Origin of the sequence: Curvibacter microcysteis (genome assembly GCF_028649455.1) — a bacterium.
In the GTDB taxonomy this organism is placed as follows: domain Bacteria; phylum Pseudomonadota; class Gammaproteobacteria; order Burkholderiales; family Burkholderiaceae_C; genus Curvibacter; species Curvibacter microcysteis.
This window is the reverse complement of sequence record NZ_JAQSIO010000009.1, coordinates 1-111,818: the sequence shown is the minus strand read 5'-3', so window position 1 is coordinate 111,818 and position 111,818 is coordinate 1. Positions and strand designations below refer to the sequence as shown.

Genomic DNA, 111,818 nt, shown 5'->3' with positions numbered 1-111,818 from the left:
CGGGGATCTACGCCTCCACCGCGATCCTGGCCGCGCTCAACGTGCGCCACCAAACGGGCAAGGGGCAACACATCGACATGTCCTTGCTGGACGTGGGCATGGCCATCTTGGCCAACCAGGCAGCCGGCTTTCTCAACACCGGTCAAGTGCCGGGCCGCCAAGGCAACAGCCACCCCAGCCTGGCGCCGTACCAGGACTTCCCGACCGCCGATGGCGCCATGCTGCTGGCGATTGGCAACGACGGCCAGTTCGCGCGCTTCTGCGCTGCGGCGGGCCAACCGGAATGGGCGCAGGACGAGCGCTTCACCACCAACACCTTGCGCGTGAAGCACCGCGACATCCTGATCCCGCTGATGAGCGAGCTGACCCGCAGCCGCGACACCGCCGACTGGATCACGCTGCTCGAAGACAAGGCCGTGCCCTGCGGTCCGATCAACGACATTGGCCGGGCCTTTGACGACGCCCAAGTGAAAGCCCGAGGCCTGGCCGTGACCCTGCCGCGTGAGGCCGGCGACGGCATCCGCGACATCGTGGGCGTGGCCAGCCCACTGCGCCTGGCCGACAACCCCCCGGTGCTGCGCAACGCCCCCCCGGCGCTGGGCCAACACACAGCCGAAGTGCTGGCCGAGTTGGGCCTGAGCGCTGAGCGCATCGCAGAACTGCGCCAGTCGGGTGTGGTCTAAGCCCCCGCTTGCGCGGTCTCTGTGATCGCAGGCAGCAGCGCCTGCCCCCTCAAAAAACAGGGCCTCATCGAGGCCCTGTTTTCATTTGGACCTTGCCCAGGCTTCAGAGCAAGGCGCTGCCCGGGTGCTCGCCGCGCTCGTACACCACATGGGCGCGGCCCACGATCAGGGGGTCGAGCTTGCCGATCTGCTCACCGTCCTTGTTGGTGTAAGCCAGCATGTGCAGCACATAGCGCATGGCATTCAAGCGAGCGCGCTTCTTGCAGTCGCTCTTGATCACCGTCCAGGGTGCGTCGGCCGTGTCGGTGTCGAAGAACATGGCTTCCTTGGCCCGCGTGTAGTCGTCCCACTTGTCCAGGGAGGCCTTGTCGATGGGGCTGAGTTTCCATTGCTTGAGCGGGTGCGACTCGCGCTCTTTGAAGCGGCGGCGCTGCTCTTTTTGGCTCACGGAGAACCAGAACTTGATCACATGCACGCCGCTGCGCACCAGGTTGCGCTCGAACTCAGGCGCCTGTCGCATGAACTCGGCGTATTCGGCGTCACTGCAAAAGCCCATTACCCGCTCCACACCGGCGCGGTTGTACCAGCTGCGGTCAAACATCACGATTTCGCCGCGCGTGGGCAGGTGCTGCACATAGCGCTGGAAGTACCACTGGCCGCGCTCGATCTCGGAGGGCTTTTCCAGCGCGACCACGCGGGCGCCACGGGGGTTGAGGTGCTCCATGAAGCGCTTGATGGCACCGCCCTTGCCTGCCGCATCCCGGCCTTCAAACAGGATCACCACGCGCTGGCCGGTCTCTTTGACCCAGGCCTGCAGCTTGAGCAACTCCACCTGCAAACGGAACTTCTCGCGCTCGTAGGTGGCGCGGCGCATCAGGTGGCGGTAAGGGTAAGCGCCCTGGCGCCAGTCGCGGGCCAAGGCTTCGTCAGGGTTGTCGCTGCTGGAGGCCGGCTCCTCAAGACCCGCCAGGGCGTCTTGCAAGACTTGCAGATCGTCTTTGGACGCCCCTTGCAGCAAGGCACGCAAGGTCTGGGTGCGCTGTGCCGCCGGGATCGGACTTTGAGCGTCGAGCAAGGACAAGACCACCGACAATTGCTGGGCCTGGGCCGATTCCGTGGCCTCTTGGGCCACATGCCGCGCCAAAGCCTTGGGTTGAACCGAAGGCGCGACGTCCCCTTGACGTGTGCTGCGCGCGGGGACCGCTTTGCGGCGGCGCACCGCGGCGGTGCTCCCGACACCGCCCGGCTCGGGCAAAGGATTTCGTTCAGTCATGGCCAAGCCTCCAAAAATTGAGTGTTCAGTATTGACTTGCGCTTGGTGCCACCTGCTGTTCGCCAGCGCACCAAAAGACCGCCCGTCATCAATTTGTCATTTTCCACGGCCGCAGACGACGCTTCTTGACCCGCATCAATGGTTTCCAAGGCCTGCAAAACACGTTACAAACACCTCTGGCACCAACACCCGAAAGACAACATGCTGGAACTTCTGAGCTCACCCCAGGCCTGGATGGCCTTTGCCACCTTGACCGCCCTGGAATTGGTGCTGGGCATCGACAACGTGATCTTCATCTCCGTGCTGGTGGACCGCCTGCCGCCCGCACAACGCGAACTGGGGCGACGCATTGGCCTGTTCATGGCCATGTTCATGCGCATTGGCCTGCTGCTGGTGCTGTCCTGGATCATTGGGCTGACCGCACCCGTGTTCAGCCTGGCAGGGCAAGACATCTCTGGGCGCGACCTGATCCTGATCTGTGGCGGCCTGTTCCTGATCTGGAAGAGCACCGGTGAAATCCACCAGACGCTCGAGGGAGAAGAAGGCCATGCCGAAGGCAAGGGCCACAGCAGCTTCATGTCGGTGATCATCCAGATCATGCTGGTGGACTTGGTGTTCTCGCTGGACTCCATCATCACCGCCGTGGGCATGGTCGACGACGTCAAGGTCATGATCGCCGCCGTGATCGCTTCCGTGGGCCTGATGATGGTGTTTGCCGGCGCCATTGGCCGCTTTGTGTCCAACCACCCCACCATCAAGATGCTGGCCCTGTCCTTCTTGGTGGTGGTCGGCGTGGTGCTGATCGCCGAAGGCTTTGACCACCACGTGCCCAAGGGCTACATCTACTTCGCCATGGCCTTCTCGGTGGCGGTGGAAATGCTCAACATCCGACTGCGCCGCCGGGTGTCGGTGGCGGACGCCACGGCCCAGGCGCGGCGCGAAGACTGAACGGGGCAAGCGCGGGAAAGACCTCTGCCGCCAGTCAGGGTCCCCAAGCCACGGCAACGTCGCAGCAGAAACGTCGCATACTGAACAGATGGCATGTTCCATCGGCCCAGAAGGCGCGCAAGCCAAGCGGAAAGCTTTGCTGCGCAGGTCCTGGGCAGCTTGAAAAGGGGCTGGGTGATGCGAAGTCTGAACGTCCTTTTCTGCGGCTTGTTGACCGGCCTGACACTGAGCCTGCCGGTCGCGCCAGCGCGTGCCGCCACAGCTTCTGACGAACTGAGTGTCAGCACCCGCCTGCAAGCCCTGAGCCGGGCCCACGCGGCGGTGGTCGGACTGCAGGTCCAGGCCATTGAGGGTGCGCCCTCGGTGGAGACCCTGGGCGCCCAGCGCTCGGGCACCGGCGTGGTGATTGGCCCCGACGGCCTGACCCTGACCATCGGCTACCTGATCCTCGAAGCCGAGCAACTGCAGATCACCACCGCCGACGGCAAGACCCTGCCCGCGCGCAGCGTGGCCTATGACCCCGCCACGGGCTTTGGACTGGTGCGCCCGCTGCTGGCCACCCCACAACTGCCCGCCGTGCCCCTGGGGGCTGTGAACAGCCTGCAAAGCGGGGAGGCTTTGCTGACCTTCACCGGCGCCAGCGGCGAGGAGGCCGCCGAGGTCGCCCCGACGGTGCTGATGAGCCAACGCCCCTTCTCGGGCGCCTGGGAATACCACCTCGACGCAGCACTGTTCACCAGCCCCCCGATCGCGCGCCACTCGGGAGCGGCCCTGTTCAACCAGCGCGGCGAACTGCTGGGCATTGGCAGCCTGCGCGTGCCCAACGCCGCCGATCCCAGCCGGCGCCTGCCGGGCAACCTGTTCGTGCCTGTGGACTTGCTGCGGCCCGTGCTGGCCGAGATGCTGAACACCGGCAGCAGCGCGCAGAGCCAGCGCCCCTGGTTGGGCTTGAGCTCCAGTGAGGCCGCCGGCCGGGTGCAGATCATCAAAGTGACCGAAGCGGGCCCCGCCGACTTGGCTGGCCTGCAAGCGGGTGATTTGGTCCTGGGCGTCGACGGCCAGCGCGTCAACTCGCTGGAGAGCTTCTACAAAACCCTTTGGGCGCATCAGGCGTTGGACCAGCCGATCGAGCTGACCGTGATGCAGGGTGCGGAGCTGCGCCAGATCAAGCTGTTGCCCAGCACCCGGCTGCGCAGCCTGCGGCGGCCCGAGGGCATTTGATCCCACGCATTGAACCCGCGCGCTGGCCAGCGCCGGCTCAACCGCCCAGCAAACCCGTGGCCACGCTGGGGTGTTGCAGGCGCAGTCGCAACTCGGTCTTCAGGCGTTGGTTGAGCAAGCGACGCGACTCGCTCATGAAGCTCAGCAGGCTCACGGGCAGCTGTTCCCGTGCAGCCGCACGGGCCACCCGGGGAGGGCGCGGCAAACCGTACAGGTCGGCAGCCAAGTCGAAATAGTCGCCCATCAGCAGGTGGGCGTCATCACACACGTTGTACACGCGCTGAGCCTGGCCCCGCCACAGCGCCGCCAGGCAGGCGCGGGCCAAGTCGTCAGCATGGATGTGGCAAGTGTAGACATCGTCCTCGCGCTGAAGCACTGGCGTGCCCCGCAGCAGGCGCTCACGCGGCGTGCCCCCGGCGCGGTCCGGCGCGTAAATGCCCGGGATGCGCAGGATGCTGGTGCGCAGGCTGCGCCCCAGGTGGCGCACCACGTGCTCGGCGTCGACCCGGCGCTGCGCACGCGGTGTGCTGGGCTGGACCGGGCGTGACTCGCTGACCAAGGCACCGGCGCAGTCGCCATAGACACCGCTGGTGGAACCATAGACCAGGGCCTGCGGCAGGCGCCGCTGGCGCAGGACCCGGCCCAAGGCCAAGGTGCGCGGGTCACGCCACCAGGCCGCCTTTGCGTCGGTGGGCGGCGGCGCCAGGTGCAACACCCGGGTGGCCAGGCCAGCCAAACGGCGCAAGGTCGCAGGCTGGTCCAGATTGCCCAACAAAGGCGTGACGCCCAAGCCCCTCAATGAGGGCACACGCTCGGGCGAAGAGGTCAGCGCCAGCACCTGGACGCGGCCTTGCAGACGCCGCGCCACACGCTGCCCGACGTCACCACAACCCACGATCAGCACGCGTTGGCGCCGGAAGCGCGCGGGCAGCGCTCCGAGGGGGGACTGGTTTGAAGGCAAAATCGGGTATTCACTGATTTCTAAGACGGCCCCGAGGATACCCAAAAGATGAGCTTCAACGTCACCGTACAGCCCAGCGGACGCGCATTCACCGCCAACCCCGACGAAGCCGTGTTGGCTGCGGCCATACGCCAAGGCGTGGGCCTGCCCTATGGCTGCAAGGACGGCGCCTGTGGCTCCTGCAAATGCAAGAAGCTTGAAGGCAGCGTGGTCCATGGCGAACACCAAGCCAAAGCACTGAGCGCTGAAGAAGAGGCCAATGGCCTCATCCTCACCTGCTGCGCCGTACCGCAAAGCGATCTGGTGCTGGAGTCGCGCCAGGTCACTGACGAGAGCGCTTTCCCGATCAAGAAGATGCCGGCGCGGGTGGCCTCGCTGGAGAAGGTGTCCTCCGACGTGATGAAGCTGCGCCTGCAGCTGCCCGCAGCCGAGACCTTCCGCTACCACGCCGGTCAGTATGTGGAGTTCATCTTGCGCGACGGTGCCCGCCGCGCCTACTCCATGGCCAATGCGCCGCACACCCAGGCCGAAGCCCCGGGCGTGGAGCTGCACCTGCGCCATATGCCTGGCGGCAAGTTCACCGACCATGTGTTTGGCGCCATGAAAGAAAAAGACATCCTGCGCGTGGAAGGCCCGTTTGGCAGCTTCTACCTGCGTGAAGACAGCGACAAGCCCATCGTGCTGCTGGCCTCGGGCACCGGTTTTGCCCCGATCAAGGCCTTGATCGAGCACCTGCAATTCAAGGGCAGCACCCGTGCGGTCACCCTCTATTGGGGCGGCCGCCGTCCTGAAGATTTGTACCTGGACGCCTGGGTGCAGGCCAAGGTCGCCGAGATGCCGCAGCTGCGCTACGTGCCGGTGGTGTCCAACGCCCTGCCTGAAGATGCCTGGACCGGCCGCACCGGCTTTGTGCACCAGGCCGTGCTGGACGACTTTGCAGACCTGTCGGGCCATCAGGTCTATGCCTGTGGCGCCCCCATCGTGGTCGAATCGGCCCGTGTGGCCTACAGCGCGGAGCGCGGCCTGCCCGCAGAAGAGTTCTACGCTGACGCCTTCACCAGCGAAGCCGACAAACACGCCGCCTGATACCGCGGCAGGCGCAGCTGGCGCCCCCTGGCCGGGCCGCAGCTGCTCACAGCAAAAAGCCACAGCGCTGTTCAGCGGCTGTGGCTTTTTTTGCTGGGGACCGCCCTCAAGGCGACAAAGCAAACTCAGGAGGCCGGGGTGGGCTTGGTGGCCTCGGCCTTGCCAGCCTCAGCCTTGGCGTGCTTCTTCGGGTGCTTGGCCTTGCTGTGCGCCTCGGTGGGGGCGCCGGTCTTGCTGGTTTCGGCCTTGGCTGTCAGGGCCGCAGCGACCGCTGGGGCAGCAGCCGGGGCGGCGGTGGCTGCAGGGGCCGCTGCCGGGCCCGCCACGATGGCGGGCGAAGCAGCAGGGGCCGGGGTCTTGGTCGCAGCCGGGGTTTGCGCAAAGGCGGTGCCCGTCAGGCTGAGCACAGCGCTCACCAGGGCAGCGGAAACAAGGGCTTGGACTTTCATGGTGAATTCCTTCAGTGGCATGGAGACGACCTCCATGTGAATGACAACGCCCCGGGCGCCCAGGCGCATCACATCCGCCACGCAAAGCGATGTAAGCGTTTGTCACACCTCTTCAGAGGCAGGACAATGGCGCATGAACCGCAGACACCTCCTCCTGGCCGGTCTGGCCACGCCCGCCCTGTCCGCCTGGCCTGGTGCCATGGCCTGGGCCCAGAACACCCGCCCCATTCGCCTGGTCGTGCCCTATGCACCGGGTGGCCCGATTGACGTCACCGCCCGCGTGCTGGCCGAGCGCGTGAAGGATTCGCTGGGTTCCGTCATCGTCGACAACAAGCCGGGCGCTGGCGGCAACATCGGCGCCGACCTGGTGGCCAAGGCCGCCCCCGATGGCTTGACCATCGGCATCGCGGCCACCGCCACCCATGCGGTGAACCCCTCGCTGTACACACGCATGCCCTACGACGCCACACGCGACTTCGCGCCCATCACCCAAATCCTGCGCGTACCCAATGTGCTGGTGATGAATGCCGACACCGCCAAACGCCTGAAGATCAACACCTTGGCCGACATGGTGGCCTACGCGCGAGCCAACCCCGCCAAGCTGAATTTCGGCAGTGGTGGCAGCGGCAGCGCGGGGCATTTGGCCGGGGAGATGTTCAAGGCCCAGGCCGGCATTTACGCGCTGCACATTCCCTACAACGGGGGCAACCCGGCGCAACTGGCCTTGCTGGCGGGCGAGGTGGACTTCAACTTCGACAACCTGGCCACGGCCGCGCCCAACATCCGATCAGGCAAGCTCAAGGCCCTGGCCGTCAGCACGGCCCAGCGCAGCCCCTTGCTGCCGGACGTGCCCACGGTGGCTGAAAGCTACAAGGGCTTCAGCATCGACACCTGGTGGGGCCTGGTGGCGCCGGCCCACACGCCCAAGGATGTGGTGGCCAAGCTGAACCAGGCTTTTGTCGCCGCCCTCAACGCCCCCGAGACCAAGACCCGCTTCGCCGGCCTGATGGCCGAACCGGTGCCCAGCAGCCCCGAGCAGTTCGGCAGCTTCATGAAGAGCGAACTGGCCAAGTACGAGAAGGTGGTGAAGGCCTCCGGGGCCAAGGTGGACTGAACGCCGCTCCAACCCGCCCGACCCGTGTGAGCGGGCCTGGCGGCGTTGCGACTCAAAGCCGTTCGATGCGTTGGTCCGCCACCGCCGCCAGGGCGGCGGCGCTGACCCCTTGGGGCCACAACTCGGCCAGCGGCAGCAGCACAAAAGCACGCTCGTTCATGCGCGGGTGAGGCACCGTCAAGGCGGGGCTGTCCAGGCGCTGAGCGCCATACAGCAGCACATCCAGGTCCAGGGTGCGCGGGGCATTGCGGTAAGGGCGCTCGCGCCCCTCGGCCTGCTCCAGGGCCTGCAGGGCCTGCAACAAGCCCTCAGGGGACAAGGTAGTGCAGAGCTCGGCCACGGCATTCACGTAGTCGGGGCCACCAGCGTCGATGGGGGCGCTGCGGTACAGCGAGGACACGCGCAGGCATTGGCTGGCCGGCAGCGATGTCCGCAAGGCCTGCACGGCGCGCTCGACCGTGGCAAGCGCGTCGCCCAGGTTGCCGCCGATGCCGATGTAGGCGATCACGGGCGATGCCGCACCCGCCGCTGATGGCCCAAGCCAGCCCGAGGGCTCTGGGCCCGTCTCAGACGCCGACGACACCGCCACTCAGTCCTGGCTGTTGTCGCCCGCAGGGGGCGCAGCGGCGCGGTCGCCAGTGGGCTTGCGGCGGCGGCGGCGCTTCTTGGGCGCGGCCTGGCCTTCAGCGCCACCTTCCGGGGCCGGCGCGCCTTCGACGTCGGACACCGCCGCGTCGCTGCGCGGGCTGGCGTCCACCGGGTCCTTGCGTGGCGCACGGCGCACGCTGGGGGCCTGGGCTTTTTGACGGGCTTTTTGCTCCTCGCGGGCTTGGTCCAACAGGTCTTCGCGCGTGCTGTCGTCGCCGGTGCTGAACTCTTCCCACCATTCGGCCAGGGCCTCGTCGACCTCGCCCACATCGGCGCGCAGGCGCATGAAGTCGAAGCCGGCACGGAAGCGGGCCTGCTCGACCAGGCCGTAGGGCGTGCTGCCCACGCGCTTCTCAAAGCGCGGCTGCATGACCCAGATTTCGCGCATGTCGGCGGCCAGCTTGCCACGGCCAGACACATCACCGATGCGGGCGTTGAAGACCTCGTCGATGGCCTCTTGCAGGGCCGGGAAGGGGTGCTGGCGCTGCGCCAGGCGCTGCTCCCAGCCCTCGCGCACGTCCTGCCACAACACGGTGGCCAGCAGGAAGCTGGGCGCCACTGGCTTGCCCTCGTTGACGCGGCGGTCGGTATCTTGCAGGGCTGCGGTGACAAAGGTCGAATCGGCACGCTCCACCACCACGTCCAGCAGCGGGTAGATGCCGCGTGCCAAGCCCAGCTTCTTGAGCGTGGCAATGGTGGCCAGGGCATGCCCGGTCTGCAGCAGCTTGAGCATTTCGTCGAACAAGCGGCTTTGCGGCACATCGGCCAGCAGGGTTTGCGAGGCCACCAAGGGCGCGGCGGTCTTGGGCTCCAGCTCAAAGCCCAGCGGACTGAGCTTGGCCGCAAAACGCACGGCCCGGATGATGCGCACCGGGTCTTCCCGGTAGCGCGTGGCCGGGTCGCCAATCATGCGCAAGGTCTTCTTCTTGGCGTCCTGGATGCCCTTGTGGTAGTCCACCACGACCTGGGTGGCCGGGTCGTAGTACATGGCGTTGATGGTGAAGTCGCGGCGCACCGCGTCTTCTTCCTGCGGGCCCCAGACGTTGTCGCGCAGCACGCGGCCACTGGCATCCACCGCGTGGGTCATGCCGGCCAGGGCGTGCTTGCTGGTGCGTTCGTTGCCGCTGACCTGCTGCTCGATGGCCGTGTTGTCCAGGTAGGCCCGGAAGGTGGAAACCTCGATCACTTCATGTTCGCGGCCCCGGCCATGCACCACGTGAACGATGCGAAAGCGCTTGCCGATGATGAAGGCCCGGCGGAACAGGCTCTTGACCTGCTCGGGCGTGGCGTTGGTGGCCACGTCAAAGTCTTTGGGGCGCAGGCCCAGCAGCAAGTCGCGCACGGCGCCACCGACGATGTAGGCCTCAAAGCCCGCATCCTGCAAGGTGCGCACCACGTCGTTGGCGCGGCGGTCCACCAGCTCGGGGTTGATGCCGTGCTCGCTGAAGGGCACTTCCTCGCGTTTGCCGAACTTGGGCTTGCCGCCCTTGGCCGCGGGAGCCGAGGCTTTGCCCAGCAGTTTGTCGATGAACTTCTTGATCATGTTGTTTTTGTAAACAGGTCCAGGATGGGCCAAGCGCGGCGCTGGGCCAGGGCTCGCAGGCGCTCGTCGGGATTGGTGGCCACGGGGTGATTCACCTTCTCCAGCAGCGGCACGTCGTTGGTGGAATCGCTGTAGAAAGTGCTCTCAACTTGCGACCAGTCCAACTGGCGCGCAGCCAGCCATTGTTCCATGCGCTGGACCTTGCCCTCACGCATCGATGGAATGCCGTCGATTTCGCCGGTGAACCAGCCGCTGTCGTCGCGCTGCAACTGCACGGCGATCAGCTCGCTGACGCCCAGGGCCGCGGCAATGGGGCGGGTGACGAATTCATTGGTGGCGGTGATGATGATCACCGTGTCGCCTGCGGCTTGGTGCCGACGCAGCAAGGCCAGGGCGGGCTCGGTGATGACGGGCTCGATCACTTCGCGCATGAACTGCTGATGAGCTTGGGCGGCCTGTTCAGGGCCTTGGCGGCGCACCGCGTCAATGGCAAAACGCACGTAGTCGTGCACGTCCAGGGTGCCGGCCTGGTAGTGGGCGAAGAACTCGTCGTTGCGGCGCGCAAACTCGACCGCATCGGTCCAGCCGATGCGGGTGGTGAACTGGCCCCAGGCGTAATCGGAGTCGATCGGCAGCAAGGTGTGATCGAGGTCGAACAGGGCGAGCTTCAAGGCAGGAGTGGACATGACAGAAAAAAAGGGCCGGCTCACTCGGACTCGAGCATGGCCTTGATGAGGGGAATGGTGATGGCGCGCTGGGTGCGCAGGGCAAAGCCGTCGAGCTGGTCAATCAGCTGCATCAGGCTGCCCAGGTCGCGCGAGAAGCGGTTGAGCATGAAGTCCATCACCTCGTCGCTCAGGAAAATGCCGCGCGCATCGGCCTCCTGGCGCAGCACCGAGCGACGCTCGGGTTCGCTGAGCAGGTGCAAGTGGAACACATGGCCCCAACCCAGGCGGGTGCGCAGGTCCTCGCGCAGTTGGAGGTCGGCGGGCGGCAATTCGCCGGCGGCCAGCACCCAACGCTGGTGGGAATGCGCGTTGACAAACCAATTGAAGGCCATGTGCTGCTGGGTCGCGGTGTAGAGGTGCACCTCGTCCATCAGCACGGCTGCCCAGCTTTCTTCGTACTCGGGCGGCTCGTGCATGCTGGCGTCCATCCAGCCCACGCGGGCGCCGTGGTCGCGCAGGGCCGCCTGCACGCTTTTGAGCAAATAGGTCTTGCCACAACCGCTGTCACCCCACAGGTAGGTGGGCACGGGGGAGCGCAGGTCCTGGCCAGTGCCGTCACCAGCCCACAGCTCCAGGTGGCGCAGCGCGGCCTCATTGGGCCCCGCAAAAAACCGATCCAGGGTGGGCCCCGAGGCCAAACCGATGTCGAGTGCCAGTTGTTTCATCACCATGGCGCGCCTCAGCCCGTGTACAAGCGGCTGCCCAGGTAACCCGCGCGCACGCGCCGGATGGCCACCAACAACACGGCACTGGCCGGCAAAGCGATCAGCACACCGACAAAGCCCAGCACCTGGCCAAAGGCCAGCAGGGCAAAAATAACCACCAGCGGGTGCAGGCCGATGCGCTCACCCACCAAGCGGGGGGTGAGGATGAAGCTCTCGACAAACTGACCGCAACCGTAGACCACCGCCACCATCACCAAGGCCTTGACCGAGGCGAATTGCAGGAAGCCGGAGACCAAGGCCATGACCAGGCCCAAGCCGAAGCCCAGGTAGGGCACAAACACCGCCAAGCCCGTGAAGATGCCAATGGGCACCGCCAACTCAAGACCAAACAAGGCCAGGCCCGCGCTGTAGAACACCGCCAGCAGCAGCATCACCAGCAACTGGCCACGCAGGTACTGCCCCAGCACGCCATCGGCCTCGTTGACGAAGCTGTCATAGCCTTCACGCAGACGCGGCGGCACCAGCTCGACAAAGCGGCTGACAAAACGATCCCAATCCATCAGCAGGTAAAACAAGGCCACGGGAATCAGCACCGCGTTGCCCAGCACTGCCAGCGCCACGCTGCCGCCCAGCTTGAGCGAGGACAGCACCGAGGCCACCATGTCCTCGGCATTGGTGTTGAGGTACTTGAGCACCAAGGTCTTGAGCGAGCCCAGGTCCACCGACAGCTTGAACCCGAACTGCGCCGCCAGCGGCTTGATCAGGCCATTGAGGCGGTCAAACAACAGGGGAACCTGCTCTCGCATCAGGGGCAACTCCTTGATGAGGATGGGCAACAGCAAGGTGAGCAAACTCAGCACCGCGATCAGGAACACCACTTCCACAATCAGCACCGCCGCCAAGCGCGGCAATCGCCCCCGCCCCAGGTCGTCCAGCCAGTTGACCAGGGGGGTCAAGGCGTAGGCCAAGACGGCCGCCACCACAAAAGGGGCCAGCACAGGCTTGAGCAACGACAGCAGCAAGAGCAGCGCGACGCCCAGTGCCGCCCAGGTGGCAGCGCGTTTTTGAGTGGTGGAAAAATGCATCAAGAATGAGGTTGCGGACGCCCGCTTCGGGTCAGCCCTTAAAATCAACGTAAATTCTAGTCGCCGTGCACGCCTGTCCGTGCCGTCCATTCAAATGAGCTCCTCCACATCTTCCTCCACTCCCCTGTCCTACAAAGACGCTGGCGTTGACATCGACGCCGGCGACGCCTTGGTCGAGCGCATCAAACCGCTGGCCAAAAAGACCATGCGCGAAGGGGTGCTGGCCGGCATCGGCGGCTTCGGCGCCTTGTTCGAAGTGCCCAAGCGCTACCAAGAACCCGTGCTGGTCAGCGGCACCGACGGCGTGGGCACCAAGCTCAAGCTGGCTTTTGAGTGGAACATGCACGACACCGTGGGCATCGACCTGGTGGCCATGAGCGTCAACGACGTGCTGGTGCAAGGCGCTGAGCCCTTGTTCTTCCTCGACTATTTCGCCTGCGGCAAGCTGCATGTGGACACGGCCGCCGCTGTGGTGGGCGGCATCGCCCGCGGCTGCGAACTGTCAGGCTGCGCCCTGATCGGCGGTGAAACCGCCGAGATGCCCGGCATGTACCCCGACGGCGAATACGACTTGGCCGGCTTTGCCGTCGGCGCGGTTGAAAAGTCCAAGATCCTGACCGGCCAGAACGTCAAGCCCGGCGACGTGGTGCTGGGCCTGGCCTCGGCCGGCGTGCACTCCAACGGTTTCAGCCTGGTTCGCAAGGTGATCGAGCGCGCGGGTGCCGACCTGCCGACCAGCCTGGACGGCCAGCCCTTCAAGCAAGCCATCATGGCCCCGACCCGCCTGTACGTGAAGCCGGTGCTGCAAGCCCTGGCCCAACACCCCATCAAAGCCCTGGCCCACATCACCGGCGGTGGCCTGCTGGAAAACATCCCGCGCGTGCTGCCCGAAGGCACGGCCGCCCACCTGAAGAAGGGCAGCTGGCCGCAAACCGAATTGTTCGCCTGGCTGCAAAAAGTGGCTGGCATCGACGACATCGAGATGAACCGCACCTTCAACAACGGCATTGGCATGGTCGTGGTGGTGGATGCCGCCGAGGCGCAAGCCACGGCCGCCACGCTGCGCGCTGCTGGCGAAACCGTCTACGCGATTGGCACCATTGCCGAGCGCGGTGACGGCGCCGCCGTCGTCGTGGCCTGAGGCCCAGCGGCCGACCCCGCTCAGGCGGGTCCGTTTCTGTGAAGCCAGCCCTGTCGTCAGGGCTGGCTTTTTTCATGGGCCATCACACAGGCTCCGCCATGGGACATCTTGCAAGTCCGAAAATGATCGATTCCTGTCTTGACCTGCATGGCTGCATTCGGTGAAATCAAGAAAAATTCAGGGCACACCAACCCTTGATGGAGTCTGAAAATGAGCACCACCCTGATCGTGATCGATGTGCAGGAATCGTTTCGCCACCGCCCGTTTTTCACCGAGCACGAGCTGCCCGCCTATCTGGCGGCCCAGAACGCCTTGATCCAAGGCGCCATCGCCCAAGGGTTGCCGGTGCTGCGGGTGTTCCACAGCGATGGCCCCGAAGTGGCGGAAAACCCCTTTTCCCGCGCCTCGGGTCAGGTGCGGGCCTTGCAAGGCCTGGCCGACTTTGAAGCCGCCGCCACCTTCATCAAAAACCGGCACAGCGCCCTGGTCGGCACCGGGCTGGATGTGTGGCTCACTCGCAACGGCATCCGGCGCCTGATCGTCAGCGGCATCCGCACTGAGCAGTGCTGCGAAACCACCACCCGCCACGCCTCCGACCTGGGCTGGCAGGTCGACTTCGTGACCGACGCCACGCTGACCTGGGACATGACCCAGCCTGACGGCAGCACGCTGAGCGCCGCCGACATCCGCCTGCGCACCGGCACCGTGCTGCAAGGCCGCTTTGCCACCTTGTGCAGCACCTCGGAGGCCCTGGCCCGCGCCCAGGCCGCGGCATGATCCCGGGCCCGATGCAAATCGCCATCCTGGCCTTTGACGATGTCGAGGCCCTGGACCTGGCCGGCCCCTACGAGGTGTTCACCACGGCGGCGCGCATGGCCCTGCGCCTGGCCACCGAGGCAGGCCAGCCGCTGGCGGCCGACAGTCCCGCCCATTGGCAAGTGCTGTGCGTGGCCGAGACCCTGCGGCCGGTGCGGGCCCGCGCCGGCATGACCTTGCTGCCCAGCCACGACTTCAGCCAGTGCCCTCGCCCCGACCTGCTGCTGGTGCCCGGCGGCGTGGTGGACGCCCCTTCGCGCAGCCCGGCCACCCTGGCCTGGGTGCAGCAGGCCCACGAACACGCCAAGCTGACCGCCTCGGTCTGCACAGGCGCCTTCATCCTGGCCGCTGCCGGCGTGCTGCACGACCAGCCCGTGACCACCCATTGGGAGGATGTGGCCGACCTGCGCCAGCAGCATCCCAGCCTGCAGGTGCAAGAAGGGGTGCGCTGGGTGGACCAGGGCCGGCTGATCACCTCGGCCGGCATCAGCGCCGGCATCGACATGAGCCTGCACCTGGTGCAGCGCCTGGGCGGACAGGCCCTGGCCGAGCGCACCGCTCGCCAAATGGACTACCGGTGGCTGAAAAACCCCGCGTGAGCCGCACGCGGCGGCCGGCCAGCGCCGCCCCTGACCCAAGCCCGCTGAACGAAGCGGCGGGTCGGGTGGCTGTGCACTTTGTGCTGCTGCCCGACAGCCTGATCCTGGACTGGGCCGGCCCCGCCGAAGCCTTGCGCGTGGCCAACCAGCTGCGCATGGCCCAGGGCCAGGCCCCGGTCTTTGAGCTGCACTTCGTGGGCCCCAGCGCCGAGACCCGGAGTTCAGTGGGCGCGTGCATCAGCGCGTTAGAACCCCTGCCGGAGCTCTCTCTTTCAAGCGAGCCTGCTTCGATCGACTGCCACTGGGTGGTGGTCGTTGGCCAACCGGGACGCACCGTGGGGCTGGACCACGCCGAAGGCCGTGCCGTGCTGCACTGGCTGCGCGGCCTGCGCCTGGCGCCGGGCCGGCTGGAACTGGTCTGCGTGTGTGCAGGCTCGGTGATCGCTGCGCACGCGGGCTTGCTCGGCGGCCACCGCGTGACGACCCACCACCAGCACCTGGACGAGCTGCGCGCCGCCGATCCTGCCTGCGAAGTGGTGCAAAACCGCGTCTTCGTGCTGGACAGCCCGGTCTGCACCAGCGCGGGCGTGACCACAGGCATCGACCTGTTTTTGCACCGCATCGCCCAGCGCTGCGGCCCAGCCCTGGCCGCCCAGGTGGCGCAAACCCTGGTCATGGGCCTGCGCCGAGGTCCACAAGACCCCGAGTTGTCCCCGTTTTTGAACCACCGCGACCACCTGCATCCTGCCCTGCACCGGGTGCAGGACGCGGTCAGCCAAGAACCCCAGCGCGACTGGAGCGTGCCACGCATGGCCGAGGTGGCCCACACCTCGCCACGCCACCTGGGGCGGCTGTTCGCTGAGCACGCAGGCGTGGCGCCGCTGGACTATGTGCGGCAGCTGCGGCTGGCGGTGGCGGAGACCGCGTTGCAAGCCGGCCTGAATGTCACGCAGGCGGCTGAAGTGGCCGGTTTCAGTTCGGACACCCAGCTGCGCCGCACCTGGCACGACCTCGGGCGCGCCGGGGCGCCTTCGCAGTGGGTGCGGGGCGCCGCCGCGTCGCAGGTCGGCTGAGTCAGGGGGCGGAAGGCCGCGACGCGACCGGCCCCCTGGGTGGGTCCGGACCGCCCTGGCCTCAAGAACGCGCGCTGCGCAGTTCCGCCAGGCGCACGGCGACCACGCCCAGATCCAGGGCATCGTGAGCCCGCTCCAGGTAAGTCTTGAGATCGTGCTCGGCCAGGTCGTCAAAACCCTGCTCAGCACGGGCCAGCCCGCGGTCACGGTACTCGCCCCAAGCCTCGGGCTGCAGCACGATCAAGCGGTCCAGCACCGACACCATGCGGGCCCAATCCTGCTGGGAGCGGTGGATTTCTTTCAGGTTGCGCAGCAGCCGCGCCAGGATGTCACGCGGCGGCGTCGCCTGCAGGTACAGCCCCAGGGGCGCCTCGAAGTCGTCCACCAAGCCACTGCGGTGGCGAAACGGCTCCAGGCGCTCGGACAAAGCCTCCTTGCCCAGAGACTGACCGTTGATCGGGTCCAGCACCACCTGACCGCGCGCCAGGTTGACCTTGATGAGGAAGTGCCCCGGGAACCCCACGCCTTGGGCCTTGAGGCCCAGGCCCTGGGCCAACTCCAGCCACAGAATGGCCAAGGACACCGGAATGCCACGGCGCGTGCGCAGCACCGCGTTCAGGTAGCTGTTTTCGGGGTCGTAGTAGTTGTTGAGGTTGCCGCCAAAGCCCAGGTCGTTGTAGAAGAACTGGTTCAGCGCCTGCAGCTTTTGCAGCGAGGGCGCATCCGCTTTGAGGCGGCGCCCCAAACGGGCCTGCAACTGATCCAGGTCGCCCAGGACCTGCTGCACATCGAGTTCGGGCTCGTCATCCTGGGCCACACACGCGGCGGCCTCGAGCAACGGGAAGTGATCGTCGGACTGCACCAAGGTGCTGAAATAGCCCAAGGGCGTGGGAGCGGTGTAAGTGAAACCCATCAGTTGTTTTTAACGAGGGCACCGGGGGGCGTCAAGCCAAGACCCCACACCGGCGCTCAAGGCCATTCAACGGCGCAACAATTGCAGCAACTTGACCCCGGCCGCCCACAGCGCACCGAAGTAAATCAAGACCGAGCCCAGCAGCAGCGCCGCCAACAAACCGATGCGGCGCCAGGGCTGCTCACGCAGGGCCACCCAGCCGAATTCGTTGGCAGCCCACATCAAGAAGATGGCCAGCATGGCGCTGCCCGCGACCACCTGCAGCAAAAACAAGCCCCAGCCCGGCAGCGGGCGGTAGGACCCGCGACGCACCAAACCGATGAGCAACCAGGTGGCATTGATCAAAGCCCCCAGGCCAATCGACAGCGTGAGCGCGGCGTGCTGGAAGTAAGGCACCAGCAGGTAGTTGAGGACCTGGGTGATCAGCAGGACGGCCAGCGCAATCCGGACGGGCGTGCGGGTGTCTTGGTTGGCAAAGTAACCCGGCGCCAGCACCTTGATGGCCACCACGCCCACCAGGCCCACACCCCAGCCCATCAAGGCGGTGGTGGTCTGCAGCACATCGCGCTCCGAAAACTGACCATAGTGGTACAGCGTCGCCACCAAGGGCTTGGCAAAGGTCAGCAAAGCCACTGCGCTGGGCACCGACATCAGCACCACCAACCTCAACCCCCAGTCCAGCAGGTCGGAGTAGGCTTGCGTGTCCTGCTTGCTGCGCGCCGCTGCCAACTGCGGCATCAGCACCACGCCCAGGGCCACGCCCAGCATGGCGGTGGGGAACTCCATCAGGCGGTCGGCATAAGTGATCCAGCTGACACTGCCCGGCGCCAGGTGCGAGGCGATCTGGGTGTTGATCATCATCGAGATCTGCGCCACGCCCACGCCCAACAGCGCCGGCAGCATCAAGCCCACCACCTGCTGGGTGGCAGGGTCAGCCCAGGCCTGACGCAGGCTGCGCCAGCTCAGGCCAATGCGCGGCAGCAGGCCCAGGCGGGCCAGCACGGGGACTTGCAGCAGCAGTTGCAACAGACCGCCCAGCATGACGCCACCCACCATGGCAAATATCGGCTCGATGCTCATGCGCGCCAACCAGGGCGCACCCTGCCAGGCGGCCAGGATCATCGATAGGTTCAGCAGCACCGGCGTGGCCGCAGGCACCGCAAAGCGCTTCCAGGTGTTCAGCACGCCGGCGGACAGCGCCACCATCGACATGAAACCGATGTAAGGGAACATCCAGCGCGTCATGAAGACGGCCGCGTCGTAACCCTGCGGGTCTTGCTGCAGACCGCTCGCCATGCCCCAGACCATCCAGGGCGCCCCCAGCACCCCCGCCACGCAGGTCAGCACCAAGGCCCAGGCCAGCACCGTGGCAACCCGGTTGATCACCAGGCGCGTCGCGTCTTCGCCGTGCTGCTCTTTGCTGGCCGCCAGGGCCGGAATGAAGGCTTGACTGAAAGCCCCCTCAGCGAAAAACCGACGAAAAAGGTTGGGAATCCGAAACGCCACATTGAAGGCGTCGGTCATGGCGCTGGCGCCAAAGGCCGAGGCCATCAACAGCTCTCGCACCAGCCCGGTGATGCGCGAAGCCAGAGTGAACAAGGAGACGGTGGAGGCGGCTTTGAAAAGTGACACCCCTGCAGTGTATTCGCTGTCTGTGACAGGCCCTCTAGGCCCTGGACGGCTCTTGGGTTAGAATCGTAGGCTTTGCTGGCAACATCTCCAAACACTTAAGGAAATTTAAAAATGGCATCTACCAAGCCCAAGAAAAAGAACCCGCGCCTGGCCTCCGGCCGCAAGCGCGCACGCCAAGACGTCAAGCTGAACGCAGCGAACACGTCCCTGCGCTCCAAATACCGCACCGCTGTGAAGAACGTCGAAAAGGCCGTCGCAGCTGGTGACAAGACCAAAGCCGCCGAAGCCTTCGCCAAGGCCCAAAGCGTGGTCGACATCGTGTCCGACAAGGGCATCTTCCACAAGAACAAGGCCGCTCGCGACAAGAGCCGCCTGGCTGCCAAGGTCAAGGCCCTGGCCCTCGCCGCCTGATCTTTCAGGCAAACAGCCCGGGTGAAAGTCGCGCAAGCCCTTTGACCCGCCGTTTGTAACGGGTGCGCTGTCAGCAAAGCAAAAACCGCCTTCGGGCGGTTTTTTGTTGCCTGTCGTTTTGAGAGATCGCCGGCTTGATGGCCCGCGACGAAGCCGGGCGCAGCCGAACTGGCCAGCCATCGAGGGGAGAGAAGCCCTGCCTCAGGCTTTCTTGGGCGCGTCCGGCACCAAACAGGCTTCGACCACCTGCAGGTGATTGTCCCGGGCGAAGTTGAGCGCAAAGTCCCAGGCCATGGGCTCGAAGTCGCGCAGGTCGCGGTGCACGACCACGCACTTGACGCCATTGAGGGTGGTGGGAATGCACCAGGGGGAGTAGCTCAAATGGCTGCCCGGCTGGGCGCCACCAGGGCGGAATTGGCTCATCACGCCCGCCAGGCGCTCCGCCCAATCACTGGGCCGGAAGGTCTTGCCATCTTGGGTGAGGCCCTGGATGAAGACTTCTTTGGCGGAATCAGAAACCATGGGATGTGCGCTTTGGGGGTGGGTCAAACCGGGGGTGTAGGCGCCCTCGGTTGGGCATGGGTATTCTATCTTATATAAGACTAAAAACCACCAGGCGACATGCATTGCTGTAATGCGAAATGGTCAAAAAAGCATCACCGCGCTGCGCCTAGAATTACGTTTCAGCAGAACGATTCTCGCTGAACCCCGCCGCATTGGACCAATAAGCCCTGTTTTGGAGTACAGCATGACCGCTTTGATTGAGGCCTCCTCGCCCCACGTGATGAATACCTACGGCCGCCTGCCGATTGCCATGTCGCATGGCCAAGGCGCCTGGGTCTGGGACGTGAACGGGCGAAAGTACCTCGACGGCCTGGGTGGCATTGCGGTCAACACCCTGGGCCACAACCACCCCAAGCTGGTGCCCGCGCTGCAGGACCAGATCGCCAAGCTCATCCACTGCTGCAACTACTACCATGTGCCTGGCCAGGAAGCACTGGCGAAGAAGCTGGTCGAGTTCTCGGGCATGAGCAATGTGTTTTTCTGCTCCACCGGCCTGGAAGCCAATGAAGCTGCGCTCAAGCTGGCCCGCAAGTTTGGCCACGACAAGGGCATTGAGCGCCCGGAGATCGTGGTCTATGAAAAGGCCTTCCACGGCCGCTCGATCGCCACCCTGTCGGCCACTGGCAATGAAAAAATCCAGAAGGGCTTTGGCCCGCTGGTGGAAGGCTTCATCCGGGTGCCGGTGAACAACATCGACGCACTGAAGAAGGCGACCGAAGGCAACCCGAACGTGGTGGCCGTGTTCTTTGAAACCATCCAGGGCGAAGGCGGCATCAACGCCATGCACCTGGACTACCTGCGCCAAGTGCGCGCGCTGTGCGACGAGCGCGACTGGCTGATGATGATTGACGAAGTGCAGTGCGGCATGGGCCGCACCGGCAAGTGGTTTGCCCACCAATGGGCCGGCATCGTGCCGGACGTGATGCCGCTGGCCAAGGGCCTGGGTTCGGGCGTGCCAATCGGCGCGGTGGTGGCGGGCCCCAAGGCCGCGGCCATCTTCCAACCAGGCAACCACGGCACGACCTTTGGCGGCAACCCGCTGGCCATGCGCGCCGGGGTGGAAACCATCCGCATCATGGAAGAGGACGGCCTGCTGGCCAACGCCGCCCAGGTCGGTGAACACTTGCGCGCCGCCCTGCAGCGCGAACTGGGCGGCCTGCCTGGCGTGAAGGAAATCCGCGGCCAGGGCCTGATGCTGGGCATCGACCTCGACCGCCCCTGCGGCGCGTTGACCCAGCGCGCGGCAGACGCCGGCCTGCTGCTGAGCGTGACCGCCGACAGCGTGATCCGCCTGGTGCCACCGCTGATCCTGACGGCTGACGAAGCCGATCAGATCGTCGCCATCCTGGCCCCGCTGGTGAAGGCCTTTTTGTCGGAGTCGACCCAATGAGCACCACGCCCCTGCGCCATTACCTGCAGTTCAACGACCTGACGGCCGACGAGTACGCGCATGTGCTGCAACGCGCGGCCGTGATCAAGAAGAAGTTCAAGGCCTACGAGAAATACCACCCACTGGCCGACCGCACGCTGGCGATGATTTTTGAGAAGGCCAGCACCCGCACCCGCGTCAGCTTCGAGGCGGGCATGTACCAGCTGGGTGGCTCGGTGGTGCACCTGACCACGGGCGACAGCCAACTGGGCCGGGCTGAACCCATCGAGGACAGCGCCAAGGTCATCAGCCGCATGGTGGACCTGGTGATGATCCGCACCTATGGCCAGGACAAGATCGAGCGCTTTGCCGAGCACTCGCGCGTGCCGGTCATCAACGGCCTGACCAACGAATTCCACCCCTGCCAGATCCTGGCCGACATCTTCACCTACATCGAGCACCGCGGCTCGATCCAGGGCAAGACCGTGGCCTGGGTGGGCGACGGCAACAACATGGCCAACACCTGGCTGCAGGCGGCTGAACTGCTGGACTTCAAGGTCCACGTCAGTACCCCCAGCGGCTACGAGGTCGACGAGGCGGTGGCCGGCGTGCGCCAGCAAGAAGGCTTCAAGGTCTTCGCCGATCCGATGGAAGCCTGCCGTGGCGCCGACCTGGTGACCACCGATGTGTGGACCAGCATGGGTTACGAGGCCGAGAACGAAGCCCGCCGCGCCGCCTTTGCCGATTGGTGCGTGGACACCGAGATGATGAAGGTCGCCCGCCCGGACGCCCTGTTCATGCACTGCCTGCCCGCCCACCGTGGCGAGGAAGTGGAAGCCGATGTCATCGATGGCCCGCAATCGGTGGTCTGGGACGAGGCCGAAAACCGCATGCATGTGCAAAAGGCCTTGATGGAGTTCCTGCTGCTGGGCCGCGTGGCCTGATGGCCTGTTGACCCATGACCCACCCCTGCCTCAGTTGCGGTGCCTGCTGCGCCTCGTACCGGGTTGATTTCTCCATCTATGAACTCGACGACGCGGGCGGCCGCGTGCCCGCAGGCCTGGCCGTGGAGGTCAATGGCAGCACCTGCCGCATGCGCGGGACCGACCATGTGCCCATCCGCTGTGCGGCCCTGACCGGCAAGGTCGGTGAACAGGTGGGCTGCGGGATTTACGAGTGGCGCCCCTCGCCCTGCCACGAGCTTGAGCCCGGCGATTACGGCTGCGAAAAGGCGCGGGCGCGGCATGGCTTGCCGCCTTATGCCGAGGCGGTGGGCGACCGCATCGTTTGAAGCGCGAGCCCTTCGAGGCTCAGCGCCATGCCAAGCGACAGGTTGAGCCCCTGGCCATCACGCCGGCGCACTCGAAAATCAAGACCCCGGGCGCATCCAAACCGGCTCGCGCCCTTTGACGGCCCCCGCTGCTGCGGCGGTCTTGGCGGGCGTGGCGCAACCTGAGCAATCGCTGCAGGCACTGCAGCCAGGCGCCTCGCCGAGCTTTTTCTGCACCCGTCCCAGAGGACGGCGCCACGCGGCTGGCATCCAGTACCAGAGCGCGTAGCTGCCCGCCAGAAACACAATCAAGCCAACGATCCATTGCTGCCACATGGTCAACCCCCTCCCAGCATCACGGCCACGCGGTAGGTGAGCCAACTGGCGCCGTAAGCCAAGGCAAACAGGTAAGCCGCCATCAGCGCCACATAGCGCCAGCTGTTGGTCTCGCGTCGCACCGTGACCAGGGTGGAGATGCACTGAGGCGCGAACACATACCAAACCAGCAGGGACAAGGCCGTGGCCAGCGACCAGCTTTGCGCGATCAACGGCCCCAGTTCAGCCGCCACACTGTCCCCGGTGGCCGACAGCGCGTACACCGTGCCCAGCGCCCCCACCGCCACTTCACGCGCGGCCAAACCGGGCACCAGGGCGATGGCAATCTGCCAGTTGAAGCCAATGGGCGCAAAAATCACCTCCAAGGCCTGGCCCATCTGACCGGCCAGGCTGTATTGGATGGCCGGGCCAGCAGCCCCCTCAGGCGGGCCCGGGAAGGTGGACAGAAACCACAGCAAGACCATCAAGGCCAGGATGATGCTGCCCACGCGCTTGATGAAGATCACGGCGCGCTCCATCAGGCCCAGGGCCAGGTTGCGCAGGCTGGGGATGCGGTAGGCGGGCAGCTCCATCACCAGCGGTGTGGGCCCGACCTTGCCGCGCCACAGCTTGAACACTGCAGCCACCGCCATGGCGCCCAGGATGCCGCCCGCGTAAAGGCCAAACATCACCAAGCCTTGCAGATTGAACACACCGGCCACGGTGCGCTCGGGAATGAAGGCGCTGATCAGCAAGGCGTACACGGGCAGGCGTGCCGAGCAGGTCATCAGCGGCGCGATCATGATGGTCACCAGGCGATCCCGCCAATGGGTGATGGTGCGCGTGGCCATGACGCCGGGAATCGCGCAGGCGAAGCTCGACAACAAGGGAATGAAGGAGCGCCCGGACAACCCCACCGTGCCCATCACGCGGTCCAGTAGGAAAGCAGCGCGCGGCAGGTAGCCAGAATCTTCCAGCAGCAAAATGAAGAAGAACAGGATCAGGATCTGTGGCAGGAACACCAGCACGCCACCGGCCCCGGCCAGCACGCCATCGGTAAGCAGGCTTTGCAGCACGCCCTCGGGCAGCTGCGACCGCACCAGTTCAGCCAAGGCGTCGACGCCCTCTTTGATCGCGTCCATGGGCACGGTGGCCCAGCTGAACACGGCCTGGAACATCATGAACAGCATGAACGCCAGGATCAGCATGCCCCACAGCGGGTGCAGGACCACGCGGTCGATGGCGTCGTCACCGCTCAGGCTGTTGGCCTGGTCCTGGGTCACGGCCAGACGCAGGATGCGGCGCACCTCGACCTGGGTTGCCATGACCTCGTCAAAATGCGGCGCCTGCCACGGGGTGTGGGAGCGGTCGGCCGCGCCCGCGGCATGCCATTGATCCAGGTAGTCCAGCAACTCGCGCGCGCCATCGTGGCGCACGCCCACGGTCTCCAGCACCGGCAGACCCAACTCATGGGACAGCACCGCTCGGTCGATGGTGATGCCTTCGCGCCGCGCCGCGTCGCTCATGTTCAGCGCCAGGACCATGGGCAGGCCCAGGGCCTTGGCCTCCAACACCAGGCGCAGGTTGAGCTGCAGGTTGGTGGCATCGGCCACGCAGACCAGCAGATCAGGCAAGGGCTCACCCGCGCGGTGGCCGGTGACGATGTCGCGCGTGACGGCCTCGTCGGCACTCAGGGCGTTCAGGCTGTAGGCGCCAGGGAGGTCGAGCACCACGACGCGGCGCCCGCCGCGGGTGCTCAACAGGCCCTCTTTGCGTTCGACCGTGACCCCCGCGTAATTGGCCACCTTTTGGCGACTGCCAGTCAGCAGGTTGAACAAGGCGGTCTTGCCGCAGTTGGGGTTGCCCAGCAGGGCAGCGCGCACCGGGCTCAGCACTTCTGTCGGGTTCATGCCAGCCCCCCCACCACCGGCGCGGTGGCCGACACCCGCACCAAGGCGGCTTCGTGGTGGCGCAAGGCAAAGGTGGTGTGGCCAACGCGCACGGCAATCGGATCAGCGGACGGGAAGCCCTTGGCGATGACCTTGACGGGCTCGCCAGGCAGAAAGCCAATCTCCAGCAAACGCAGCAGCAAATCGCGGTCCTGCGCCGGGTCGGACGCATCCAGGCGCAACACCCAGGCCTCGGTGCGCAAGGGCAATTCATGCAATCCCAGTTCAGCACCTGGGGTGGGGGCAACAGAGGTGGTAGCGCTTGGCACAGATGCCTTTTGAATGAAAACAATTCTTATTCTAACGGCTCGCAAAATTGCCAACTCGTTGTAAAAAACCGACACCACGAGGTCTCCAGCGCCTTTAACTTCACGCCCCATGACACCGCTCTGGGATCTTTGGGACATTTCCCCCCCACTCCACGCCGACGCGCCGGTCTTTCCCGGCGACACGCCCTACCAGCAACACTGGAACGCCCGCATCACGCCCGACTGCCCGGTCAACGTCGCCACGCTGACGCTGTCGCCGCACGTCGGCGCGCATGCCGACGCGCCGCTGCACTACGACCCCGACGGCGCAGCGGTCGGCCTGCTCGATCTGGCGCCCTTTCTCGGCCCCTGCCGTGTCATCCACGCTTGCCAAGCCCGCCCGCTGGTGCAATGGCGCGACATTGAGCACGCCTTGGTCGACCTGCCACCGCGCGTGTTGGTGCGCACTTACGCGCAAAGCCCCACCGGCTGGGACCCAGCACTGCCAGCCTATGCCCCTGAAGTGCTGGAGCGCCTGGCCGACCTGGGTGTGCAGCTGGTCGGCATCGACAGCGCCAGCATCGACCCGGCCGACAGCAAGACGCTGGACAGCCACCAGGTGATCCGCCGGCGTGGCCTGCGCGTGCTGGAAAACCTGCTGCTCGACGCCGTGCCCGAGGGCGACTACGAGCTCATCGCCCTGCCCCTCAAATTGACCACCGCCGACGCCTCGCCCGTGCGCGCCGTGCTGCGCCGCCCGCGCTGATTTCACGCTTTCATTGCCAAGCCCCCTGCAGAGACAACACCATGACCACCACCCCGACGACCCTGGCAGACTGCCAAGCGCGCGACGCACAAGACCCCTTGCGCGCGCTGAAAAACCTGTTCCAACTGCCCCAGGGCGTGATCTACCTGGACGGCAACTCACTGGGCGTGTTGCCCGCCGCCACCCCGGCCCGCGTCGCCCAAGTGGTGACGGGCGAATGGGGCGACGGCCTGATCCGCAGCTGGAACAGCGCCGGCTGGTTCGACCTGCCGCAGCGCCTGGGCAACCAGTTGGCGCCGCTGGTGGGCGCCGGCCCCAACCAGCTGGTGTGCACCGACAGCACCTCGATCAACCTGTACAAGGTGCTGTCGGCCGCGCTCAACATCGCGCGTGAAGACGCCCCGCAACGTAAGCGCATCGTCAGCGAGCGCAGCAACTTCCCGACCGACCTCTACATCGCCGAATCCTTGGCGCGTGAACGCGGCCTGGAGCTGGTGCTGGTCGAGCCCGAAGACGTGCTGGGCGCGCTGGACGCGCAGGTCGCGGTGCTGATGCTGACCCACGTCAACTACCGCACGGGCGCCATGCTGGACATGGCCGAGGTGACCGCCGCCGCCCACGCCGCCGGCGCCCTGACCGTGTGGGACCTGGCGCACAGCGCCGGCGCCGTGCCGGTCGACCTGCAGGGCGCGCAGGCCGACTTTGCGATTGGCTGCGGCTACAAATACTTGAACGGTGGCCCTGGTGCCCCCGCCTTTGTCTGGGCCCACCCGCGCCACGCCAGCCGCTTCTGGCAACCGCTCTCGGGCTGGTGGGGCCACGCCGCGCCCTTTGCCTTCACACCCGACTACCAACCCGCCGAGGGCATTGCCCGCTACCTGTGCGGCACCCAGCCCATCCTCAGCCTGGCCGCGCTGGAATGCGGGCTGGACACCCTGCACGCCGCCGATGCGCTGGGTGGCATGGCCGCGCTGCGCGCCAAGTCGCTGGCCTTGACCGACCTGTTCATTGAACTGGTCGAAGCCCGCTGCGCCGGCCACGGCCTGGGCCTGGCGACGCCGCGTGCGCACGCCCAGCGCGGCTCGCAAGTCAGCCTGACGCGCATCAACCCTGACGACCCCAACGGCCCCTCGGGCGCCTACGCCATCGTGCAAGCGCTGATCGCGCGCGGCGTGATCGGCGACTTCCGCCGAGGCGACGGCGCGGCGCATCCCGACATCCTGCGCTTTGGCTTCACCCCGCTGTACATCGGCTACGCCGACGTCTGGCACGCGGTCGAGCACCTGCGCGAGGTGCTGGACAGCGGCGCCTGGCAGGCGCCCGAGTTCAACCAAAACCACGCGGTGACCTGAGCATGTGCCCTTTCCACGCCCCCCCCACCACCCAGACCTCGGGCACGCAAACCCAGGACACGGCACGCATCGTGGTCGAAGAAAAAGCCCAGCTGGACTTCAGCCAGTCCATGAGCTACGGCGACTACCTGCAGCTCGACCAGATCCTGAACGCGCAAAGCCCGCGCTCGCCCGACCACAACGAACTGCTTTTCATCGTCCAGCACCAGACCAGCGAGCTGTGGATGAAACTCATGCTGCACGAGCTGGGCGCGGCCATTGAGCATGTGGCACTGGACCAGTTGCCCACCGCATTCAAAATGCTGGCCCGGGTCAGCAAGATCATGGAACAGCTGGTGCACGCCTGGGACGTACTGGCCACCATGACGCCGCCCGAGTACAGCGCCATCCGGCCGTACCTGGCCAGCTCCAGCGGCTTTCAGAGCTACCAATACCGCTGCATCGAGTTCGCGCTGGGCAACAAAAATGCCGCCATGCTCAAGCCGCACGAACACCGGGCGGACCTGCTGGCCCGGGTCGAGGCGCGCTACCAGGCGCCCTCGCTCTATGACCAGGCGCTGCGCCTGTTGGCCCGCCGGGGCATCCGAGTGCCCAACAGCCACCTGGAGCGCGATTGGACCCAGCCCTACACCGCCAGCGCCGAGGTCGAACAGGCCTGGCTGCAGGTCTACCGCAACCCGCAAGCGCACTGGGACCTGTACCAGCTGGGCGAAGAGCTGACCGACCTGGAAGACGCCTTCCGCCTCTGGCGCTTCCGCCATGTGACCACCGTCGAGCGCGTGATTGGGTTCAAGCGCGGCACCGGCGGCACCGGCGGCGTGAGCTACCTGCGCAAGATGCTGGACGTGGTGCTGTTCCCCGAAATCTGGAGCCTGCGCACCCAGCTCTGAGCGCGCCCCGCCGGCATACGGCCCCGTCCCACGCAAAAACAGCCCCCTGGTTTTTGTTGCAGTGCACAATAGACCCATTGCAACTGCACGGAAACCGGTCATGCGACGCGTTGTGTTCAATCAAAAGGGCGGGGTCGGCAAGTCCACCATCACCAGCAACCTGGCCGCCATCGGCGCCGAACGAGGCCTGCGCACCTTGGTGGTGGATCTGGACGCCCAGGGCAACTCCAGCCGCTACCTGCTGGGCGATGCGGTCGAACAAGGCCTGGCTGGCGCCGCCGAGTTCTTTGACACCACGCTCAAGTTCACCCTGCGCAACCCGGCCACCAGCGAATTCATCGTTGAGTCGCCTTGGGAGAACCTGCATGTGATGCCCGCCAGCCCGCTGCTCGAAGAGCTGCACAGCAAGCTGGAAAGCCGCTACAAGATCTACAAGCTGCGCGACGCACTGAACGAATTGGGCGACACCTACGACCTGGTCTGGATCGACACCCCACCGGCACTGAATTTCTACACCCGCTCGGCCTTGATCGCGGCCCAGGCCTGCCTGATCCCCTTTGACTGCGATGATTTTTCGCGCCGGGCCCTCTATGGCCTACTGGACAGCGTGAAGGAAATCCAGGCCGACCACAACCGCGACCTGGCGGTGGAAGGCATCGTCGTCAACCAGTTCCAGCCGCGCGCTGCCCTGCCCAAGCGCACGGTGCAGGAGCTGGTCGATGAAGGCCTCCCCGTGCTGCAGCCCTACCTGAGCGCCAGCGTGAAGATCAAGGAGTCGCACGAGCTGTCGCGCCCCATGATCCATTTGGACCCACGCCACAAGCTGACCCAGGAATTCGTCGCCTTGTTTGACGCCTTGCAAGGCAATTGAACGCCCCGGCCCGGCGCAGGCCAGCGCCCCAGGTTCATCGTGCCCAAAGCACAACACCCTGGCCACCCCGTTTCGAACAGGGCGGCACAGGGTGTGCCTAACAGGGTGTGGCGGGCGCAGGGCCCACGGCCTGAATCAGAACAACTGGAAGCTGATCCAGTAGCCGACGGCAGCCACGAAGGCCGAGGCCGGAATGGTCAGGACCCAAGCCCAGACGATGTTGCCTGCCACGCCCCAACGCACGGCGCTGGCGCGCTGCACCGAGCCCACGCCGACGATGGCGCCGGTGATGGTGTGGGTGGTCGACACGGGCACGCCCATCATGGTGGCGATGAACAGGGTCAAAGCCCCCCCGGTTTCAGCGCAGAACCCGCCCACAGGCTTGAGCTTGGTGATCTTCTGGCCCATGGTCTTCACAATGCGCCAGCCCCCAAACATGGTGCCCAGGCCAATGGCGACATAGCAGCAAATGATGGTCCAGTTCGGCGGTGCAGCCCCGTCGATCGGAGCATAGCCCGTGGCGATCAGCAGCATCCAAATGATGCCGATGGTCTTTTGCGCATCGTTGCCGCCGTGGCCCAAGCTGTAGGCCCCTGCCGACACCAGTTGCAGGCGGCGGAACCAGCGGTCCACCTTGGACGGGCGGGTGCGACGGCAAATCCAGGCCACGATCACCATCATCAGCGAGCCAAACACAAAGCCCAGGAAAGGCGAGATGAAAATGAAGGCCACCGTGCGCAGGATGCCCGCAGGCAGCAGGGCACCCGCACCAGCCTTGGCGATCACCGCGCCCACGATGCCACCAATCAGCGCGTGTGACGAGCTGCTGGGGATGCCGTAGTACCAAGTGATCAGGTTCCAGACGATGGCGCCCGCCAAGGCGCCAAACACCACATGGATGTCCACCACCCCGGGTTGGGCAATGCCCTTGCCCACCGTCGCGGCCACGCTGAGGTGGAAGATGAAGATCGCAATGAAGTTGAAGAACGCGGCGAAGACCACCGCCTGGCCGGGCTTGAGCACCCCGGTCGAGACCACTGTGGCAATGGAGTTCGCCGCATCATGAAACCCGTTCATGAAGTCGAACACCAGGGCCATGGCCACCAGGACCATCACGGCCCACAAAGCCACCTGAACGTTGCTCATGCTGCGCCCCGGATCAGGAGTTTTCGAGGACGATGCCCTCGATCAGGTTGGCCACATCCTCGCACTTGTCGGTGATGGTTTCGAGCAGCTCGTAGATGGCCTTGAGCTTGATGACTTCACGCACATCGGGCTCTTCGCGGAACAGCTTGCTCATGGCTGCGCGCATCACGCGGTCGGCATCGGACTCGAGGCGGTCGATTTCCTCGCAGGTCTTCAGAGCGGCTTCGGCGGTGCGCTGGTCGGTGATCTTGTCGAGCAGCTTGACCGCATCGCGCAGACGCTCGCAGCACTTCAGGCTGAGGTCGGTCAGGCGGGTGATTTCATCGGTCATCACACGCACGTCGTACAAAGCCATGGTTTCAGCCGAGTCCTGGATCAGGTCGGCCACGTCGTCCATGGTGTTGATCAAGGAGTGGATCTGCTCACGGTCGATCGGGGTGATGAAGGTCTTGTGGATCAGGCGGTTGACCTCTTGGGTCACCCGGTCTGCCGCGTGTTCAGCGTTGTCCACATCCTGGTTGTACTTGTCACGCAGGTGCGGATCGTTGTAGTTGGCCACCAGCTGGGAGAAGGCGCGGGCGGCCTCCACGATGTGCTCGGCGTGCTGGTTGAACATCTCGAAAAAATTGCCCTCACGGGGCAACAGTTTGCCGAACAGCATGGCGACTCCTAGCAGGCGAAAAAAAAGTCACTGAATGTGACGGAATGATGACAAAACTCCCTGATTCTAACCGGGCGAGGCCTGCGGCCCCGCCAAGCACCTCCGCGGGGGCTCAAGCGCCCCGAAAAATGAAGTAAACGGCGCCCACCATGCACAAGCCCGCCCAAAGGTAGTCAAGCTTCAATGGCTGGTTCAAATAGAAGACGGAAAAGGGCACAAACACGGCCAAGGTGATCACCTCTTGCATGATCTTGAGCTGGCCCACGTTGAAGTGGGTGAAGCCGATGCGGTTGGCAGGCACCTGCAGCAGGTACTCAAACAGCGCAATGCCCCAGCTGATGAAGGCGGCGGTGTACCAAGGCGAGCCCGCCAGGCTTTTCAAGTGCCCATACCAAGCGAAGGTCATGAAGACGTTGGACAGCGTCAGCAAGAAGGCCGCCTGGAGCGGCACGGGGAGGTTCTGGAAAAAAGCAAACATGGGGTGCACCCGCAGCAAAGTGACTGGCACTGTACGCCGCCGCACCCCGCCCAGCGGTGGCCCCATGAAAAAACCCCGCCGGACCTCCAGAAGAGGCACGTCGGGGTCGCGAACCCACCCAGCGGTGGGTCGGGGCGAAGCTTATTCGCCCAGGTAGGCGGCGCGCACCTTGGGATCGACCAGCAGGTCCTTGCCCAGACCGGTCATGGTGATCAGGCCGGACTCCATCACATAGCCACGGCTGGCGATGGCCAAGGCGCGGCTGGCGTTTTGCTCCACCAGGACGATGGTCACGCCTTGGGCGGACACGTCGCGCACCACCTCGAAGATCTTGTCGACCATGATGGGCGACAGGCCCATCGAGGGCTCGTCCAGCAACAGCACCTTGGGCTGGCACATCAGCGCACGCGCCATGGCCAGCATTTGCTGCTCACCGCCCGACATGGTGCCGGCCAACTGGTCGCGGCGCTCTTTGAGGCGGGGGAACAGGGCGAACATCTTGTCGATATCAGCCAGGATGCCGGCCTTGTCCGAGCGGATGAAGGCGCCCATCTGGAGGTTTTCCGTGATGGTCATGCGGGTGAACACGCCACGGCCTTCGGGCACCATGACCAGGCCCTGCTTGACCAGGTCCCAGGCCCCTTGGCCCTTGATGGACTTGTCCAGGTACAAGATGTCGCCATCGTTGGCGACCAGGCCGCCGGTGATGGCCTTCATGGTGGTGGTCTTGCCGGCGCCGTTGGAGCCGATCAGGGACACCAGTTCGCCCTCGCGGACCTCGAAGTCCACACCCTTGACGGCCTGGATGCCGCCATAGGACACCTTCAGGCCGCTGACTTTCAGAAGCGTTTTCGCTGTCATGGGATTCGTCTTTCCTAACTCAGTGGCCACCGGTGCCGAGGTAAGCCTCGATCACCTTTTCGTTCTTCTGCACGTCGGCGGGTTTGCCTTCGGCAATTTGCTTGCCGTAGTCCAACACCGTGACGCGATCGCACAGGCCCATGACCAGTTTCACATCGTGTTCGATCAACAAGATGGTGCGGTTGTCGCGGCGGATCTGGTCGATCAATTCGCGCAATTGCACCTTCTCGGTGGCGTTCATGCCGGCGGCCGGCTCGTCCAGCGCAATCAGCTGCGGGTCGGTGGCCAGGGCGCGGGCGATCTCCAGACGGCGTTGGTCGCCGTAGGACAGCGTGCGCGCCTTGAAGTCGGCGTACTTGCCAATGCCCACGTAGTCGAGCAGCTCTTGGGCGCGCTTGGCGATGGCCGCTTCTTCAGCCTTGAAGCTGGCGCTGCGGAAGATGGCGCCCATCAGGCCCGAATGGGTGCGGATGTGGCGGCCCACCATGACGTTTTCCAGGGCCGTCATTTCAGCGAACAAACGGATGTTCTGGAAGGTGCGGGCAATGCCAGCGCGCGCCACTTCGTGCACAGCCGTCGGCTGGTAAGGCTTGCCGGCGAGCTCGAAGTTGCCACTGTCGGGCGTGTAAAGGCCCGTGATGACGTTGAAAAACGTGGTCTTGCCGGCGCCGTTGGGGCCGATCAGGCCATAAACCTGGCCACGTTCGATGGTGATGCCGACGTCACTGAGGGCTTGCAAGCCGCCAAAACGTTTGGAAATGCCGGACACCTTGAGTACGGTTTCTGCCATGGGGGTGTCTCCTTAACGAACTTGCTGCAGCGACTTGCCGTGCTCGGGCGCGGGCCACAGGCCACGCGGACGCAACAGCATCACGATGATCATGGCCAGCGCGATCAGCAACTGGCGCAGGATGGCCGAATCCAGACGGCCATCGGTCATGGCCTGCAGGGGACCCGCCACATAGCGCAGCACTTCCGGCAAGGCCGACAGCAGCACAGCACCCAAGATCACGCCGGGGATGTGGCCGATGCCGCCCAACACCACCATGGCCACGATCATCACCGACTCCATCAGGCTGAAGGACTCAGGCGAGACGAAGCCCTGGAAGGCACCAAACATGGCACCAGCCACGCCGCCAAAGCTGGCACCCATGCCGAAGGCCAGCAACTTCATGTTGCGGGTGTTGATGCCCATGGCCTTGGCAGCGATTTCGTCTTCACGGATGGCCATCCAGGCGCGGCCGATGCGCGAGTCCTGCAGGCGGTAGCAGATGATCACCGTCAGCACCACCAGCACCAGGAACAGGTAGTAGTACAGCGTGACCGAGCTGATGTCGAAACTGCCGATCGACAGTCGCTTGGCCAGGTCCAGACCGAAGAAGCTGATCGAATCGATCTGACCCAGGCCCTTGGGACCGTTGGTGATGTTGATCGGGTGGTCGAGGTTGTTCATGAAGATACGAACGATCTCACCGAAACCCAAAGTCACGATGGCCAGGTAGTCACCGCGCAGCTTCAGCGTGGGCGCACCCAGCAGGGCCCCGGCAAAGGCGGCGACGACGGCGCCCACCGGGATGATCACCCACCAAGGTGTGTGCAGGCCGTTGGGGAACAGCGCGGCGATGGCGGCGAAGTTGTCGGTCAGCTGGGGCGAAGCCAGCAGGCCGAACAAATAAGCGCCCACAGCGTAGAAGGCCACATAGCCCAGGTCCAGCAGACCGGCGTAACCCACCACGATGTTCAGGCCCAGGGCCAGCATCACATACAGCAGGGCCAGGTCGGCAATGCGAACCCAGGCGTTGCCGAAGAATTGCAGCACCAGGGGCAGCACCAGCAGGGCGGCGCCCATGGCGGCGTATTTCAGGAACTTGTTGTCTTGATTCATGTTGGTTCTCCTGGGCTCAAGCGCGATCCGCCACCCGCTCACCCAGCAAGCCCGAAGGACGCAGGGTCAAGATGATGATGAGCACCACGAAGGCAAAGATGTCGGTGTAGTTGCTGCCCAGCAGGCCGCCGGTCAGCTGCCCGATGTAACCCGAGCCGATCGATTCAATCAGGCCCAACAACAAGGCGCCGACCACCGCACCAGCCAAGTTGCCAATGCCACCGAACACGGCCGCCGTGAACGCCTTCAGACCGGGCAGGAAGCCCATGGTGTGCTGCACGGTACCGTAGTTGGCAGCGTACATGATGCCGGCGATGGCTGCCAGCACGGCGCCAATGATGAAAGTGGCCGAAATCACCATGTCAGGCTTGACGCCCATGAGGGCCGCCACACGGGGATTCTCTGCCGTGGCGCGCATGGCACGACCCAGCTTGGTGTAGTTGACCAACCACATCAGCACCGCGAGGGACACCGCCGTCACGCCCAGGATCAGGATCTGGGTCGGGGTGATCACCGCGCCGGCCACATCGATGGGGGTGGAAGGCAAGAGCGTCGGATACGGCTTGTAGTTCGGCTTCCAGATGATCATGGCCAGCGTCTGCAAGAGGATGGACATGCCAATCGCCGTGATCAGGGGCGCCAGCTTGGGGCTGTTGCGCAGCGGCCGGTAAGCCACTTTCTCAATCACGAAGTTCAGCGTTGCCGCCACCACGCAGGCGATGACCATGGCGAACAACAGGATCAGCCAGCCCGGAGCCCCTGGCATGGCCTCTTGCATGAAGCCAATGCAGGTCCAGCTGGTCAGCGCACCGACCATCAGCACCTCACCGTGGGCAAAGTTGATCAAGTTGATGATGCCGTACACCATGGTGTAGCCAAGGGCTACCAGGGCGTACATGCTGCCCAATACCAGACCGTTGATGATCTGCTGCAGCAATATTTCCATAAAGTTTCTCCGTTGAGTCAGAAGCCTTGCCGATCCCCGGGCGGATGGCCGGGGCACGACAAAGCCATCTTCCACCTAGCAAAAAACCCGCCAGAAAAAATCCGGAGCGGGTTGGTGGCCGGGATTGTAGCCAAGCCTACAGAATGAAAAAGTTATTGTCTGGCCGGGGTTTACCCGTGTTTTGAGCTGTATCAGAAGGCCTATTTGTTCATCAATAAAACTGATCAAACCCCAGCTTCATTCATTCGACTGCTTTTACGGGCGCGCCAATCCACCACTCTGAGCAGGCCCACCCCGCCAAACACGACGTGCACCATCGTCGTGCGAGATGGCGCCGGGGCAGACTTCTTTGCTATCTAATTTGGAGCATCGGATGCGACAGTTGTTAGCCTGGCGCCTGATTTGATGGCATAAACGCAGACATCGACCGTCCCGTCGATCCTTGAACGCTCGCCGTCACCCAACAGACGAGAAAGTTCCACTTTTCCAGCAAATATCTGGAAAAAATATTTTCAATCCGAGCCTGCCGCCTCGTCCAATCGACGCAAATGGGCCAATTTGTCAGCAATCTTGAGTTCCAGCCCCCGGGGCACGGGCTGGTACCAGCCCGGTGCCGCCATGCCTTCGGGCAGGTAGCTTTCACCCGCCACATAGGCTTCGGGCTCATCGTGGGCATAACGGTAGGCCTTGCCATGTCCCAACTCCTGCATCAGCTTGGTCGGGGCGTTGCGCAGGTGCACAGGCACCTCGCGGGAACGGTCTTTTTCAATGAAAGCCTTGGCCTGCTTGTAAGCCAGGTAGCCCGCATTGCTCTTGGGGGCCACCGCCAGGTAGATGACCGCTTGAGCCAGGGCCAACTCCCCTTCGGGCGAGCCCAGGCGTTCGTAGGTAGCCGCTGCGTCGTTGGCGATCTGCAAAGCGCGCGGGTCGGCCAGGCCGATGTCCTCCCAGGCCATGCGCACCACCCGGCGCGACAGGTAGCGGGCGTCGGCGCCGCCATCGAGCATGCGGCACAGCCAGTACAAGGCCGCATCGGGGTTGGAGCCACGCACAGACTTGTGCAGCGCTGAAATTTGGTCGTAAAAGTGGTCTCCGCCCTTGTCAAAACGGCGGGCATTCAGCGTCAGGGCTTTCTGCAAAAACAGGCTGTCGATGCGCGTCACACCACTGGCCTGGGCCGCGGTCGCGCTTTGCTCCAGCAGGTTGAGCAGGCGACGTGCGTCACCATCGGCATAACCTGCCAGGGTGTCGATCGCCCCGTCGTCAAACACCAGGTGCTGCAAAGCCAACGTGTGGGCGCGCTCAATCAATTGGCGCGAATCAGCCTCTTCAAACGCCTTGAGCACATACACCTGGGCACGTGACAGCAAGGCCGAGTTGACCTCGAAGGAAGGGTTTTCCGTGGTCGCGCCGATGAAGGTGAACAAGCCACTCTCAACATGGGGCAAAAAAGCGTCTTGCTGGCTTTTGTTGAAGCGGTGCACCTCATCGACAAACAAAATCGTGGGCTGGGGGTGCAGGCCGTGCCGCACGGCCTCGGCCTGGTCGACCGCCTCGCGGATTTCCTTCACGCCGCCGAGCACGGCACTGATGGTGATGAAGTGGGCGTCAAAGGCCTTGGCCATCAAACGCGCAATGGTGGTCTTGCCCACCCCCGGTGGCCCCCAAAGAATGCAGCTGTGGGGCCGCCCCGACTCGAAGGCGAGGCGCAAAGGCATGCCCGGGCCCAACAGGTGCTGTTGCCCAATCACCTCGCCCAGCGACTGCGGGCGCAAACGCTCGGCCAGCGGCACATAGGACGTGGACGTGGACGTGGGGACAGAGGACAGGAGATCGGACGGCGGCTGCTTCATGCCCCCATTGTCCAACGACCGGCAGCCCTGGCGGCAGAGCTTGGTTTTTACCTAGAGGCAGGCTGCGATGGACGAGGACAATGGACTCCATCTTCCTTCCATCCCGCTAAATCAGCCGTTCAATCATGACCCCAGCCCTTGCCACGCTGTGGGACAGCTTGCTCCAGCACCCCCAAGCCGAGCGGCAGCAGCTGCGCTTTGGCCTGGCCTGCGTGAGGCGCGTGCAGCACCTGCTGGAGGCGCCTGCGGCCGTGACCGCCGTCACCGTACTGGAGCTCTACCTGGCCGACCGCATTGACCGCCCCACCCTGACGGCTGCCGCCCATGGTTTGAAGAAACTGGCACTTCAATTGGAACAAGCCCCAGCCGACGGCCACGCGGGCCCCTGCCCAGCCGCCACGGTGGCCGCCACCCATGCAGTGGCCGATGCGGTGCTGGGCCATGCGCGGCAGGCCGCCTACCACGCCGCTCAGGCCCAAAGCCTGGCCTCCCCCGAATCTGAGGCCCGCATCCAACAGGTGCTGAACGCCGAAATGGACTGGCAAAACCGGACTTTGCGCCAGCTGATGGCCAACAGCAGCCCATCGAGGGCTTGAGCCCGGCGCCTGAAGCGGGCGGCACACGGCATTGACTCAGGCCCTGCTTGCCCCTGAAACGCCCCAAACCTGGGCACCCGAACGTCCCATTCGCGCTCAAATACCCGATTTAGGCGCATGAATCCACCAACATTGGGCGCCCCAATTCATTGACGCACCACATCAGCGCCTGCCGGTGGCTTGAACTGGAAGGTCTCAGGCGGCAGCACCGGATTGGCCTGGAAGCCCGTGAAGCTCAGCACCGAGCGTTGGCCAAAGCTGTCCAGGATGTCCAGCGTGGCCAACTGCTCGCCACGAAAACCAATGCGCACGCTCTGAATTTGAGCATCACGCGCCTTGGGCAAGGCTTGCACCCACTGCTGGCCGTCTTGCTCTGGGGCGGCACTGAGCTTGAAGTCGGCCTGCAAAGCCTTGAGGTCAGGCGCCGAGGCCAGCAGCGCGGCCGGCGTGGAGCCAAGCACCTGGGCCTGCTTGCGCGCGGTGACCTGATTCAGGTCCACGTCATACAGCCACACGGTTTGACCGTCTGCCACCAACGCCTGCTCAAAAGGCTTGCGGTACAGAAACCGGAAGTGCGACGGTCGCTGAAACTCAAAACTGCCCGTGGAGCTTTTGCTGCGCGCCGTGGTCTGGCCGTCGCGCAGCGGCGCCGTCACCACCTGGGTGAACTCGGCGCGGCCGGTGCGGGTGTTTTTGACAAAGGACTCCAGGGCTTGCAAGCCATCGGCCCAAGCCGACCAGGACGCACCGGCCAGGCAGGCCAACAGCAAAAAACGAGATTTCATGGACACAAGCTCCAAGCGAGGGTATCGGGGAAAGGCTAAGCCCGTGTGAGCCGCGCCAGGGGACTTCGTTCCTTCAACAGGAATGGCCCCCATGGCGGGCGTCAGCGGGCGGCGCCCGGATCAGGACTCGCTGTTGCGGTGGGGCACCAGCACATCGCGCTGGCCGCTGCTGGTCAAAGAGCTGACCAAGCCGGCCTTCTCCATGTCTTCCAGCAAACGAGCCGAGCGGTTGTAGCCAATGCGCAGTTTGCGCTGCACGTAGGAAATGCTGGCCTTGCGGTCCTTGAGCACCACCTCCACGGCCTGGTCATACATGGGGTCTTTTTCACCGCCGGCGTCACCGCCTGCGTCGCCAGCGCCATCTTCGCCATCGACCGTCCCCCCTTCGAGCACGCCCTCGATGTAGTCAGGGTCGCCCTGGCTCTTGAGGTAGCTGACCACGCGGTGCACCTCCTCGTCGCTGACAAAAGCCCCGTGCACGCGCACCGGGAAACCGGTGCCCGAGGGCATGTACAGCATGTCGCCCATGCCCAGCAAGGCTTCAGCGCCCATCTGGTCAAGGATGGTGCGGCTGTCGATCTTGCTGCTCACCTGGAAGGCGATGCGGGTCGGGATGTTGGCCTTGATCAGACCGGTGATCACATCCACGCTGGGCCGTTGGGTGGCCAAAATCAAATGGATGCCGGCCGCACGCGCTTTTTGGGCCAGGCGAGCGATCAGTTCTTCGATCTTCTTGCCCACCACCATCATCAGGTCGGCCAATTCATCGATCACCACCACGATGTGGGGCAGGCGCTGCAGCGGCTCGGGGCTTTCGGGCGTCAGGCTGAAGGGGTTGTAGATGAACTCCTCGCGCGCCTGGGCTTCGTCGATCTTGGCGTTGTAACCGGCCAGGTTGCGCACGCCGAGCTTGCTCATGAGCTTGTAGCGGCGCTCCATCTCAGCCACACACCAGGTCAGGCCATTGGCAGCCTGCTTCATGTCGGTGACGACCGGCGCCAACAGGTGGGGAATGCCTTCGTAGACCGACATTTCCAGCATCTTGGGATCGATCATCAGCAGGCGCACGTCGCGTGCCTCGGCCTTGTAGAGCAGGGACAGGATCATCGCGTTGATCCCCACCGACTTGCCCGAGCCCGTGGTCCCTGCCACCAGCACGTGGGGCATCTTGGCCAGGTCGGCCACCACCGGGTTGCCAATGATGTCCTTGCCCAAGCCCATGGTCAGCATGGACTTGGCCTCGTGGTAAATCTGCGAACCCAGGATTTCGCTGAGCTTGATGGTCTGGCGCTTGGCGTTGGGCAGCTCCAGCGCCATGTAGTTTTTGCCCGGGATGGTTTCGATGACCCGGATCGACACCAGGCTCAGCGACCGAGCCAAGTCCTTGGCCAGGTTCACCACCTGGGAGCCCTTGACCCCGGTGGCCGGCTCGATCTCGTAGCGCGTGATCACCGGCCCCGGCGAGGCCAGAACCACCCGCACCTCGACCCCAAAGTCCTTGAGCTTTTTCTCAATCAGGCGGCTGGTCATTTCCAGCGTCTCGGGCGAAACCGTCTCCTGGCGCAGCAAGGCGCCGTCGAGCAAATCGACCTGCGGCAGCTTGCTGTCGGGCATTTCGGTGAACAAGGGCTTCTGGCGCTCTTTGACCACGCGCTCGCTCTTGGGCACCTCGACCATCACGGGCTCCATGATCTGCACCGGCTTCGGATGGTGTTCACGGCTTTCGATGCGCTCTTCCAGCACCACTTCCTCACGCTCACGCGCCGCGCGCTTGCCAACCGCCAGGTCTTCCGCAATCTCGCTCTTCTTGCGGCGCGACTGCACCAGCGAGTCCAGCCAGCCCCCAAGCCGCTCCGCCACATGCCCCCAGGCAAAGCCAAACACCAAGGCACTGCCAATCAGAGCGACCGTCAACGCCAGCAGGGCGGCCCCCGTGAAACCCAGCCACTTCATGGCCGCAGGCCCCAGCAAATAGCCCAGCACGCCGCCGCCGTGGCCCGGCAGCAAACCTTCGAAGCGATACAAGCGTGACCACTCCAGGGTGGCGCTGGCCAGAATCAGCAGCACCAGGCCCAGCCAAAAGCGCCAGCGCGCCACCGGCGGGCCCGCGTCATCGGCCCGCATCCAGCGCGCCAGGCTGGCCAGCCAGGCCCGGGCCCCGGCCACCAAACACCACCAGACCGAAAACCCCAGCATGAAGTAGCTGGTGTCGGCCAGCCAGGCGCCCAGGCGCCCCGCCCAGTTGAGCACCTGACGCGAGCCCCCCGAGGTGGACCAGGCCGGGTCTTGCGGGTGGTAGCTTAGCAAAGCCAGCACCCAAAGGGCCAACAGGGCGGCCCACAAAATCAGGCCGATCTCATGGGTGAAGCGGCTGATCCCGGAGCGCGGAGGCGCGTCCCGGCGAGGGGCATTGGACGTCAGGGTGTGAAGTGAATAGGTCATAAAGGCACCAGGGGGCACCGAGCTTAAGCGCATTCGCCCGGGGCCAAGAGCCACCCGTTGCGGGCCGTGTTCAAGTCAGTTGTAACAAACGGTCTTTGATGGTCATGCGACCGTCTTCGTCGGTCTGCACAAAACCCCGTTCTTCCAGGTCCTTCATGACCCGGCTGACCATCTCACGCGAGGCCCCTACCATCTTGGCGATGTCCTGGCGCGACAGTTTGTCGCGGATCACCAAGGCGCCATCGGCATCCTCCGTGGCGTGCTCCATCAAGGCGCGCGCGACTCGACCATAGACATCCATCAAGGCCAGGGATTCGATTTTCTGGTCGGCTTGGCGCAGTCGCTGCACCAGGCGTTTCATGACCGCGTAGGCCACACTGCTGTTCTCCTGCAGGCAACGCATGAACTCGGCACGCCCCAGCGTCAGCACGTCGGTCTGTATTTCCGCGCGCACCGTGGCCGAATGGGTTTGGTTGTCGATCAGGCTCATCTCGCCCAGGTGGTCACCCGTGCGCAGGGTGGCCAAAATGACCTCGCGCCCTCGCTTGTCGCTGGTCAACACCCTGACCCGGCCATTGAGCAGGATGTAGAGCGCATCGGACTTGTGGCCCTGCTCGACCAAAGCTTCGCCGCGCTTGAAGCGCCGCTTCACCACCACACGCGAGATCAATTCGGCCTGGGGCGCCGTGAGCAGAGCGAACAGCGGCACACGCCGCAGCAGTTCGAGGTTGGACACCATGGTCGTCATGTCAATTCTTCTCCAAAATCAGCCAGGCCTTGGGCCATGTTCGATCATCTCAGGGCGACGCACCCGAGGCCGCGCGGGATTCAACCGCGCCACTCAAGGGCTTGTTTAGCTTCTTACAATCGCGGTCATTGAAAACGCAGCGCCGGGTCCGAGCGCCTGCGGGTGGATACTTCAACCCCCTGCTGAGCAGCCCCGAACAACGTCGCCCCCTCCAAACAACAGGCTTTCTACCATGTCCAACGTCAAACACGCCAAAGTTCTCATCCTCGGCTCGGGCCCTGCCGGCTACACCGCCGCAGTGTACGCAGCCCGTGCCAACCTGAACCCGGTGCTGGTGACCGGCATGGCCCAAGGTGGCCAGCTGATGACCACCACCGAAGTGGACAACTGGCCCGCCGACGTGCACGGCGTGCAAGGCCCCGAACTGATGCAGCGCTTTCAAGAGCACGCCGAGCGCTTCAAGACTGAAATCATCTTTGACCACATCAACTCGGTTGACCTGAGCCAGCGCCCCTTCACCCTGCGCGGTGACAGCGGCGAATACACCTGCGATGCCCTGATCATTGCCACTGGCGCCTCGGCCAAGTACCTGGGCCTGGAATCAGAACAGAACTTCATGGGCCGCGGCGTGTCGGGCTGCGCCACCTGCGACGGCTTCTTCTACCGCGACCAAGACGTCTGCGTGGTGGGCGGTGGCAACACAGCGGTTGAAGAAGCCCTGTACCTGTCCAACATCGCGCGCAAGGTCACGCTGATCCACCGTCGCGACAAGTTCAAGGCCGAGCCCATCCTCAACGACAAGGTGCAAGAGAAAGTGGCCGCCGGCAAGATCGAGCTCAAGCTGTTCCGCACCCTGGACGAAGTGCTGGGTGACGCCTCGGGCGTGACCGGCGTGCGCCTGAAGAACGTGCAGGACGGCAGCACCGAAGACCTGGCCCTGACCGGCTGCTTCATTGCCATCGGCCACCAGCCCAACACCGAGATCTTCCAGGGCCAGTTGGACACCAAAGACGGCTACATCGTCACGCGCTCGGGCCTGCAAGGCTTTGCCACGATGACCAGCGTGCCGGGTGTGTTTGCTGCCGGCGACGTGCAGGACCACATCTACCGCCAAGCCATCACCAGCGCCGGCACCGGCTGCATGGCCGCGCTGGATGCACAACGCTTTCTGGAGCAAGACGGCGCGGTCTGAGCCCCTGCCGTCACAGCCCTGCATGGCGACAGGGCTTGAAGCCTTTGAGCGCCACAGGCTATAATCTTTAGCTTTGCTGAAACAGGCATGCATGGAGTCGCAAAGACCCTTGCTTGCCAAAGATGCAAATTACCTCCACCGCCACCCAGGCAACAGAACCGCGCCGCCGCTGCGACGAGGGTCCTGCCAGCCTAAGTGCCCTGACCGGCCAGGGTGGCGAGGTGCGGCTTTGGCCGTTAACAGTCTTAGGAGTGTCCACATGGCACGCGTATGTGAAGTCACGGGCAAGGGCCCGATGGTCGGGAACAATGTTTCCCACGCCAACAACAAAACCAAGCGCCGGTTCCTGCCGAACCTGCAATACCGCCGTTTCTGGGTTGAAACTGAAAACCGTTGGGTTCGCCTGCGCGTTTCCAGCGCCGCTCTGCGTCTGATCGACAAGAACGGTATCGACTCTGTGCTCGCAGACCTGCGCGCACGTGGCCAAGCTTAAGGAGAACCACCATGGCAGCCAAAGGCGGACGCGAAAAGATCAAGCTGGAATCCACTGCGGGTACCGGTCACTTCTACACCACCACCAAGAACAAGAAGACCACGCCCGAGAAGATGCTGATCAAGAAATTTGATCCCAAAGCTCGCAAGCACGTGGACTACAAGGAAATCAAGCTGAAGTAATTCAGCGCCTTGGTTCAAAAAGCCACCCGGCCCTGGCCCGGTGGCTTTTTTCATGCCTGCGCGGGTCGAGTCCCACGCGCTCAGGCCGCCGAACGCTGCAAGGGGTCGGCCTCCAGCAGCGACTGGACCAGGCCACCCAGGGTGGCATAAGCCGCCTCCACGTCGGGCGTGAAGGGCAGACCACAACTCAGGCGCAAAAAGCGCTCATAGCGCCCCGAATTGGAAAACATCGGCCCGGGCGCGACGCGAATGCCCAAGGCCAGCGCCTGCTCGAAAAGCTGGGATGAAGACACCCCGGGCGGCAACTCGATCCACAAGCTCAGGCCACCGGCCGGCACACTGAGCCGCGTGCCCACAGGAAAGTAACGCGCCACCGCCTGCACGCTGCGCTCGCGCTGCTGGCGCAACACCTGCCGCATGCGCCGCAGGTGGCGGTCATAGGCCGCGGACTCCACGGCGCGCGCCGCCAGCAACTGCGCCCACACCTGCATGTTGCGGGTCTTGGCAAACTTCAGCATGTGGATGCGCGTGTGCCAGCGCCCGCCATTCATCCAGCCCTGACGCAAGCCCGGGGCCAGGGTCTTGTTGAAGGAGACGCAGTAGATGACCTGCCCATGCCGGTCCCAGGCCTTGAGGGGGCGCTGCGGCTCGTTGCGTTCGACCAGCTCGCGGTAGATGTCGTCCTCAATCAAGGCCAGTTGGTGGCGCACACAGAAGTCCACCAGGCGCGCCTTGTGCTCATCCGGCATGAGGGCGCCGTTGGGCATCTGAAGGTGGGGCACCACCACCACCGCTTTCAGACGCGGCTCCTGCTGCACGGCCAGCTCCAGCGCCTCCAGGGAGATGCCGGTTCGCGAGCTGCTGGGAATCTCCAGTGCCCGCAAATTCTGCGCCTCCACCGCCTGCAGCAGGCCGTAGAACGTGGGCGACTCCACGGCGATGACATCGCCACTCTCCGCCACCGCACTCAAAGCCAGGTTCACGGCCTCTGAATTGCCCAGGGTCGACATCACGTCCTGCGGCGCGACCTGCACACCCGACTCCAAAGCCCGGCGCGCCATTGCGGCCTGGAACAGCGGATGGGTGCCCGGCCGCGAGTGGCCCTGCACCAGGATGTCCGGAAACTCGCGCAGCAGCGCCACGCCATGCCGGTTCAAGGCCGGGCCATCAAACAGCTCTGGCGCAGGCATGGCGGAGCCCAAATCGATCCGCACATCGGCCAGCCGCCCTTGCTCCAACAACCAGGAGATGCGCTCGTTGATGCCCACGAACTCCGTGCCATTGAGCTGGGGTACCGGGATGCTCGGATCGGGGTCGGTGGTCTCACCCAGGCCCGCTGCGCCCGGCGCCCGCACAAAGTACCCCACCCGCGGCCGTGCCTCCAGATACCCCTCCGCCTCCAAAGTGCGCAGGACCTGAAGTGCCGTCGACAAGCTGACCGAATGACGCTGCATCAATTCACGCACCGAGGGCATGCGCAGCCCCACAGGCAAGGTACCAGCCACCATGGCCTGGCGGTAATGCTCAGCCCATTGCCGATAAAGAGGGGGAAGGTCGCGCGACGAAACAGCCATGCGGCCCATGATGCCGCAAGCCAGTCAAGCACAACAGATACAGCTGTTGGGAATTTGAAGCAGAACAGAGGCCCAACACCTGCACTGATGCGGAGCCAAGCGAGCCTGACTGTGCCTGTTGCTCAAGCCCCCTCTTTTTTACGCTGGAGGGCATGAACACAGCAGCCCCATCCCCCACCGCAAGCGTTCGCCAGCACCGACTGGCTGCCACCCAAACGCAATTGATCGCCCTGAGTGCAGGCAGCGAACTGCGCTGCCTGCAGGGTCAACTGAGCCTGCATCACCTGCCTGCCGACCCGACGCTCAGCGCGGCTTACCGCACCCCGATCAACCCCCACGCCGCCTGGCGTTGCCCCAGCGATGGCTGGGTCAGCTTGCGCACAGAAGGCCCGCAAGCGGCATGCTATGAACTGCACACCCCACCCATCCCGGTCGCGCCCCTGGCCAGCGAGAGGGCGAAAAAAAACCGCCCCGGTCGATTCGACCTGGGGCGGTGGTGGCTGGCGCTGTTGCGGATCAGGCCTTGGCAGCGCGCAGCGTGAGAGAGAACTCGCGCAGCGCGGCGATGCCGCTTTCCTCTGCGCGGTGGCACCAGGCCTGCAGGTCGCGCGTCAACTGTTCACGCGACTGCGAGGTGTTGAGCCACAACTGGCGCAACTCTTCACGCATGGTGACCATCTTGTCCAGCGCCGGGTAGGCCACCCGGGCCTGGGCCAACTGAGGCTGAGCGGCGGCAGGCACCTTGTCGGCGTCACGGTGCAACCAGCGGCGGGCGGCCTCGATCAGCGAGGCATCGCCTTGCTTGACCGACAAAGCAGCCAACTCTTGGCGCACACCACGGGCATAACCGGCCATGACTTCGTAGCGGTTGGCGATCAGGGCTTCGAGGGTCTTCTCGTCGGCCACGGGCTTGACGTCACCCAGTTGCAGCTTGGGCGGGGTCTTCTTGACCTTGGCCCAACCGATCTTGGACATCAGGCTGATGTAGACCCAGCCAATGTCGAACTCATAGGGCTTGACCGAGAACTTGGCCGAAGTCGGGTAGGTGTGGTGGTTGTTGTGCAACTCTTCGCCACCGATGATGATGCCGATGGGCGAAATGTTGGTGCTGGCGTCGGCCGCTTCAAAATTGCGGTAGCCCCAATAGTGGCCAATGCCGTTGATGATGCCGGCGGCGGTGATGGGGATCCACAGCATCTGCACCGCCCACACGGTGGCACCCAGGCCACCGAACAAGGCCAGGTTCAGGATCAACATCAGGCCCACGCCTTGCCAGCTGTAGCGCGTGTAGAGGTTGCGCTCGATCCAGTCGTTCGGGGTGCCGTGACCAAAGCGCGAGATGGTGTCGCGGTTCTTGGCTTCGGCACGGTACAACTCGGCCCCTTGCCAGAACACGGTTTCAATACCGCGGGTTTGCGGGCTGTGCGGGTCTTCCGGGGTCTCGCACTTGGCGTGGTGTTTGCGGTGGATGGCCACCCATTCCTTGGTCACCATGCCGGTGCCAATCCAAAGCCAGAAGCGGAAGAAATGCTGCGGGATCGGGTGCAGGTCAAGCGCGCGGTGTGCTTGCGAACGGTGCAAGAAGATGGTGACCGAGCAGATCGTGAAGTGGGTCGTGATCAGGGTGTACAAGACCACTTGCCACCAGGTCAGATCCCACAGGCCATGGCCCAGCCAATCGATGGCCGCGTTCAACACAGCCCAATCCGGTAAAAACATGTATCAACCTTTTGCTAGAGGAAGCCCGTCAAAAAAGCAGGGCTGACTCCGAAATGAGCGGCCACGCAGACGTCTCCATCTCGGATTTTAATCCTTCGCCTTTCAACCACAGTTTGTTTAACCACAAGGATTAGACAGTTATGTGACTGAAAGGGTCGCCCTCAGACGGCCGTCGCTCAGGGCTTGCGGGTCCAGGCGGCGGCAAAGAAGCCGTCCGTGGCGTGCTGGTGCGGCCACAAGCGCAGGTACAAACCACCTTCGCCGCTGCACAAGGCGTCGGAACCGGCCACCTTGAGTTGGGTCAGCGTTGGCGCTGCAGCCAAAGGCACAAAGTCGGGGTTCGCCGCCGAGAAAGCCTCGGCAATGGCCTCGTTTTCCTGTGGCAACACGCTGCAGGTGGCATAAACCAGGCGGCCGCCGGGTTTGAGCAGACGGGCCGCGCTTTGCAGGATGGCGGTTTGCTTCTGCACCAACTCGTCGATCGCCTTGGGCGACTGGCGCCACTTCAGATCGGGGTTGCGGCGCAGCGTGCCCAGGCCCGAGCACGGGGCGTCGACCAGCACGCGGTCAATCTTGCCAGCCAGGCGCTTGATGCGATCGTCGCGCTCATGCGCAATGGCCGCCGGGTGCACGTTGGACAAACCGCTGCGCGCCAGGCGTGGCTTGAGCGCATCGAGCCGGTGGCCCGAGGTGTCAAACGCGTACAGGCGACCGGTGTTGCGCATGCTCGCGCCAATGGCCAGCGTCTTGCCGCCCGCGCCCGCACAGAAGTCCACCACCATCTCGCCGCGGTGGGCGTCCAGCAGCAGGGCCAACAGTTGCGAGCCTTCGTCCTGCACTTCGATGGCGCCTCGGGTGAAGGCCTCCAGCTTGGTCAGCGCAGGCTTGCTGTCCACACGCAGCCCCCAGGGGGAGTAAGGCGTGGGTTCGGACTTGATGCCTGCGACCTTGAGCTCTTTTTGCACCTGTTCGCGCTTGTCGGCCAGTGCATTGACCCGCAGGTCCAGCGGCGCGCCCTGGTTCAGGCTGGCCGCCAGCGGCCAGAAGCCGTCGCCCAGCTGGGTTTTGAGCGGGCCGGCCAGCCACTCGGGCAGGTTGTGGCGGTGCGGCTCCAGCAGGTCGGCGTCGGTGACCGAGTCGCAGGTGTCGAGCCAATTGCGCTCCTGGTCGGTCAGAGCGCTCTTCACAAAGTCACGCGGGCCATGGAAGCCCAGGATGGCCAGGCGGCGTTCGCGCGGACCCGAGCCAGAGCGGGCCAGGTACTCGAAGCGCAGCTTTTGCCGCAACACGTTGTAGGTGGTCTCAGCCAGGGTGGCGCGCTCACGCGGCCCCAGGTTGCGGTGATCGCGGAAGAAACGGGACACCACCGAGTCAGCGGGGTGTTCAAACAGAAGGGTGAGCCTGACCAGTTCGGCGCAGGCATCCAGCAGGGCTTTTGGGTGCATAAGCGGGCATTTTCCCATGCTTCCCTGTTCAACCCCAGCCCTGCGCCGTCAGCGGCCTCAAATCAGAGCGACAACGCGCTATGCTGCGCGACCCGACCGGCTGGCCTCGGCCCCTTGCGCCACGCAAAAGCCAGCCCCGAATCCCAACCCCTCCAAGCACCATGACCGCCCCCAACGACCTCGACCTGCCCGCCCTGAGCCCCTGCGTGCCGCCCGGCCACTACCGCCATTACAAAGGCGGTGTGTACGAGGTGATCGACACCGTGCGCCACAGCGAGACCCTGGAGCCCATGACCCTGTACCGCGCGCTTTACGGCAGCCGCGGGCTCTGGGTGCGGCCGGCCGCCATGTTCCTGGAAGTGATCGACATCAACGGACAAGCCACTCAGCGCTTCACCCCCTGCCCGGCCCCCACGGAAGGCTGAACCACCGAATCAGCTCGGCGGGGCCAGGCGCGGCAGCACCACCACCGCCGACAAGCCGCCGCCGCTGGCATTGCGCAACTGCAGGCTGCCTTGGTGGCGCTGCGCGATATCGCGCGCAATCGACAACCCCAGGCCCACCCCACCGTGGTGGCGATTGCGCGAGCCTTCGACCCGGTAAAAAGGCGCCATGACGCGCTCCAGCTCGGCCTCAGGCAGGCCCGGGCCATGGTCGCGCACCTCAATGCCCACCTCCTCGCCGGTGTCCCACAAAAACACCTCGGCCTGACCACCGTAGCGGATCGCGTTGCCCAACAGATTGCCCAGGCAGCGGCGCAAGGCGCTGGCCTGCACACGCAGAGGCCCCGCGCGGCCATGCACGGGCACCCAATGGCCGCAGGCCTGCTGGTCGTCGGCCAGGCTGTCCACCAAGGCCTTGACGTCCAGCCACACCAGCGGCTCGGGGTCGGCCACGCCGCGCAGGTGGTCCAGCGTGGCGGTGATCATCTCGTCCATTTCCACGATGTCGCGGCCAAATTGGCGGCGGTCGTCGGCGCTTTGCAGGCTTTCGGCACGCAGGCGCAAACGGGTCAGTGGGGTTCGCAAGTCGTGCGACACCGCAGCCACAAAACGGTCGCGCTCCTCCAGTTGCTGGCGGATGCGGGCCTGCATCTGGTTGAACACCCGGCTGGCCTCGCGGCACTCGGTCGTCCCATCCTCGGGCAAGGGGGGCCGTTCAATGTTCTGCCCCAACTCGCGCGCCGCCGAGGCCAAGCGGTCAATGGGTTTGGACAACCAGCGTGCGCCGACCCAGGCTGCCAGCATCAAGGCCAGCAGGCGCACCCCGATGTCCACCACCAGCCCCGCATGAAAAATTTGCGGGCGGAGGCCGGCAGGCCCATGGCGCCGGGGCGGCGGCGCCCCCTCTGGGTTCAGCTCAGCCGTGGGGCCTTGAAAGGCTTCCGCCTCGATGTCCTGAGGCGCCGAGCCCCCCGCCTCGCGGTGGCTGTACGCCGGCGGCGGGGGCGGCCCCAGCCCCATCAGGTCGTGCGCCTCGAACATCAAGGTCAGGGCCAGCACATGGCTGGACAACACGGCCACGAACAACAGCAGCGCCAAGCGGCCCAACATGGATTTGGGGACGACGCGCTCGACCACGACGCGGCGCAAGGCGCGGCACCGCGGACAGTTCCACCACGCCAGGCAGCGCTGGCGCCAGCCCGAGCGCGCGGGCGACTCAGCAGGCGACCGAGGGGTCAGCGCTGCCATCCGACGTGGCCTTGAACCGAGCGCACGTTGAACAGGTAGCCCGCGCCTCGCACGGTCTTGATGAGCTTGGGTTCACGCGGGTCGTCAGACAGTTTTTGACGCAAGCGCGAGACCAGCAAGTCGATGCTGCGCTCAAACGCGTCCATGGCCCGCCCGCGCGCCTGCTCCATCAACTGGTCACGGCTGAAGATGCGACGGGGGGTGGCCAAGAAGGTGCACAGGAGCCTGAATTCAGCGTTCGACAGCGGCACCACCACGCCAGCAGGGGTGACCAGGTGGCGCTCCATGCGGTACAAAGCCCAGCCATCAAAGTGCACCACGTCCGCCTCGACGGCAGGCGGCGTGCTGGCGCCCGGCGTCAAGCGGCGCAGCACGGTTTGGATGCGGGCCACCAATTCGCGCGGCTCGAAGGGTTTGCTCATGTAGTCGTCGGCGCCCATTTCGAGGCCGAGCACCCGGTCATAGGGGTTGCCTCTCGCGGTCAGCATGATGATGGGCATGCGGGAACGGGTGCGCAGCTCACGCGCCAGCGCCAGCCCATCGGTGCCGGGCAGCATGAGGTCCAGCACCACCAGGTCCACGGGGTGAGCACTGAGCTGGGCCCGCATGGTGTCGGCGTCCGAGGCCGCGTGCACGGTGAAGCCAAAGCGGCCCAGGTACTGAACCAGCAGCGTGGTGATGTCTGCGTCGTCGTCCACCACCAGAATATGTTGCATGGGCAATCCAAGGGCAAAAGACGGCGAAGTGTAAGCACCGGTACACGCCCGCAACGCCCAAAGTGTGCTTCTTTACTGTTCTTTTTCAAGCCTTTAAAGAGGGGTTTGTACCAAGCTCGATACGCAACGGACAAACAGGCTTTACCGGCCCTGTCAAAAATGGATTCGGGTCCACGCCGGGTGCCGCCAGCCCCCCATGCCAACCGTGCCGAAGCCCATCTACTTTGATTGGAAGGAAGCACCATGAGCAGTTTGAGCAGCGTCAGCACCAGCAGCCACTGGACCGCCAGCACCCCACCGCCGCGCCAAGGCGGGGCCGGGCGCTTGGCAGAACGCCTGATGTCCCGATTCGACAGCGACAGCAGCGACAGCGTGGACAGCACCGAGCTGCAAAGCCTGCTCGATGACGTGGCCAAGAAAACCGGCGTCAGCGCCAGCAGCAGCGCGAGCGACCTGCTGGCCAGCAACGACAGCGATGGCGACGGCAATCTGAGCAGCCAGGAGCTGGCCCAAACCCTGCAGTCCATCCTGCCGCCCCCCTCCACCATGGACTTCGCCCAATCACGCAGCAGCAGCAGCGGCAGCGCCACCGGCCAGGCGGGCGATGACTTGTTCAGCAAGGTGGACAGCGATGGCAGCGGCGCCGTGAGCCAGGAGGAACTGCAAGGCCTGCTCGAACACATGTCTGGCAACCGCGACAGCACAGCCACCAGCACGGAAGCAACCGCGCTGTTCCAGCAGCTCGACAGCGACAGCGACGGCAGCCTGAGCAGCAGCGAATTCGACGCCGGTCGGCCTCAAAACAGCGCTGACAGCGGTGCCAGCAACAGCACGGCCAGCGCCAACAGGCCGGCCCCACCGCCGGGCGGTCCCGGCGGCCCGGGCCGCAGTGGCGGCGCCAGCAGCAGCACCAGCGAAACCTACGACCCCCTGGACACCAACCAAGACGGCGTGGTGTCCATGGAAGAGCGCCTGGCGGCCAACACCGACAGCACCGATCCCTTGCAAGCCCTGTTCGACACCGTCGACAGCAATGGCGACGGCAGCATCAGCAGCAGCGAAACCGACAGCTTTGTCGCCCAGCTCAATGAACAGCTCAACAGCCTGAACACGAGCGACAGCAGCAGCTCCAGCAGCAGTTCCTCGTCGAACAGCAACAGCGACACCAGCACGGACAGCGCCGCCGCCCCACAAGACCTGCTCAAGCTGGTGCAGGAGGCCCGCCGCGCCTACCAGGCCCATGCGCAGGACTGGAACGTGCCGGTGAACAGCCTCAGCGCGATGGCCTGAACGCCCCCCATCGCTGATCGCAGAGCGCCCAGGTCCGATCAGCCACCCCGGTCGGCTGGGCCTGAGTGCCCAGCGCTCACCCCATCAAGCGCCAGCCAACCAGCGGGCCACCACCGACGGATAAAGCCGGTGCTCCTGGCTCAGCACGCGCGCGGCCAGGGCGTCGGGCGTGTCGCCCGGCAAGATGGGCACCACCGCCTGACCCAAGATGTGGCCGTGGTCCAGCTCAGCCGTCACTTGGTGCACCGTGGCGCCTGCCACCGCGCAGCCCGCCTCAATCGCGCGGCGGTGGGTGTCCAGGCCGGTGAAGGCTGGCAACAAAGAGGGGTGAATATTGACCAGCCGGCCCGCGTAGCGCGCCACAAAACCGGGGGTCAGGATGCGCATGAAACCCGCCAGCAAGACCAGGGTGGGTTGGTGCGGGTCGATCAAGGCCGCCAAGGCCTCATCAAAAGCCTCGCGCGAGGCAAAGTCACGGTGGCTGAGCACGGCGGTGGTCAGACCACGCGCCTGCGCCCAGGCCAGGCCTGCCGAGTCGGCGCGGTTGCTGATCACGGCGCTGACACGGGCGCCCCAGCGTTTGTCCCAGCCCTCGCGCTGGGCGGCCTCGACCAAGGCCCGCATGTTGGAGCCGCCGCCGGAGATCAGGATCACGATGTTTTTCATGGGGTCAGGACCAGACCCGGAGCAGCCCGGGTCCTTCAGGAACAACCCGCGATTATCTCAGGCCCACTCAGCCCCTCTCGCCGAGCGCACGCAACTCCCAAGACAGCCCCTGCCAAGCCGGCGCAAACCCGGGCTCGGTTCGCCCACCCGGCGCCGGCGCCTGGCCAGACAGCAGCACCCGCAAGCCCGCCTGCACGCTGTCGATCACCGGCACGCTGACCTGGTCTTGCAGCAGCGCGGCCAGGCCAGCCAAACCGGCCCCGCCGAGGACCACGCTTTGCACGCCGCCCTGGTCCACGGCTTGCTGGCAGGCCCGCGCCAACAAGGCCCGCGCGGCCACCGGGTCAGCCGCCAGTTCAGCCCCGCTGGGCGCCACCGTGTGGATGCCGGCCAGGGCCTCGCCAAAACCCAATTGCTGAGCCAGGCGCTGCAACATCGGCGCCCAGCGTGCCCCGCCAGTGACCACGGCAAAGCGCCCGCCTCGAGCCGCCTCCATGAAGGCCGCTTCGGCCAGGCCGGTCACCGGCACCGGGCTGGATTCGCGCAAGGCCAGCAGGCCCGGGTCGCCAAAGCAGGCCAGCAGCACCGCCTGTGGGGCTGACGGCTGCGCTGCCAAAGCCGCAGCCCAGGCGTCCAACGCGGCATGGGCGGCGATCGCGTAGCTGGCTTCGCAGCTGATGTAAGGGGCCCCCAGCCGCGCGGTGACGGCCTCGATCTGCCACCCCTGCTCCTTGCAGCTTGGCTGGGCGTGGCGGCACAGCAAATCGGTGACCGAGGCCGAGGTGTTGGGGTTGATGATCAGCAGCCGGGGCTGGTGGGCGCTTGACGGGTGAGGCTGGGTGTCCATGCCCCAAGCCGAAGCACAAGTTGTACCAAAGCCATGCACCGCCACGAGGCACAATGAACCCGTCCTTTGTGAAGCCTTGCCCACCATGCCCCTGCGCCCCCTCTCCCCCACCGAAGCCCGCGTGCTTGGCACGCTGATGGAAAAAGCCCGCACCGTGCCCGACAGCTACCCCCTGAGCCTGAACGCGGTGGTCTCGGGCGCCAACCAGAAAACCAGCCGCGAGCCCCTGATGCAACTCAGCGACGCCGAGGCCCAAGAGGCGCTGGACGAGCTCAAACACCTTTCCCTGGTGGTCGAGTCCAGCGGCGGGCGCACCGCGCGCTACGAACACAATTTCAACCGCGTGCTCGGCGTACCCGACCAGTCGGCAGTCTTGCTGGGCCTGCTGATGCTGCGGGGCCCCCAGACGGCGGGCGAACTGCGCATCAACAGCGAGCGCTGGCACCGCTTTGCCGACATCTCTTCGGTCGAGGCCTTTTTGGACGAGTTGCAAGAGCGCTCGGCCGAAAAAGGCGGCCCGCTGGTGCAGAAGCTGCCGCGGGCCCCAGGCGCCCGAGAGCAGCGCTGGGCCCAGCTGTTGTGCGGCCCCGTGGATGAAGCCTGGCTGAGCGTGCCATCCACCGCCGCCCCCCCCCCTTCGTCGACCGCCCCGAGCGCCCTGTCAAGCCGCGTCGACCAACTCGAGGCTGAACTGGCCTCTGTGCGCGCCCAGATGGATCACCTGTACGAGCAACTGGGTTTGTCGCGCCCCGGACAGGAATAGGCGAACGCTCGTGCTAAAAAATGGGGTTAGTGGCCAGTGTTGATCTGGTCCAGCGTCAAACCGCTTCTTTCGGAGACAACCCCCATGGATTTGGCATTCACCCCTGAAGAACAGAAGTTCCGCGAAGAAATTCGTGCCTGGGTCAAAGAGAACCTTCCGGCCGACCTGGCCCACAAAGTCCACAACGCCCTGCGACTGACGCGTGAGGACATGCAGCGCTGGGCCAAGATCCTCGGCAAAAAGGGCTGGCTGGGCCACGCCTGGCCCAAGGAATTCGGCGGCCCCGGCTGGAATGCGGTGCAAAAGCACCTGTTCGAAGAAGAATGCGCCCTGGCTGGCGCGCCCCGCGTCGTGCCATTTGGCCCAGTGATGGTGGCCCCGGTGATCATGGCCTTTGGCAATGCCGAACAGCAACAGCGCTTCCTGCCCGGCATCGCCAGCGGCGAGGTGTGGTGGAGCCAGGGCTACAGCGAACCGGGCTCGGGCTCGGACCTGGCCTCGGTCAAAACCCGCGCCGAGCGCCAAGGCGACAAATACATTGTCAACGGCCAAAAGACCTGGACCACCCTGGGCCAATACGGCGAATGGATCTTCTGCCTGGTGCGCACCAGCAACGAAGGCAAGCCCCAAACCGGCATCAGCTTCTTGCTGATCGACATGAAGTCGCCCGGCGTCACCGTGCGCCCGATCAAGCTGCTCGACGGCGACCACGAGGTCAATGAAGTCTGGTTCGACAACGTCGAAGTGCCGGCCGAAAACCTCATCGGTGAAGAAAACAAAGGCTGGACCTACGCCAAGCACCTGCTCAGCCATGAGCGCACCAACATCGCTGACGTGAACCGCGCCAAGCGCGAGCTGGAGCGCCTCAAACGCATCGCCAAGGCCGAAGGCGTGTACGACGATGTGCGCTTCCGCGACGAGATCGCCAAGCTCGACGTCGAAGTCGTGGCCCTCGAAATGCTGGTGCTGCGCGTGCTCTCGGCCGAGAAGTCGGGCAAGAACTCGCTGGACATTGCTGGCCTGCTCAAGATCCGCGGCAGCGAGCTGCAACAGCGCTACAGCGAACTCATGATGCTGGCTGCCGGCCCCTACAGCCTGCCCTACATCCACGAAGCCATGGACGCCGGCTGGCAAGGCGACCATGTCGGCGCGGCCCACTGCGCCCCGCTGGCATCGACCTACTTCAACATGCGCAAGACCACCATCTACGGCGGTTCCAACGAAGTGCAACGCAACATCGTCGCTCAGACGGTGCTGGGCTGAGAGGAGACACACATGGATTTCGACTTCACCGACGACCAAGAACAACTGCGAGACGCCGTGCGCAAATGGGTCGACAAAGGCTATGACTTCGAGCGCCGCCGAGGCATCGTCAACGCCGGCGGTTTCTCCCGCGAAGCCTATGGCGAAATCGCCGAACTGGGCCTGACCGGCCTCTACATCCCCGAGGCCGACGGCGGCCTGGGCATGGGCCCGGTCGAAGGCATGGTGGTGCTGGAAGAACTGGGCCGCGGCATCGTGCTCGAGCCCTTCAGCCAAAGCCTGATCGCCGGCGCCGTGCTGGCCCACTACGCCGGTGCCGACCTCAAGGCCGGCTGGTTGCCGCGCATTGCTTCGGGCGAAGCCCTGGTGGTGTTGGCCTACCAAGAGCGCCAAGCCCGCTACCGGCTCGATGCCACCCAGGCCACGGCCACGGCGGCGGGCACCGCCTTCACTGTGACTGGCAAGAAGAGTGTGGTCGCCGCCGGGGACCAAGCCGACGCCTACCTGGTGCCGGCTCAACTGGACGGCCAGACCGCCCTGTTCCTGGTGGAGCGCAGCGCCGCCGGCGTCAGCACCCAAGGCTATGCCACGCAAGACGGTGGCCGTGCCGCCGAGCTGAGCTTTGCCAACAGCCCGGCCACCCTGGTCAGCCGCCAAGGTCAAGCCGCCCTGGAACACGCGGTGGACATCGGCATCGCTTCGGCTTGCGCCGAAGCCGTGGGCGTGATGGACAAGACCCTGGCCGTGACCGTGGACTACATGAACACGCGCAAGCAGTTCAACGTGGTGATCTCCAGCTTCCAAGCCCTGCGCCACCGTGTCGCCGACATGAAGATGCAGCTCGAGCTGGCCCGCTCCATGAGCTACTACGCCGCGCTGCGCCTGAACGCACCAGCCGACGAGCGCCGCCTGGCCATGGCCCGCGCCAAGTACCAACTGGGCCAGTCCATGCGCTTTGTGGGCCAGCAAGCGGTGCAACTGCACGGCGGCATCGGGGTGACCGACGAGTACATCGTCAGCCATTACTTCAAGAAGCTGACCCAGCTGGAAATCAGCTTTGGTGACAGCCTGCACCAACTGGGTGAGGTGTCGCAGCGCATGCACGACACCGCTGGCGTGTTCGCCTGATGCCCGACTGAGGTGGTTCCTGGACGCCTGACACCCTGGCGTCAAACAAGGGCCCCACACTCTCACCTGCCCCCATGGCCCGCCCCCCGGTGCGGGCCATTCTCATTTTTGGAGTTTTTTCATGCACCCCATCAGCACACGCCGCCACTTTCTGGGCCTGGCCCTGGGCGCCACGGCCCTGGCCACGGGCTGCGCCTCTGTCGGCAGCGGCCAGCCCTCGCTGAGCCAGCGGCCGCCGATCGTGTTTGTGCACGGCAATGGCGACACCGCCGCGCTGTGGCAGACCACGGCCTGGCGCTTCGAGTCCGAGGGCTGGCCTGCCGACCGCCTGTTCGCGATCGACGTGCCCTACCCCCTGTCGCGCGATGTGGACGCCGTGGCCCAGGCCGGGCGCACCTCGGCCGCCGAGCACATGGCCTACCTGAAAGCAGAGGTCGAGCGGGTGTTGGCAGCCACCGGCGCCCCCCAGGTCGTGCTGATTGGCAACTCGCGCGGCGGTAACGCCATCCGCAACTACATCCAGAACGGTGGCGGCGCTGCCAAGGTGAGCCACGCCATCCTGGGCGGCACGCCCAACCACGGCGTCTGGGCCGTGCCCGGCCTGCGCGAGGGCAATGAGTTCTCCGGCACGGGTGCCTTTTTGCGCGGCCTGAACGCGCCCAAGAACGCCGCTGGCGACGAGGTCACCGGCCCGGTGCGCTGGCTCACCATCCGCTCGGACCAGAACGACAAGTACGCGGTGCCCGACGGCCAGTGGATCGGCATGCCCGGCCAGCCCACGGGCGTCACTGCGGCCGGCCCCGAGCTGCGCGGCGCCAGCAATGTGGTGATCCCGCGCATCGACCACCGCGAGACCTCGTACTCGCGCCCGGCCTTCGAGGCCATGTGGCGCTTTTTGACCGGCGAGGCACCGCGCCAGCACGGCATCCTGGTGCAGGCCAAGCCCGTGCTGCAAGGCAAGGTCACCGGCTTGGGGGTGAACCCGCTGGACGCCAAAACCGGCAACTTCAGCAACAACCTGCCCCTGCCAGGCGCCCGCGTCGAGGTCTATGCCGTCGACCCCGCAACAGGCCGCCGCCAAGGTGCCGCCGTGCACCAAAAAACCGTGACCAGCGATGGCCTGTGGGGGCCTTTCACCGCCGAGGCTGGCCAGCCCTATGAGTTCGTGCTCAGCGCCCCCGGCTATGCCACCACCCACATCTACCGCAGCGCCTTCGCGCGCAGCAGCGACTGGGTGCACCTGCGCGCCGAGCGCCTGGCCCCCACCGAGGCCAATGCGGGCAGCGTGCTGATCTACACCCGGCCGCGCGGCTACTTCGACCCCAGCCGCGACAGCCTGAGCCTGGACGGCTCCAGCACCCTGCCCGGGGTGCCGGCCACCGGCACGGCGGGCTTCTCCAGCAGCCGCCTGGTGCTGGCCCCGGCAGCGCTGCGCTCGGTCAAGGCCGAGTTCAATGGCGAAGTCGTGGTGGGGCAGAACTGGCCCGCCACCGAGCAGCACCTGGTGGTGCTGGAACTCACCTACTGAGCCCGCTGGCGCTGCAGTCGAGCCTGGCCTGGGCCGAGCGCAGCGCCAAATCCGCGAGAATCAGCGACTTTCCTGTTTTTCATTCCTCTGCCCCATGACCGACGCTGCCTCCCCCGCCAAGCCCGCCCTGCCCGACCACCTGTCCATCGACCCCCGCAGCCCCCACCATGTGGCCGCCGTGTTCGAGCACGACATCGGCATCCACTTCAACGGCAAAGAGCGCTTTGACGTCGAGGAATACTGCATCAGCGAAGGCTGGATCAAAGTGCCGGCCGGCAAAACCGTGGACCGCAAGGGCCGCCCGCTGCTGATCAAGCTCAGCGGCCGCGTCGAAGCCTTCTACCGCTGATATCCCCCCACGCCTGCAGCGCCCTTCGGCGCGGTGCGTCCCGCTCAGCCCTGGCGGGGTTCCGGCTCCACCCATGAGCCGTAGGGCGCGGATGGGCCTCGGTTCTCGTCCACCGACAGGGCGCGACCGACATACGGAAACGCCCGCTGCGGACACGCCGGGCGTTCACACACCTTGCAGCCCATCCCGATGGGCGTCTCCGCACCCGGGTCTTGCAGATCCAGCCCCCGCGCATAGACCAGGCGATGGGCGTGCCTGGCATCACATCCCAAACCAATCGAGAACGTGCGCCGTGGCGAGCCGTAGCCGGCCTCGCCTTGCGTGATGCTGTGCGCCACCCACAGGTAGCGGCGGCCATCGGGCATGCGCGCCAGCTGCGCCAGGATCTGCCCGGGGCGGGAGAACGCCTCGTACACGTTCCACAGTGGGCAGGTCCCGCCGACCCGACTGAAGTGGAAATGGGTGGCCGATTGGCGCTTGGAAATGTTGCCCGCGCGGTCCACCCGAACAAAGAAAAAGGGCACACCCGGCGCGCCTGGGCGCTGCATGGTGCTCAGGCGGTGGCACACCGTCTCCAAGCCCACCTGAAAGCGCTTGCCCAGCAGCTCGAGGTCATAGCGCAAGGTCTCTGCGGCCTGTAGAAACTCGCCATAGGGCAGCAAAAAAGCGCCTGCAAAATAATTGGCCAGCCCCACCCGGACCAGCCTGCGCGCCGGCTCGTTGTGGGTGAAGGGCGGCACTTGGATCAAGGCCTCGATGTCCGCCGAAAACGCCTGCAAGGCCAGTTGGGTGGCCATCTGGAAGGCCTGCTGGGCTGGCGCGAGCTCACTCGACAGCGTCAACACCCGGCTCAAGGGGTCGAAACTGCGCTTGCTGCCTTGAGCCCCCGCCTCTCGCTGGACCTGAATCCCCCGCTGGGCCAGGGTTTGCTCCAGCCAGGCCGCCCTGTCCACGGGCGAGGTTTGGGCCTGTGCCGCCAGCTTTTCGGCCGCGCGGTCCAAGGTGTCAAAGTGGTTTTGGTGGGCAAAAAAGAAGTCACGCACCAACTCAAATGGCTGGCTGACCAAGGGCTCAGGACGGGAACGGTCGTCGCCCCATTGCGACGACAAGGTCTCCAGGCGCTCCAGCAACTGATGCTGGCGCCGGTACAGGTCGATCACGGCACGGGCCAAGCCGGGCATCTGGCCCGCCACCTCCTGAAATTCAGGCAGGGAAATGGGCTGCGCCGCATCCGCCAGGGCCTCCTTCAAGCCCGCCAGCAGGCGCGCCTCTTCGTCCTCGGAGAACTGCTGGATGTCCACCCCCAGGGCTCGGCTGAGCTTGAGCAAGACCGAGACCGTGAAAGGGCGCTGGTTCTGCTCCAGCTGGTTCAAGTAGCTGGGCGACAGCTCCAGCGCCTGCGCCAGCGCGATCTGGGTCATGCCGCGCTCCGCACGCAGCTTGCGCAGCTTCACGCCCATGAAGGTTTTTTTCATCGTCAGAGCCTCTCGGATGCATTCGCAATGTTCGCAAAATCAATCAAAACATTCGCAAACATTCGCCAATTCAGTAGTTTCAGAGGGACGCTATTTTGCGTAAATTGCGAAGCATGACAAGCCCTTCCGGAACCGTCGAACTGCGCGAACTGGTGCTGCCCGCCCTGGCGAACCACCACGGCACCCTGTTTGCCGGCCAGGCGCTGCAACTGCTGGCCAAAGCGGCCTTTCTGGCCGCCCGCAGCCTGGTCCATCGCGAGATCGTGATGGCCGGCGTCAGCGGGCTGGACTTCCTCGCCCCCGTGCCCGTGGGCCACCAGCTGCTGCTGCGGGCCTGGGTCAGCCGCGTGGGCCGCAGCTCCATGACGGTGTGCGTGACCGCGCTGGCCGACGCGCCCGGACTGCCCCTCGAGAAGGTCATCCAAGGTTTTTTTGAAATGGTGGCGGTCGACCCCTCAGGCCGCCCTGTGTCCATCGACTGTTCTGACATCCAAACGGAGACTTCCCCATGAACGCTGCCCTCGCCCCCAGCTCACTCGCACCGGGCTTCACGCCCAAAAAATCAGTCGCGCTCTCAGGCACGGCCGCTGGCAACACCGCGCTGTGCACGGTGGGGCGCAGCGGCAACGACCTCCACTACCGGGGCTACGACATCCTGGATGTCGCCACCACCTGCGAGTTTGAAGAGGTCGCGCACTTGCTGGTGCATGGCAAGCTGCCCAACACCGCAACGTTGAGCGCCTACAAAGCCAAGCTCAAAGCCCTGCGAGGCCTGCCTGCTGCAGTGAAGACGGCCTTGGAGACCTTGCCGCCGTCGACCCACCCCATGGACGTGATGCGCACCGGCGTCTCGGTGCTGGGTTGCGTCAAGCCTGAAAAAGAGGACCACACCGCTCCCGGCGCCCGCGACATCGCCGACAAGCTCATGGCCTCGCAGGGTTCGATGCTGCTGTACTGGTACCACTTTGCCTATCACGGCAAGCGCATCGAGGTGGAGACCGACGACGACTCGATCGGCGGCCACTTCCTGCACCTGCTGCACGGCCACCCGCCGCGCGACAGCTGGGTGCGCGCCATGCACACCTCGCTGATCCTGTATGCCGAACACGAATTCAATGCCTCGACCTTTGCCTCCCGGGTGGTGGCGGGCACCGGCTCTGACCTCTATTCCGCCATCTGTGGCGGCATTGGCGCCCTGCGTGGCCCCAAGCACGGCGGCGCCAACGAGGTCGCCCTGGAGATCCAAAAACGCTACGACCACCCCGACGAGGCCGAGGCCGACATCCGTGAGCGCGTGGCACGCAAAGAAGTCGTGATCGGCTTTGGTCACCCCGTCTACACGGTGAGCGACCCGCGCAACAGCGTGATCAAAAAGGTGGCGCACGCGCTGTCGCTGGAACAAGGCAACACCAAGATGTATGACATCGCCGAGCGACTGGAATCGGTGATGTGGGAGGTCAAAAAAATGTTCCCCAACCTGGACTGGTTCAGTGCCGTCAGCTACCACCTGATGGGCGTGCCCACCGACATGTTCACCCCCCTGTTCGTGATCGCCCGGACCTCCGGCTGGTCAGCCCATGTGATGGAGCAACGCGTGGACGGCAAGATCATCCGCCCCAGCGCCCACTACACCGGCCCTGAAAATCAGACCTTCGTGCCGCTGGCGCAGCGCGCCTGAGTCCCACCTGCCCCACCTTGGCCCCAGAACCCGTTCAACATGTCTTTGTTCAGAAAATCCTTGCCCCACACCCCGCTGGACTACATCGACGCCCAGGCCGCTGTCGATGCCCTGGTCCCCGGTGCCTGGGCCCAGTTGCCCTACACCGCGCGCGTGCATGCAGAAAACCTGGTTCGCCGGGCCGACCCCGCCACCGTGGACGACAGCCTGCGCCAAATCATCGGGCGGCTGCGCGAACACGACTTCCCCTGGTACCCGGCGCGCGTGGTGTGCCACGACATCCTGGGCCAGACCGCCCTGGTGGACCTGGCCGGGCTGCGCGACGCGATCGCCCAGCAAGGGGGCGACCCGGCCGCCGTGAACCCGGTGGTGCCGGTGCAACTGATCGTTGACCATTCGCTGGCGGTGGAATGCGGGGGCTTCGACCCGGAGGCCTTCACCAAGAACCGCGCCATCGAAGACCGGCGCAACGAGGACCGCTTTCACTTCATCGAGTGGACGAAGAAGGCCTTTGCCAACGTGGACGTGATCCCCGCAGGCAACGGGATCATGCACCAGATCAACCTCGAGAAAATGTCGCCCGTGGTCCAGGTCGAGCAGGGCCTGGCCTACCCCGACACCTGTGTCGGGACCGATTCGCACACCCCCCATGTGGACGCCCTGGGCGTGATCGCCATCGGGGTGGGCGGCCTAGAGGCCGAGAGCGTGATGCTGGGCCGGGCCTGCTGGATGCGCCTGCCCGAGATGGTGGGCGTCCACCTGACCGGCCGGCGCCCGCCGGGCATCACCGCCACGGACGTGGTGCTGGCGCTGACTGAATTCCTGCGCCAGGCCAAGGTGGTCGGGGCTTACCTGGAGTTCCACGGTGAAGGCGCGGCGGCCCTCAGCGTGGGCGACCGCGCCACCATCTCGAACATGGCGCCCGAATACGGCGCCACGGCGGCCCTGTTCAGCATCGACGATCAAACCCTGGACTACCTGCGCCTGACCGGTCGCAGCGCCGAGCAAGTCCACCTGGTCGAGCGCTACGCCAAGGCGGCGGGGCTGTGGGCCGACACCTTGGCGCACGCGGTTTACGACCGCCAGCTCCGCTTTGACCTGTCCAGCGTGGTGCGCAACCTGGCCGGCCCCTCCAACCCCCACGCCCGCCTGGCCACGGCCGACCTGCGGGCCAAGGGCATTGCCGGGCCCTGGCAGCGGCCCAGCCGCGAGCAAGGGCAGTTGCCCGAGGGGGCTGTGGTCATCGCAGCCATCACGAGTTGCACCAACACGTCCAACCCGCGCAACGTGATCGCGGCGGGCTTGCTGGCGCGCAAAGCCCGGCAACTGGGACTGCAACGCCAACCCTGGGTCAAGACCTCGCTGGCCCCGGGCTCCAAGGCCGTGGCGTTGTACTTGAAGGAAGCCGACCTGCTGGACGATCTGCAGGCCCTGGGCTTTGGCATCGTGGCCTTTGCCTGCACCACCTGCAACGGCATGAGCGGGGCGCTGGACCCGGTGATCGAGCAAGAGATTATCGAGCGCCAGCTCTACACCACGGCCGTGCTCTCAGGCAACCGCAACTTTGACGGGCGCATCCACCCCCATGCCAAGCAGGCCTTCCTGGCCTCGCCGCCTTTGGTGGTGGCCTATGCGATCGCGGGCACCATCCGCTTTGACATCGAAAACGATGTGCTGGCCGTGGTGCAGGGGCGAGAGATCCGCTTGAAGGACTTGTGGCCCAGCGACGACGAGATCGACGCCGTGGTCAAGGCCGCGGTGAAGCCCGAGCAATACCGCGCCGTGTACGAACCCATGTTCGCGCGGCAGATCGAGCCCGGCGCCCCCGTGGCACCGCTGTACGACTGGCGACCGCAATCCACCTACATCCGCCGCCCGCCCTACTGGGACACCGAGGGCATCGGCGCCCTGGCGGCCCAGCCCCGCACCCTCCAGGCCATGCGGCCCCTGGCCTTGCTGCCCGACAACATCACCACGGACCACCTGTCGCCATCGAACGCCATCCTGCGTGATTCGGCTGCGGGCGAGTACCTGCACCACATGGGCCTGCCCGACGAGGACTTCAACTCCTACGCCACCCACCGAGGCGACCACCTGACCGCCATGCGGGCCACTTTTGCCAACCCGACCTTGAAGAACGAAATGGTGCGGACCGCCGATGGCTCGGTGCGCGCCGGCTCCTGGGCCCGTGTCGAACCCGAGGGCACGGTGATGCGCATGTGGGAGGCCATGGCGACCTACCAGCACCGGCGCCAGCCCCTGATCATCATTGCCGGCGCCGACTACGGCCAAGGCTCCAGCCGCGACTGGGCGGCCAAGGGCGTGCGCCTGGCGGGCGTGGAAGCCGTGGTGGCCGAGGGTTTCGAGCGCATCCACCGCACCAACCTGATTGGCATGGGCGTGCTGCCCCTGGCCTTCCAGCCTGGCACCACCCGGCTGACCCTGGGCCTGGACGGCCGAGAGACCTACACGGTGCTCGGCGCCCTGGCACCCCGGTCCGAGCTGAGCCTGCGCATCACCCGCCCCGATGGCGCGGTGTTGGACGTGCCCGTGCGCTGCCGTCTCGACACGGCTGAAGAGCTGTCGGTCTACCAGGCCGGTGGCGTGTTGCAACGGTTTGCCCAGGACTTCCTGGTCGAGCACCCAGGAGTCCCCGCATGAGCCACGTGCCCCAAATCAAAATCCCGGCCACCTACCTGCGTGGCGGCACCAGCAAAGGCGTGTTCTTCCGCCTGCAAGACCTGCCCGAAGCAGCCCAGCGGCCTGGCGCCGCGCGCGACCGCCTGCTGCAGCGCGTGATCGGCAGCCCCGACCCGTATGGCAAGCAGACCGACGGGATGGGGGGCGCCACGTCCTCCACGTCCAAGGCGGTGATCATCGGGCCGCCCACCGTGGCCGGGCACGACGTGGACTACCTGTTCGGCCAGGTCGCCATCGACCGTGACTTTGTCGACTGGTCCGGCAACTGCGGCAACCTGTCCGCGGCCGTGGGGCCGTTTGCCATTGCCAACGGGTTCATCCCGCCGGCGCGCCTGCCGCAGCACGGGGTGTGCACCGTGCGCATCTGGCAGGCCAACATCGGCAAGACCATCGTGGCCCACGTGCCCATCACCCACGGGCAGGTGCAGGAAACCGGCGACTTCGAACTCGACGGCGTGACCTTTCCCGCCGCCGAGGTGCAGCTGGCCTTCCTGGACCCGGCCGAAGCCGGTGATGAAGGCCAGGCTCTGTTTCCCACAGGCAAGCCCGTGGACACCTTGGACGTGCCCGGCGTGGGGCGCTTTCAGGCCACCTTCATCAACGCCGGCATCCCGACCCTCTTCCTGAACGCTGCCGACCTGGGCTACACCGGCACCGAGTCCCAAGAGGCCATCAACAGCGACCCCGCCGCCCTGGCCCGCTTGGAGACCTTGCGCGCCCATGGCGCCTTGCAGATGGGCTTGATCCAAGACCTCAGCGAAGCCGCCACGCGCCAGCACACGCCCAAGATCGCCTGGGTGGCCCCGCCCGCCGACTACGTCGCCAGCAGCGGCCAGTCCGTCCGAGCGGCCGAGATCGATGTGCTGGTGCGGGCCTTGTCCATGGGCCGGCTGCACCACGCGATGATGGGCACGGCCGCGGTGGCCATAGGCGCCGCCGCTGCCGTGCCAGGCACCTTGGTCAACCTGGCCGCCGGCGGGGGCGCCAGGGAAGCGGTGCGCTTTGGCCACCCTTCGGGCACGCTGCGCGTCGGCGCCCAGGCCGTGCAGCGCGATGGCCAGTGGGTCGTCACCCAGGCCGTGATGAGCCGCAGTGCCCGGGTCCTGATGGAAGGCTGGGTGCGCGTGCCCGGCGACGCCTTCTGAGGCCCCCGTTTTTTCTAACCACCTCCTGAGCTGCCATGTCCACCCGTCAACAACTCAAACAACTGGTCGAGGCCCGCCGCGGCCTGCTCGTGCCCGGCGCCTTCAACGCCTTGTCCGCCAAGGTGATTGAAGACCTGGGATTCCAGGCCGTCTACGTCACCGGCGCGGGCGTCACCAACATGTGGTTTGGCCTGCCCGACCAGGGCTTCATGGGCCTGGCCGAGATCGCCGACCACACCGCCCGCATCCGCGACGCCGTGAGCCTGCCCCTGCTGGTCGATGCCGACACCGGCTTTGGCAATGCCCTCAACGTCTACCACACGGTGCGCACGCTGGAGCGCGCGGGCGCCGACTGCATCCAGCTCGAAGACCAGGTGGCGCCCAAGCGCTGCGGCCACTTCTCGGGCAAGGAGGTCATCTCCACCGAAGAAGCGGTCAGCAAGATCAAAGCCGCGGTCGATGCCCGTCGCGACCCGGATCTGCTGATCATGGCGCGCACCGACGCGGCCGCCACCCTGGGTTTTGAAGCCGCCGTGGAGCGGGCCCAGCGCTTCGCCGAGGCGGGGGCGGACCTCCTGTTCGTCGAGGCCGTGACCGAGGCCGAGCAGGTGCGCGCCCTGCCCCAGCGCCTGGCGAAACCACAGCTCATGAACATGGTCATCGGGGGGCGCACCCCGATCTTCAACGCCGAGCAACTGGGCGAGTTGGGCTACGGCATCGTGCTGTACGCCAACGCGGCCCTGCAAGGCGCGGTGGCCGGCATGCAAAAGGCCCTGACCGTGCTGCGCGACGCCAAGGAAGTGCAGGAAAGCAGTGGCCTGGTCACCCCATTTGCGGAGCGCCAGCGCCTGGTCGGCAAGCCCGCCTGGGACGCGCTGGAACAGCGCCTGAGCTGAGCCGATCGCGGCGCGCCCCGGGCAGTGCCACAGGGCCCCGGCCCCGCCCCGCTCAGGCCAGCTCGGCGCGCAGGGTTTTGGCGGCGGCCACCATGTGTTTCAGGGCCGGGATCACCTCGGGCCACTGACGGGTCTTCAGGCCGCAGTCCGGGTTGACCCACAGGCGCTCGGCGGGCACGCGCTCGGCCGCCTTCTTCATCAAGGCCACCATGTGCTGCTCGCTCGGCAAGTTGGGCGAATGGATGTCGTACACGCCGGGGCCAATCTCGTTGGGGTAGCTGAAGTCGTCAAAGGCATCGAGCAGCTCCATGTCCGAGCGCGAGGTCTCGATGGTGATCACATCCGCATCCATCTCGGCGATCGAGGCCATGATGTCGTTGAACTCCGAGTAGCACATGTGGGTGTGGATCTGGGTCTCGTCGCGCACACCGTTGGCACTGACCCGGAAGCTCTCCACCGCCCAATCCAGGTAGGTCTTCCACTGCGTGCGGCGCAGTGGCAGGCCTTCGCGCAGGGCGGCCTCGTCGATCTGGATCACGCGCACGCCGGCCTGTTCCAGGTCCAGCACCTCCTGGCGGATGGCCAGGGCCAGCTGCAAGCAGGACTCGGAGCGGGGCTGGTCGTCGCGCACAAAAGACCAGTTCAGGATCGTCACCGGGCCGGTCAGCATGCCCTTCATGGGCTTGGACGTCAGCGATTGGGCAAAGCGGGTCCAGGCCACCGTCATGGGCTGCGGGCGGCGGATGTCGCCAAACAGGATCGGGGGTTTGACGCAGCGCGACCCATAGGATTGCACCCAGCCGAACTGGCTGAAGGCATAGCCTTCGAGCTGCTCGCCAAAGTACTCGACCATGTCGTTGCGCTCGGCCTCGCCGTGCACCAGCACGTCCAGGCCCAGGGCCTCCTGCTCGCGCACGGCGCGTTGGATTTCCGCCTGCATCACGGCCTGGTAAGCGCTGGCATCCAAGCGCCCGGCCTTGAAGTCACTGCGGGCCTGGCGGATCTCGGCGGTCTGCGGAAAGGACCCGATGGTGGTGGTCGGGAAGGGGGGCAGCTGCAGCAAAGCCGCCTGCTTGGGCGCGCGCTGGGCGTAGCTGCTTTCGCGCCGCCCCAGGTCGCGGGTGATCTTGGACACGGCCAGCTTGACGGCAGGCTGGTTGACACGGGGCGAGGCGCGGCGGGACTTCAGCGCGGCCTGGTTGGCATCCAGCGCGGCGCGCACGGCATCCCGGCCGTGGTTCAGCGCCTGGGCCAGCACCTGCAGCTCGTCCAGTTTCTGGCGCGCAAACGCCAGCCAAGATTGGATCTCGGCGTCGAGCTGCTGCTCGCTGGCCAGGTCCACCGGCACGTGCAGCAAGGAGCACGAGGGTGCAATCCACAGGCGGGCACCCAGTTGCTGGGCCAGGGGCTCCAGCCAGTCCAGCGTGGCCGTCAGGTCGGTCTTCCAGATGTTGCGGCCATTGATCACGCCCAGCGACAGCACTTTGTGTGCGGGCAGCAGGTTGATCAGCGGCTGCACGCCTTCGCGGTCATTGATGGCGTCCACATGCAGTCCCGCCACAGGCAGGTTGGCCGCCAGGTAAGCGTTCTCCTGCAGTTGGCCAAAGTAGGTGGCCAGCAGCAGTTTGACCTTGCAGGTCTTGAGCAGGTGGTAGGCCGTGTTGAAGGCGTGCTGCCAGTCGGCGTCCAGCTCGGTCACCAACTGAGGCTCGTCGATCTGCACCCACTCCACGCCCTGCGCGGCCAAAGTATCGAGCAACTGGGCGTAGACCGGCAGCAGGCGTGGCAGCAGGTCGAGGCGGTTCGAGCCGTCTTTGGACTTGCCGATGGCCAGGTAGGTGACCGGGCCGACGATGACCGGCTTGGTTTTCACGCCCCTGGCTTGGGCTTCGGCCAGTTGCTCCAGCAGGCGGCTGGCGTCCAGCTTGAACTCGGTGGTGGCCGTGAACTCCGGCACGATGTAGTGGTAGTTGGTGTCAAACCACTTGGTCATCTCGCCGGCGGCCACCCCGGCGCAGCAGGCGGCGTGGGCCTCTGCCGCCGGGGTCGAACGCCCCCGGGCCACGCGAAAGTAGTTGTCCAGGGCTTCACCGTGAAAGCCGCGCACCCGCTCAGGCAGGTGGCCCAGGGTGAAGCTCATGTCCAGCACCTGGTCGTAGAAGGAAAAATCGCCCACCGGGGCCAGGTCGAGGGCCGCTTGATCGGCCCAGTTCTGCTGCCGCAGCGTCCGGCCCAGCTGCTGCAGTTCGGCGATCGACGATTGGCCTTTCCAATAGGACTCCAGACCGAACTTGAGTTCGCGCCGAGCGCCAATGCGGGGAAAGCCGAGGTTGTGTGTGGTGACCATGGTGTCTTCTGAAATGCCATCAATGTTGGAGATGGCCGAAGGTTAAGGACCTAGATCAATTACGTAAAATGATCTTATTTCAGAGATTGATTAATCCCACTCATGGATCCCAATGATTGAACGCATCCACCTGGCCATCATTCAAGAGGTGGACCGGCAGGGCTCCATGACCGCTGCGGCCTCCACGCTCTGCCTGACCCAATCGGCGCTCAGCCATGCCATCAAGAAGTTGGAGCAGTCCATGGGCACCGACATCTGGCTGCGCGAAGGCCGCAGCCTGCGCCTGACGCAGGCCGGCCAGTACCTGCTGGCGGTGGCCAACCGTGTGTTGTCTCAGCTGGCGCTGGCCGAGGACCGCATGAAGCAATTTGCCCAAGGCGAACGCGGCACGCTGCGCATTGGGATGGAATGCCATCCTTGCTACCAATGGCTGTTGAAGTTGGTGGCGCCCTATTTGGCCGCCTGGCCTGACGTCGAAGTGGACGTGAAACAGAAGTTCCAGTTCGGCGGCATGGGCGCCTTGTTGGGCTATGAAATCGATTTGCTGGTGACGCCCGACCCCGTGTTCAAACCCGGCCTGGTGTTCGAGCCTGTCTTCGACTATGAGCAGGTGCTGGTGGTGGGCCTGAGCCATGCCTTGGCCAGGCAGGACCGCGTTCAGCCCGGCCAGTTGAGCGCGGAGGTGCTGCTGAGCTACCCGGTGTCGCCCGAGCGCCTCGACATCTACCAGCAGTTCCTGGTGCCAGCCGGCATCCTGCCGAAGCAACACAAGTCCATTGAGGACACGGACATCATGCTGCAGATGGTGGCCAGTGGCCGCGGCGTGGCCGCCCTGCCCCGCTGGCTGGTCGAGGAATACGCCAACAAAATGCCGGTGCGCGCGCTGCGCCTGGGCGACCAAGGCGTGGCCAAGCAAATCTACCTGGGGACGCGGGAGGCCGATGGGGCCATCGACTACCTGCGGGCCTTTGTGGCCTTGGCCAAGCAGTCTCGGACCGGCAGCGCCCCAGCCGCCCGCCCAGCATCGCCCAGTTGACGGCGCGCGGCCCCCGCCTCAGAAGCGGGTGCGGTAGGTGATGCGCAGCGAGCGCGGCTCCGCCGGGTGGATCACACGGTCATTGACCGGCCCGGCCTCGCCCGGCAACTGCGAGGCGTAGGCGTACTGGATATCGTTGACCCGGCGATTGAAGAGATTGAAGACGTCCACCGTCACGCTGGCGGCCTGCCCCGTCAGCGCCAGGAGATCGCGCGTGACCCGGAGGTTGAAGGTGGACGCGGAGGAAGATCGCACCGAGTTGTCTTCCACCAGCGCGCCCGGGCCCAGGTAGCGCCATTGCAGGCTGGCCGACCACGGCCCCAGGTCTTTGACGGTGGCCGCGATCGAGGCCACGGAGTCCACCGCATTGGGAATGCGCTCGCCATTGACGAAGCGAGCGTGCGTCCAGGCCACATCGGCGTCGAGCAAAAAATGCGGGGTGGGGGTCCAGCGGTTGTTGAACTCCACGCCGTGGCGGCGGCTGGCCGCGCTCGCTTCGGTCGTTCCGGCGTCGCCCACGTAGACCAATTCGGAGTTCGAACTCAGGCGCCAAAATGCCAGCGAACTTTGCAGCTGGGCAAGGGCCTCGGTTCGCACGCCCAGCTCCCAGCCGCGCGCCGCCACCAAACCGGGCACGGCCGCCACCGCGTCACCTGTCTTGGGGTCGATCCTGGCGGTGGTGCCACGGGCGTCATTGCTGTGAAAACCTCGGCCGGTGTTGAAGAAGAACTCGGTCTGAGCCCAAGGCCCTGCCACCAAGGTGAATTTGGGTGAGAGCAGGCTGGCGCGGGTGTTGCCCGAGTTGGCGGCCAGGGTGAGGCTGTTCACGCCGAACCTGACCGTGTCCCCGCGCAGGCCCACGACACTGCGCAGCCAGGGGTTCAGCTGCACCATGCTTTGCCCATAGACCCCAAGCGAGGTCTCACGCACATCGTCCACCCGCGTGCTCGTGAGCACCTGCCGCGCCTGGGTGTCATACAAGCCGACCCGAATGCGATCATGGCGCCATTGGACGCCGACTTCGGAGCGCGCATCCAGCCCCCCGAGCCGGTGGGTCCAGGCCCTCGAGGCCTTGCCCCCGAAGACGTTGCGGTCGTCTTGTTGCGAGAACTGATCGCCGGTCGCGGGACGGTCCATCGCGTAGGTGAAATTGGAGAAGAGCTTCAAGGCGTACTTCATCGCGTAAGCCGAGACCCGGGTCTCGCCCGTGCGGTCGCGCTCATGCCATTCACCCGACAGGCTGTAGCGCGAGGTGTTGCCCCCATCGCTCGGGTCGACTGCGTCAAAGCGACCAAAAGGCCGGCCTTGGTAAGCGCCGGCTTCCAGCAGGCGTTGAGGCACCTGGTCGGTGGCGTTCCACCGGGCTTCGTAAGCCATCAGACTCAGGGTGGCGCCTCGCTCGCGCGTGCCCTGGCTCAGGCGCAACAAAGCATTCTGGCGATGCAGGCCCTCGGGCACGGTCCAGGGGCCGTTGTTGCCCATCCACTCCACCGCGCCCAACAACACCAGGTCGTCTTGCAGCGACACCGAACCGGCCGCCACGCCGCGTCGGTAGCCGTTTGGCCCCACCGTGATCTGGGCCCATGGGGCATCCAGCCGCGCCTTGTAAAGGATGTCGGCGGCCCCCGCGGCGGCAAAGTCACCATGGGTCGCAAAATAAGGCCCCTTGCGGTAGTCGATGCGGTCGACCAGCTCCGGGATCAGAAAGTTCAGGTCCGAATAGCCCTGCCCGTGGGCATGGGTGGGCATGTTGACCGGCATGCCGTCCACGCTGGTGGCGAAATCGGTGCCATGGTCCAGGTTGAAGCCGCGCAGAAAGTACTGGTTCGCTTTGCCGTCACCCGAGTGTTGGGTGACGATCAGGCCCGGCACGAACTCCAGCACCTCGCCCGGTCGCAAGGCGGGTCGGTTGGCCAGCAGATCGGACCGAATCACCCCTTGTGAGGCCGCATCGCTGCTGCCCACAGCGTTGTCGTAATGCCGGCCGGTGATGGTCACCGGGGCCAAGGCGCTGGCCTGCGTCTCGACCACGGTCGAGGTGTCAGTCTTCAGGCCCGGCTGGGCATGCACCCCCATGCTGCTGAGTGCGGCGCTCAGCCACACCGCGGGACAGAGCAGGCCCACGCGGCCCCTCGTTTCGTTCATTCTTCCAACTCCAAGCTGTTTGAGGATCAGGCCTCTCCCGAGACCGCTCGAACAGCAGGACCAGCGCCAAGAGGCCAGACCCGCGTGGTTCGCCCATGAGGGATCGGCAGCCCACCGAATCGCTGAGCGAACACCTCGTTCAGAAGTATGACGAAATAAATTTATTTCTTAACCTAGCCGAACGGCGTACGGCTTTGGAGCGGTCGTCAGGTCGATTTGAGCTACTCAACGGCTTGGCTCGCGCCAGGAAGTGCCCGGGAGACGGGCCCGATCCCCTGTGGGCGTGGCGCACAGGCACGGCCGCCCCGGAGCGCCACCCGCTACAAGGCCAGGCGTGAGGATTTGGGGACATGGGCCATCAAAAATTCCATTTGATCGGCCAGGATGCGGCGGTTGCGCAGAATGAAGTCTTCCCAGAGGCTGGGCACGTAGGGGGTGTAGAGCAAGGGCATGCGGGCCTGCTCGGGGGTGCGGTGGCTCTTGCGGTGGTTGCACGCCCGGCAGGCGGTGACCACATTCATCCAGGTGTCCACCCCGTTTTGCGCGAAGGGCACGATGTGCTCGCGCGTGAGCTCACTCTCGTGGAAGTGCTGACCGCAGTAGGCGCAGACATTGCGGTCGCGCGCGAACAACTTGCTGTTGGTCAGGCCGGGGCGCAGTGCAAAAGGATTGATGTTGGGCACGCCCTTGGTGCCGATGATGCTGTTCACCACGATCTGCGACTGCTCGCCAGTGACCGCGTTGTGACCGCCCCGGAAGACCGCAATCTGCGCGCCGGATTCCCAGCGCACCTCACCGGCCGCGTAGTGAATCACGGCTTGTTCAAGGGTGATCCAGGACTGGGGCAAGCCCTGGGCGGACAGCTTCAAGACCTTCAAGGGACGACTCCTACAAGGGTTGAAAACCAATGACTCGGAACGCTGATCTCGGGGGCCCGGCAGGGCTCTTGTGCAAGAACCCTGGCGGCTACAGCACAATATAACCTGCTTTCATGACAATTTGGCTTAGGGCGCTTGACAGGTGCGCCCTGATTGCTATCAAAAAGATAACAGCACAATGAAGATCTTTCGCGGCTTCCAGCACCCGGGCATTGCACCGGCGAGCGCGGTCACCATCGGCAACTTCGACGGTGTGCACCGCGGCCACCAGGCCATGCTGGCCCTGCTCAAGAGCGAGGCCGAGCACCGGGGCGTGCCCTCTTGCGTGCTGACCTTCGAGCCCCACCCGCGCGACTACTTCGCCGCCGCCACGGGCCGTGCCGAGCTGGCGCCAGCGCGCATCGGCACGCTGCGCGACAAGCTCAGCGAGCTGGCGCGCTGCGGCATTGACCAGACCGTGGTCCTGCCTTTTGATGCGCGCCTGGCCAGCCAGGCGCCCGAATCCTTCATCGAAGAGGTGCTGATCCAGGGCCTGGGTGCGCGCTATGTGCTGGTGGGCGATGACTTCCGATTTGGCGCCAAGCGCGCCGGCGACTACGCCATGCTGGACCAAAGCGGCACGGCACGCGGCTTTGACGTGGCGCGCATGAACAGCTACGAAGTGCGCGGCCTGCGCGTGTCCAGCTCGGCCGTGCGCGAGGCCCTGGGCCAGGGCGACATGGCCGGCGCGGCGCGCCTGCTGGGCCGGCCCTACGCCATCAGCGGCCATGTGGTGCATGGTCGCAAGCTGGGCCGCGAACTGGGCTTTCGCACCCTGAACCTGCGCTTTGCCCACTGGAAGCCCGCCGCCAGCGGCATTTTTGTGGTGCGCGTGCACGGCCTGGAGGAGAGCCCCATCGCAGGCGTGGCCAACCTGGGCGTGCGCCCCTCGCTGGACCCCAACGACGTCAACGGCGGGCGCGTGCTGCTGGAGACCCATTGCCTGGACTGGCCGGCCTCCCTGGGGGCTGACGGGGCCTACGGTAAAATCATTCGCGTGGAACTGCTGCACAAACTGCACGACGAACTCAAGTACGACGGTCTGGACGCCCTGATGAAGGGCATTGCCAAGGACTGCGACGACGCGCGCCAGTTTCTCGCCTCCATGCACGCGGAAACCCACCGCCAGACCACCCGCGACCGAATTTAACGCCGGCACACCGTGCTGCGCGCCCTTCGGAACAGGCTCAGGGCAAACGGCTGATTTCTCCCATCCCGTACCGGGCTGCGCCCGGGACCGAGCCTGTCAATGCCACCCAATTGAACCCCATGGCCGACCAAACTCCCGACTACCGCAGCACCCTGAACCTGCCTGACACCCCCTTCCCCATGCGCGGCGACCTGCCCAAGCGCGAGCCGGGCTGGGTCCAGGAATGGGAAGACAAAGGCATCTACAAAAAGCTGCGTGACGCCCGCTGCGGCGCGCCCAAGTTCGTGCTGCACGACGGCCCGCCCTACGCCAACGGCCAGATCCACATCGGTCACGCGGTCAACAAGGTGCTCAAGGACATGATCGTCAAGGCGCGCCAGCTCAAGGGCCTGGACGCGGTCTATGTGCCGGGCTGGGACTGCCACGGCCTGCCGATCGAAAACGCCATCGAAAAACTGCACGGCCGCAACCTGCCGCGCGACGAGGTGCAGGCCAAGAGCCGCGCCTTTGCGGCCGAGCAGATCGCCGGCCAGATGGCCGACTTCAAGCGCCTGGGCGTGCTCGGCGAGTGGGACCACCCCTACAAAACCATGGACTTCGGCAACGAAGCCAATGAGATCCGCGCCCTCAAGCGCATCATGGAACGCGGCTTTGTGTACCGGGGCCTGAAGCCCGTGTACTGGTGCTTCGACTGCGGCAGTTCGCTGGCCGAGTTCGAAATCGAATACGCCGACAAGAAGAGCACCACGCTGGACGTGGCCTTTGAGTGCGCCGAGCCCGCCAAGCTGGCTGCCGCCTTCGGCCTGGCCGCGCTGGAGCAACCGGCTTTCGCCGTGATCTGGACCACCACCGCCTGGACCATCCCGGCCAACCAGGCCCTCAACCTGAACCCCGAGCTGGATTACGCCTTGGTCAAGACCGAGCGCGGCACCCTGCTGCTGGCCGCCTCGCTGGTCGAAAAGTGCCTGGAGCGCTACGCCCTGACGGGCGAAGTGCTGGCCACCACGGTCGGCAAGAACCTGGGCCTGATCAACTTCAAGCACCCGCTGTACGACGTGGACCCGGGCTACGCCCGCTTCAGCCCGGTCTACCTGGCCGACTACGCCACCGCCGACGACGGCACCGGCCTGGTCCACTCCTCGCCCGCCTATGGCGTGGATGACTTCAACAGCTGCATCGCCCACGGCCTGGCCTATGACGACATCCTGAACCCGGTTCAGGGCAACGGCACCTACGCGCCCGACTTCCCGCTGTTTGGCGGCCTGCACATCTGGAAGGCTGTGCCGGTGGTGATCGAGGCGCTGAAGAACGCCGGCCGCCTGTTCGCCACCCACGACATCACCCACAGCTACCCGCACTGCTGGCGCCACAAGACGCCCGTGATCTACCGTGCCGCCGCACAGTGGTTCGTGCGCATGGACGAGGGCGAAGGCGTGTTCACCAAGGACAAGGCCAGCCAGACGCTGCGCCAACTGGCCCTGGCCGCGATCGAAGAAACCAGCTTCTACCCCGAGAACGGCAAGGCCCGCCTGCGCGACATGATCGCTGGCCGCCCCGACTGGTGCATCAGCCGCCAACGCAACTGGGGCGTGCCCCTGCCCTTCTTCATCCACAAGGACAGCGGCGAGCTGCACCCGCGCACCATGGAGCTCATGGACACGGCGGCCCAGTTGGTGGAGCAAGGCGGTGTCGAGGCCTGGAGCAAGGTCACGGCCGAGTCCCTGATCGGCGACGACGCGCCGCACTACACCAAGAGCACCGACATCTTGGACGTGTGGTTCGACTCCGGCACCACCCACTTCCACGTACTGCGCAACAGCCACCTGGACCAGTCCACCTTCCCGGCCGACCTGTACCTGGAAGGCCATGACCAGCACCGCGGCTGGTTCCACAGCTCGCTGCTCACCGCCTGCGCCATGGACGACCGCGCGCCCTACAAGGGCCTGCTGACGCACGGCTTCACCGTCGACGGCCAAGGCCGCAAGATGAGCAAGAGCGTGGGCAATGTGGTGGCGCCGCAGACCATCAGCGAGAAGATGGGCGCCGAAATCATCCGCCTGTGGTGCGCCAGCACCGACTACTCGGGTGACCTGGGCATTGACGACAAGATCCTGGCCCGCGTGGTGGACGGCTACCGCCGCATCCGCAACACGCTGCGCTTCCTGCTCGCCAACACCAGCGACTTCAACCCGGCCACCGACGCCGTGCCGGCCGAGCAGCTGCTGGAGATCGACCGCTATGCCCTGAGCCGCGCCGCGCAGCTGCAGGAGACCATCCTCGCGCACTACGAGAAGTACGAGTTCCACCCCGTGGTGGCCAAGCTGCAGGTCTACTGCTCGGAAGACCTGGGCGCCTTCTACCTGGACGTGCTCAAGGACCGCCTCTACACCACCGCGCCCAAGAGCCTGGCCCGTCGCAGCGCGCAAACCGCGTTGTGGCAGATCACCCATGCCATGCTGCGCTGGATGGCGCCCTTCCTGAGCTTCACCGCCGAAGAAGCCTGGAAGTTCTACGGCAGCTCGGACAGCATCTTCCTGGAAACCTACTGGGACCTGGGCAACGCGGACGCGGCCCTGCTGGCCAAGTGGGAGCAGATCCGCGGTGCCCGCGAGCTGGTCAACAAAGAGATCGAAGCCGTGCGCACGGCCGGCCAGGTGGGAGCCTCGCTGCAGGCCAACGTGACCCTGAACGTGCCCGCCGGCAGCGAGCTGCTGGCCGCGCTGCAAAGCCTGGGCGCGGACCTGAAGTTCGTCTTCATCACCTCGACCGTGCAGCTGCAAGAAGGCGCTGAACTGAGCGCCCAGGTCAGCCCGGCGACGGCCGCCAAGTGCGAGCGCTGCTGGCACTACAGCGACGACGTGGGCGCCAACCCGGCCCACCCGACGCTGTGCGGCCGCTGCGACAGCAACCTGCACGGCGCCGGTGAAACCCGGGTGTTTGCCTGATGGCCAGCAAAGGCAAAGGCGGCGCGCCCTTCAAGAGCAAGGGCGCCAGCCCGGTCTTCAAGAGCGGCGGCGCCAGCCTGCTGCCTTGGCTGGCCTGGGCGCTGATCGTGCTGATGGCGGACCAGTTCACCAAGGTGCTGATCCTCGGCTACTACCAGTTGCACGACAGCACCACGGTGCTGAGCTTTTTCAACATCGTGCGCGCGCACAACACGGGCGCGGCCTTCTCCTTCCTGGCCGGCGCCTCGGGCTGGCAACGCTGGTTCTTCACCGGCCTGGGCCTGGTGGCTGCCGTGTTCATCCTGTGGCAGTTGCGCCAGCACAGCGGGCAGCGCTTGTTTTCGTTTGCGCTGTCCAGCATCCTGGGCGGCGCCATTGGCAATGTGCTGGACCGGCTGATGCACGGCTATGTGGTGGACTTTCTGCAGTTCCACTGGGACTTTCTCGCGCCCATGTTCCCGGGCGGCTACTTCCCGGCCTTCAACATCGCCGACAGCGCCATCACCCTGGGCGCCACCTGCCTGGTGCTCGATGAGTTGCTGCGCGTGAAGCGCTCGCGCTGAAGCGGCAGGCGGCGCGCGCCGCTCCCCACCACCTCCCGAAACGGCCCGCTTGTGCGGGCCGTTTTGCTGCATGGCGCTGGCCAGCGTCATGACGATGTCACACGGCGCGGGTGCAATGTAATCGTTTACATCACACCGCAGCGCATGAGCATCCAAGACGTGGCCCGCGCGGCCGGGGTCTCCGTGGCCACCGTGTCGCGGGCCTTCAACCAGCCCGAACAGGTGGCGCCCGACACCCGGCGCCACATCGAGCAGACCGCCCAGACCCTGGGCTACCTGCCCAATGCCAGCGCGCGCACGCTGCGCACCCAGCGCAGCCGCGTGCTCGGTGTGGTGCTGCCCACCCTGGTCAACCCGGTGTTTGCCGAATGCCTGCAAGGCATGGCTGAAGCCGCGGCCCAGGCGGGTTACGCGCTGATGCCGCTGACCACCCATTACGAACTCGAGCGCGAAGAACAGGCGGTCAGCCGCTTGCTGGCCGCCAACGTGGATGGCCTGGTGCTGGTGGTGTCCAACCCCAGCCAGTCCAGCGCCTTGCAGCGCCTGCGCGCCCGGGCCCTGCCCTATGTCCTGGCCTACCACCAGCACCCGGATCACCCCTGCGTGGGCGTGGATGGCGAGCAAGCCGTGGCCGATCTGGTGGCTCGCCTGGTGGCCCTGGGCCACCACCGCATCACCATGGTCAGCGGCCAGCGACACGCCTCGGACCGGGCCGAGCAGCGCTGCCGCGGCTACCAGCGCGGCATGGCCGACGCGGGCCTGTCTGCCGCCCCGGTGCTGGAGGTTCCCTTCATGGCGCAAGCCCTGCAAGACATCGTGGCCTGCTTGCGCCAGAACCCGGCGCCCAGTGCGCTGATCTGCTCCAACGACTTGCTGGCCCTGCGCTGCCTGCGTGCGGCACACCTGGCAGGCCGATCCGTGCCCGCTCAACTCAGCGTGGTCGGCTTTGATGGCATTGCGCTGGGCGAGGACCTGACCCCCATGCTCAGCACCATCACCCAGCCCAATGCCGAGATGGGCCAACGCAGCATCGCCTTGCTGGTGCAGGCCCTGCAGCACGGCCTGCCGCCCACTCCAGGCGCCAGCCTGACCCTGGCCCATGGCTTTCGCCTGGGCGAGTCCTGCGCGCGGCCAGCGCTCAGCGCGACCTGAGCCCCCTTTCTTTGTGCCTCGTTTGTTCCTTCACCCATCCCAAGGAGTCTTCCTCATGCGCATGCGTCTTCAACACCTGAGCCGGGCCGCCCTGTTGGCCCTGGGCCTGGCCGCCAGCAGCCTGGCCCTGGCGCAAAACGCCATCTGCTACAACTGCCCGACCGAGTGGGCCGACTGGGGCAGCCAGCTCAAGGCCATCAAGGCCAAGACCGGCATCACCGTGCCGCCCGACAACAAGAATTCAGGCCAATCGCTGGCCCAGCTCGTGGCTGAGAAAGCCAGCCCGGTGGCCGACGTGACCTACCTGGGCGTGACCTTCGCGATCCAGGCTCAAAAAGAAGGCGTGGTCAGCGCCTACAAGCCCGCCGCCTGGAACGACATCCCCGACGGCCTCAAGGACCCGCAAGGCCAGTGGTTCACCATCCACTCGGGCACGCTGGGTTTCATGGTCAATGTGGACGCGCTCAAGGGCAAGCCCGTGCCGCAGTCCTGGGCCGACCTGCTCAAGCCCGACTACAAGGGCCTGATCGGCTACCTGGACCCGGCCTCCGCCTTTGTGGGCTATGTGGGCGCGGTGGCCATCAACCAGGCGCGTGGCGGCACGCTGGACAACTTCGGCCCGGCCATCGACTACTTCAAGGCCCTGCAAAAGAACGAGCCCATCGTGCCCAAGCAGACCTCGTACGCGCGCGTGCTGTCGGGTGAGATTGCCATCCTGCTGGACTACGACTTCAACGCCTACCGGGCCAAATACAAAGACCAGGCCAATGTGCAGTTCGTGATCCCCACCGAAGGCACCCTGGTCGTGCCCTATGTGATGAGCCTCGTGGCCAAGGCCCCGCACGCCGACAACGGCCGCAAGGTGCTGGACTTTGTGCTGTCCGACGAAGGCCAGGCCCTCTGGGCCAACGCCTACCTGCGCCCGGTGCGGGCCGGCGCCATGAGCAAGGAAGTGCAAGCGCGCTTCCTGCCGGCCAGCGAATACGCCCGCGCCAAGACCATCGACTACGCCAAGATGGCCACAGTGCAAAAGGGCTTCTCTGAGCGCTACCTGAAAGAAGCGCAGTAAACCCTGCACCGAGCACTTCCATGCCCTTGCTGCCTCCCCTGTCGCCACGCGCCCTGCGCCTGGCCTGTGCCACGCCGGCCCTGGTCTTTTTTGCCGCCTTCTGGCTGCTGCCGGTGGGCCAATTGCTGCTGCTGCCGGCCAGCCTGGGGGGCAGCACGTACTGGGTGGTGCTGACCGAAGCGCGCTACCTCAAAAGCCTGCTGCAAACCCTGGCCCTGTCGGCCGGGGTGACCGCCACGACCTTGCTGCTCGGGGCCGTGGTGGGGCTGACGCTGGCGCGCCAGCGCTTTCCCGGGCGCCAGCTGCTGCTGTCACTGCTGACGCTGCCGCTCTCCTTCCCTGGTGTGATCATCGGTTTTTTCGTGATCCTGCTGGGCGGTCGACAAGGCCTGGTGGCCGACCTCAGCGCCGCCCTGGGGGCGGGACGCCTGACCCTGGCCTACGGCCTGGGCGGCCTGTTTTTGGGCTATCTGTACTTTTCGCTGCCGCGCGCCATCGCCAGCTACACCGCCGCCGCCAGCGCCCTGGACGGTGCGCTGGAAGAGGCCGCGCGCTCCTTGGGCGCCAGCCGCTGGCAAGTGGCGCGTGACGTGTGGTGGCCCGGCCTCTTGCCCACCACCGGCAGCTGCGCGGCCATGGTGTTTGCCACCGCCATGGGCGCGTTTGGCACCGCCTTCACCCTGGCCAGCCGCTACGAAGTGCTGCCCATCACCATCTACAACGAATTCACCAACTACGCCAACTTTGCGCTGGCCGCCAGCCTGTCCATGGCCCTGGGCCTGTTGACCTGGGCCGTGCTCTGGGTCGGCCGCCGGCTGGGCGAGCGGGCCCCCGAGTCCGCGGCCAAATCGGCCGCCGGTGTTTGAAGGAAAGCCCGACCATGCGTTCTGCCCACACCCCACCGACTTTGCTGCTGGCGCTGACCGCGCTGGTGGCCTTGTTCATGCTGACCCCGCTGATCCTGTCCGTGATGGCGGGGCTGGTGGTCAATTACAGCGTCGGGCTGAAAAGCGGCCTCACCCTGCGCTGGCTGCTCGAGGTCTGGGAGCACTACGGCAGCACCGTCAGCGCCTCCTTGCTGCTGGCCCTGGCTTGCGTGCTGGGCAACCTGCTGCTGGGCCTGCCTTGCGCCTATGCACTGGCGCGCAGCCCATCGCGCTGGGCCCGGCTGCTGGAGGAGCTGCTGACCTTGCCCGTGGCCGTGCCCGGCCTGGCCTCGGCGCTGGCCTTGATCCTGACCTACGGCTCACTGCAAGGCTTTCGCCAAAGCTTTGCCTTTGTGCTGGTCGGCCACCTGGTGTTCACCTTGCCCTTCATGGTGCGCACCGTCAGCGCGGCCTTGCAGCATGCCTCGCTGGTGGCGCTCGAAGAGGCCGCACGCTCGCTGGGCGCCAGCTTTTTTCAGCGCTTCGTGGGCGTGCTGCTGCCCGCGGTGCTGCCCGCCATCGTGGCTGGCTGCCTGATGGTGTTCACCCTGTCGGTGGGCGAGTTCAACCTGACCTGGATGCTGCACACCCCGCTGACCCGCACCCTGCCCGTGGGCCTGGCCGACAGCTACGCCTCGATGCGCCTGGAAGTGGGCTCGGCCTACACCCTGATTTTTCTGCTCGTCATCCTGCCCGTGCTCTGGGCCCTGCAAGGCCTGGGTCACCTGATTGAAAAACACCATGGAACATGAAAGCACGCGCGTGGACATCGTCCAATGCGCCAAGACCTACCCCGACGGCACCCAGGCCCTGCAGCCCACCACCTTGCACATCGAGCCGGGCGAGGTGCTGGCCCTGCTCGGCCCTTCGGGCTGCGGCAAGACCACCTTGCTGCGCCTGATCGCCGGCCTGGAAATGCCCGACGCCGGCAGCCTGCTGCGCTTTGGTGACAGCGACGTGACCCAGCTGCCCATCGAGCAACGCGGCGTGGGCATGGTGTTCCAGCACTACGCCCTGTTCCCGCACCTGTCGGTGGCGGCCAACATCGGCTATGGCCTGCGCATACGCGGCACGCCCCAGGCCGAACGCCAGCGCGTGGTGGGCGAGTTGGTGGAACTGATGCGCCTTCAAGGCCTGGAACACAAGCGCCCGGCCGAGCTTTCTGGTGGCCAACGTCAGCGCGTGGCCCTGGCGCGCGCCGTGGCCGTGCGACCACGGGTGCTGTTGCTGGACGAGCCCCTGGCCGCCCTGGACGCCAAACTCAAAGAAGCGCTGCGCGACGAACTGGCCGACTGGCTGCGCCGCTTGCGCATCACCGCCGTGCATGTGACCCACGACCAACAAGAAGCCCTGGCCATTGCCGACCGCCTGGCCGTCATGCAGGCGGGCCGCATCGTGCAGGTGGGCGACGGAGAAACCTTGTACCGCCAACCCGAGCACCCATTCGTGGCCACCTTCCTGGGCCGCGTGAACCGCCTGCAGCGCGACGAGGACGCCCGCCAACGCCACGTGTTGCGCCTGGGCGGCATCGAGCTGCCCTGCCCGCCGCTGTGGGGCGCACAACACACCCTGCTGCTGCGGCCCGAAGACATCGAACTCACCGCCTGGCAAGCCGAGTTGGCCGAGGGCGAGGTGCTGCAACGCCGCTTCCTGGGCGAGCGCGTGCAGCTGACCCTGCAGGTGGCCCAGCAAGCCCCCTTGGCCGTCGACGTGCCACGCGACCACCCGGCCCGCCCTGGCGACCGGGTCGGCCTGCGCGTCGCCCCGCAATGCCTGATGCCCGGCGATGCCCTGGCCGCCTGAGTCCCAGGCCCCCGATCCACCTCACGCTCCCTTCAAGTGCCCATGAACACCTTGCTGGCCCACCTGTCCGACCTGCACATCCGCGAGCCTGGTCGCCTGGCCTACGGCCGCCTCGACACCTCGCACTACCTGCGCCAAGCGGTGCAGGACCTGCAGCAAGCGCGCCAACGCCCCGACGCGGTGCTGATCACCGGCGACCTGACCGACTTTGGCCGAGCCGCCGAATACGCCCAGCTGCGCGCCCTGCTGGCGCCCTTGAGCCAACCCATCTACCTGCTGCCCGGCAACCACGACGAACGCCAGCAATTGCGTGCCAGCTTCCCCGACATGCCCTGGCTGGGGCGCGACGGCTTTGTGCAGTACAGCGTGCCGGTGGGCGAGTTGCAGCTCATCGTGCTCGACACCGTGGTGCCCGGCGAGCCGCATGGCAGCCTGTGCGAAGAACGCCTGGCCTGGCTGGCCGCCGAGCTGGAGCGCCAGCGCCAGCGCCCTGTGCTGATCGCCATGCACCACCCGCCTTTTGCGACCTTGATCGGCCACATGGACGCCATTGGCCTGCGCCAAGGCGGCCCCGAACTCGAAGCCTTGCTGCGCCAGCACCCCAACGTGGAACGCGTGCTCTGCGGCCACCTGCACCGCAGCATCCAGGTGCGCTTTGGCGGCACCTTGGCCATGACCGTGCCCTCGCCCGCCCACCAGGTCTGCCTGGACCTGGCCCCCGACGCCGCTTCGGCCTGGACCCTGGAGCCCCCCGCCTACGCCCTGCACGCCTGGCCCGAAGCCGGCCCCTTGGTCAGCCACCTGGCCCTGTGCGGCCGCTGGCCCGGTCCCTATCCGTTTCATGACGGGGCGGGCTTAATCGACTGAAGACGCTTGCGGGGCACACAGCCTCCGGGTGCGAGCCCGACGGCCTGTGCGCGCCAGGCCCCCAGAACCGGCGTATGCTCATTCGCTTGCTGAGCGAAACCTGCGGCCACTGCGGCCCCCGGTCGCCCAGCCAGGCGCACCGTGCGCCTGGCCTCCAAAAAAGAAGCCTGGGTTCATGAAGCATTTGTTGAATTTGCTGGCCGCCGTGGCCTTGCTGGTCTGGGGCACCCACCTGGTACGCACCGGGGTGCTGCGGGTGTTTGGCGCCAACCTGCGCCGTCTGCTGGCGCACAACCTGAGCAACCGCTTCAGCGCGGCCTTGGCCGGCATCGGGGTCACCGCCCTGGTGCAGTCCAGCACCGCCACCTCGCTGATGACCTCGTCCTTTGTGGGCCAGGGGCTGATCACCCTGCCGGCCGCCCTGGCCGTGATGCGCGGCGCCGACATTGGCACGGCGCTGATGTCGGTGCTGTTCTCCATCGACCTGTCCTGGCTGTCGCCGCTGTTCATCCTGGTCGGTGTGGTGCTGTTCATCTCGCGCCAGGCCAACCCGGCTGGCCGCATCGGCCGGGTGCTGATTGGCCTGGGCCTGATGCTGATGGCCCTGGAAATGGTGGTGCAGGCCAGCGGCCCCATGCTGGCCTCGCCCGTCATCAAGGCCATGCTGGACTCGGTGACCAGCGACATCCTGCTCGAAATCACCCTGGGCGCGGTGCTGGCGGTGCTGGCCTATTCCAGCCTGGCCATCGTGCTGTTGATTGCCGCCATGGCGGCCTCGCATGTGGTGGCCATGGACGTGGCCCTGGGCCTGGTGCTGGGCGCCAACCTGGGCAGCGGCCTGCTGGCCGTGCTGACCACCGCGCGCGCTGTCATCGCGGTGCGCCAGGTGACCTTGGGCAACCTGATCTTCAAGGCCTTGGGCGTGCTGCTGATGGCGCCCTTCATTGGGCTGTGGATTCGCCACCTGCAGCCCCACATGCCCGGCGCCAGCGAAGGCGTGGTGCTGTTCCACCTGGGCTTCAACCTGATCGTCAGCGTGGGCTTCATTGGCTTCACCCAGTGGGTGGCCCAGGCCGTGACCCGGCTGCTGCCTGTCCAGGACGCCAACCCCAAGCACCAGCGCCCCCAGCACCTGGACCCGTCAGCCCTGTCCACGCCGGCGCTGGCCATCTCGTGCGCGGCACGCGAAGCCCTGCACCAGGCCGATGTGGTGGAAACCATGCTGCGCGGCGTGATGGATGTGCTGCGCAACAACGACCTGGAACTCTCACGCGCGCTGCGTCGACGCGATGACGAAGTGGACCAACTCTACTCGGCCATCAAGTACTACCTGACCAAGATCTCCCGCGAGGCCCTGGGCGAGGAAGAAAGCCGGCGCTGGACCGACATCATCAGCTTCACCATCAACATGGAGCAAATTGGCGACATCGTCGAGCGCGTGCTGCTCGACATCGAAGACAAGAAAATCCGCAAGGGCGTGGCCTTTTCCGACGCCGGGCTGGCCGAGATCACCGAGCTGCACGGGCGCCTGCTCGACAACCTGCGCCTGGGCATGAGCGTGTTCCTCAACGGCAAGCTGCGCGACGCGCAAAAGCTGCTCGAAGAAAAAGCCCGCTTCCGCGACCTGGAACGCGCCTACGCCAACACCCACCTGGGTCGGCTCAGCGAACAGAGCATGCCCAGCATCGAGACCAGCTCACTGCACATCGACCTGATCAGCGAGCTCAAACGCATCAACTCGCACATCTGCTCGATCGCCTACCCCATCCTCGACTCGGCGGGCGCCCTGGCGCCCAACCGGCTGCGTCCGGTGGCCTCGGACACGCCCCCGGTCTGAGGCCCGGGGCGGGCCGCTCAGTCGCCCGCGGGCAACTGGGCCTGAGCCCGCGCGGCATAGCGCTGGGCCAGCACGGCGCAGACCATCAGCTGCATCTGGTGGAACAGCATCAAGGGCAGGACGATGGCGCCCACGGTGCTGGAGGCGAACAAGACCTTGGCCATGGGCACGCCGCTGGCCAGGCTCTTCTTGGAGCCACAGAACACGATGGTGATCTCGTCCTCTTTCGAGAAGCCCAGGCGCCGCGCCAGCCAGGTGGTGCTGATCAAGGCCAAAGCCAGAATCGCCGCGCACACCAGCAGCAGGCCCAGCAGCGAAGACAGGGGCATGTCCTTCCACAGGCCCTGGATCACCGCGGCACTGAAGGCGGTGTAGACCACCAGCAGGATGGAGCCCTGGTCCACGTACTTGAGCAGCGGCGCACGGCGTTTGACGAAGTCGCCAATCCAGGGGCGCAGCAGGTGGCCGCTGACAAAGGGCAGCAACAGCTGCAGCATGATCTTGCCGATGGCCATCAGGGGGTCGCCGCCTGCGGCATGGCGCTGCAGCAGCAGGCCCACCAGCAAGGGCGTGATGAAGATGCCCATCAGGGTCGAGGCCGAGGCACTGCAGATGGCCGCCGGCATGTTGCCCCGGGCCACGGCGGTGAAGGCGATCGCCGACTGCACCGTGGCCGGCAAGGCGCACAGGAACAACACGCCCAGGTACAGGTCCGGCGTCACCAGCGGCTCCAGCACGGGACGCAGCGCCCAGCCCAGCAGCGGGAACAGCACAAAGGTGCTGGCCACCACCACCAGGTGCAGGCGCCAGTGGCCGATGCCGGCCAACACCGCCTCGCGCGACAACTTGGCGCCGTGCAGGAAAAACAGCAGGCTGACCGCGGCCACGGTCAGCCACTCAAAGCCCTGAGCCACCGCCCCCGAAGCCGGCAGCACGCTGGCCAGCACCACGGTGCCCAGGATCGCGAAGGTGTAGTTGTCAGGCAGAAAACGGGAACGCGCCATGCGGCCTCCAAACAGAAGGGCCCGGCGCCATGCCAGTCCCAGGGGGGCGATTAGGCCTGAGCGGGATTCAAAAGTGAAATGCATTTCACTGATGGATTTATCATGCCGACGTATGAATGTCACCCTGCGCCAGCTTCAGGTCTTCCAGTCCGTGGCCGAGACCCGCAACTTCAGCCGCAGCGGCGCGCTGATCGGACTGACCCAGCCCGCGGTGAGCCGCTGCATCACCGAACTGGAAGGCCAGTTGGGCCTGAAGCTGCTCAACCGCACCACGCGCGAGGTCGAACTGACCGAAGCCGGCCGCCGCCTGGCCGCGCGCCTGGGCCGGGTGCTGGAGGACCTGGACACCGCCTTGCAGGACGTGCAGGGCATGGCCACCGAGCGCCGGGGCCGGGTTCGCGTGGCCAGCAGCCCCACCTTGTCGGCCAACCTGATGCCCGAGTGCATCACCCTGTGCCAGCGCAGCCTGCCGGGCCTGCAGCTGCTGATGCTGGACCGCATCCAGCACGATGTGCTGGACAGCGTGCGCTCAGGCGAAGTGGACTTTGGCGTGGTGATCGACCCGGGCGAGCGCGAGGACCTGCACAGCGAGGCCATCCTGTCCGAGCCTTTTTGCCTGGTCTGCCTGCCCAGCCACCCCTTGGCCAGCTCGGACCACGTGGCATGGACCGACCTGGCGGGCCAATCGCTGGTGCTGCTGGACCATGCCTCGGGCAGCCGGCGCCTGATCGACCGCGCCCTGGACAGCCAGGGCGTGCGCTGCGACATGGCGCACGACGTGGGTCACCCCACCACCATCTTTCGCATGGTCGAAGCCGGGCTGGGGATCTCAGTCGTGCCCACGCTGGCCCTGCCACCCGAAGGCCTGCCAGGCCTGGCCGTGCGCGCGCTGTGGCCGCGCGTGGACCGCGACATCATGCTGGTGCACCGAAAAAACCGCGCGCTGAGCCCGCTGGCCGAGTCGGCCTGGGCGCTGATCCGGGACGTCGCCCACCAGCGCCAGCCCGCCCTGCAAGGCCAGGGCGCAGCGCCGGGTCGGGCGGCCTGAGGACTGGAGGTCTGGCCGCGCCCGGCTCAAAGCCCCAGGGCTTCGGCGGCGATCAGGCTGGCCTCGAGCGTGAACTGCCCAGCCTTGAGGCGCGCCAGCAAATCCTCGCGCGTGATCAACTCAAACTGCGCCACCTCGCCGTCCTGGTTGGCCGGCAACACGCCCTCGGGCAGGGTGGCCTGGTACCAGTCGATGCGCTCGATCATGTAGCCACAGCCCCCCGCCTCCGCGCTGGGGCGGCGGAAGTTGAGGTGACCACCATGGGCGAGGCCTTCCAGTTGCGCCAGGCGCAGGCCGGCTTCTTCCCAGGTCTCGCGCGCCAGGGCTTGCGAGACATCGTCCTCGGCCGAGACCATGCCACCCATCAAGGTGTCCCACAGGCCGGGGTCGTTGGGCTTGTCCAGGGCGCGTTGTTGCACCCACATGCGGCCGTCAGGCGCCCAGCCCACCAGGTGCACGGCCTGGGTGGCCAGGCCCAGCACGCGCACCGCGCCGCGCTCGATGGTGCCCAGGCGCCGCGCTGCCGGGCCCAGCACCCCGAGCTGCTCGTCGCGCCAGGGGCCGCACAGGTTCGCCTCGCGCAAGGCCTGCGCCAGCTCGTTCAGGGTGGTGGTGGTGTCCTCGGGCGCGCAGTCCAATTGCCAGACCGGGCCGCGCGGCGTGTCCTCCCGCTGCAGGGGCAAGGCGGGGGCCAGGTCGGCCACAAAGGCCAGCACCTCGTCTTCGACCGAGCCAATGCGCAGGCCCGCCACCAGCAGCGGCAGGCGCGGGCGCAGGGCGTCTTGCTGGGCCGCCGCGCGGGCCCGGGTCAGCCAGGCGGGGGTTCTCACAGCGTGAGGATGGTGCAGCCCGTGGTTTGGCGCGCTTCCAGCGCGCGGTGCGCGGCCTGCACCTCTTCGAGCTTGAAGCGCTGCTCGATGTGGATCTTCACCTCGCCACTGAGCACCACCTTGAACAGGTCGTCGGCCATGGCCTGGGTGCTTTCCCGGGTGGCGATGTGGGTGAACAGGGTCTGGCGGGTGACGTAGAGCGAGCCCTTGTTGCCCAGGCTGCCCGGCGCAAACGGGGCCACCGGGCCCGAGGCGTTGCCAAAGCTGGCCATGAGGCCGAAGGGGCGCAGGCAGTCCAGGGACTTGTCCCAGGTGTCTTTGCCCACCGAGTCGTACACCACCTTGACGCCTCGGCCACCGGTGATCTCTTTGACGCGGGCGGCGAAGTCCTCACGGCTGTAGTTGATGGCGTGCGCTGCGCCATTGGCCAGGGCCAGCGCGCATTTGGCGTCCGACCCCGCCGTGCCAATCAGCTGCAGGCCCAGGGCCTTGGCCCATTGGCAGGCGATCAACCCCACACCACCGGCAGCGGCATGGAACAGCACATGGTCGCCGGCTTGCAGGCCTTCGACGGGCAGGGTCTTCTTGAGCAGGTACTGGGCGGTCAAGCCCTTGAGCATCATGGCGGCGCCGGTCTCGAAGGAGATGCCCTCGGGCAGCACGCAAACGCATTTGGCCGGCATGACCCGCACTTCGCAGTAGCTGCCCGGGGGCTGGCTGGCGTAGGCCGCGCGGTCGCCCACGCGCAGGTGGGTAACGCCCTCGCCCACGGCCTCGATCACACCCGCGCCTTCCATGCCCAGGTGCAGGGGCATGGTCAAGGGGTACAGGCCGCTGCGCTGGTAGATGTCGATGAAGTTCAGGCCGATGGCATGGTGGCGGATGCGCACCTCGCCCGGGCCGGGGTCGCCCACTTGAACGTCCACGATCTTCAGTTCTTCGGGGCCACCATGCTGGTCTATGCGTACGGCTCGGGTCATCTCGGGTCTCCGGTGTCGGTTTTCTGTGGAAGGCGTCAGGGCCCGCTCCAGATCGACCGGAGCGAGGCGGCGCCGCACACAGCGCCACGGCGCAAGACGGCCCCGATGGTGCCACGATTTGCGGGTGCTTGCAGTCAGTCGGCCGCGCTGGCCCCGGTCAGCCTGTACAGTGCGCAGCCATGGCCAACCGACTGACTCCTTCCACCATCACCTTGCTGACCCTGCCCCCCTTGCTGTGGGCCGGCAATGCCGTGGTGGGCCGCCTCGTGCACGAGCTCGTGCCCCCGATGACTTTGAACTTCCTGCGCTGGGTGCTGGCCTTCGTGCTGCTGCTGCCACTGGCCGCCGCGGTGCTGAAAAAGAACAGCCCGCTGTGGCCGCACTGGCGCCGCTACGCGCTGCTGGGCCTGCTGGGCGTGGGCTGCTACAACGCGCTGCAGTACCTGGCCTTGCAGACCTCCACGCCCATCAACGTGACCCTGGTGGGCTCCAGCATGCCGGTGTGGATGCTGACCGTGGGCGCCCTGTTTTTTGGTGTGCCGGTGGCGCGGCGCCAGCTGCTGGGCGCGCTGCTGTCCATCCTGGGCGTGCTGCTGGTGCTGAGCCGGGGCGAATGGGCCCAGCTGATGGCCTTCAAGCTGGTGCCGGGTGACCTGTTCATGCTGCTGGCGTCCATCGCTTGGGCCTTCTACAGCTGGCTCTTGGTGCGCACGCGCGAACCCGCAGAGGTGCGCGGCGATTGGGCGCAATTTCTGATGGCGCAGATGGTGTTTGGCCTGGCTTGGTCTGGCCTGTTTGCCGGTGGCGAATGGGCGCTGACCGCTGCCCACATCCAATGGGGCCCCGCCCTGCTGGCGGCGCTGGCCTTCATTGCACTGGGCCCGGCCCTGCTGGCCTACCGCTGCTGGGGCGCGGGCGTGCAGCGCGCCGGCCCAGCCATGGCGGGTTTCTTCATCAACCTGACGCCGCTGTTCGCGGCCGTCATGTCCACCCTGTTCCTGGGTGACCACCCGCAGTGGTTCCACGCGCTGGCCTTTGCGCTGATCGTGGCCGGCATCGTGGTGTCGGCGCAGCGCTGAGCGCGCTGCGCAGGCAGGCTCAGTAGGTGCCTGGGTAGGCGCCGCCATCGGGCAGGATGTTCTGCCCCGTCAGGTAGGCCGCGTGCGTGCTGCACAAGAAGGCGCAGATGGCACCAAACTCGTCCGGGCGGCCATAGCGGCCCGCCGGGATTTGCGCCTGCTGGCTGGCGCGGATGGCGTCCACGCTCTGGCCGGTCTTCTTGGACGTGGCCGCCACCGTGGTGGCGATGCGGTCGGTGTCGAACTTGCCCGGCAGCAGGTTGTTGATGGTCACGCCCTTGGCGGCGATCGAGCTGCGTGCCACGCCCGCCACAAAACCCGTCAGGCCACTGCGGGCCCCATTGCTCAAGCCCAGGATGTCGATGGGCGACTTGACCGAGCTGGAGGTGATGTTGACGATGCGCCCAAAGCCACGCGCGGCCATGCCGTCGATGGTGGCCTTGATCAGCTCGATCGGCGTCAGCATGTTGGCGTCCAAGGCCTTGATCCAGGCCTCGCGGTCCCAGTCGCGGAAGTCACCGGGCGGCGGGCCGCCCGCGTTGGTGACCACGATGTCGAAGTTCACGCCCGGGCCACCGGGCACGGCCAGCAAGGCAGCACGGCCGGCTTCGGTGGTCACATCACCCGCCACCGCCAGCACCTGGGCACTGGCCGGGCGCAGTGGGTCGGCCAGCAAGCGCTCGGCAGCTGCCTGCAGGGCTTCGGCGCCGCGCGCGCCAATCACCACGTTCACGCCCTCACGCACCAGCGCCTGGGCACAGCCAAAGCCCAAACCCTTGCTGGCGCCACATACCAAGGCCCACTTGCCTGCAATGCCCAAATCCATGCTGATGCTCCTGTTGATTCAAAGTGATGGTTCGTTGGGCGCTGATGATACGGGGGCCTGGCAAGCCGTGCTGGCCTGGGGCCAGCGCACGGCGGGGGCCGCGGGGGCCACGCCCGGCGGCTCAGCCGCGCCCGCTGCGCGTGAAGATGAAAATACCCGCCAGCACCAGGACCGAGCCCACCGCCACCCAGGCGGTGAAGGGCTCGCCGAGGATCAGCACGCCCATCAAGATGGTGGACATCGGGCCCACCATGCCGGTCTGCGCGGTCAGGCTGGCGCCAATGCGCTCGATGGCCATCATCACGATCAGCACCGGCACCGCCGTGCACAGCGTGGCGTTGAGCACCGAGAGCCACAGCACCTCGGGCGCGACCACGGCCGCCGACATCGGGCGCAGCAGCACAAACTGCAGCAGGCAGCACAGGCAGGCCACCGAGGTGGCCAGACCGACCAGGCGCAGCGAGCCGATGCGTCGCACCATTTCGCCGCTGTAGACCAGGTACAGCGCGTAGCTGACCGCGCTGAGGAACACCAGCAGGGTGCCCCAGGCGGCTTGCCCGCCTTGCAGCTGAATCTCGTGCCCAAACACCAGCAGCACCCCGCTGTAGCTGACCGCCATGCCGGCCAGCTGGCGCCAGCTGATGGCCTTGCCATAGAGCACGCGGCCCAGCAGCAGCACCAGGGTGGGGTTGAGGTACAGGATCAGGCGCTCCAGGCTGGCACTGATGTAAGCCAGCCCGGCAAAGTCCAGAAAGCTGGCCAGGTAGTAGCCGCTGAAACCCAGGCCCAGGATGCCCAGCCAGTCGCGCCGGCTCAGCGGGCTGGGCCGCTGCGCGCCCCGCCGGTAGGTGCCCCACCAGGCCATGGCCAAGAAGATGGGCAGCGCAAACAGCATGCGGTACATGATGAGCGTGACCGCATCCACCCCATGGCGGTAGGCCAGCTTGACGATGATGGCCTTGCCGCTGAAGGCAATCGCCCCAACGGTGGCCAGCACCAGACCGAGCGCGAATTGCTTGGAGGCTTCGCCCGAAGCGGGCGCTGAGGAAGAAGACAAAAGAAGACCGCTTTCTGGGGCCCGCGCTCAGGCGGGCCCAGGGACCAGAGACAAAACGCTCAGAAGCCGGCGGCCAGACCGTCGCGGCGCGGGTCGCTGGCCACCACATAGCCTTCGACCTTGGGGTCGCCGGCGCGCCAGATGAACTGGCCCGCACCGAAGTCCTGGTAGGAGTCGTTGATGACTTCCATCACATGACCGCGTTCGGCCAGGCCTTGCACGGTGTCGCTGCGCAGGGCGGACTCGACGTTGATCTCCAGGCCCGCGTTGTAACGCCAGCGCGGGGCGTCGCAGGCGGCCTGCGGGTTTTGGCCGTAGTCCAACATGCGCACCAGGGTCTGCATGTGGCCTTGCGGCTGCATGTTGGCGCCCATCACGCCGTAGCTCATCACCGGCTGGCCGTCCTTGGTCAGGAAGGCCGGGATGATGGTGTGGAAGGGGCGCTTGCCCGGTGCCACCAGGTTGGCGGGGTTCAGGGCGCCGGCGTCCAGGCTGAAGCCGTGGCCGCGGTTTTGCAGGCTGATGCCGAAGTTAGGTTCGACGCAGCCCGAACCGAAGCCCATGTAATTGCTCTGGATGAAGCTGACCATCATGCCGTTCTCGTCGGCCGCCGTCAGATAAATGGTGCCGCCCTTGACCGGGTTGCCCGCGCCGAAGTCCTGTGCCTTCTTCATGTTGATGAGCTTGGCGCGCGAGGCCAGGTAGGCGTCATCCAACATCTGTTCGGGCGTGACTTCCATGGACGAGGGCTCGGCCACGTAGCGGTAGACGTCGGCGAAGGCCAGCTTCATGGCTTCGATCTGCAAGTGCTGCGAATCGATGCCATCCACCGGCAGCGAGCCGATGTCGAAGTTCTGCAGGATGCCAAGCGCGATCAGCGCGGCAATGCCCTGGCCATTGGGCGGGATCTCGTGCAGGGTGTAGCCACGGTAGTCCTTGCCCAGCGGCTTGACCCATTCGGGGCGGTAGTCCTCAAAGTCGCGCGCCGTGACCGTGCCACCGTGCTGGGCCGAGAAGCGCTCGATGGCCTGGGCGATTTCGCCACCGTAGAAGGCGGCACCCTTGGTGTTGGCGATGGCGCGCAGGCCTTGAGCGGCCGACTTGAACTGGAACAGCTCGCCCACCTTGGGGGCCCGGCCCCAGGGCAGGAAGGCGTCGGCAAAACCCGGCAGGCCGCGCAGCTCATCGGTGGCGGCCGCCCATTTTTGCTGCACCACGGTGGGCAGCAGGTAGCCGCGCTCGGCGATCTCGATGGCGGGCTCCATCAGGTCGGCAAAGGGCAGCTTGCCAAAGCGCTCGCTCAAAGCCACCCAGCTGCTGACCGCACCGGGCACGGTGACGGCATCAAAGCCGCGCTTGGGCGGGTTCTTGGCGTCGGCGCCGTACTTGCGCTTGAAATAGTCGGGCGTCCAGGTCTGGGGCGCGCGGCCCGAGGCGTTGAGGCCGTGCAGCTCTTTGCCGTCCCACAAGATGCAGAAGGCATCGCTGCCCAAGCCGTTGCTGACGGGCTCGACGATGGTCATGGCGGCGGCAGCCGCGACAGCGGCATCGACCGCATTGCCGCCCTTCCACAGCATGCGCAAGCCGGCCTGGGCTGCCAGGGGGTGCGAGGTAGACACCACGTTGCGGGCAAAAACCGGCAAGCGGGTGCTGAGGTAGGGGTTGGCGTAGTCGAAGTTCATGGGGTCACACCAGGAAGTTGGGGGTTGTGCGCTGCGCCGCGTGGGACCGACAGGTGTTCATCGCGGGCGCCGCACAGAGTCAAAAATTATCGCACCGAGGGCCGGGCCGTGGGGGCGGCGTGGCCCCGCCAACGCGCCCGCCGTGCTGCACCCTGGCGAGGGCAGGCTTGCAGCATGGCGAGGGCAGTTGGCGCTGGGGCCGTGCGCCGCTCGGCGCTCACGGCAAGGCGGGCGGGTCACGCCATTGCGGCGCCAGCAAGCTGGTGGCGTGGCGCGCCGACAGCAGGTGGGAGCGCATCTCGCGGTGGGCCGCCAGCGCGTCGTGCGCCAGCAGGGCCTCGACCAGGCGGCTGTGCTCCTCGTAGGACTGGACCAGCCGGTCCAGGCGCGTGAACTGGCCGCGCCGGAACGCCGTCACCCGGCTGCGCAGGGTGCGCGTGGCCTCGATCAGGTAGGGGTTGTGCGCCCCTTCCAGAATGATCTGGTGCAGGCGCTGGTTGGCGCGGTCGTAGGCCTCCATGTCGTGCGCTTGCATGGCTTGGCGGCCCTCGGCGTGGGCCTGCAGAAGGTCCTGGCGCTCGCTGGGGCTCAGGCGCAGGGCTGCGTGGCGGGCGCACGCGGACTCCAGCTCGGCGATGGCCTCGAACATCTGGTCGAGTTCAGCCGAATCCAGCTGGCGCACCACCGAGCCGCGGTTGGGCCGGTAGTCCGCCAAGCCGCTGGCCACCAGCAGCTTGAGCGCTTCGCGCACCGGGGTGCGCGAGACCTGGTAGCGCGCGGCCATGGCCTGCTCGTCCAGGTGCAGGCCTGGGGCCAGGTGGCCCAGCACGATGTCGTCGGCCATGCGGCGCAGCACATGGTCGACCAGCTGCCCCCGGGGCACGGGGGCGGCGCTGCGGACTGCGTCGCCGCCCGAGGACATCAGTAGCCCACCGTGGTCAGGTCTTGGAACCAGTGCTGGGCCTGCACAAAGTGCTTGATCTTGGGCGAGTGGGCATGGGGGTTGGTGTCGTGCACCACCCACAGCATCAGCGCCTGGTTGACCAAGGTTTCATGCAGCGAGGCCAGCAGCTTGTCCTGCGCCTTGGGGTCGAAGGTGGTGCGGATCTTGTCGATGGTCGCGTCCACCTGCGGGTCACTCAGGCCGCCCCAGTTCACGCCATTGGGTGCGATGTAGCGGCTGTCCATGAAGCGGGTCAGCGCGTAGAAAGGGTCGGCTGTGACGTAACCCAGGTTGATGGCACTGATGCCCTTGCCGGCGTTCATGTCGGCCTTGGCCCCACTGCGCCAGTGCAGGTAGAGGTTCTCCAGCTCAACCACTTCAAACTCGATCTGCACCCCGATTTCAGCCAGGCTTTGCTGGATGAACTCGTTCATGGGCAGCGACAGCATCTGGCCGCTGCCCCCCTGGGCGATGATGACCTTGGCCTTGAGCGGACGGCTCTTGCCGTAGCCGGCCTGGGCCATCAGGGCACGGGCCTGGGCCAGGTCGTACTTGATGTCAAAGGTCGGCTTGCCAAACCAGGGGCTGCTGGCGTCCAGTTGGCCGCGGGCCACCGAAGCCTGGCCGTTGAGCAGGCTGACGATGGCCTCGCGGTCGATGGCCAGGTTGACAGCCTTGCGCACCCGCACATCGGTCCAGGGCGAGCCGGGCTGGGTGCTGAAGTGGTAGGGCCAGACATGGGGCGTGACATTGCTGACGATCTTGAAGCCGCCCTTTTGCAGCTGGGCCAGCGCGTCTGGTGGCGGGGTTTCGATGACATCGACCTGGCCGTTGAGCAAGGCATTGGCCCGGGTCAGCGCGTCGGGGATGGGCATCAGCACAATGCGGTCGGCCTTGGCCAGGCGGGTCTTGTCCCAGTAGCCGGCGTTGCGCACGAGCTCGGCGCGCTCACGCGGCACCAGCTTGTCGAGCTTGAAAGGGCCGGTGCCCGAGGGCTGGCTGGCGACCTTGTTCCAGTCGCGGCCCAGCTTGTCCCATTGCGTGGGGCTGCCGATCAGGAACCAGGGCAGCTGGTAGGGGAAGAGCGCGTCCACGTCCTTGGTGGTGATTTCCACCACGTCTTCGCTGACCTTGCGCCAGCTGGCGATGGAGGGGATGCGCGGGCGCACCTGGGCGGCCTGCTTGGCGTCGTACTGCGGGGATTTGTCGCCCAGCACCTTGTCGAGGTTCCAGACCACGGCATCGGCATTGAAGGCCGAACCGTCATGGAACTTGACGCCCTTGCGCAGCGTGAAGAGCCACTTCTTGGGGTCTTTGGGGTCGGGCTTCCATTCGGTGGCCAGGCCGGGCACGAGCTTGCCAGGGCGGCTGCCGATGTTGGCTTCCCAGGCAATCAGGGGGTCATAAATCGTGTGGCCGGTGAACTGGTACGCCCCGGCGCCCCGGTCGGGCTGACCCGAGGTGAGTGGGATGTCGGCCATGGAGATGCCAAAACGCACCACCGACTCGGCCCAGCTGGCGCTGCTGACGCCCAAAGCGCCCACGGCCAGGGCCGCAGACCAGGCCAGGCGGCGAAACCGCAGGGAGGCTGATTGCATGGAAGAGGCTCCTCAAAGATCGGAAAGCCTTCTCTGAGCATGCAACATGCCAGACTGCGCACCCGCACCCGCTGTTTTTTAACAAGGCGCATGGGCTGGTGCTCTGGAGCGCTTTGCTTTTTTTCGCACCCTGCCGCCAGGGCCCGCCTGGATCGCCCCCAGCCCGTGCACTCCCCAGCCCTGTGCATGCAAGGTCAACAGGCCAGCCACGACCTGGTGCAGCGCACCGGACTGGGCCTCATTCAATCGCCGGTGATCTTGCGCTCGACGATGATCTTCTTCCACTTGGCCGCGTCCGCCGCCACCAGGGCGGCAAACTGGGTTGGGCTGCCCGTGACCCCTTCGATGCCCAGACGCGCCAGCTTGTCCTTGACTTCCGGGTCGGCCAAGGCTTGCTGGGTGGCGGTGTTGAGCCGGGTCTGCAACTCCACCGGCAGGCCCTTGGGGCCGTACAGGCCAAACCAGGTGGTGGACTCAAAGCCGGGCAGCACGTCGGCGATGGGGGGCAGGTCGGGCACCAAGGGGCTGCGTTTGAGCGTGGTCACGCCCAAGGCGCGCAAGCGCCCATCGCGCACATGGGGCAAGCCCGTGGGCAGGGAGTCAAACAGCACATCGAGCTTGCCGCTGACCAGGTCGGGAATGGCCAGCGCCGTGCCCTTGTAGGGGATGTGCACCACAAACAAGCCCGCCTGCGCCTTGAACAACTCGGCCGTCAGCTGAACGATGGTGCCGTTGCCGCTGGAGGCGTAATTGAGCCGCCCCGGGTTGCGCCGCGCGTGCTGGATCCACTCCTGCACCGTGTGGGCGGGTGAGCTGTTGGGCACCAGCATGATGCTGGGCGCCAGCCCCACCTGGGCGATGGGGCTGAAGTCATGCACCGGGTCGTAGGGCAGGCGCGCATTGAGCGCGGGGCCGATCGCGTGGGTGCTGCTGGTGGCCAGCAGCAAGGTGTAGCCATCGGGCGCGGCCTTGGCCACCAGATCGGAGCCAATGGTGCCACCGGCGCCAGGCCGGTTCTCCACCACCACCGTGGTGCCCAGGCGCTCGCCGAGCTTTTGCGACACGGTGCGCGCCAGGATGTCGGTGGCGCCCCCGGCCGGGAAGGGCACCAGCAAACGCAGCGGCTTGCTCGGGTAAGCCGCCTGGGCCCAGGCCAGCGGGGCCGTGCCCCAGGCGGTGGCAGCGCTCAGAAGATGACGTCGTTTCAAATCCAACTCCTCACAGGTTCAACAGTTCGAACGAAGCGGCAAGTTGTGTGCCCGCTCCAGGGGACTCAGTGGCGTGCCCCGCCCACGATGCGGTGGTGCATGCGCCGCAGCGACCACCACACCGACAGCAGCACGACCGGGATGGCCACGGCCGTGGTGGTCTCGGCGCTGAGTGGCCAACCCACCTTGGTCGCGCCCTTGGCCACATAGCCCACCAGGCCCACGATGTAGTAGCTGATGGCCGCGACCGACAGACCCTCCACCGTGGACTGGAGCTTGAGCTGCAGGTCCTGGCGCTGGTTCATGGTGGTCAGCAGGTCCTGGCTGCTCTGCTGCTGCTCGATCTCAACGCGGGTGCGCAACAAATTGCTGATGCGCGAGACGCGCTGCGACAGCGCATCCTGGCGCCGCGCGGCCCATTCGCAGGTGCTGCGGGCGGGGGTGAGGCGACGCTCCATGAATTCCCCAATCGTCTGCAAGCCGGCCAGGCGCGTTTCGCTGATGTCGGCAATGCGTTTGTCGACCAGTTCGAAGTACGCCGCACTGGCTGAAAAGCGGCTGTGCGTCAGTGCGTACTGGCTCTCGACCTGGCCCGCCAAGCGGGTCAGGCGGTCCAGCAGCTGGGGCTCGTCGTCGCGGGCCGCCGCGCGGATGGCTTCGGCCAGGGCGGCCAGTTCCTGGTCCACGGTGGACAGCAAAGCCCCCGCTTCACGCGCCACCGGCAAGCCCAGCAGCGCGGCCATGCGGTAGGTCTCGATCTCCAGCAGCCGCTGCACCAAGCGGCCCAGGCGCCGCGGCGACAGGCTGCCGGCCAGCAAGAGCATGTGGGAGAAGCCATCGGCGTGGATGGCGAAGTCGGTGTAGACCTCGGCGTAGCCGTCGGCCACCTGGGAGGCCACCAGGGACTCCTCTTGAAACAGGCGCTTGACCCAGGCCTCGGGGTCGGGTCCGGTGGTGGGCAGCACAGACAGGTGCATGGCGGTGAAGCAACGCCCAGGCAGGGCAGCCAGCCACTCCTGCGGCACGACGGCCGCCGCGGTGGGCAACTGAGCCTGGCCCAGGGCCTCGGCATCCACGGCGCGGCTGAAGGTCCAGCTGACAAATTCGGTGTGCAGCTCCCAGCGCAGGCGAAACGGGCCCAGCTCGGTGCGCAAGTGGGTGGAGTGGGCGTCAGGCGGGGCCTGGTGGTGGTCCCGCAGCAAAGACGCCAGGTGTTGGCGGCTGCGTTCGCGCTCGCTGGCGTCGCAGGCCATGACCAGGTGCGAGATCACCAGCGGGGCGCTCAAGGCCTCGGGGGGGCGGGCATGCACCTCGTTGTGCAGCGCCACGCGCTGCGGATGCTGTTGGAGTTGAAACGGCTGGCTCATGCGTCCCTTGGTGTGGCCGGAGTCGTTCCGGGGAAGACACATTTTGACTCAAGCCAGGGGCGGCTTCGCACGCCGCCAGGCTCTGCCGCGCGAGGGGCACCGGGCAACCGGCATGCCCTCAGACGAAAAAAAACGGCACCCGAAGGTGCCGTTTTGCTGAAGTGCCCGGGCGGCGGCAGACACCGTGCCCCGAGCTGGCTTCAGTCTTCGACGAAGGCTTGTTCGCGCTTGTTCTTCACGGCGGGCATCAACACGATGACCAGCAGCAAGGCAGCGGCGGCCAGCAGACCTGCCGACAGCGGACGGGTCACGAACACGCTCCAGTCGCCACGCGACAGCAGCAGCGCACGGCGCAGGTTTTCTTCCATCATCGGGCCCAGGATGAAGCCCAACAGCAGCGGCGCAGGTTCCACGCCCAGCTTGTTGAACAGGTAGCCGATGAAACCGAAGCCACCCACCATCCAGATGTCGAAGGTGTTGTTGTTGGTCGAGTACACACCGATCGCGCAGAACAGCACGATGGAGGGAAACAACCAGCGGTAAGGCACGGTCAGCAGCTTGATCCAGATGCCAATCAGCGGCAGGTTCAAGATGATCAGCATGGCGTTGCCGATCCACATCGAAGCGATCAGGCCCCAGAACAGTTCGGGGTTGCTGGTCATCACCTGCGGGCCCGGCTGGATGTTGTGGATGGTCATCGCGCCCACCATCAAAGCCATCACGGCGTTGGGCGGAATGCCCAGCGTCAGCAGCGGGATGAAGGAGGTTTGAGCGCCAGCGTTGTTGGCGGCTTCAGGCGCAGCCACACCACGGATGTTGCCTTGACCGAAAGGAACTTCGCCGGGTTGCAGCTTGGTCTTCTTTTCGATCGTGTAGGCCGCGAAAGCCGCCAGCAAGGCACCGCCGCCAGGCAAGATGCCCAGGGCCGAACCCAGGGCCGTGCCACGCAGCACAGCGGGGATCATGCGCTTGAAGTCCGTCGCGGTGGGCAGCAAGCCTTCCACCTTGGCGGTGAAGACTTCGCGCTCGTCATCGGGTTGGGCCAGGTTGGTGATGATTTCACCGTAACCGAACACACCCATGGCGATGGCCACGAAGCCAATGCCGTCGGTCAGTTCCGGGATGTCGAAGCTGAAGCGCGCCACACCCGAGTTCACGTCGGTACCGACCAGACCCATCAACAGGCCCAGCACGATCATGGCCACGGCCTTGAGCAAGGAGCCCGAAGCCAGCACCACGGCGCCGATCAGGCCCAGGATCATCAGCGAGAAGTATTCAGCAGGGCCGAACTTGAAGGCGACTTCGGTCAGCGGCGGCGCGAAGGCGGCCAAGATCAAGGTGCCCACGCAACCGGCGAAGAACGAGCCCAGACCCGCAGCGGCCAGTGCAGGACCCGCGCGACCCTTGCGGGCCATCTGGTAGCCGTCGATCACGGTCACCACCGACGACGATTCGCCCGGCAGGTTGACCAGAATCGCGGTGGTGGAGCCACCGTACTGGGCGCCGTAGTAAATACCGGCCAGCATGATCAGCGCAGCCACCGGGGGCAGTGCGTAAGTGGCGGGCAGCAGCATGGCGATGGTGGCCACCGGGCCGATGCCCGGGAGCACGCCAATCAGCGTGCCCAACAGGCAGCCGACGAAGGCGTAGACCAGGTTTTGCATGGTGAAAGCCACGCCAAAACCAAGCGACAGGTTATTGATCAGATCCATTTGTGTTGTCCTCTACGCTCAGCCGGTGATGAAACTGGGCCAGACCGGGAACTGCAGTTTCAGCAGCACCACGAAGGCCAGGTAGCTGCCCACGGCCAGAATGACCGACAGCACCAGCACACCCTTGAGGTTGAACTCGTTGCCAGCCAGGCTGGCGATGATGACCAGAGCAAAGATGCCCAAGATCATGCCCATGGCCGGGATCCCGAAGCTGGGCAGACCGCCCAGCAGGATGCCGAACAAGAAGTTGGCTGCCAAGATGAAGAACAAGGGCTTCCAGGCCCACTTGCCAATCTTGTCACCCGATTCGGTCTCGACCACCAGCGCCTTGAAGGTGATCACGCTGCCGATCAAGGCGAGCAAAATCCCCAACATGAGCGGGAAGTACCCGGGACCCATGCGAGCACCACTACCGACGCTGTACGTCGTGGCACCCCATGCAAACGCAATACCGACCACCATGAACATGAGGCCGGAAAAAAAGTCTTTTTGACTTTTGATTTTCACGAGTTATCTCCTCGAAAGAATTTTTCGACTGGCTGATTGTGGTGGCTTTCAGTTGCCTGACAGATGTGGATACCACCTACCGAAAGCGCCGTTCGACGCCTGCTGGACACAGGCGCGACACAAATATCGGGCAAACCAAGGGAGAACCCGAATTGACCCCAGCGAGGCCTGAATCCAAGCCGCAAAAAGCAGGGCTCAATCGAGCGGCGGCGTGGCCGCCAACACCTCTTCCAGCGTGGTCAGCCCCTCGGCCACACGCAAAGCGCCCGCCAATCGCAGAGGACGCATGCCGTCGGCCACGCCCTGGCGGCGCAAGGCCTCCATGCTGGGCTCTTTGTTGACCTTGTCCTTGAAGGCCTCGCTGACGGTGAGCAGCTCGTACAGGCCCATGCGCCCCATGAAGCCGGTCATGCGGCAGTCCACACAGCCCACGGGCTTGTAGGGGCGGTAGCCGCCGTTGATGTTGATCTTCCAGGGCTTGACGAAGGCGGCCAGGGTCTGCTCGGACACGGCCTCGTCGCGCACCTTGCACTGCTTGCACAGCGTGCGCACCAGGCGCTGCGCCAGCACCCCCAGCACGGTGGCATTGAGCAAGTACGGCGGCACGCCCAGCTCCATCAAGCGGGTGATGGCACTGGGGGCGTCATTGGTGTGCAGAGTAGAGAACACCAAGTGGCCGGTCAGGGCCGCCTGCACCGCCATGTCGGCGGTCTCCAGGTCGCGGATTTCGCCCACCATGATGATGTCGGGGTCCTGCCGCATCAGCGAACGCAGGCCCTCGGCAAAGCTGAAATCAAGCTGGGGCTGGACCTGGGTCTGGTTGAAAGCGGGCTCGATCATTTCGATCGGGTCCTCCACCGTGCAGACATTCACCTCGTCGGTGGCGATGCGCTTGAGCGTGGAGTAGAGCGTGGTGGTCTTGCCCGAGCCCGTGGGCCCGGTGACCAGCACGATGCCATAGGGGCGGCGCACCAGCTGCTCCCAGCGTTGCGCGTCGTGGGCGGAAAAGCCCAGCGCCTCGAGGTCCTTGACGGCGGTGTCGGGGTCGAAGATCCGCATCACCATTTTTTCACCAAAGGCGGTGGGCAAGGTGGACAGGCGCATTTCGACTTCATCGCCACGCGGGTTGCGGGTCTTGATGCGCCCGTCTTGTGGGCGGCGGCGCTCCACCACGTCCATGCGGCCCAGCAACTTGACGCGGGCCACCATGGCATTGAGCACGCCCATGGGCATTTGGTAGACCGAGTGCAGCACGCCATCGATGCGGAAGCGGATCACGCCCTGCTCGCGCCGAGGCTCCAGGTGGATGTCGCTGGCGCGCTGGTCAAAGGCGTACTGCCACAACCAATCCACCACCCGCACCACGCCCTGGTCATTGGCATCGAGTTGTTTGTTGCTGCGGCCCAGCTCGACCAGCTGCTCGAAGCTGGCCGCGTTGTTCACCGCACCCGCTTTTTGCGCCGCGCGCACCGACTTGGCCAAGGCAAAAAACTCGGCCGTGAAGCGGTGGATTTCCAGCGGGTTGGCGACCACTCGGCGCACGCGCCGACGTGACTGGCGCTCGACCTCGGCCACCCAATCGGTGATGAAGGGCTCGGCCGTGGCCACCACCACCTCGGAGGCCGTGACCTGCACCGGCAGCACCCGGTGGCGCTCGGCATAGGCGGCGCTCATGGTGTCGGCCACCTTGCCCACATCGACGCGCAGCGGGTCGATGCGCAGGTACTCGACGCCCGCACGGCCAGCGATGTACTGGGTCAGCGACTCGAGGTCCAGCGACTTGCCGTCCGAGGCGCGGCTCATGGCCACACTGGCCAAACGCACCAGGGGGTGTTGCATGCTCTCGGCCTGGGCACACCGGGCCACGGTGCGCTCGGCTTCTTCGGCACTGATGACCCGGTCCTCGCGCAACCAACCCACGACACGTCGCCAATCCAGCAAGCCCTCAAAAGGCGCGCTGGGCGCCGGCGTGGGCGTGACGGAAGATGACATGGCTGGGCGGTTCCGGTGGGGCATGGGCATGGGCCAGGGCTGGCCAATCAAGGCGGCACGAGGGGGCCGCTCACCCCTTCAGCATAACGCGGCCCGAGGCGATTCAGGCCGGCGCCAAACTGGCTTTGCCAAGCCGCAACAAGCCACCAAGCCCTCAGGCCGACAGCTTGGTCTGCAAGGGCTTGAAGGCGCGCAGCCATTTGGTGGCGGGCAGGCCCCAGCGGCTTTGGATGAACTCGGCGCGCTCCATCAGCACCTCGCGCTTGGGCCGCGAGGGGGTGCGCTGGGCCAGCACCACGGTGTTGCCCTCGCGCGTGGGCTTGAAGGCCCAGACGGCATCGATGCCAAAGGCCTCGACCATTTTCTCCACACTGCGTTCGTAGCTGGACGAGCGGCCGAACAGATTGACCGTCATGCAGGCCTCGTCGCTCAGCAAGCGGCGGCAGTCGGCGTAGAACTCGGCGCTGTCCAGCACCGGGGCGGCGGCTTCGTGGTCGTAGAGGTCGACCTGCAAGGCATCGACCACGCCGTGCCACATGGGGTCGCGAATCTCTTCGGCCGCATCGGCGATCACCACGCGCAGCTTGCTGTCGTCGGCCGGCAGCTTGAACCAGCCACGGCAAGCGTGCAGCACCTGGGGGTTCAGCTCGATGGCGGTGGTGGTCACCCGCAGCTTTTTGCGGCAGAACTTGGTCAAGGTCCCAGCGCCCAGGCCCAGCTGCATGGCGTGAAAGCGCGTCAGGCGGGCCGGGTCGGTGAAGAGCAGCCAGGCCATCATGCGCTGCACGTACTCCAGTTCGATGTCGTAGGGCGCGTCCATGATCATCGAACCCTGGATCCACTCGGTGCCCAGGTGCAGGCAGCGCACACCGCCATAGTCGGAGAAGTTGACTTCGGGGAGTTCGACAGCGGGAGCAGACTTGGGGCGGGCCATGGCAAAGCATTCAAAAAAGGTGCCGAACTTTAGCAGGCGTGTGCCGGCTGACCGTCCGAGCCTCAGGTCTCAAAGCAGACCGGCCTGGCGCAAGGCCTCTCCCCAGGCCTGGACCTTGTGCTCCAAGCGCTGGGACGCGTTGGCTGGGCTGCTCGATGGCAGTCGGCACACGGGCAAGCCCAAGGCCCGGGTGTGGCGTGCATGGCGAAAGCTCTCGCCGCCGTTGTGGGCGATCAGGGCCAGGCTTGGGCAGCGCTGGCGCAGGCTGGCCAGGTCGTTGAGCTGGGCCTGGCGGATGTCGGCGTCCAGGCTGCCCTCGCGCTCACAGGCGGCATACACGTCCCACAGGCCCACGCCGCGCGACAACAAGGCCTGCAGGCGCTGGGGGTAATCCAAGGCCCGCAAGTCGACCTGCCACAGCGTGCCGAGAATGCGCCAGAACTGGTTTTGCGGGTGGCCGTAATACTGCTGCAGCGCCAAGGAGCGCACCCCCGGAAAGCTGCCCAGGATGAGCAGGCGTGTGTCGGCGTTCAGCACCGGCGCCAGGCCTTGCAAGCTCATGCCAAGGCCTCGGCAGGCAGCAAGCTGGCCAGGCGCGGCAAGGCCTCGCAGGCGTTGCAGGTGGTGGCCTGCAAGACCGCCTCCAGCGGCAGGCCGCGCAGATCGGCCAGCACCTGCGCAATGCGGGGCAACTCGGCCGGTGTGTTGCGGCCCTGGGGCAGGCCTTGGTCGCGCTCGGCGGCGCTGCGGTACAGCCAATGCGGCGGGATGTCGGGCGCGTCCGTCTCCAGCACCAAGGCGGACAAGGGCAGCTCGGTGGCCAGGCGGCGCAGCTGCAGCGCACGGTCAAACGTCAGCGCGCCACCAAAGCCCAGCTTGAAACCCATGTCGATGAAGGCCTGGGCTTGCTGAAGGCTGCCGTTGAAGGCGTGGGCAATGCCCTGCCAGCGGGCGCTCCGCCCCCCGCCCACGGCACGCAGCCCCGCCAGCACCAGGTCGGCCGACCGCCGCACATGCAGGATCACGGGCAGGTCATGCCGGCGCGCCAACTGCAGCTGGGCGCGGTAAATCCGCTGTTGGTGGGCCATGTCGAGGCCCGGTACAAAACCGTCCAAGCCGATTTCGCCGACCGCGACCAGGCGCGGGTCCTCGATCCGGGCCTGCAATTCAGCCGCCAATTGGTCCATGTCGTCTTGAGTGGCCGGCGCGCTGTAGAGCGGGTGGACGCCCAGCGCATAGCTGTCGCCAAAACGGTGGGCCAAGGTGCGCACGGCGTCAAAGTGGTCGACCTGCACCGCCGGCAGCACGCAATGGCCAACGCCCACCGAGCGGGCCTGCTGGCGCACGGCGTCCAGGTCGGGTGCCAGCTCCGGCGCGTCGAGGTGGCAATGGGTGTCCAAACAAAACAACATGGCAACGATGATGCCGCAAAGCAGCTGGCCCAGGCGCGCCTGGGGGCAAGCCGAAACCTGCGTTCAATTTGCGCTGACACCGCTTGCCTGGCCCAGGCTTCGGGCTAGACTGTGCTACTTCACAGACCCAGCGGGAATCGCCATGACCTCAGAAGCACAACGCGAGATCGACGAGCGCACGAACCTCACCAGCAGCAACAAGTTTGAGTTGCTGCTGTTCCGCTTGGGCAAAGACGCCCATGGCGACAAGGCCGAGTTGTTTGGCATCAACGTCTTCAAGGTGCGCGAGATCGTGGAGATGCCCAAGATCACCGCCATCATCGGCGCGGCCAAGGGCGTGCTGGGCGTGGTCAACCTGCGTGGCCAGGTGATCCAGGTGATCGACCTGCCCTTCATCGTGGGCTGCCAACCCCAATCGGGACTGAACATCATGCTGGTGGCTGAGTTTGCGCGCCACACCATTGCCTTCGCGGTCGAAGGGGTGGAAGAAATCGTGCGCCTGGACTGGACCCAGGTGCTGGCGGCCGAGGGCAACGCCGCCTCGGGCCTGGTGACCAGCATTGCGCGCCTGGACGGCGATGTGGACAACACCCGCCTGGTGCAGGTGCTGGACGTGGAAGCCATCCAGCGACGGGTCTCCCCATCGGCCGATCAGGAGGTCGACACGACCACCATTGGCCCTGGGCTGGCGTTGCGACCGGGCTCGGTGGTGCTGGCGGCGGACGACTCGCCCATGGCCCGCACCTTGATGGAAAAGGCCCTCGAAGCGATGGGCGCGCCCTTCATCATGACCCGCAGCGGCAAAGAGGCCTGGGAACGCCTGCAGTCCATCGAAGCGGATGCCCGCGCCCATGGGCAAACCATCCAGGACCGTGTGGCCCTGGTGCTGACCGATCTGGAAATGCCCGAGATGGATGGCTTCACGCTGACGCGCAACATCAAGCAAGACGGGCGCTTCAAGGGCTTGCCAGTGGTCATCCACTCCTCGCTGTCGGGCACCACCAATGAAGACCATGTGAAGAGCGTCGGCGCCGATGCCTACGTGGCCAAGTTCGCACCCGCTGAATTGGCCCAAGTGCTGCGCACGGTGATGACGCGTTAACCCCCCACCGCGTCGCGGCACCGCCAGCGACGCCCTGTAGATCCCTCGCCCGGCGACATTGGCCGGGCACGCCAAGGCCTCCTGCGTCCGCAGCGAGGCCTTTTCATTGCGTGGGCCCCGGCCAAGACGCCGTTCAAGTCCTGCCCCGGCGCGCCGATATCACCCCAAAGCAGGCCGATCTGGTGCCGCTGCACAGGTCCAGGACCAGGTTCGAACAAGGCCCCTCCGCCGGCAAAACAAAGGCCAGAGAAGACCCGGAAAGACCCGTCTTTTCAAGCCTTTGAAAATGAATGTCTGACCGACCATGTCGGGACGTGGAAAAGCGCCATGACAGCCTTCGATGGGCGGGGGACTGGTGGCGCACAGGCCGCGTCGACACCATGAACATCCTTCGCTTGCGCATTCGCCCTGATGCCCCGATCAACCTGAGCGCCCCCCTGGCGCCCACCAGCCCCTCGGTGGTCACGGTGCGCAACTCCGTGATCGCCTCGCTGCCGCAACGCCCGGCGGTCCAACAAGACGACGCCCTGCCGCGCAGCCAGGCCCGCTCCAACGTGGACGGAGCAGCCGCCTCGGCGGCTTGAATGGATGGGCTTGAGCGTCACTGGCTGAAGGTCTCGGGCGCTGCGCGGTCACTGCCGCTGGCCCAGCCTCAGTCGAGCAAGTTGAACTGCTGGCGGAACGCCGCAGCAAACACGGCCCCACCGCAGATCGACACGGTCAGCGTGCAGCGCTGACGTGGCTCAGCCGGCAGGGCCTCGGTCAAGCTCAGCGCCGCCGCATCCCAGTGCAGGGTCCGCACGGGCTCGGACTCGACCCAGGCCTGCACGTCCACATCCCACAGCGCCCCCTCGTCCAGCGCGCCCTCCGCGCCGAAATGCTGGCGGGCCCATTGCATCACCTGACGCAATTCGCGCTCCATCGCGGCCCACTGCTCAGGCCAGACGCTGGCCATGGCGTCCAGGGTTTGCGTCTCGTCGATGTCCTCGCTGAGCTCGAAATCCAGGTAGTCCAAACTGAGGCTCACAGCGCCGCCCCCGAAACGCTCGCCGCGCCCAAGGTCGTCTCGGACAGGCGCCCGCGCACCAGTCGCAGCTGACGTGCGCATCGGGCGGCCAGGGTCTCGTCGTGGGTGACCATGACAAAAGCCGTGCCCTGTTCACGCGCCAGGCCCAGCATGAGTTGGAACACCTGTTCCGCCGTGCCCCGGTCCAAATTGCCCGTGGGTTCGTCGGCCAGCACACAGGCCGGCTGGGTGACCAGGGCACGGGCCATGGCCACACGCTGGCGCTCACCACCCGACAGCTCAGCGGGGCGGTGCTGCAGGCGCTCGCCCAGGCCCACTGCCTCCAACATGCGGCGGGCTGCGGCGCTCGATTCCGCGGGCGCGGCACGGCGGATGCGCAAGGGCATGGCGACGTTGTCCAGCGCGCTGAACTCGGGCAGCAGGTGGTGGAATTGGTAGACAAAACCCAGGTGCTGGTTGCGCAGCCGGCCTTGGGCCGCCGCGTCCAGTCCGGCCAGATCCTGCCCCATGAGGGTGACACGCCCTTCACTGGGGGCGTCAAGGCCGCCCAGCAGGTGCAGCAGGGTGCTCTTGCCTGAGCCCGAGGCGCCCACGATGGCAATGGTGTCGCCGCGTTGGATGCTCAGGTCCACGCCTTGCAACACGCTCACGTCCAGGCGCCCCTCGGTGAAACGCTTGCACAGGCCGCTGGCCTGCAGGATGGGGGCTGCGGTGGATTCGGACTTACTCATAGCGCAGGGCCTCTGCAGGGTTCACGCGGCTGGCGCGCCAGCTGGGATACAAAGTGGCCAAGAAAGCCAGCACCAGGGAAATCAAGGCAATCGGCACGATGTCGCTGCTTTGGGGCTCGCTGGGCATGCGGCTGATCAGGTAGATGTCTTTAGGCAGGAAGCTCGCGTGGAAGGCGCGCTCCAGCGCGGGCACCAACACGTCAATGTTGCAGGCCACGCCCAAACCCAGCAGCAGGCCCGCCAGGGTGCCAATCACACCGACCATGGCCCCTTGCACGACAAAGATGCCCATGATGCTGGACGGGCTGGCGCCCAAGGTGCGCAAGATGGCGATGTCGGCGCGCTTGTCGGTCACGGTCATCACCAGGGTACTGACCAGGTTGAAAGCGGCCACGGCCACGATCAGGGTCAGGATGATGAACATCATGCGTTTTTCGAGCTGCACGGCGGCAAACCAGGTCTTGTTTTGCCGCGTCCAGTCGGTGATCAGCAAGTCCCCGCTGAGCGTGCCAGCCAGTTGCTGCGCGACCTCGCGCGCTTCGTGCAGGTCTCGGATGCGCAAGCGCACACCGGTCGGGCCTTCAAGTCGGAAGATGCGCGCTGCATCGTCCATGTGCATCATGGCCAGGGTTGAGTCGTACTCGTAGTGCCCGGAGTCGAACGTACCCACCACCGTCATTTGCTTGAGCCGAGGCACCACCCCAGCCGGGGTGACCTGGCCGCTGGGCGCAATCAGGGTCACCGGGTCGCCCTGGCGCACGCCCAGGCTGCGCGCCAGTTCAACCCCCAGCACCACTCCAAATTGACCGGGCACCAAGCGGGCCAGCACATCGTCCTTGAGCGCTGCTGCGAGGTCGGTCACCTCAGGCTCCTGACTGGGATCAATGCCCCGCACGATGGCGCCACGCAAGGTCTCACCTCGCCCCAGCAGGGCCTGCACCGCCACAAATGGGGCTGCGCCCAAGACGGCCGGGTTGCGCCGGGCTTCAGCCAGGGTGCGGGTCGGGTCGGGCAAGGACTGGCCATCGGGCGTGAAGATTTCAATGTGGGCGACCACGCTCAACATGCGGTCACGCACTTCTTTCTGAAAACCGTTCATCACCGAGAGCACGATGATCAAGGCCGCCACGCCCAGCGCAATGCCCAACATGGACACGCCGGAGATGAAAGAGATGAAGCCATTGCGCCGCGTGGCGCGGCCCGCGCGGGTGTAACGCCAACCCAGGGCCAGTTCGTAGGGGATTTGCATGGAGCCGAGATTGTGGCATCCCGGACAATAGCCCCATGCCAGATTTGAAAACTGCCCCAGCCGCAGGGGCGCCCGCCACGCGGGCCCTCATCGTGCCTTACGCCGGCGCCGGCCCTGAGGCCGCCCAAAGCGCCTTGAACACCTTGGCCTTGCCCCAATTGGACCGATTGCTGCAGCGCTTGCAGCCCGAGGCCCCCGACGAAGGCGATGAATACCACTACATCCCGCCCCACGAACGGGCCCTGGCACGGGCCTTGGGCCTGCCCGACGGACAGGGTGGCGCAGGCGATCCACCCTGGGCCGCTCAGCGTGCGCAGCAGAGGGGTTTGGACACGGAACAAGCCTGGGCGTGGCTGAGCCCTAGCCATTGGCTGATTGGCGCGGACCAGATCCAAATGGGTGCCCCCAGCGAACTGGGTTTGGACGCCGCCGAAGCCCAGCGCCTGATCGACGTGCTGGCCCCCTTCTTTGCAGAAGATGGCATCCAACTGCACCTGGACACGCCCGATCGCTGGCTCGCCAGTGGTGAGGTCTTCCGAGGCCTGCACAGCGCCGCCCTGGACCGGGTGCTGCGGCGCGACATCCAGGCCTGGCTGCCCGAGGGCCCTGGCGCCCGAAGCCTGCGCCGCCTGCAAAGCGAAACCCAGATGTTGCTGTACACCCATCCACTGAGCGAGGCGCGCAGCGCGGCCCGCCAGCCCGTGGTCAACTCCTTTTGGGTCAGCGGGAGTGGCACGCTCCCGGCAGGGTGGCAAGCCTCGCTCCAGACACCAGAGGTGCTGGAAGACCTGCGCCAACCCGCGCTCGATGGAAATTGGGCGGCCTGGGCGCAGGCCTGGCAGGCCATGGACAGCGGTCCGGTACACGAACTGCTGAAAGCGGCCGAGGCAGGTCAGGCCGTCAGCCTGACCTTGTGCGGTGAGCGCTCGGCCCGCCACTGGCGCAGCAGCCCGCGTTCCCTGTCCCAGCGCCTTCGTGGCTGGATCAGCCGCCCGCTCAGCAAGCCCTGGCTGGAGGCCCTGTGAAGATCACTGAACGGGACATCCCACCTCGCGCCACCTGGGCCCTGGAGCAGGCAGGCATTCATCCCCTGCTGGCACGTCTGTATGCGGCACGAGGGGTCAGCCATCCCGAGCAACTGGATGACGGCTTGGCCAAATTGCTGCCGCCAAGCAGCCTCAAAGGGGCCGCCGAGGCCGCCGTGCTGCTGGCCGATGCCATGGCGCGCAAGCAGCGCCTGTGCATCGTGGCCGACTACGATTGCGACGGTGCCACCGCCTGCGCTGTGGCGGTGCGCGGCCTGCGTCTGTTGGGGGCCCAGCATGTGGACTATCTCGTACCCGACCGCGTCGTGGACGGCTACGGCCTGACCGCGTCGATCGCAGAGCGGGTGCACGCACGTGGCGCGGAGGTGTTGATCACGGTGGACAACGGCATCGCCAGCCTGGATGGCGTAGCCCGTGCCAAGGCCCTGGGACTGCAGGTGCTGGTCACGGATCACCACCTGCCCGCAGCGCAGTTGCCGGACGCCGACGTCATCGTCAACCCCAACCAACCAGGCTGTGACTTTGAAAGCAAAGCCATGGCCGGCGTCGGTGTGATGTTTTACGTTCTGCTGGCTTTGCGCGCTGAATTGCGCCAACGGGGCCTCATCGACGCGCAAAATCAGCCAAAGCTCGACGCGCTGCTTCCCTTGGTCGCACTCGGCACTGTCGCCGATGTGGTGCGTCTGGATGCCAACAACCGGCGACTGGTAGCCCAAGGTTTGAAGCGCATCCGCGCTGGCGCCCTGCCTGTGGGTGTTGCCGCGCTGTTCCGAGCCGCCGTGCGAGAGGCCCGCGCAGCCACCACTTTTGATTTCGGCTTTGCGCTGGGCCCACGCATCAACGCAGCAGGCCGGCTGTCCGATATGACGTTGGGCATTGAATGTCTGCTGACCGATGACGCCGGTCGCGCCGATGAATTGGCCAAGCTGCTCGACACGATCAACCGCGAACGACGCGAGATTGAAGGCGGCATGCGCGACCAGGCCATGCTCATCGCTGAATCCTTGTTTGCCGAGGACGAAGAAGCGCCTCCAGCCATCAGTGTGTTCGACCCCGACTTCCATGAAGGGGTGGTCGGAATCGTGGCTTCACGCCTGAAAGACAAGCTGCATCGACCCACTTTTGTCTTTGCCGCAAGTGCAGCCCCGGGCAAGGAACACGAACTCAAGGGTTCGGGACGGTCCATTCCTGGTTTTCATCTGCGCGACGCGCTGGATCTGGTCGCCAAACGCCACCCCGGCGTTCTGATCAAGTTTGGTGGTCACGCCATGGCCGCAGGCTGTACCGTGGCTGAAGAGCACTTTGACACCTTTGAGCAGGCCCTGGCCCAGGTTGCCCATGAATGGCTGGATGCCGCGACCCTGACACGTCGCCTGGACACAGACGGCGCCCTGGCCCCGGAATACCGGCGTGTCGATTTGGTAGACACCTTGCACCGCGAAGTTTGGGGACAGGGGTTCGCACCGCCGACCTTCAGCGAGGAAGTCGAGGTCGTCTCACAACGGCTGGTGGGCGAGAAACACCTGGCACTCAAGCTCAAACACCAGGGGCAGCCCGTTGACGGCATTTGGTTTGGGCACACCGAGCCCTTGCCCCAACGTGTCAAACTGGCGTTTCGACTCGATGCCGATGAATGGCAAGGTGTGCGCCGTGTGCGCTTTTTGGTTGAAGGGGCTGAGCTGCCGTGCGAAACAAATGCTTGAAGTCATGGTGAGACTTCTCTGTAGACGCCGCTGAGGGTCATTTGCCAACAAGAACAGCTCCCTCGGGAGCTGTTTTTTGTGGTGTGCTGCTGTTGGCGCTTGGGTATCGACCGATGCTTGCATGTCCCGAGAGGGTTGCAGCTTTGCATCCCCCAAAGACAAAACCCCCGCCCAATGAAGGGAGGGGGTTTTGAGGGCTGTAATAGCCTGACGATGACCTACTTTCACACGGGAACCCGCACTATCATCGGCGCGGAGTCGTTTCACTGTCCTGTTCGGGATGGGAAGGAGTGGTACCAA

The 111,818-nt window shown here is 65.8% G+C and carries 106 protein-coding genes and 1 rRNA gene (1 of these 107 running past the window's edge); 51 read left to right on the top strand and 56 right to left on the bottom strand.

Annotated elements, in window-relative coordinates; all coding sequences use genetic code 11:
- Window positions 1–683 carry the 3' portion of a CaiB/BaiF CoA transferase family protein gene (locus tag PSQ39_RS18945; RefSeq protein ID WP_273928744.1) on the top strand. 568 nt of this gene lie to the left of the window's left edge, so the window shows 683 of its 1,251 coding nt (coding positions 569–1,251); its start codon lies off the left edge, out of view; its stop codon occupies window positions 681–683.
- 103 nt (window positions 684–786) lie between these two features.
- Here the strand turns inward: PSQ39_RS18945 and ppk2 are convergent, their stop codons facing one another.
- Both ppk2 and PSQ39_RS18935 read right to left on the bottom strand, forming a co-directional pair.
- Window positions 787–1,956 (bottom strand): polyphosphate kinase 2, encoded by a 1,170-nt coding sequence (gene ppk2 / locus PSQ39_RS18940; RefSeq protein WP_273928742.1) that lies wholly within the window; start codon window positions 1,954–1,956, stop codon window positions 787–789.
- Window positions 1,953–2,105 carry a hypothetical protein gene (locus PSQ39_RS18935; RefSeq protein WP_273928740.1) on the bottom strand — a complete coding sequence of 51 codons (153 nt, stop codon included), beginning with the start codon at window positions 2,103–2,105 and terminating at the stop codon, window positions 1,953–1,955. Before PSQ39_RS18935 ends, ppk2 begins: the two co-directional genes overlap by 4 nt.
- Window positions 2,106–2,157: 52 nt before the next feature.
- Here PSQ39_RS18935 and PSQ39_RS18930 point away from each other — a divergent pair, with 52 nt between their 5' ends.
- Both PSQ39_RS18930 and PSQ39_RS18925 read left to right on the top strand, forming a co-directional pair.
- Window positions 2,158–2,904, top strand: a complete 747-nt coding sequence (locus tag PSQ39_RS18930) for a TerC family protein (RefSeq protein WP_273928738.1) — start codon at window positions 2,158–2,160, stop codon at window positions 2,902–2,904.
- Between the two features lie 177 nt (window positions 2,905–3,081).
- Window positions 3,082–4,125: a S1C family serine protease gene (locus PSQ39_RS18925; protein WP_273928735.1), complete on the top strand. Its 1,044-nt coding sequence runs from the start codon at window positions 3,082–3,084 to the stop codon at window positions 4,123–4,125.
- Between the two features lie 37 nt (window positions 4,126–4,162).
- Here the strand turns inward: PSQ39_RS18925 and PSQ39_RS18920 are convergent, their stop codons facing one another.
- Complete coding sequence (locus PSQ39_RS18920) at window positions 4,163–5,086, bottom strand: SDR family oxidoreductase (RefSeq protein WP_273928734.1); 924 nt, start codon at window positions 5,084–5,086, stop codon at window positions 4,163–4,165.
- A gap of 48 nt (window positions 5,087–5,134) precedes the next feature.
- Here PSQ39_RS18920 and PSQ39_RS18915 point away from each other — a divergent pair, with 48 nt between their 5' ends.
- Window positions 5,135–6,172, top strand: a complete 1,038-nt coding sequence (locus PSQ39_RS18915) for a CDP-6-deoxy-delta-3,4-glucoseen reductase (protein ID WP_273928732.1) — start codon at window positions 5,135–5,137, stop codon at window positions 6,170–6,172.
- 125 nt (window positions 6,173–6,297) lie between these two features.
- On the opposite strand, the gene PSQ39_RS18910 is transcribed toward PSQ39_RS18915, so the two are convergent.
- Window positions 6,298–6,621, bottom strand: a complete 324-nt coding sequence (locus PSQ39_RS18910; RefSeq protein ID WP_273928730.1) for a hypothetical protein — start codon at window positions 6,619–6,621, stop codon at window positions 6,298–6,300.
- 133 nt (window positions 6,622–6,754) lie between these two features.
- Between PSQ39_RS18910 and PSQ39_RS18905 the strand changes: the two genes are divergently transcribed.
- Entirely contained in the window at window positions 6,755–7,735 is a 981-nt protein-coding gene (locus PSQ39_RS18905) for a Bug family tripartite tricarboxylate transporter substrate binding protein (RefSeq protein WP_273928729.1), read from the top strand.
- 52 nt (window positions 7,736–7,787) lie between these two features.
- Here the strand turns inward: PSQ39_RS18905 and folK are convergent, their stop codons facing one another.
- The 5 genes from folK to PSQ39_RS18880 form a co-directional block, all read right to left on the bottom strand.
- The gene (gene folK, locus PSQ39_RS18900; protein WP_273928728.1) at window positions 7,788–8,243 is read right to left on the bottom strand and encodes a 2-amino-4-hydroxy-6-hydroxymethyldihydropteridine diphosphokinase; all 456 of its coding nucleotides are present in this window, start codon (window positions 8,241–8,243) and stop codon (window positions 7,788–7,790) included.
- Between the two features lie 81 nt (window positions 8,244–8,324).
- Window positions 8,325–9,926, bottom strand: a complete 1,602-nt coding sequence (gene pcnB / locus PSQ39_RS18895) for a polynucleotide adenylyltransferase PcnB (RefSeq protein ID WP_273928727.1) — start codon at window positions 9,924–9,926, stop codon at window positions 8,325–8,327.
- A complete protein-coding gene (locus tag PSQ39_RS18890; protein WP_273928725.1) occupies window positions 9,923–10,612 on the bottom strand; it encodes a histidinol-phosphatase in 690 nt (229 codons plus the stop codon). The genes pcnB and PSQ39_RS18890 overlap by 4 nt, the downstream gene beginning before the upstream one ends.
- Window positions 10,613–10,632: 20 nt before the next feature.
- Window positions 10,633–11,319, bottom strand: a complete 687-nt coding sequence (gene hda, locus PSQ39_RS18885; protein ID WP_273928844.1) for a DnaA regulatory inactivator Hda — start codon at window positions 11,317–11,319, stop codon at window positions 10,633–10,635.
- Between the two features lie 14 nt (window positions 11,320–11,333).
- Window positions 11,334–12,404 (bottom strand): AI-2E family transporter, encoded by a 1,071-nt coding sequence (locus tag PSQ39_RS18880; RefSeq protein WP_273928723.1) that lies wholly within the window; start codon window positions 12,402–12,404, stop codon window positions 11,334–11,336.
- 94 nt (window positions 12,405–12,498) lie between these two features.
- Here PSQ39_RS18880 and purM point away from each other — a divergent pair, with 94 nt between their 5' ends.
- The 4 genes from purM to PSQ39_RS18860 all read left to right on the top strand — a co-directional run bounded on the left by purM (window position 12,499) and on the right by PSQ39_RS18860 (window position 16,033).
- A complete protein-coding gene (purM, locus tag PSQ39_RS18875; protein WP_273928721.1) occupies window positions 12,499–13,545 on the top strand; it encodes a phosphoribosylformylglycinamidine cyclo-ligase in 1,047 nt (348 codons plus the stop codon).
- 210 nt (window positions 13,546–13,755) lie between these two features.
- A complete protein-coding gene (locus PSQ39_RS18870; protein WP_273928719.1) occupies window positions 13,756–14,322 on the top strand; it encodes an isochorismatase family protein in 567 nt (188 codons plus the stop codon).
- Window positions 14,323–14,333: 11 nt separating this feature from the next.
- A complete protein-coding gene (locus PSQ39_RS18865; RefSeq protein ID WP_273928717.1) occupies window positions 14,334–14,960 on the top strand; it encodes a DJ-1/PfpI family protein in 627 nt (208 codons plus the stop codon).
- A gap of 65 nt (window positions 14,961–15,025) precedes the next feature.
- Window positions 15,026–16,033 (top strand): GlxA family transcriptional regulator, encoded by a 1,008-nt coding sequence (locus PSQ39_RS18860; protein ID WP_273928843.1) that lies wholly within the window; start codon window positions 15,026–15,028, stop codon window positions 16,031–16,033.
- Between the two features lie 61 nt (window positions 16,034–16,094).
- Here PSQ39_RS18860 and PSQ39_RS18855 read toward each other — a convergent pair whose 3' ends face one another.
- Both PSQ39_RS18855 and murJ read right to left on the bottom strand, forming a co-directional pair.
- Window positions 16,095–16,946, bottom strand: a complete 852-nt coding sequence (locus tag PSQ39_RS18855; protein ID WP_273928715.1) for a SirB1 family protein — start codon at window positions 16,944–16,946, stop codon at window positions 16,095–16,097.
- A 66-nt stretch (window positions 16,947–17,012) separates the two neighbouring features.
- A complete protein-coding gene (gene murJ, locus PSQ39_RS18850; RefSeq protein WP_273928713.1) occupies window positions 17,013–18,578 on the bottom strand; it encodes a murein biosynthesis integral membrane protein MurJ in 1,566 nt (521 codons plus the stop codon).
- 111 nt (window positions 18,579–18,689) lie between these two features.
- Between murJ and rpsT the strand changes: the two genes are divergently transcribed.
- The gene (rpsT, locus tag PSQ39_RS18845) at window positions 18,690–18,989 is read left to right on the top strand and encodes a 30S ribosomal protein S20 (RefSeq protein WP_273928711.1); all 300 of its coding nucleotides are present in this window, start codon (window positions 18,690–18,692) and stop codon (window positions 18,987–18,989) included.
- A gap of 201 nt (window positions 18,990–19,190) precedes the next feature.
- Here the strand turns inward: rpsT and PSQ39_RS18840 are convergent, their stop codons facing one another.
- The gene (locus tag PSQ39_RS18840) at window positions 19,191–19,511 is read right to left on the bottom strand and encodes a DUF3579 domain-containing protein (protein WP_273928710.1); all 321 of its coding nucleotides are present in this window, start codon (window positions 19,509–19,511) and stop codon (window positions 19,191–19,193) included.
- A 226-nt stretch (window positions 19,512–19,737) separates the two neighbouring features.
- Here PSQ39_RS18840 and PSQ39_RS18835 point away from each other — a divergent pair, with 226 nt between their 5' ends.
- Genes PSQ39_RS18835 through PSQ39_RS18825 form a run of 3 tightly spaced genes read left to right on the top strand, consistent with a single transcriptional unit; the run spans window position 19,738 to window position 22,213 of the window.
- Window positions 19,738–20,943, top strand: coding sequence for an aspartate aminotransferase family protein (locus PSQ39_RS18835; RefSeq protein ID WP_273928708.1), 1,206 nt, complete (start codon window positions 19,738–19,740; stop codon window positions 20,941–20,943).
- On the top strand, window positions 20,940–21,866 hold the full coding sequence (gene argF / locus PSQ39_RS18830) for an ornithine carbamoyltransferase (RefSeq protein WP_273928706.1): 927 nt from the start codon (window positions 20,940–20,942) through the stop codon (window positions 21,864–21,866). The genes PSQ39_RS18835 and argF overlap by 4 nt, the downstream gene beginning before the upstream one ends.
- 14 nt (window positions 21,867–21,880) lie before the next feature.
- Complete coding sequence (locus PSQ39_RS18825) at window positions 21,881–22,213, top strand: YkgJ family cysteine cluster protein (RefSeq protein ID WP_273928704.1); 333 nt, start codon at window positions 21,881–21,883, stop codon at window positions 22,211–22,213.
- 317 nt (window positions 22,214–22,530) lie between these two features.
- Here PSQ39_RS18825 and feoB read toward each other — a convergent pair whose 3' ends face one another.
- Both feoB and PSQ39_RS18815 read right to left on the bottom strand, forming a co-directional pair.
- Entirely contained in the window at window positions 22,531–24,417 is a 1,887-nt protein-coding gene (gene feoB, locus PSQ39_RS18820) for a ferrous iron transporter B (protein ID WP_273928702.1), read from the bottom strand.
- Window positions 24,414–24,674 (bottom strand): FeoA family protein, encoded by a 261-nt coding sequence (locus PSQ39_RS18815; protein ID WP_409242056.1) that lies wholly within the window; start codon window positions 24,672–24,674, stop codon window positions 24,414–24,416. The genes feoB and PSQ39_RS18815 overlap by 4 nt, the downstream gene beginning before the upstream one ends.
- A gap of 160 nt (window positions 24,675–24,834) precedes the next feature.
- Here PSQ39_RS18815 and kynB point away from each other — a divergent pair, with 160 nt between their 5' ends.
- From kynB to PSQ39_RS18795, 4 genes are all read left to right on the top strand, one after another.
- Entirely contained in the window at window positions 24,835–25,470 is a 636-nt protein-coding gene (gene kynB / locus PSQ39_RS18810) for an arylformamidase (protein WP_273928700.1), read from the top strand.
- 41 nt (window positions 25,471–25,511) lie between these two features.
- Complete coding sequence (kynU, locus tag PSQ39_RS18805) at window positions 25,512–26,822, top strand: kynureninase (protein ID WP_273928695.1); 1,311 nt, start codon at window positions 25,512–25,514, stop codon at window positions 26,820–26,822.
- Between the two features lie 2 nt (window positions 26,823–26,824).
- Complete coding sequence (gene kynA / locus PSQ39_RS18800) at window positions 26,825–27,712, top strand: tryptophan 2,3-dioxygenase (protein WP_273928693.1); 888 nt, start codon at window positions 26,825–26,827, stop codon at window positions 27,710–27,712.
- A gap of 100 nt (window positions 27,713–27,812) precedes the next feature.
- Window positions 27,813–28,583, top strand: coding sequence for a ParA family protein (locus PSQ39_RS18795; protein WP_273928691.1), 771 nt, complete (start codon window positions 27,813–27,815; stop codon window positions 28,581–28,583).
- 135 nt (window positions 28,584–28,718) lie between these two features.
- Here PSQ39_RS18795 and PSQ39_RS18790 read toward each other — a convergent pair whose 3' ends face one another.
- From PSQ39_RS18790 to PSQ39_RS18755, 8 genes are all read right to left on the bottom strand, one after another.
- Window positions 28,719–29,729 (bottom strand): inorganic phosphate transporter, encoded by a 1,011-nt coding sequence (locus PSQ39_RS18790; protein WP_273928690.1) that lies wholly within the window; start codon window positions 29,727–29,729, stop codon window positions 28,719–28,721.
- Window positions 29,730–29,742: 13 nt separating this feature from the next.
- Window positions 29,743–30,390, bottom strand: coding sequence for a DUF47 domain-containing protein (locus PSQ39_RS18785; RefSeq protein ID WP_273928688.1), 648 nt, complete (start codon window positions 30,388–30,390; stop codon window positions 29,743–29,745).
- Between the two features lie 112 nt (window positions 30,391–30,502).
- Window positions 30,503–30,868: a DMT family protein gene (locus PSQ39_RS18780; protein WP_273928686.1), complete on the bottom strand. Its 366-nt coding sequence runs from the start codon at window positions 30,866–30,868 to the stop codon at window positions 30,503–30,505.
- A 141-nt stretch (window positions 30,869–31,009) separates the two neighbouring features.
- Complete coding sequence (locus PSQ39_RS18775; protein WP_273928684.1) at window positions 31,010–31,729, bottom strand: ABC transporter ATP-binding protein; 720 nt, start codon at window positions 31,727–31,729, stop codon at window positions 31,010–31,012.
- Window positions 31,730–31,748: 19 nt separating this feature from the next.
- A complete protein-coding gene (locus PSQ39_RS18770; RefSeq protein WP_273928683.1) occupies window positions 31,749–32,519 on the bottom strand; it encodes an ABC transporter ATP-binding protein in 771 nt (256 codons plus the stop codon).
- A gap of 12 nt (window positions 32,520–32,531) precedes the next feature.
- Window positions 32,532–33,614, bottom strand: a complete 1,083-nt coding sequence (locus PSQ39_RS18765) for an ABC transporter permease subunit (RefSeq protein ID WP_273928681.1) — start codon at window positions 33,612–33,614, stop codon at window positions 32,532–32,534.
- Window positions 33,615–33,630: 16 nt separating this feature from the next.
- Entirely contained in the window at window positions 33,631–34,560 is a 930-nt protein-coding gene (locus PSQ39_RS18760) for a branched-chain amino acid ABC transporter permease (RefSeq protein ID WP_273928678.1), read from the bottom strand.
- Window positions 34,561–35,072: 512 nt separating this feature from the next.
- Window positions 35,073–36,413: a replication-associated recombination protein A gene (locus PSQ39_RS18755; RefSeq protein ID WP_273928676.1), complete on the bottom strand. Its 1,341-nt coding sequence runs from the start codon at window positions 36,411–36,413 to the stop codon at window positions 35,073–35,075.
- A gap of 125 nt (window positions 36,414–36,538) precedes the next feature.
- Between PSQ39_RS18755 and PSQ39_RS18750 the strand changes: the two genes are divergently transcribed.
- The gene (locus PSQ39_RS18750; protein WP_273928674.1) at window positions 36,539–37,009 is read left to right on the top strand and encodes a hypothetical protein; all 471 of its coding nucleotides are present in this window, start codon (window positions 36,539–36,541) and stop codon (window positions 37,007–37,009) included.
- A gap of 146 nt (window positions 37,010–37,155) precedes the next feature.
- Here PSQ39_RS18750 and lolA read toward each other — a convergent pair whose 3' ends face one another.
- The 3 genes from lolA to PSQ39_RS18735 form a co-directional block, all read right to left on the bottom strand.
- The gene (lolA, locus tag PSQ39_RS18745) at window positions 37,156–37,794 is read right to left on the bottom strand and encodes an outer membrane lipoprotein chaperone LolA (protein ID WP_273928672.1); all 639 of its coding nucleotides are present in this window, start codon (window positions 37,792–37,794) and stop codon (window positions 37,156–37,158) included.
- Window positions 37,795–37,914: 120 nt separating this feature from the next.
- Window positions 37,915–40,236, bottom strand: coding sequence for a DNA translocase FtsK (locus PSQ39_RS18740; RefSeq protein ID WP_273928670.1), 2,322 nt, complete (start codon window positions 40,234–40,236; stop codon window positions 37,915–37,917).
- Between the two features lie 70 nt (window positions 40,237–40,306).
- A complete protein-coding gene (locus PSQ39_RS18735) occupies window positions 40,307–40,984 on the bottom strand; it encodes a Crp/Fnr family transcriptional regulator (protein ID WP_273928668.1) in 678 nt (225 codons plus the stop codon).
- A gap of 232 nt (window positions 40,985–41,216) precedes the next feature.
- Between PSQ39_RS18735 and trxB the strand changes: the two genes are divergently transcribed.
- The 3 genes from trxB (at window position 41,217) to rpmG (ending at window position 42,851) form a co-directional block, all read left to right on the top strand.
- The gene (trxB, locus tag PSQ39_RS18730; protein ID WP_273928666.1) at window positions 41,217–42,176 is read left to right on the top strand and encodes a thioredoxin-disulfide reductase; all 960 of its coding nucleotides are present in this window, start codon (window positions 41,217–41,219) and stop codon (window positions 42,174–42,176) included.
- Window positions 42,177–42,435: 259 nt separating this feature from the next.
- Window positions 42,436–42,669: a 50S ribosomal protein L28 gene (gene rpmB, locus PSQ39_RS18725; protein WP_057676948.1), complete on the top strand. Its 234-nt coding sequence runs from the start codon at window positions 42,436–42,438 to the stop codon at window positions 42,667–42,669.
- 11 nt (window positions 42,670–42,680) lie between these two features.
- Window positions 42,681–42,851 (top strand): 50S ribosomal protein L33, encoded by a 171-nt coding sequence (rpmG, locus tag PSQ39_RS18720; RefSeq protein ID WP_019574658.1) that lies wholly within the window; start codon window positions 42,681–42,683, stop codon window positions 42,849–42,851.
- Between the two features lie 80 nt (window positions 42,852–42,931).
- On the opposite strand, the gene PSQ39_RS18715 is transcribed toward rpmG, so the two are convergent.
- The gene (locus PSQ39_RS18715; RefSeq protein ID WP_273928658.1) at window positions 42,932–44,425 is read right to left on the bottom strand and encodes an aminotransferase-like domain-containing protein; all 1,494 of its coding nucleotides are present in this window, start codon (window positions 44,423–44,425) and stop codon (window positions 42,932–42,934) included.
- A 152-nt stretch (window positions 44,426–44,577) separates the two neighbouring features.
- On the opposite strand from PSQ39_RS18715, the gene PSQ39_RS18710 reads away from it, so the two are divergent.
- Window positions 44,578–44,967, top strand: a complete 390-nt coding sequence (locus PSQ39_RS18710) for a hypothetical protein (protein ID WP_273928656.1) — start codon at window positions 44,578–44,580, stop codon at window positions 44,965–44,967.
- Here PSQ39_RS18710 and PSQ39_RS18705 read toward each other — a convergent pair.
- Window positions 44,942–46,144 (bottom strand): DesA family fatty acid desaturase, encoded by a 1,203-nt coding sequence (locus PSQ39_RS18705; RefSeq protein ID WP_273928654.1) that lies wholly within the window; start codon window positions 46,142–46,144, stop codon window positions 44,942–44,944. The genes PSQ39_RS18710 and PSQ39_RS18705 overlap by 26 nt on opposite strands.
- Before the next feature lie 176 nt (window positions 46,145–46,320).
- Window positions 46,321–47,589, bottom strand: coding sequence for an RsmB/NOP family class I SAM-dependent RNA methyltransferase (locus PSQ39_RS18700; protein WP_273928652.1), 1,269 nt, complete (start codon window positions 47,587–47,589; stop codon window positions 46,321–46,323).
- A gap of 161 nt (window positions 47,590–47,750) precedes the next feature.
- On the opposite strand from PSQ39_RS18700, the gene PSQ39_RS18695 reads away from it, so the two are divergent.
- Window positions 47,751–48,014, top strand: coding sequence for a DUF1653 domain-containing protein (locus PSQ39_RS18695; protein WP_273928650.1), 264 nt, complete (start codon window positions 47,751–47,753; stop codon window positions 48,012–48,014).
- A 9-nt stretch (window positions 48,015–48,023) separates the two neighbouring features.
- On the opposite strand, the gene PSQ39_RS18690 is transcribed toward PSQ39_RS18695, so the two are convergent.
- Both PSQ39_RS18690 and PSQ39_RS18685 read right to left on the bottom strand, forming a co-directional pair.
- Window positions 48,024–49,280 (bottom strand): ATP-binding protein, encoded by a 1,257-nt coding sequence (locus PSQ39_RS18690; protein WP_273928648.1) that lies wholly within the window; start codon window positions 49,278–49,280, stop codon window positions 48,024–48,026.
- Complete coding sequence (locus tag PSQ39_RS18685) at window positions 49,268–49,996, bottom strand: response regulator (RefSeq protein WP_273928646.1); 729 nt, start codon at window positions 49,994–49,996, stop codon at window positions 49,268–49,270. The genes PSQ39_RS18690 and PSQ39_RS18685 overlap by 13 nt, the downstream gene beginning before the upstream one ends.
- A gap of 243 nt (window positions 49,997–50,239) precedes the next feature.
- Here PSQ39_RS18685 and xopAW point away from each other — a divergent pair, with 243 nt between their 5' ends.
- Complete coding sequence (xopAW, locus tag PSQ39_RS18680; protein WP_273928644.1) at window positions 50,240–51,286, top strand: XopAW family type III secretion system calcium-binding effector; 1,047 nt, start codon at window positions 50,240–50,242, stop codon at window positions 51,284–51,286.
- An 84-nt stretch (window positions 51,287–51,370) separates the two neighbouring features.
- Here the strand turns inward: xopAW and purN are convergent, their stop codons facing one another.
- Together purN and PSQ39_RS18670 are read right to left on the bottom strand one after the other, a co-directional pair.
- Window positions 51,371–51,952: a phosphoribosylglycinamide formyltransferase gene (gene purN, locus PSQ39_RS18675; RefSeq protein ID WP_273928642.1), complete on the bottom strand. Its 582-nt coding sequence runs from the start codon at window positions 51,950–51,952 to the stop codon at window positions 51,371–51,373.
- A 67-nt stretch (window positions 51,953–52,019) separates the two neighbouring features.
- Window positions 52,020–52,799 carry an aspartate/glutamate racemase family protein gene (locus PSQ39_RS18670; RefSeq protein ID WP_273928640.1) on the bottom strand — a complete coding sequence of 260 codons (780 nt, stop codon included), beginning with the start codon at window positions 52,797–52,799 and terminating at the stop codon, window positions 52,020–52,022.
- Window positions 52,800–52,875: 76 nt separating this feature from the next.
- Between PSQ39_RS18670 and PSQ39_RS18665 the strand changes: the two genes are divergently transcribed.
- The 5 genes from PSQ39_RS18665 to PSQ39_RS18645 all read left to right on the top strand — a co-directional run bounded on the left by PSQ39_RS18665 (window position 52,876) and on the right by PSQ39_RS18645 (window position 57,830).
- Window positions 52,876–53,562, top strand: a complete 687-nt coding sequence (locus PSQ39_RS18665) for a YceH family protein (RefSeq protein ID WP_409242055.1) — start codon at window positions 52,876–52,878, stop codon at window positions 53,560–53,562.
- An 84-nt stretch (window positions 53,563–53,646) separates the two neighbouring features.
- Window positions 53,647–54,825 (top strand): acyl-CoA dehydrogenase family protein, encoded by a 1,179-nt coding sequence (locus tag PSQ39_RS18660; RefSeq protein ID WP_273928635.1) that lies wholly within the window; start codon window positions 53,647–53,649, stop codon window positions 54,823–54,825.
- Window positions 54,826–54,837: 12 nt separating this feature from the next.
- Complete coding sequence (locus PSQ39_RS18655) at window positions 54,838–55,953, top strand: acyl-CoA dehydrogenase family protein (protein WP_273928633.1); 1,116 nt, start codon at window positions 54,838–54,840, stop codon at window positions 55,951–55,953.
- Between the two features lie 121 nt (window positions 55,954–56,074).
- Window positions 56,075–57,481 (top strand): alpha/beta fold hydrolase, encoded by a 1,407-nt coding sequence (locus PSQ39_RS18650; protein WP_273928631.1) that lies wholly within the window; start codon window positions 56,075–56,077, stop codon window positions 57,479–57,481.
- 94 nt (window positions 57,482–57,575) lie between these two features.
- Window positions 57,576–57,830: a DUF3297 family protein gene (locus PSQ39_RS18645; protein ID WP_273928629.1), complete on the top strand. Its 255-nt coding sequence runs from the start codon at window positions 57,576–57,578 to the stop codon at window positions 57,828–57,830.
- 44 nt (window positions 57,831–57,874) lie between these two features.
- Here PSQ39_RS18645 and PSQ39_RS18640 read toward each other — a convergent pair whose 3' ends face one another.
- A complete protein-coding gene (locus tag PSQ39_RS18640; RefSeq protein ID WP_273928627.1) occupies window positions 57,875–59,305 on the bottom strand; it encodes a short-chain fatty acyl-CoA regulator family protein in 1,431 nt (476 codons plus the stop codon).
- A gap of 113 nt (window positions 59,306–59,418) precedes the next feature.
- Between PSQ39_RS18640 and PSQ39_RS18635 the strand changes: the two genes are divergently transcribed.
- Genes PSQ39_RS18635 through PSQ39_RS18615 form a run of 5 tightly spaced genes read left to right on the top strand, consistent with a single transcriptional unit; the run spans window position 59,419 to window position 65,724 of the window.
- A complete protein-coding gene (locus tag PSQ39_RS18635; RefSeq protein WP_273928625.1) occupies window positions 59,419–59,817 on the top strand; it encodes an acyl-CoA thioesterase in 399 nt (132 codons plus the stop codon).
- Window positions 59,814–60,983: a bifunctional 2-methylcitrate synthase/citrate synthase gene (gene prpC, locus PSQ39_RS18630; RefSeq protein WP_273928623.1), complete on the top strand. Its 1,170-nt coding sequence runs from the start codon at window positions 59,814–59,816 to the stop codon at window positions 60,981–60,983. Before PSQ39_RS18635 ends, prpC begins: the two co-directional genes overlap by 4 nt.
- Window positions 60,984–61,022: 39 nt before the next feature.
- Entirely contained in the window at window positions 61,023–63,644 is a 2,622-nt protein-coding gene (gene acnD / locus PSQ39_RS18625) for a Fe/S-dependent 2-methylisocitrate dehydratase AcnD (RefSeq protein WP_273928621.1), read from the top strand.
- Window positions 63,641–64,828, top strand: a complete 1,188-nt coding sequence (gene prpF, locus PSQ39_RS18620) for a 2-methylaconitate cis-trans isomerase PrpF (protein ID WP_273928619.1) — start codon at window positions 63,641–63,643, stop codon at window positions 64,826–64,828. The genes acnD and prpF overlap by 4 nt, the downstream gene beginning before the upstream one ends.
- A gap of 35 nt (window positions 64,829–64,863) precedes the next feature.
- Window positions 64,864–65,724: an isocitrate lyase/PEP mutase family protein gene (locus PSQ39_RS18615; protein ID WP_273928617.1), complete on the top strand. Its 861-nt coding sequence runs from the start codon at window positions 64,864–64,866 to the stop codon at window positions 65,722–65,724.
- Window positions 65,725–65,776: 52 nt separating this feature from the next.
- Here the strand turns inward: PSQ39_RS18615 and metE are convergent, their stop codons facing one another.
- Window positions 65,777–68,071 (bottom strand): 5-methyltetrahydropteroyltriglutamate--homocysteine S-methyltransferase, encoded by a 2,295-nt coding sequence (metE, locus tag PSQ39_RS18610; RefSeq protein WP_273928615.1) that lies wholly within the window; start codon window positions 68,069–68,071, stop codon window positions 65,777–65,779.
- Window positions 68,072–68,183: 112 nt separating this feature from the next.
- On the opposite strand from metE, the gene PSQ39_RS18605 reads away from it, so the two are divergent.
- The gene (locus PSQ39_RS18605) at window positions 68,184–69,107 is read left to right on the top strand and encodes a LysR family transcriptional regulator (protein WP_273928613.1); all 924 of its coding nucleotides are present in this window, start codon (window positions 68,184–68,186) and stop codon (window positions 69,105–69,107) included.
- An 18-nt stretch (window positions 69,108–69,125) separates the two neighbouring features.
- Here the strand turns inward: PSQ39_RS18605 and PSQ39_RS18600 are convergent, their stop codons facing one another.
- Together PSQ39_RS18600 and PSQ39_RS18595 are read right to left on the bottom strand one after the other, a co-directional pair.
- Window positions 69,126–71,252: a TonB-dependent receptor gene (locus PSQ39_RS18600; protein WP_273928611.1), complete on the bottom strand. Its 2,127-nt coding sequence runs from the start codon at window positions 71,250–71,252 to the stop codon at window positions 69,126–69,128.
- A 320-nt stretch (window positions 71,253–71,572) separates the two neighbouring features.
- Complete coding sequence (locus PSQ39_RS18595; RefSeq protein WP_273928608.1) at window positions 71,573–72,130, bottom strand: HNH endonuclease; 558 nt, start codon at window positions 72,128–72,130, stop codon at window positions 71,573–71,575.
- 178 nt (window positions 72,131–72,308) lie between these two features.
- On the opposite strand from PSQ39_RS18595, the gene PSQ39_RS18590 reads away from it, so the two are divergent.
- The 10 genes from PSQ39_RS18590 to PSQ39_RS18545 all read left to right on the top strand — a co-directional run bounded on the left by PSQ39_RS18590 (window position 72,309) and on the right by PSQ39_RS18545 (window position 84,481).
- Window positions 72,309–73,319: a bifunctional riboflavin kinase/FAD synthetase gene (locus PSQ39_RS18590; protein WP_273928606.1), complete on the top strand. Its 1,011-nt coding sequence runs from the start codon at window positions 72,309–72,311 to the stop codon at window positions 73,317–73,319.
- Window positions 73,320–73,438: 119 nt separating this feature from the next.
- Window positions 73,439–76,264 (top strand): isoleucine--tRNA ligase, encoded by a 2,826-nt coding sequence (gene ileS, locus PSQ39_RS18585; RefSeq protein ID WP_273928604.1) that lies wholly within the window; start codon window positions 73,439–73,441, stop codon window positions 76,262–76,264.
- Window positions 76,264–76,827 (top strand): signal peptidase II, encoded by a 564-nt coding sequence (gene lspA, locus PSQ39_RS18580; protein WP_273928602.1) that lies wholly within the window; start codon window positions 76,264–76,266, stop codon window positions 76,825–76,827. The genes ileS and lspA overlap by 1 nt, the downstream gene beginning before the upstream one ends.
- Window positions 76,828–76,971: 144 nt before the next feature.
- Window positions 76,972–77,979 (top strand): LacI family DNA-binding transcriptional regulator, encoded by a 1,008-nt coding sequence (locus PSQ39_RS18575; protein WP_273928600.1) that lies wholly within the window; start codon window positions 76,972–76,974, stop codon window positions 77,977–77,979.
- Window positions 77,980–78,034: 55 nt separating this feature from the next.
- Window positions 78,035–79,048, top strand: a complete 1,014-nt coding sequence (locus PSQ39_RS18570) for an ABC transporter substrate-binding protein (protein ID WP_273928598.1) — start codon at window positions 78,035–78,037, stop codon at window positions 79,046–79,048.
- A gap of 20 nt (window positions 79,049–79,068) precedes the next feature.
- Window positions 79,069–79,914, top strand: a complete 846-nt coding sequence (locus tag PSQ39_RS18565) for an ABC transporter permease (protein WP_273928596.1) — start codon at window positions 79,069–79,071, stop codon at window positions 79,912–79,914.
- Window positions 79,915–79,928: 14 nt separating this feature from the next.
- Window positions 79,929–80,726 carry an ABC transporter permease gene (locus PSQ39_RS18560; RefSeq protein WP_273928594.1) on the top strand — a complete coding sequence of 266 codons (798 nt, stop codon included), beginning with the start codon at window positions 79,929–79,931 and terminating at the stop codon, window positions 80,724–80,726.
- Window positions 80,716–81,777, top strand: coding sequence for an ABC transporter ATP-binding protein (locus PSQ39_RS18555; protein ID WP_273928592.1), 1,062 nt, complete (start codon window positions 80,716–80,718; stop codon window positions 81,775–81,777). The genes PSQ39_RS18560 and PSQ39_RS18555 overlap by 11 nt, the downstream gene beginning before the upstream one ends.
- A gap of 42 nt (window positions 81,778–81,819) precedes the next feature.
- A complete protein-coding gene (locus PSQ39_RS18550; RefSeq protein ID WP_273928590.1) occupies window positions 81,820–82,644 on the top strand; it encodes a phosphodiesterase in 825 nt (274 codons plus the stop codon).
- Window positions 82,645–82,819: 175 nt separating this feature from the next.
- On the top strand, window positions 82,820–84,481 hold the full coding sequence (locus PSQ39_RS18545) for a Na/Pi cotransporter family protein (RefSeq protein WP_273928587.1): 1,662 nt from the start codon (window positions 82,820–82,822) through the stop codon (window positions 84,479–84,481).
- A gap of 17 nt (window positions 84,482–84,498) precedes the next feature.
- Here PSQ39_RS18545 and PSQ39_RS18540 read toward each other — a convergent pair whose 3' ends face one another.
- A complete protein-coding gene (locus PSQ39_RS18540) occupies window positions 84,499–85,485 on the bottom strand; it encodes a bile acid:sodium symporter family protein (RefSeq protein ID WP_273928585.1) in 987 nt (328 codons plus the stop codon).
- 112 nt (window positions 85,486–85,597) lie between these two features.
- On the opposite strand from PSQ39_RS18540, the gene PSQ39_RS18535 reads away from it, so the two are divergent.
- On the top strand, window positions 85,598–86,533 hold the full coding sequence (locus PSQ39_RS18535; RefSeq protein ID WP_273928583.1) for a LysR family transcriptional regulator: 936 nt from the start codon (window positions 85,598–85,600) through the stop codon (window positions 86,531–86,533).
- A 26-nt stretch (window positions 86,534–86,559) separates the two neighbouring features.
- On the opposite strand, the gene PSQ39_RS18530 is transcribed toward PSQ39_RS18535, so the two are convergent.
- Both PSQ39_RS18530 and PSQ39_RS18525 read right to left on the bottom strand, forming a co-directional pair.
- The gene (locus tag PSQ39_RS18530; RefSeq protein ID WP_273928580.1) at window positions 86,560–87,363 is read right to left on the bottom strand and encodes an NUDIX hydrolase; all 804 of its coding nucleotides are present in this window, start codon (window positions 87,361–87,363) and stop codon (window positions 86,560–86,562) included.
- The gene (locus PSQ39_RS18525; RefSeq protein WP_273928578.1) at window positions 87,360–88,343 is read right to left on the bottom strand and encodes a quinone oxidoreductase family protein; all 984 of its coding nucleotides are present in this window, start codon (window positions 88,341–88,343) and stop codon (window positions 87,360–87,362) included. The genes PSQ39_RS18530 and PSQ39_RS18525 overlap by 4 nt, the downstream gene beginning before the upstream one ends.
- Before the next feature lie 179 nt (window positions 88,344–88,522).
- Between PSQ39_RS18525 and PSQ39_RS18520 the strand changes: the two genes are divergently transcribed.
- A complete protein-coding gene (locus tag PSQ39_RS18520; protein WP_273928576.1) occupies window positions 88,523–89,422 on the top strand; it encodes a DMT family transporter in 900 nt (299 codons plus the stop codon).
- A 19-nt stretch (window positions 89,423–89,441) separates the two neighbouring features.
- On the opposite strand, the gene PSQ39_RS18515 is transcribed toward PSQ39_RS18520, so the two are convergent.
- From PSQ39_RS18515 to PSQ39_RS18455, 13 genes are all read right to left on the bottom strand, one after another.
- The gene (locus PSQ39_RS18515) at window positions 89,442–90,248 is read right to left on the bottom strand and encodes an SDR family oxidoreductase (protein WP_273928574.1); all 807 of its coding nucleotides are present in this window, start codon (window positions 90,246–90,248) and stop codon (window positions 89,442–89,444) included.
- Between the two features lie 121 nt (window positions 90,249–90,369).
- Window positions 90,370–91,305 (bottom strand): DMT family transporter, encoded by a 936-nt coding sequence (locus PSQ39_RS18510; protein ID WP_273928571.1) that lies wholly within the window; start codon window positions 91,303–91,305, stop codon window positions 90,370–90,372.
- A 59-nt stretch (window positions 91,306–91,364) separates the two neighbouring features.
- A complete protein-coding gene (locus PSQ39_RS18505; RefSeq protein WP_273928569.1) occupies window positions 91,365–92,987 on the bottom strand; it encodes a gamma-glutamyltransferase family protein in 1,623 nt (540 codons plus the stop codon).
- A gap of 217 nt (window positions 92,988–93,204) precedes the next feature.
- Complete coding sequence (locus tag PSQ39_RS18500) at window positions 93,205–93,909, bottom strand: GntR family transcriptional regulator (RefSeq protein WP_273928568.1); 705 nt, start codon at window positions 93,907–93,909, stop codon at window positions 93,205–93,207.
- On the bottom strand, window positions 93,909–95,528 hold the full coding sequence (locus tag PSQ39_RS18495) for an ABC transporter substrate-binding protein (protein WP_273928567.1): 1,620 nt from the start codon (window positions 95,526–95,528) through the stop codon (window positions 93,909–93,911). Before PSQ39_RS18495 ends, PSQ39_RS18500 begins: the two co-directional genes overlap by 1 nt.
- Before the next feature lie 242 nt (window positions 95,529–95,770).
- Window positions 95,771–96,736: a Bug family tripartite tricarboxylate transporter substrate binding protein gene (locus PSQ39_RS18490; RefSeq protein WP_409242054.1), complete on the bottom strand. Its 966-nt coding sequence runs from the start codon at window positions 96,734–96,736 to the stop codon at window positions 95,771–95,773.
- A 65-nt stretch (window positions 96,737–96,801) separates the two neighbouring features.
- Window positions 96,802–98,103, bottom strand: a complete 1,302-nt coding sequence (locus PSQ39_RS18485; protein WP_273928566.1) for a DUF3422 family protein — start codon at window positions 98,101–98,103, stop codon at window positions 96,802–96,804.
- A 200-nt stretch (window positions 98,104–98,303) separates the two neighbouring features.
- Complete coding sequence (locus PSQ39_RS18480; RefSeq protein WP_273928565.1) at window positions 98,304–99,815, bottom strand: tripartite tricarboxylate transporter permease; 1,512 nt, start codon at window positions 99,813–99,815, stop codon at window positions 98,304–98,306.
- Between the two features lie 18 nt (window positions 99,816–99,833).
- Window positions 99,834–100,322, bottom strand: a complete 489-nt coding sequence (locus PSQ39_RS18475) for a tripartite tricarboxylate transporter TctB family protein (RefSeq protein ID WP_273928563.1) — start codon at window positions 100,320–100,322, stop codon at window positions 99,834–99,836.
- A gap of 195 nt (window positions 100,323–100,517) precedes the next feature.
- Window positions 100,518–102,314, bottom strand: coding sequence for a GspE/PulE family protein (locus PSQ39_RS18470; RefSeq protein WP_273928561.1), 1,797 nt, complete (start codon window positions 102,312–102,314; stop codon window positions 100,518–100,520).
- Between the two features lie 154 nt (window positions 102,315–102,468).
- On the bottom strand, window positions 102,469–103,248 hold the full coding sequence (locus PSQ39_RS18465) for a class I SAM-dependent methyltransferase (protein ID WP_273928559.1): 780 nt from the start codon (window positions 103,246–103,248) through the stop codon (window positions 102,469–102,471).
- A gap of 69 nt (window positions 103,249–103,317) precedes the next feature.
- Entirely contained in the window at window positions 103,318–103,809 is a 492-nt protein-coding gene (locus tag PSQ39_RS18460; RefSeq protein ID WP_273928557.1) for a DNA-deoxyinosine glycosylase, read from the bottom strand.
- Window positions 103,806–104,660 (bottom strand): TatD family hydrolase, encoded by an 855-nt coding sequence (locus tag PSQ39_RS18455; protein ID WP_273928555.1) that lies wholly within the window; start codon window positions 104,658–104,660, stop codon window positions 103,806–103,808. The genes PSQ39_RS18460 and PSQ39_RS18455 overlap by 4 nt, the downstream gene beginning before the upstream one ends.
- 142 nt (window positions 104,661–104,802) lie before the next feature.
- On the opposite strand from PSQ39_RS18455, the gene PSQ39_RS18450 reads away from it, so the two are divergent.
- Complete coding sequence (locus PSQ39_RS18450) at window positions 104,803–105,762, top strand: chemotaxis protein (RefSeq protein ID WP_273928553.1); 960 nt, start codon at window positions 104,803–104,805, stop codon at window positions 105,760–105,762.
- Between the two features lie 380 nt (window positions 105,763–106,142).
- Complete coding sequence (locus PSQ39_RS18445) at window positions 106,143–106,346, top strand: hypothetical protein (protein WP_273928552.1); 204 nt, start codon at window positions 106,143–106,145, stop codon at window positions 106,344–106,346.
- A gap of 68 nt (window positions 106,347–106,414) precedes the next feature.
- On the opposite strand, the gene PSQ39_RS18440 is transcribed toward PSQ39_RS18445, so the two are convergent.
- From PSQ39_RS18440 to PSQ39_RS18430, 3 genes are read right to left on the bottom strand one after another with little or no spacing between them, the layout of a single operon-like run.
- Window positions 106,415–106,789, bottom strand: a complete 375-nt coding sequence (locus PSQ39_RS18440; protein WP_273928549.1) for a hypothetical protein — start codon at window positions 106,787–106,789, stop codon at window positions 106,415–106,417.
- The gene (gene lolD / locus PSQ39_RS18435; RefSeq protein ID WP_273928547.1) at window positions 106,786–107,520 is read right to left on the bottom strand and encodes a lipoprotein-releasing ABC transporter ATP-binding protein LolD; all 735 of its coding nucleotides are present in this window, start codon (window positions 107,518–107,520) and stop codon (window positions 106,786–106,788) included. The genes PSQ39_RS18440 and lolD overlap by 4 nt, the downstream gene beginning before the upstream one ends.
- On the bottom strand, window positions 107,513–108,769 hold the full coding sequence (locus PSQ39_RS18430; RefSeq protein WP_273928545.1) for a lipoprotein-releasing ABC transporter permease subunit: 1,257 nt from the start codon (window positions 108,767–108,769) through the stop codon (window positions 107,513–107,515). The genes lolD and PSQ39_RS18430 overlap by 8 nt, the downstream gene beginning before the upstream one ends.
- A gap of 35 nt (window positions 108,770–108,804) precedes the next feature.
- Between PSQ39_RS18430 and PSQ39_RS18425 the strand changes: the two genes are divergently transcribed.
- On the top strand, window positions 108,805–109,794 hold the full coding sequence (locus PSQ39_RS18425) for a phosphoglycerate mutase (RefSeq protein WP_273928543.1): 990 nt from the start codon (window positions 108,805–108,807) through the stop codon (window positions 109,792–109,794).
- On the top strand, window positions 109,791–111,518 hold the full coding sequence (gene recJ, locus PSQ39_RS18420; protein ID WP_273928541.1) for a single-stranded-DNA-specific exonuclease RecJ: 1,728 nt from the start codon (window positions 109,791–109,793) through the stop codon (window positions 111,516–111,518). The genes PSQ39_RS18425 and recJ overlap by 4 nt, the downstream gene beginning before the upstream one ends.
- A 205-nt stretch (window positions 111,519–111,723) precedes the next feature.
- On the opposite strand, the gene rrf is transcribed toward recJ, so the two are convergent.
- A 5S ribosomal RNA gene (rrf, locus tag PSQ39_RS18415) occupies window positions 111,724–111,818 on the bottom strand; the annotation flags it as partial.

Bases quoted from the DNA above. Each gene is read 5' to 3' on its own strand.
- ppk2 (WP_273928742.1), bottom strand. From the start codon at position 1,956: ATGACTGAACGAAATCCTTTGCCCGAGCCGGGCGGTGTCGGGAGCACC.
- PSQ39_RS18930 (WP_273928738.1), top strand. From the start codon at position 2,158: ATGCTGGAACTTCTGAGCTCACCCCAGGCCTGGATGGCCTTTGCCACC.
- PSQ39_RS18925 (WP_273928735.1), top strand. From the start codon at position 3,082: ATGCGAAGTCTGAACGTCCTTTTCTGCGGCTTGTTGACCGGCCTGACA.
- PSQ39_RS18915 (WP_273928732.1), top strand. From the start codon at position 5,135: ATGAGCTTCAACGTCACCGTACAGCCCAGCGGACGCGCATTCACCGCC.
- PSQ39_RS18910 (WP_273928730.1), bottom strand. From the start codon at position 6,621: ATGAAAGTCCAAGCCCTTGTTTCCGCTGCCCTGGTGAGCGCTGTGCTC.
- PSQ39_RS18905 (WP_273928729.1), top strand. From the start codon at position 6,755: ATGAACCGCAGACACCTCCTCCTGGCCGGTCTGGCCACGCCCGCCCTG.
- pcnB (WP_273928727.1), bottom strand. From the start codon at position 9,926: ATGATCAAGAAGTTCATCGACAAACTGCTGGGCAAAGCCTCGGCTCCC.
- PSQ39_RS18890 (WP_273928725.1), bottom strand. From the start codon at position 10,612: ATGTCCACTCCTGCCTTGAAGCTCGCCCTGTTCGACCTCGATCACACC.
- hda (WP_273928844.1), bottom strand. From the start codon at position 11,319: ATGAAACAACTGGCACTCGACATCGGTTTGGCCTCGGGGCCCACCCTG.
- PSQ39_RS18880 (WP_273928723.1), bottom strand. From the start codon at position 12,404: ATGCATTTTTCCACCACTCAAAAACGCGCTGCCACCTGGGCGGCACTG.
- purM (WP_273928721.1), top strand. From the start codon at position 12,499: ATGAGCTCCTCCACATCTTCCTCCACTCCCCTGTCCTACAAAGACGCT.
- PSQ39_RS18870 (WP_273928719.1), top strand. From the start codon at position 13,756: ATGAGCACCACCCTGATCGTGATCGATGTGCAGGAATCGTTTCGCCAC.
- PSQ39_RS18865 (WP_273928717.1), top strand. From the start codon at position 14,334: ATGCAAATCGCCATCCTGGCCTTTGACGATGTCGAGGCCCTGGACCTG.
- PSQ39_RS18855 (WP_273928715.1), bottom strand. From the start codon at position 16,946: ATGGGTTTCACTTACACCGCTCCCACGCCCTTGGGCTATTTCAGCACC.
- rpsT (WP_273928711.1), top strand. From the start codon at position 18,690: ATGGCATCTACCAAGCCCAAGAAAAAGAACCCGCGCCTGGCCTCCGGC.
- PSQ39_RS18840 (WP_273928710.1), bottom strand. From the start codon at position 19,511: ATGGTTTCTGATTCCGCCAAAGAAGTCTTCATCCAGGGCCTCACCCAA.
- PSQ39_RS18835 (WP_273928708.1), top strand. From the start codon at position 19,738: ATGACCGCTTTGATTGAGGCCTCCTCGCCCCACGTGATGAATACCTAC.
- argF (WP_273928706.1), top strand. From the start codon at position 20,940: ATGAGCACCACGCCCCTGCGCCATTACCTGCAGTTCAACGACCTGACG.
- PSQ39_RS18825 (WP_273928704.1), top strand. From the start codon at position 21,881: ATGACCCACCCCTGCCTCAGTTGCGGTGCCTGCTGCGCCTCGTACCGG.
- feoB (WP_273928702.1), bottom strand. From the start codon at position 24,417: ATGAACCCGACAGAAGTGCTGAGCCCGGTGCGCGCTGCCCTGCTGGGC.
- kynB (WP_273928700.1), top strand. From the start codon at position 24,835: ATGACACCGCTCTGGGATCTTTGGGACATTTCCCCCCCACTCCACGCC.
- kynU (WP_273928695.1), top strand. From the start codon at position 25,512: ATGACCACCACCCCGACGACCCTGGCAGACTGCCAAGCGCGCGACGCA.
- kynA (WP_273928693.1), top strand. From the start codon at position 26,825: ATGTGCCCTTTCCACGCCCCCCCCACCACCCAGACCTCGGGCACGCAA.
- PSQ39_RS18795 (WP_273928691.1), top strand. From the start codon at position 27,813: ATGCGACGCGTTGTGTTCAATCAAAAGGGCGGGGTCGGCAAGTCCACC.
- PSQ39_RS18790 (WP_273928690.1), bottom strand. From the start codon at position 29,729: ATGAGCAACGTTCAGGTGGCTTTGTGGGCCGTGATGGTCCTGGTGGCC.
- PSQ39_RS18785 (WP_273928688.1), bottom strand. From the start codon at position 30,390: ATGCTGTTCGGCAAACTGTTGCCCCGTGAGGGCAATTTTTTCGAGATG.
- PSQ39_RS18780 (WP_273928686.1), bottom strand. From the start codon at position 30,868: ATGTTTGCTTTTTTCCAGAACCTCCCCGTGCCGCTCCAGGCGGCCTTC.
- PSQ39_RS18775 (WP_273928684.1), bottom strand. From the start codon at position 31,729: ATGACAGCGAAAACGCTTCTGAAAGTCAGCGGCCTGAAGGTGTCCTAT.
- PSQ39_RS18770 (WP_273928683.1), bottom strand. From the start codon at position 32,519: ATGGCAGAAACCGTACTCAAGGTGTCCGGCATTTCCAAACGTTTTGGC.
- PSQ39_RS18765 (WP_273928681.1), bottom strand. From the start codon at position 33,614: ATGAATCAAGACAACAAGTTCCTGAAATACGCCGCCATGGGCGCCGCC.
- PSQ39_RS18760 (WP_273928678.1), bottom strand. From the start codon at position 34,560: ATGGAAATATTGCTGCAGCAGATCATCAACGGTCTGGTATTGGGCAGC.
- PSQ39_RS18755 (WP_273928676.1), bottom strand. From the start codon at position 36,413: ATGAAGCAGCCGCCGTCCGATCTCCTGTCCTCTGTCCCCACGTCCACG.
- PSQ39_RS18750 (WP_273928674.1), top strand. From the start codon at position 36,539: ATGACCCCAGCCCTTGCCACGCTGTGGGACAGCTTGCTCCAGCACCCC.
- lolA (WP_273928672.1), bottom strand. From the start codon at position 37,794: ATGAAATCTCGTTTTTTGCTGTTGGCCTGCCTGGCCGGTGCGTCCTGG.
- PSQ39_RS18740 (WP_273928670.1), bottom strand. From the start codon at position 40,236: ATGACCTATTCACTTCACACCCTGACGTCCAATGCCCCTCGCCGGGAC.
- PSQ39_RS18735 (WP_273928668.1), bottom strand. From the start codon at position 40,984: ATGACGACCATGGTGTCCAACCTCGAACTGCTGCGGCGTGTGCCGCTG.
- trxB (WP_273928666.1), top strand. From the start codon at position 41,217: ATGTCCAACGTCAAACACGCCAAAGTTCTCATCCTCGGCTCGGGCCCT.
- rpmB (WP_057676948.1), top strand. From the start codon at position 42,436: ATGGCACGCGTATGTGAAGTCACGGGCAAGGGCCCGATGGTCGGGAAC.
- rpmG (WP_019574658.1), top strand. From the start codon at position 42,681: ATGGCAGCCAAAGGCGGACGCGAAAAGATCAAGCTGGAATCCACTGCG.
- PSQ39_RS18715 (WP_273928658.1), bottom strand. From the start codon at position 44,425: ATGGCTGTTTCGTCGCGCGACCTTCCCCCTCTTTATCGGCAATGGGCT.
- PSQ39_RS18710 (WP_273928656.1), top strand. From the start codon at position 44,578: ATGAACACAGCAGCCCCATCCCCCACCGCAAGCGTTCGCCAGCACCGA.
- PSQ39_RS18705 (WP_273928654.1), bottom strand. From the start codon at position 46,144: ATGTTTTTACCGGATTGGGCTGTGTTGAACGCGGCCATCGATTGGCTG.
- PSQ39_RS18700 (WP_273928652.1), bottom strand. From the start codon at position 47,589: ATGCACCCAAAAGCCCTGCTGGATGCCTGCGCCGAACTGGTCAGGCTC.
- PSQ39_RS18695 (WP_273928650.1), top strand. From the start codon at position 47,751: ATGACCGCCCCCAACGACCTCGACCTGCCCGCCCTGAGCCCCTGCGTG.
- PSQ39_RS18690 (WP_273928648.1), bottom strand. From the start codon at position 49,280: ATGGCAGCGCTGACCCCTCGGTCGCCTGCTGAGTCGCCCGCGCGCTCG.
- PSQ39_RS18685 (WP_273928646.1), bottom strand. From the start codon at position 49,996: ATGCAACATATTCTGGTGGTGGACGACGACGCAGACATCACCACGCTG.
- xopAW (WP_273928644.1), top strand. From the start codon at position 50,240: ATGAGCAGTTTGAGCAGCGTCAGCACCAGCAGCCACTGGACCGCCAGC.
- purN (WP_273928642.1), bottom strand. From the start codon at position 51,952: ATGAAAAACATCGTGATCCTGATCTCCGGCGGCGGCTCCAACATGCGG.
- PSQ39_RS18670 (WP_273928640.1), bottom strand. From the start codon at position 52,799: ATGGACACCCAGCCTCACCCGTCAAGCGCCCACCAGCCCCGGCTGCTG.
- PSQ39_RS18660 (WP_273928635.1), top strand. From the start codon at position 53,647: ATGGATTTGGCATTCACCCCTGAAGAACAGAAGTTCCGCGAAGAAATT.
- PSQ39_RS18655 (WP_273928633.1), top strand. From the start codon at position 54,838: ATGGATTTCGACTTCACCGACGACCAAGAACAACTGCGAGACGCCGTG.
- PSQ39_RS18650 (WP_273928631.1), top strand. From the start codon at position 56,075: ATGCACCCCATCAGCACACGCCGCCACTTTCTGGGCCTGGCCCTGGGC.
- PSQ39_RS18645 (WP_273928629.1), top strand. From the start codon at position 57,576: ATGACCGACGCTGCCTCCCCCGCCAAGCCCGCCCTGCCCGACCACCTG.
- PSQ39_RS18640 (WP_273928627.1), bottom strand. From the start codon at position 59,305: ATGAAAAAAACCTTCATGGGCGTGAAGCTGCGCAAGCTGCGTGCGGAG.
- PSQ39_RS18635 (WP_273928625.1), top strand. From the start codon at position 59,419: ATGACAAGCCCTTCCGGAACCGTCGAACTGCGCGAACTGGTGCTGCCC.
- prpC (WP_273928623.1), top strand. From the start codon at position 59,814: ATGAACGCTGCCCTCGCCCCCAGCTCACTCGCACCGGGCTTCACGCCC.
- acnD (WP_273928621.1), top strand. From the start codon at position 61,023: ATGTCTTTGTTCAGAAAATCCTTGCCCCACACCCCGCTGGACTACATC.
- prpF (WP_273928619.1), top strand. From the start codon at position 63,641: ATGAGCCACGTGCCCCAAATCAAAATCCCGGCCACCTACCTGCGTGGC.
- PSQ39_RS18615 (WP_273928617.1), top strand. From the start codon at position 64,864: ATGTCCACCCGTCAACAACTCAAACAACTGGTCGAGGCCCGCCGCGGC.
- metE (WP_273928615.1), bottom strand. From the start codon at position 68,071: ATGGTCACCACACACAACCTCGGCTTTCCCCGCATTGGCGCTCGGCGC.
- PSQ39_RS18605 (WP_273928613.1), top strand. From the start codon at position 68,184: ATGATTGAACGCATCCACCTGGCCATCATTCAAGAGGTGGACCGGCAG.
- PSQ39_RS18600 (WP_273928611.1), bottom strand. From the start codon at position 71,252: ATGAACGAAACGAGGGGCCGCGTGGGCCTGCTCTGTCCCGCGGTGTGG.
- PSQ39_RS18590 (WP_273928606.1), top strand. From the start codon at position 72,309: ATGAAGATCTTTCGCGGCTTCCAGCACCCGGGCATTGCACCGGCGAGC.
- ileS (WP_273928604.1), top strand. From the start codon at position 73,439: ATGGCCGACCAAACTCCCGACTACCGCAGCACCCTGAACCTGCCTGAC.
- lspA (WP_273928602.1), top strand. From the start codon at position 76,264: ATGGCCAGCAAAGGCAAAGGCGGCGCGCCCTTCAAGAGCAAGGGCGCC.
- PSQ39_RS18575 (WP_273928600.1), top strand. From the start codon at position 76,972: ATGAGCATCCAAGACGTGGCCCGCGCGGCCGGGGTCTCCGTGGCCACC.
- PSQ39_RS18570 (WP_273928598.1), top strand. From the start codon at position 78,035: ATGCGCATGCGTCTTCAACACCTGAGCCGGGCCGCCCTGTTGGCCCTG.
- PSQ39_RS18565 (WP_273928596.1), top strand. From the start codon at position 79,069: ATGCCCTTGCTGCCTCCCCTGTCGCCACGCGCCCTGCGCCTGGCCTGT.
- PSQ39_RS18560 (WP_273928594.1), top strand. From the start codon at position 79,929: ATGCGTTCTGCCCACACCCCACCGACTTTGCTGCTGGCGCTGACCGCG.
- PSQ39_RS18555 (WP_273928592.1), top strand. From the start codon at position 80,716: ATGGAACATGAAAGCACGCGCGTGGACATCGTCCAATGCGCCAAGACC.
- PSQ39_RS18550 (WP_273928590.1), top strand. From the start codon at position 81,820: ATGAACACCTTGCTGGCCCACCTGTCCGACCTGCACATCCGCGAGCCT.
- PSQ39_RS18545 (WP_273928587.1), top strand. From the start codon at position 82,820: ATGAAGCATTTGTTGAATTTGCTGGCCGCCGTGGCCTTGCTGGTCTGG.
- PSQ39_RS18540 (WP_273928585.1), bottom strand. From the start codon at position 85,485: ATGGCGCGTTCCCGTTTTCTGCCTGACAACTACACCTTCGCGATCCTG.
- PSQ39_RS18535 (WP_273928583.1), top strand. From the start codon at position 85,598: ATGAATGTCACCCTGCGCCAGCTTCAGGTCTTCCAGTCCGTGGCCGAG.
- PSQ39_RS18525 (WP_273928578.1), bottom strand. From the start codon at position 88,343: ATGACCCGAGCCGTACGCATAGACCAGCATGGTGGCCCCGAAGAACTG.
- PSQ39_RS18520 (WP_273928576.1), top strand. From the start codon at position 88,523: ATGGCCAACCGACTGACTCCTTCCACCATCACCTTGCTGACCCTGCCC.
- PSQ39_RS18515 (WP_273928574.1), bottom strand. From the start codon at position 90,248: ATGGATTTGGGCATTGCAGGCAAGTGGGCCTTGGTATGTGGCGCCAGC.
- PSQ39_RS18505 (WP_273928569.1), bottom strand. From the start codon at position 92,987: ATGAACTTCGACTACGCCAACCCCTACCTCAGCACCCGCTTGCCGGTT.
- PSQ39_RS18500 (WP_273928568.1), bottom strand. From the start codon at position 93,909: ATGTCCTCGGGCGGCGACGCAGTCCGCAGCGCCGCCCCCGTGCCCCGG.
- PSQ39_RS18495 (WP_273928567.1), bottom strand. From the start codon at position 95,528: ATGCAATCAGCCTCCCTGCGGTTTCGCCGCCTGGCCTGGTCTGCGGCC.
- PSQ39_RS18485 (WP_273928566.1), bottom strand. From the start codon at position 98,103: ATGAGCCAGCCGTTTCAACTCCAACAGCATCCGCAGCGCGTGGCGCTG.
- PSQ39_RS18480 (WP_273928565.1), bottom strand. From the start codon at position 99,815: ATGGATCTGATCAATAACCTGTCGCTTGGTTTTGGCGTGGCTTTCACC.
- PSQ39_RS18470 (WP_273928561.1), bottom strand. From the start codon at position 102,314: ATGTCATCTTCCGTCACGCCCACGCCGGCGCCCAGCGCGCCTTTTGAG.
- PSQ39_RS18465 (WP_273928559.1), bottom strand. From the start codon at position 103,248: ATGGCCCGCCCCAAGTCTGCTCCCGCTGTCGAACTCCCCGAAGTCAAC.
- PSQ39_RS18460 (WP_273928557.1), bottom strand. From the start codon at position 103,809: ATGAGCTTGCAAGGCCTGGCGCCGGTGCTGAACGCCGACACACGCCTG.
- PSQ39_RS18455 (WP_273928555.1), bottom strand. From the start codon at position 104,660: ATGTTGTTTTGTTTGGACACCCATTGCCACCTCGACGCGCCGGAGCTG.
- PSQ39_RS18450 (WP_273928553.1), top strand. From the start codon at position 104,803: ATGACCTCAGAAGCACAACGCGAGATCGACGAGCGCACGAACCTCACC.
- PSQ39_RS18445 (WP_273928552.1), top strand. From the start codon at position 106,143: ATGAACATCCTTCGCTTGCGCATTCGCCCTGATGCCCCGATCAACCTG.
- lolD (WP_273928547.1), bottom strand. From the start codon at position 107,520: ATGAGTAAGTCCGAATCCACCGCAGCCCCCATCCTGCAGGCCAGCGGC.
- PSQ39_RS18430 (WP_273928545.1), bottom strand. From the start codon at position 108,769: ATGCAAATCCCCTACGAACTGGCCCTGGGTTGGCGTTACACCCGCGCG.
- PSQ39_RS18425 (WP_273928543.1), top strand. From the start codon at position 108,805: ATGCCAGATTTGAAAACTGCCCCAGCCGCAGGGGCGCCCGCCACGCGG.